This is a genomic window from Haloarcula amylovorans (assembly GCF_004681185.1).
In the GTDB taxonomy this organism is placed as follows: Archaea; Halobacteriota; Halobacteria; order Halobacteriales; family Haloarculaceae; genus Haloarcula; species Haloarcula amylovorans.
In genome coordinates this window covers 1-109,854 of record NZ_SRIF01000008.1, presented here as the reverse complement: position 1 = coordinate 109,854, position 109,854 = coordinate 1, and the positions used below count along the sequence as shown (strand labels likewise).

General features: G+C 65.3%; 120 protein-coding genes, 1 tRNA gene and 2 pseudogenes (1 of these 123 only partly in view). 78 read left to right on the top strand and 45 right to left on the bottom strand.

Annotated features, from left to right (window positions below):
* The 3 genes from E4S61_RS20440 to E4S61_RS20430 form a co-directional block, all read left to right on the top strand.
* Positions 1–100 carry the end of a nicotinate phosphoribosyltransferase gene (locus E4S61_RS20440; protein WP_135305781.1) on the top strand. It extends 1,067 nt beyond the left edge of the window, so the window shows 100 of its 1,167 coding nt (coding positions 1,068–1,167); its start codon lies off the left edge, out of view; the stop codon is at positions 98–100.
* Between the two features lie 281 nt (positions 101–381).
* Positions 382–666 carry a DUF6360 family protein gene (locus E4S61_RS20435; RefSeq protein WP_135305780.1) on the top strand — a complete coding sequence of 95 codons (285 nt, stop codon included), beginning with the start codon at positions 382–384 and terminating at the stop codon, positions 664–666.
* A gap of 75 nt (positions 667–741) precedes the next feature.
* On the top strand, positions 742–1,041 hold the full coding sequence (locus tag E4S61_RS20430) for a CPCC family cysteine-rich protein (protein WP_135305779.1): 300 nt from the start codon (positions 742–744) through the stop codon (positions 1,039–1,041).
* On the opposite strand, the gene E4S61_RS20425 is transcribed toward E4S61_RS20430, so the two are convergent.
* A complete protein-coding gene (locus tag E4S61_RS20425; protein ID WP_135305778.1) occupies positions 1,038–1,892 on the bottom strand; it encodes a ZIP family metal transporter in 855 nt (284 codons plus the stop codon). The two genes, E4S61_RS20430 and E4S61_RS20425, sit on opposite strands and share 4 nt — an antisense overlap.
* 218 nt (positions 1,893–2,110) lie before the next feature.
* On the opposite strand from E4S61_RS20425, the gene E4S61_RS20420 reads away from it, so the two are divergent.
* Entirely contained in the window at positions 2,111–3,463 is a 1,353-nt protein-coding gene (locus E4S61_RS20420; RefSeq protein ID WP_135305777.1) for an aryl-sulfate sulfotransferase, read from the top strand.
* Between the two features lie 82 nt (positions 3,464–3,545).
* On the opposite strand, the gene E4S61_RS20415 is transcribed toward E4S61_RS20420, so the two are convergent.
* Positions 3,546–4,229 carry a helix-turn-helix domain-containing protein gene (locus E4S61_RS20415; RefSeq protein WP_135305776.1) on the bottom strand — a complete coding sequence of 228 codons (684 nt, stop codon included), beginning with the start codon at positions 4,227–4,229 and terminating at the stop codon, positions 3,546–3,548.
* A gap of 84 nt (positions 4,230–4,313) precedes the next feature.
* Here E4S61_RS20415 and E4S61_RS20410 point away from each other — a divergent pair, with 84 nt between their 5' ends.
* Positions 4,314–4,919, top strand: coding sequence for a methyltransferase family protein (locus tag E4S61_RS20410; protein ID WP_135305775.1), 606 nt, complete (start codon positions 4,314–4,316; stop codon positions 4,917–4,919).
* A gap of 4 nt (positions 4,920–4,923) precedes the next feature.
* Here the strand turns inward: E4S61_RS20410 and E4S61_RS20405 are convergent, their stop codons facing one another.
* A complete protein-coding gene (locus tag E4S61_RS20405) occupies positions 4,924–6,060 on the bottom strand; it encodes a site-2 protease family protein (RefSeq protein WP_135305774.1) in 1,137 nt (378 codons plus the stop codon).
* 94 nt (positions 6,061–6,154) lie between these two features.
* Positions 6,155–8,401, bottom strand: coding sequence for an Hvo_1808 family surface protein (locus tag E4S61_RS20400; RefSeq protein WP_135305773.1), 2,247 nt, complete (start codon positions 8,399–8,401; stop codon positions 6,155–6,157).
* 145 nt (positions 8,402–8,546) lie between these two features.
* Here E4S61_RS20400 and thiE point away from each other — a divergent pair, with 145 nt between their 5' ends.
* The gene (thiE, locus tag E4S61_RS20395; protein ID WP_135305772.1) at positions 8,547–9,197 is read left to right on the top strand and encodes a thiamine phosphate synthase; all 651 of its coding nucleotides are present in this window, start codon (positions 8,547–8,549) and stop codon (positions 9,195–9,197) included.
* 18 nt (positions 9,198–9,215) lie between these two features.
* On the opposite strand, the gene E4S61_RS20390 is transcribed toward thiE, so the two are convergent.
* On the bottom strand, positions 9,216–9,464 hold the full coding sequence (locus E4S61_RS20390; protein ID WP_135305771.1) for a glutaredoxin family protein: 249 nt from the start codon (positions 9,462–9,464) through the stop codon (positions 9,216–9,218).
* A gap of 83 nt (positions 9,465–9,547) precedes the next feature.
* On the opposite strand from E4S61_RS20390, the gene E4S61_RS20385 reads away from it, so the two are divergent.
* Together E4S61_RS20385 and E4S61_RS20380 are read left to right on the top strand one after the other, a co-directional pair.
* Positions 9,548–10,489 (top strand): oxidoreductase, encoded by a 942-nt coding sequence (locus tag E4S61_RS20385; protein ID WP_135305770.1) that lies wholly within the window; start codon positions 9,548–9,550, stop codon positions 10,487–10,489.
* A 47-nt stretch (positions 10,490–10,536) separates the two neighbouring features.
* Complete coding sequence (locus E4S61_RS20380; protein ID WP_135305769.1) at positions 10,537–11,622, top strand: hemolysin family protein; 1,086 nt, start codon at positions 10,537–10,539, stop codon at positions 11,620–11,622.
* Positions 11,623–11,653: 31 nt separating this feature from the next.
* Here the strand turns inward: E4S61_RS20380 and E4S61_RS20375 are convergent, their stop codons facing one another.
* Positions 11,654–11,956 carry a cupin domain-containing protein gene (locus E4S61_RS20375; protein WP_135305768.1) on the bottom strand — a complete coding sequence of 101 codons (303 nt, stop codon included), beginning with the start codon at positions 11,954–11,956 and terminating at the stop codon, positions 11,654–11,656.
* Between the two features lie 239 nt (positions 11,957–12,195).
* Between E4S61_RS20375 and E4S61_RS20370 the strand changes: the two genes are divergently transcribed.
* From E4S61_RS20370 to E4S61_RS26620, 4 genes and pseudogenes are all read left to right on the top strand, one after another.
* The gene (locus E4S61_RS20370) at positions 12,196–13,587 is read left to right on the top strand and encodes a sugar porter family MFS transporter (RefSeq protein ID WP_135305767.1); all 1,392 of its coding nucleotides are present in this window, start codon (positions 12,196–12,198) and stop codon (positions 13,585–13,587) included.
* Positions 13,588–13,683: 96 nt separating this feature from the next.
* Positions 13,684–13,851: a ribbon-helix-helix protein, CopG family gene (locus tag E4S61_RS20365; RefSeq protein ID WP_135305766.1), complete on the top strand. Its 168-nt coding sequence runs from the start codon at positions 13,684–13,686 to the stop codon at positions 13,849–13,851.
* A gap of 135 nt (positions 13,852–13,986) precedes the next feature.
* Positions 13,987–15,270 (top strand): MBL fold metallo-hydrolase, encoded by a 1,284-nt coding sequence (locus tag E4S61_RS20360; RefSeq protein ID WP_135305765.1) that lies wholly within the window; start codon positions 13,987–13,989, stop codon positions 15,268–15,270.
* Positions 15,271–15,369: 99 nt separating this feature from the next.
* Positions 15,370–16,614: pseudogene (locus tag E4S61_RS26620) on the top strand (hypothetical protein).
* 104 nt (positions 16,615–16,718) lie between these two features.
* On the opposite strand, the gene E4S61_RS20350 reads toward E4S61_RS26620, so the two are convergent.
* The 3 genes from E4S61_RS20350 to E4S61_RS20340 form a co-directional block, all read right to left on the bottom strand.
* Positions 16,719–18,674 carry a PAS domain S-box protein gene (locus E4S61_RS20350; protein ID WP_135305764.1) on the bottom strand — a complete coding sequence of 652 codons (1,956 nt, stop codon included), beginning with the start codon at positions 18,672–18,674 and terminating at the stop codon, positions 16,719–16,721.
* 103 nt (positions 18,675–18,777) lie between these two features.
* The gene (locus E4S61_RS20345) at positions 18,778–19,467 is read right to left on the bottom strand and encodes an SOUL family heme-binding protein (RefSeq protein ID WP_135305763.1); all 690 of its coding nucleotides are present in this window, start codon (positions 19,465–19,467) and stop codon (positions 18,778–18,780) included.
* Positions 19,468–19,809: 342 nt separating this feature from the next.
* Complete coding sequence (locus E4S61_RS20340; protein WP_135305762.1) at positions 19,810–20,094, bottom strand: hypothetical protein; 285 nt, start codon at positions 20,092–20,094, stop codon at positions 19,810–19,812.
* Positions 20,095–20,301: 207 nt separating this feature from the next.
* On the opposite strand from E4S61_RS20340, the gene E4S61_RS20335 reads away from it, so the two are divergent.
* Complete coding sequence (locus E4S61_RS20335; protein WP_135305761.1) at positions 20,302–20,571, top strand: DUF7571 family protein; 270 nt, start codon at positions 20,302–20,304, stop codon at positions 20,569–20,571.
* Positions 20,572–20,957: 386 nt separating this feature from the next.
* Here E4S61_RS20335 and E4S61_RS20330 read toward each other — a convergent pair whose 3' ends face one another.
* Positions 20,958–21,812 (bottom strand): sulfurtransferase, encoded by an 855-nt coding sequence (locus tag E4S61_RS20330; RefSeq protein ID WP_135305760.1) that lies wholly within the window; start codon positions 21,810–21,812, stop codon positions 20,958–20,960.
* 266 nt (positions 21,813–22,078) lie between these two features.
* Here E4S61_RS20330 and E4S61_RS20325 point away from each other — a divergent pair, with 266 nt between their 5' ends.
* Positions 22,079–22,864: a sulfurtransferase gene (locus E4S61_RS20325; protein ID WP_135305759.1), complete on the top strand. Its 786-nt coding sequence runs from the start codon at positions 22,079–22,081 to the stop codon at positions 22,862–22,864.
* A 33-nt stretch (positions 22,865–22,897) separates the two neighbouring features.
* Here the strand turns inward: E4S61_RS20325 and E4S61_RS20320 are convergent, their stop codons facing one another.
* Together E4S61_RS20320 and E4S61_RS20315 are read right to left on the bottom strand one after the other, a co-directional pair.
* Complete coding sequence (locus tag E4S61_RS20320; RefSeq protein ID WP_135305758.1) at positions 22,898–23,902, bottom strand: AI-2E family transporter; 1,005 nt, start codon at positions 23,900–23,902, stop codon at positions 22,898–22,900.
* A gap of 77 nt (positions 23,903–23,979) precedes the next feature.
* Positions 23,980–24,660, bottom strand: coding sequence for a class I SAM-dependent methyltransferase (locus E4S61_RS20315; protein WP_135305757.1), 681 nt, complete (start codon positions 24,658–24,660; stop codon positions 23,980–23,982).
* A gap of 96 nt (positions 24,661–24,756) precedes the next feature.
* Between E4S61_RS20315 and E4S61_RS20310 the strand changes: the two genes are divergently transcribed.
* The 3 genes from E4S61_RS20310 to E4S61_RS27020 all read left to right on the top strand — a co-directional run bounded on the left by E4S61_RS20310 (position 24,757) and on the right by E4S61_RS27020 (position 26,516).
* The gene (locus tag E4S61_RS20310) at positions 24,757–25,200 is read left to right on the top strand and encodes a DUF2391 family protein (RefSeq protein ID WP_135305756.1); all 444 of its coding nucleotides are present in this window, start codon (positions 24,757–24,759) and stop codon (positions 25,198–25,200) included.
* A gap of 490 nt (positions 25,201–25,690) precedes the next feature.
* Positions 25,691–26,269, top strand: coding sequence for a DUF7090 family protein (locus E4S61_RS20305; protein ID WP_135305755.1), 579 nt, complete (start codon positions 25,691–25,693; stop codon positions 26,267–26,269).
* An 88-nt stretch (positions 26,270–26,357) separates the two neighbouring features.
* On the top strand, positions 26,358–26,516 hold the full coding sequence (locus E4S61_RS27020; RefSeq protein WP_044952319.1) for a DUF7563 family protein: 159 nt from the start codon (positions 26,358–26,360) through the stop codon (positions 26,514–26,516).
* Between the two features lie 101 nt (positions 26,517–26,617).
* On the opposite strand, the gene glmM is transcribed toward E4S61_RS27020, so the two are convergent.
* Positions 26,618–27,934, bottom strand: coding sequence for a phosphoglucosamine mutase (gene glmM / locus E4S61_RS20300; RefSeq protein WP_135305754.1), 1,317 nt, complete (start codon positions 27,932–27,934; stop codon positions 26,618–26,620).
* A gap of 139 nt (positions 27,935–28,073) precedes the next feature.
* On the opposite strand from glmM, the gene rpiA reads away from it, so the two are divergent.
* Positions 28,074–28,754, top strand: a complete 681-nt coding sequence (gene rpiA / locus E4S61_RS20295; protein ID WP_135305753.1) for a ribose-5-phosphate isomerase RpiA — start codon at positions 28,074–28,076, stop codon at positions 28,752–28,754.
* Positions 28,755–28,858: 104 nt separating this feature from the next.
* Here the strand turns inward: rpiA and E4S61_RS20290 are convergent, their stop codons facing one another.
* Entirely contained in the window at positions 28,859–29,026 is a 168-nt protein-coding gene (locus E4S61_RS20290) for a DUF1931 domain-containing protein (RefSeq protein ID WP_135305752.1), read from the bottom strand.
* A gap of 255 nt (positions 29,027–29,281) precedes the next feature.
* On the opposite strand from E4S61_RS20290, the gene larB reads away from it, so the two are divergent.
* The 5 genes from larB (at position 29,282) to E4S61_RS20270 (ending at position 32,557) form a co-directional block, all read left to right on the top strand.
* Positions 29,282–30,055, top strand: a complete 774-nt coding sequence (larB, locus tag E4S61_RS20285) for a nickel pincer cofactor biosynthesis protein LarB (RefSeq protein WP_135305751.1) — start codon at positions 29,282–29,284, stop codon at positions 30,053–30,055.
* 102 nt (positions 30,056–30,157) lie between these two features.
* Positions 30,158–30,307: a DUF7563 family protein gene (locus E4S61_RS25665; protein ID WP_167768595.1), complete on the top strand. Its 150-nt coding sequence runs from the start codon at positions 30,158–30,160 to the stop codon at positions 30,305–30,307.
* Between the two features lie 27 nt (positions 30,308–30,334).
* Positions 30,335–30,610 carry a GIY-YIG nuclease family protein gene (locus E4S61_RS20280; protein ID WP_135305750.1) on the top strand — a complete coding sequence of 92 codons (276 nt, stop codon included), beginning with the start codon at positions 30,335–30,337 and terminating at the stop codon, positions 30,608–30,610.
* A gap of 81 nt (positions 30,611–30,691) precedes the next feature.
* Positions 30,692–32,080 (top strand): phosphoglucomutase/phosphomannomutase family protein, encoded by a 1,389-nt coding sequence (locus E4S61_RS20275; protein ID WP_135305749.1) that lies wholly within the window; start codon positions 30,692–30,694, stop codon positions 32,078–32,080.
* 24 nt (positions 32,081–32,104) lie between these two features.
* Positions 32,105–32,557: a pyridoxamine 5'-phosphate oxidase family protein gene (locus E4S61_RS20270; protein ID WP_135305748.1), complete on the top strand. Its 453-nt coding sequence runs from the start codon at positions 32,105–32,107 to the stop codon at positions 32,555–32,557.
* 29 nt (positions 32,558–32,586) lie between these two features.
* On the opposite strand, the gene E4S61_RS20265 is transcribed toward E4S61_RS20270, so the two are convergent.
* Genes E4S61_RS20265 through samp2 form a run of 3 tightly spaced genes read right to left on the bottom strand, consistent with a single transcriptional unit; the run spans position 32,587 to position 33,780 of the window.
* On the bottom strand, positions 32,587–33,150 hold the full coding sequence (locus E4S61_RS20265) for an RDD family protein (protein ID WP_167768594.1): 564 nt from the start codon (positions 33,148–33,150) through the stop codon (positions 32,587–32,589).
* 43 nt (positions 33,151–33,193) lie between these two features.
* Positions 33,194–33,577, bottom strand: coding sequence for a GNAT family N-acetyltransferase (locus tag E4S61_RS20260; RefSeq protein WP_135305746.1), 384 nt, complete (start codon positions 33,575–33,577; stop codon positions 33,194–33,196).
* A gap of 2 nt (positions 33,578–33,579) precedes the next feature.
* Positions 33,580–33,780, bottom strand: coding sequence for a ubiquitin-like small modifier protein SAMP2 (samp2, locus tag E4S61_RS20255; protein WP_135305745.1), 201 nt, complete (start codon positions 33,778–33,780; stop codon positions 33,580–33,582).
* A gap of 141 nt (positions 33,781–33,921) precedes the next feature.
* Between samp2 and E4S61_RS20250 the strand changes: the two genes are divergently transcribed.
* Positions 33,922–34,899, top strand: coding sequence for a replication factor C small subunit (locus E4S61_RS20250; protein WP_135305744.1), 978 nt, complete (start codon positions 33,922–33,924; stop codon positions 34,897–34,899).
* Positions 34,900–34,925: 26 nt separating this feature from the next.
* Here the strand turns inward: E4S61_RS20250 and E4S61_RS20245 are convergent, their stop codons facing one another.
* On the bottom strand, positions 34,926–35,798 hold the full coding sequence (locus tag E4S61_RS20245; protein WP_135305743.1) for a hypothetical protein: 873 nt from the start codon (positions 35,796–35,798) through the stop codon (positions 34,926–34,928).
* A gap of 302 nt (positions 35,799–36,100) precedes the next feature.
* On the opposite strand from E4S61_RS20245, the gene E4S61_RS20240 reads away from it, so the two are divergent.
* The 3 genes from E4S61_RS20240 (at position 36,101) to E4S61_RS20230 (ending at position 40,547) form a co-directional block, all read left to right on the top strand.
* The gene (locus tag E4S61_RS20240; RefSeq protein WP_135305742.1) at positions 36,101–36,727 is read left to right on the top strand and encodes an archaellin/type IV pilin N-terminal domain-containing protein; all 627 of its coding nucleotides are present in this window, start codon (positions 36,101–36,103) and stop codon (positions 36,725–36,727) included.
* 66 nt (positions 36,728–36,793) lie between these two features.
* Positions 36,794–39,577 carry an alanine--tRNA ligase gene (gene alaS / locus E4S61_RS20235; protein ID WP_135305741.1) on the top strand — a complete coding sequence of 928 codons (2,784 nt, stop codon included), beginning with the start codon at positions 36,794–36,796 and terminating at the stop codon, positions 39,575–39,577.
* A gap of 73 nt (positions 39,578–39,650) precedes the next feature.
* Positions 39,651–40,547 (top strand): DUF4013 domain-containing protein, encoded by an 897-nt coding sequence (locus E4S61_RS20230; RefSeq protein ID WP_135305740.1) that lies wholly within the window; start codon positions 39,651–39,653, stop codon positions 40,545–40,547.
* Between the two features lie 27 nt (positions 40,548–40,574).
* Here E4S61_RS20230 and E4S61_RS20225 read toward each other — a convergent pair whose 3' ends face one another.
* Complete coding sequence (locus tag E4S61_RS20225; protein WP_135305739.1) at positions 40,575–42,434, bottom strand: cation:proton antiporter domain-containing protein; 1,860 nt, start codon at positions 42,432–42,434, stop codon at positions 40,575–40,577.
* Positions 42,435–42,517: 83 nt separating this feature from the next.
* Between E4S61_RS20225 and E4S61_RS20220 the strand changes: the two genes are divergently transcribed.
* The 6 genes from E4S61_RS20220 to E4S61_RS20195 all read left to right on the top strand — a co-directional run bounded on the left by E4S61_RS20220 (position 42,518) and on the right by E4S61_RS20195 (position 46,342).
* Positions 42,518–43,294, top strand: coding sequence for an alpha/beta fold hydrolase (locus E4S61_RS20220; protein ID WP_135305738.1), 777 nt, complete (start codon positions 42,518–42,520; stop codon positions 43,292–43,294).
* 26 nt (positions 43,295–43,320) lie between these two features.
* Complete coding sequence (locus E4S61_RS20215; protein ID WP_135305737.1) at positions 43,321–43,809, top strand: zinc-ribbon domain and TM2 domain-containing protein; 489 nt, start codon at positions 43,321–43,323, stop codon at positions 43,807–43,809.
* Between the two features lie 3 nt (positions 43,810–43,812).
* On the top strand, positions 43,813–44,250 hold the full coding sequence (locus E4S61_RS20210) for a DUF2085 domain-containing protein (protein WP_135305736.1): 438 nt from the start codon (positions 43,813–43,815) through the stop codon (positions 44,248–44,250).
* Between the two features lie 58 nt (positions 44,251–44,308).
* Positions 44,309–45,028 (top strand): type 1 glutamine amidotransferase, encoded by a 720-nt coding sequence (locus E4S61_RS20205; protein ID WP_135305735.1) that lies wholly within the window; start codon positions 44,309–44,311, stop codon positions 45,026–45,028.
* A 203-nt stretch (positions 45,029–45,231) separates the two neighbouring features.
* The gene (locus E4S61_RS20200; RefSeq protein WP_135305734.1) at positions 45,232–45,699 is read left to right on the top strand and encodes a hypothetical protein; all 468 of its coding nucleotides are present in this window, start codon (positions 45,232–45,234) and stop codon (positions 45,697–45,699) included.
* Between the two features lie 151 nt (positions 45,700–45,850).
* Entirely contained in the window at positions 45,851–46,342 is a 492-nt protein-coding gene (locus E4S61_RS20195) for a metallophosphoesterase (protein ID WP_135305733.1), read from the top strand.
* Positions 46,343–46,389: 47 nt separating this feature from the next.
* Here E4S61_RS20195 and E4S61_RS20190 read toward each other — a convergent pair whose 3' ends face one another.
* A complete protein-coding gene (locus tag E4S61_RS20190; RefSeq protein WP_135305732.1) occupies positions 46,390–47,454 on the bottom strand; it encodes a type II glyceraldehyde-3-phosphate dehydrogenase in 1,065 nt (354 codons plus the stop codon).
* Between the two features lie 165 nt (positions 47,455–47,619).
* On the opposite strand from E4S61_RS20190, the gene E4S61_RS20185 reads away from it, so the two are divergent.
* A complete protein-coding gene (locus E4S61_RS20185; RefSeq protein WP_135305731.1) occupies positions 47,620–48,576 on the top strand; it encodes an aminopeptidase in 957 nt (318 codons plus the stop codon).
* Between the two features lie 182 nt (positions 48,577–48,758).
* Here E4S61_RS20185 and E4S61_RS20180 read toward each other — a convergent pair whose 3' ends face one another.
* Positions 48,759–49,175 (bottom strand): DUF1648 domain-containing protein, encoded by a 417-nt coding sequence (locus E4S61_RS20180; protein WP_135305730.1) that lies wholly within the window; start codon positions 49,173–49,175, stop codon positions 48,759–48,761.
* Positions 49,176–49,271: 96 nt separating this feature from the next.
* Here E4S61_RS20180 and E4S61_RS20175 point away from each other — a divergent pair, with 96 nt between their 5' ends.
* Complete coding sequence (locus E4S61_RS20175) at positions 49,272–49,925, top strand: HVO_0476 family zinc finger protein (protein ID WP_135305729.1); 654 nt, start codon at positions 49,272–49,274, stop codon at positions 49,923–49,925.
* A gap of 1 nt (position 49,926) precedes the next feature.
* Positions 49,927–50,556, top strand: a complete 630-nt coding sequence (locus E4S61_RS20170; RefSeq protein WP_135305728.1) for a protein-L-isoaspartate(D-aspartate) O-methyltransferase — start codon at positions 49,927–49,929, stop codon at positions 50,554–50,556.
* 18 nt (positions 50,557–50,574) lie between these two features.
* Here E4S61_RS20170 and E4S61_RS20165 read toward each other — a convergent pair whose 3' ends face one another.
* Positions 50,575–51,075 carry a hypothetical protein gene (locus E4S61_RS20165; RefSeq protein ID WP_135305727.1) on the bottom strand — a complete coding sequence of 167 codons (501 nt, stop codon included), beginning with the start codon at positions 51,073–51,075 and terminating at the stop codon, positions 50,575–50,577.
* 89 nt (positions 51,076–51,164) lie between these two features.
* Here E4S61_RS20165 and E4S61_RS20160 point away from each other — a divergent pair, with 89 nt between their 5' ends.
* The gene (locus tag E4S61_RS20160) at positions 51,165–51,896 is read left to right on the top strand and encodes a protein-L-isoaspartate O-methyltransferase family protein (RefSeq protein WP_135305726.1); all 732 of its coding nucleotides are present in this window, start codon (positions 51,165–51,167) and stop codon (positions 51,894–51,896) included.
* Here E4S61_RS20160 and E4S61_RS20155 read toward each other — a convergent pair.
* The gene (locus E4S61_RS20155; RefSeq protein WP_135305725.1) at positions 51,893–52,339 is read right to left on the bottom strand and encodes a carboxypeptidase-like regulatory domain-containing protein; all 447 of its coding nucleotides are present in this window, start codon (positions 52,337–52,339) and stop codon (positions 51,893–51,895) included. The two genes, E4S61_RS20160 and E4S61_RS20155, sit on opposite strands and share 4 nt — an antisense overlap.
* Positions 52,340–52,414: 75 nt before the next feature.
* On the opposite strand from E4S61_RS20155, the gene E4S61_RS20150 reads away from it, so the two are divergent.
* The 6 genes from E4S61_RS20150 (at position 52,415) to E4S61_RS20125 (ending at position 57,225) form a co-directional block, all read left to right on the top strand.
* Positions 52,415–53,443, top strand: coding sequence for an ATP-binding protein (locus tag E4S61_RS20150; protein ID WP_135305724.1), 1,029 nt, complete (start codon positions 52,415–52,417; stop codon positions 53,441–53,443).
* A gap of 49 nt (positions 53,444–53,492) precedes the next feature.
* A complete protein-coding gene (locus tag E4S61_RS20145) occupies positions 53,493–53,903 on the top strand; it encodes a DUF302 domain-containing protein (RefSeq protein ID WP_135305723.1) in 411 nt (136 codons plus the stop codon).
* An 81-nt stretch (positions 53,904–53,984) separates the two neighbouring features.
* Positions 53,985–54,380, top strand: coding sequence for a CrcB family protein (locus tag E4S61_RS20140; protein WP_135305722.1), 396 nt, complete (start codon positions 53,985–53,987; stop codon positions 54,378–54,380).
* The gene (locus E4S61_RS20135; RefSeq protein WP_209309570.1) at positions 54,377–54,721 is read left to right on the top strand and encodes a fluoride efflux transporter FluC; all 345 of its coding nucleotides are present in this window, start codon (positions 54,377–54,379) and stop codon (positions 54,719–54,721) included. The genes E4S61_RS20140 and E4S61_RS20135 overlap by 4 nt, the downstream gene beginning before the upstream one ends.
* A gap of 60 nt (positions 54,722–54,781) precedes the next feature.
* Positions 54,782–55,888 (top strand): aminotransferase class V-fold PLP-dependent enzyme, encoded by a 1,107-nt coding sequence (locus tag E4S61_RS20130; protein WP_135305721.1) that lies wholly within the window; start codon positions 54,782–54,784, stop codon positions 55,886–55,888.
* Positions 55,889–55,926: 38 nt separating this feature from the next.
* Entirely contained in the window at positions 55,927–57,225 is a 1,299-nt protein-coding gene (locus E4S61_RS20125; protein ID WP_135305720.1) for an NUDIX domain-containing protein, read from the top strand.
* A gap of 1 nt (position 57,226) precedes the next feature.
* Here E4S61_RS20125 and E4S61_RS20120 read toward each other — a convergent pair whose 3' ends face one another.
* The 7 genes from E4S61_RS20120 to E4S61_RS20090 form a co-directional block, all read right to left on the bottom strand.
* Positions 57,227–57,868, bottom strand: a complete 642-nt coding sequence (locus tag E4S61_RS20120) for a cyclase family protein (protein WP_135305719.1) — start codon at positions 57,866–57,868, stop codon at positions 57,227–57,229.
* Positions 57,869–57,987: 119 nt separating this feature from the next.
* Positions 57,988–58,734, bottom strand: coding sequence for an MBL fold metallo-hydrolase (locus E4S61_RS20115; protein ID WP_135305718.1), 747 nt, complete (start codon positions 58,732–58,734; stop codon positions 57,988–57,990).
* 69 nt (positions 58,735–58,803) lie between these two features.
* Positions 58,804–59,850: a phosphate signaling complex PhoU family protein gene (locus E4S61_RS20110; protein ID WP_135305717.1), complete on the bottom strand. Its 1,047-nt coding sequence runs from the start codon at positions 59,848–59,850 to the stop codon at positions 58,804–58,806.
* Positions 59,851–59,980: 130 nt separating this feature from the next.
* Positions 59,981–60,901 (bottom strand): phosphate ABC transporter ATP-binding protein PstB, encoded by a 921-nt coding sequence (pstB, locus tag E4S61_RS20105; protein WP_135305716.1) that lies wholly within the window; start codon positions 60,899–60,901, stop codon positions 59,981–59,983.
* Positions 60,894–63,545 (bottom strand): phosphate ABC transporter permease PstA, encoded by a 2,652-nt coding sequence (gene pstA / locus E4S61_RS20100; protein WP_135305715.1) that lies wholly within the window; start codon positions 63,543–63,545, stop codon positions 60,894–60,896. The genes pstB and pstA overlap by 8 nt, the downstream gene beginning before the upstream one ends.
* Positions 63,542–64,663: a phosphate ABC transporter permease subunit PstC gene (gene pstC / locus E4S61_RS20095; protein ID WP_135305714.1), complete on the bottom strand. Its 1,122-nt coding sequence runs from the start codon at positions 64,661–64,663 to the stop codon at positions 63,542–63,544. The genes pstA and pstC overlap by 4 nt, the downstream gene beginning before the upstream one ends.
* A 67-nt stretch (positions 64,664–64,730) precedes the next feature.
* The gene (locus E4S61_RS20090) at positions 64,731–65,888 is read right to left on the bottom strand and encodes a PstS family phosphate ABC transporter substrate-binding protein (protein WP_135305713.1); all 1,158 of its coding nucleotides are present in this window, start codon (positions 65,886–65,888) and stop codon (positions 64,731–64,733) included.
* 209 nt (positions 65,889–66,097) lie between these two features.
* On the opposite strand from E4S61_RS20090, the gene E4S61_RS20085 reads away from it, so the two are divergent.
* From E4S61_RS20085 to E4S61_RS26585, 3 genes are all read left to right on the top strand, one after another.
* Complete coding sequence (locus tag E4S61_RS20085) at positions 66,098–66,808, top strand: YqjF family protein (protein WP_135305712.1); 711 nt, start codon at positions 66,098–66,100, stop codon at positions 66,806–66,808.
* Complete coding sequence (locus E4S61_RS20080) at positions 66,805–67,290, top strand: thiol-disulfide oxidoreductase DCC family protein (protein WP_135305711.1); 486 nt, start codon at positions 66,805–66,807, stop codon at positions 67,288–67,290. Before E4S61_RS20085 ends, E4S61_RS20080 begins: the two co-directional genes overlap by 4 nt.
* A gap of 209 nt (positions 67,291–67,499) precedes the next feature.
* On the top strand, positions 67,500–67,625 hold the full coding sequence (locus E4S61_RS26585; protein ID WP_280663822.1) for a hypothetical protein: 126 nt from the start codon (positions 67,500–67,502) through the stop codon (positions 67,623–67,625).
* 174 nt (positions 67,626–67,799) lie between these two features.
* Here the strand turns inward: E4S61_RS26585 and E4S61_RS20075 are convergent, their stop codons facing one another.
* The 7 genes from E4S61_RS20075 to E4S61_RS20045 form a co-directional block, all read right to left on the bottom strand.
* Positions 67,800–68,156, bottom strand: coding sequence for a rhodanese-like domain-containing protein (locus E4S61_RS20075; RefSeq protein WP_135305710.1), 357 nt, complete (start codon positions 68,154–68,156; stop codon positions 67,800–67,802).
* 38 nt (positions 68,157–68,194) lie between these two features.
* Complete coding sequence (locus E4S61_RS20070) at positions 68,195–68,737, bottom strand: NUDIX hydrolase (protein WP_135305709.1); 543 nt, start codon at positions 68,735–68,737, stop codon at positions 68,195–68,197.
* On the bottom strand, positions 68,734–69,147 hold the full coding sequence (locus E4S61_RS20065) for a hypothetical protein (protein WP_135305708.1): 414 nt from the start codon (positions 69,145–69,147) through the stop codon (positions 68,734–68,736). The genes E4S61_RS20070 and E4S61_RS20065 overlap by 4 nt, the downstream gene beginning before the upstream one ends.
* A complete protein-coding gene (locus E4S61_RS20060) occupies positions 69,147–69,560 on the bottom strand; it encodes a DUF5809 family protein (RefSeq protein WP_135305707.1) in 414 nt (137 codons plus the stop codon). The genes E4S61_RS20065 and E4S61_RS20060 overlap by 1 nt, the downstream gene beginning before the upstream one ends.
* 24 nt (positions 69,561–69,584) lie before the next feature.
* On the bottom strand, positions 69,585–70,040 hold the full coding sequence (locus E4S61_RS20055) for a DUF5810 domain-containing protein (protein ID WP_135305706.1): 456 nt from the start codon (positions 70,038–70,040) through the stop codon (positions 69,585–69,587).
* 60 nt (positions 70,041–70,100) lie between these two features.
* The gene (gene rimI, locus E4S61_RS20050; RefSeq protein WP_135305705.1) at positions 70,101–70,595 is read right to left on the bottom strand and encodes a ribosomal protein S18-alanine N-acetyltransferase; all 495 of its coding nucleotides are present in this window, start codon (positions 70,593–70,595) and stop codon (positions 70,101–70,103) included.
* A 388-nt stretch (positions 70,596–70,983) separates the two neighbouring features.
* Complete coding sequence (locus E4S61_RS20045) at positions 70,984–72,066, bottom strand: aminopeptidase (protein WP_135305704.1); 1,083 nt, start codon at positions 72,064–72,066, stop codon at positions 70,984–70,986.
* 107 nt (positions 72,067–72,173) lie between these two features.
* Between E4S61_RS20045 and gnd the strand changes: the two genes are divergently transcribed.
* The 5 genes and pseudogenes from gnd (at position 72,174) to E4S61_RS20015 (ending at position 76,134) form a co-directional block, all read left to right on the top strand.
* Positions 72,174–73,073 (top strand): phosphogluconate dehydrogenase (NAD(+)-dependent, decarboxylating), encoded by a 900-nt coding sequence (gene gnd / locus E4S61_RS20040; RefSeq protein ID WP_135305703.1) that lies wholly within the window; start codon positions 72,174–72,176, stop codon positions 73,071–73,073.
* 149 nt (positions 73,074–73,222) lie between these two features.
* A pseudogene (locus E4S61_RS20035) lies at positions 73,223–73,798 on the top strand (IS6 family transposase).
* Between the two features lie 543 nt (positions 73,799–74,341).
* Complete coding sequence (locus tag E4S61_RS20025; protein ID WP_135305701.1) at positions 74,342–74,929, top strand: 2Fe-2S iron-sulfur cluster-binding protein; 588 nt, start codon at positions 74,342–74,344, stop codon at positions 74,927–74,929.
* 46 nt (positions 74,930–74,975) lie between these two features.
* A tRNA-Arg gene (locus E4S61_RS20020) sits at positions 74,976–75,048 on the top strand.
* Positions 75,049–75,411: 363 nt separating this feature from the next.
* Positions 75,412–76,134 carry a CPBP family intramembrane glutamic endopeptidase gene (locus E4S61_RS20015; protein WP_135305700.1) on the top strand — a complete coding sequence of 241 codons (723 nt, stop codon included), beginning with the start codon at positions 75,412–75,414 and terminating at the stop codon, positions 76,132–76,134.
* A 59-nt stretch (positions 76,135–76,193) separates the two neighbouring features.
* Here E4S61_RS20015 and E4S61_RS20010 read toward each other — a convergent pair whose 3' ends face one another.
* Together E4S61_RS20010 and E4S61_RS20005 are read right to left on the bottom strand one after the other, a co-directional pair.
* On the bottom strand, positions 76,194–76,748 hold the full coding sequence (locus E4S61_RS20010; RefSeq protein ID WP_135305699.1) for a hypothetical protein: 555 nt from the start codon (positions 76,746–76,748) through the stop codon (positions 76,194–76,196).
* 260 nt (positions 76,749–77,008) lie between these two features.
* Positions 77,009–77,194 carry a hypothetical protein gene (locus E4S61_RS20005; RefSeq protein WP_245180874.1) on the bottom strand — a complete coding sequence of 62 codons (186 nt, stop codon included), beginning with the start codon at positions 77,192–77,194 and terminating at the stop codon, positions 77,009–77,011.
* 71 nt (positions 77,195–77,265) lie between these two features.
* Here E4S61_RS20005 and E4S61_RS20000 point away from each other — a divergent pair, with 71 nt between their 5' ends.
* From E4S61_RS20000 to E4S61_RS19985, 4 genes are all read left to right on the top strand, one after another.
* Positions 77,266–77,688, top strand: a complete 423-nt coding sequence (locus E4S61_RS20000) for a dCTP deaminase/dUTPase family protein (protein ID WP_135305698.1) — start codon at positions 77,266–77,268, stop codon at positions 77,686–77,688.
* A 185-nt stretch (positions 77,689–77,873) separates the two neighbouring features.
* Entirely contained in the window at positions 77,874–78,266 is a 393-nt protein-coding gene (locus tag E4S61_RS19995) for a 30S ribosomal protein S6e (RefSeq protein ID WP_135305697.1), read from the top strand.
* Positions 78,263–78,691, top strand: a complete 429-nt coding sequence (locus E4S61_RS19990; RefSeq protein ID WP_135305696.1) for a DUF7112 family protein — start codon at positions 78,263–78,265, stop codon at positions 78,689–78,691. The genes E4S61_RS19995 and E4S61_RS19990 overlap by 4 nt, the downstream gene beginning before the upstream one ends.
* Before the next feature lie 76 nt (positions 78,692–78,767).
* Entirely contained in the window at positions 78,768–79,646 is an 879-nt protein-coding gene (locus tag E4S61_RS19985; RefSeq protein ID WP_135305695.1) for a CheF family chemotaxis protein, read from the top strand.
* Between the two features lie 177 nt (positions 79,647–79,823).
* Here E4S61_RS19985 and E4S61_RS19980 read toward each other — a convergent pair whose 3' ends face one another.
* Complete coding sequence (locus tag E4S61_RS19980) at positions 79,824–80,747, bottom strand: thiamine-phosphate synthase family protein (RefSeq protein WP_135305694.1); 924 nt, start codon at positions 80,745–80,747, stop codon at positions 79,824–79,826.
* 113 nt (positions 80,748–80,860) lie between these two features.
* Here E4S61_RS19980 and tenA point away from each other — a divergent pair, with 113 nt between their 5' ends.
* The 5 genes from tenA to E4S61_RS19955 all read left to right on the top strand — a co-directional run bounded on the left by tenA (position 80,861) and on the right by E4S61_RS19955 (position 86,269).
* Positions 80,861–81,526, top strand: coding sequence for a thiaminase II (gene tenA / locus E4S61_RS19975; protein WP_135305693.1), 666 nt, complete (start codon positions 80,861–80,863; stop codon positions 81,524–81,526).
* Complete coding sequence (locus E4S61_RS19970; RefSeq protein WP_245180873.1) at positions 81,523–82,302, top strand: TenA family protein; 780 nt, start codon at positions 81,523–81,525, stop codon at positions 82,300–82,302. The genes tenA and E4S61_RS19970 overlap by 4 nt, the downstream gene beginning before the upstream one ends.
* Positions 82,296–83,822 carry a sodium:solute symporter family transporter gene (locus E4S61_RS19965; protein WP_135305691.1) on the top strand — a complete coding sequence of 509 codons (1,527 nt, stop codon included), beginning with the start codon at positions 82,296–82,298 and terminating at the stop codon, positions 83,820–83,822. The genes E4S61_RS19970 and E4S61_RS19965 overlap by 7 nt, the downstream gene beginning before the upstream one ends.
* Positions 83,823–83,906: 84 nt before the next feature.
* Positions 83,907–84,374, top strand: a complete 468-nt coding sequence (locus E4S61_RS19960) for a hypothetical protein (RefSeq protein ID WP_135305690.1) — start codon at positions 83,907–83,909, stop codon at positions 84,372–84,374.
* Positions 84,371–86,269, top strand: a complete 1,899-nt coding sequence (locus E4S61_RS19955; RefSeq protein WP_135305689.1) for a hypothetical protein — start codon at positions 84,371–84,373, stop codon at positions 86,267–86,269. The genes E4S61_RS19960 and E4S61_RS19955 overlap by 4 nt, the downstream gene beginning before the upstream one ends.
* A 22-nt stretch (positions 86,270–86,291) precedes the next feature.
* On the opposite strand, the gene E4S61_RS19950 is transcribed toward E4S61_RS19955, so the two are convergent.
* The 5 genes from E4S61_RS19950 to E4S61_RS19930 are packed head-to-tail and all read right to left on the bottom strand — an operon-like array spanning position 86,292 to position 92,262.
* Positions 86,292–87,161, bottom strand: a complete 870-nt coding sequence (locus E4S61_RS19950) for a CheF family chemotaxis protein (protein ID WP_135305688.1) — start codon at positions 87,159–87,161, stop codon at positions 86,292–86,294.
* On the bottom strand, positions 87,158–88,390 hold the full coding sequence (locus E4S61_RS19945) for a HEAT repeat domain-containing protein (protein ID WP_135305687.1): 1,233 nt from the start codon (positions 88,388–88,390) through the stop codon (positions 87,158–87,160). The genes E4S61_RS19950 and E4S61_RS19945 overlap by 4 nt, the downstream gene beginning before the upstream one ends.
* Before the next feature lies 1 nt (position 88,391).
* Positions 88,392–89,204 carry a CheR family methyltransferase gene (locus E4S61_RS19940; protein ID WP_135305686.1) on the bottom strand — a complete coding sequence of 271 codons (813 nt, stop codon included), beginning with the start codon at positions 89,202–89,204 and terminating at the stop codon, positions 88,392–88,394.
* Positions 89,201–91,171: a chemotaxis protein CheA gene (cheA, locus tag E4S61_RS19935; protein ID WP_135305685.1), complete on the bottom strand. Its 1,971-nt coding sequence runs from the start codon at positions 91,169–91,171 to the stop codon at positions 89,201–89,203. The genes E4S61_RS19940 and cheA overlap by 4 nt, the downstream gene beginning before the upstream one ends.
* Positions 91,171–92,262: a protein-glutamate methylesterase/protein-glutamine glutaminase gene (locus E4S61_RS19930; protein ID WP_135305684.1), complete on the bottom strand. Its 1,092-nt coding sequence runs from the start codon at positions 92,260–92,262 to the stop codon at positions 91,171–91,173. Before E4S61_RS19930 ends, cheA begins: the two co-directional genes overlap by 1 nt.
* A 172-nt stretch (positions 92,263–92,434) precedes the next feature.
* Between E4S61_RS19930 and E4S61_RS19925 the strand changes: the two genes are divergently transcribed.
* From E4S61_RS19925 to E4S61_RS19840, 18 genes are all read left to right on the top strand, one after another.
* Positions 92,435–92,869 (top strand): chemotaxis protein CheW, encoded by a 435-nt coding sequence (locus tag E4S61_RS19925; protein WP_135305683.1) that lies wholly within the window; start codon positions 92,435–92,437, stop codon positions 92,867–92,869.
* 84 nt (positions 92,870–92,953) lie between these two features.
* On the top strand, positions 92,954–93,679 hold the full coding sequence (locus E4S61_RS19920) for an RAD55 family ATPase (protein ID WP_135305682.1): 726 nt from the start codon (positions 92,954–92,956) through the stop codon (positions 93,677–93,679).
* Between the two features lie 167 nt (positions 93,680–93,846).
* Positions 93,847–94,185 (top strand): winged helix-turn-helix domain-containing protein, encoded by a 339-nt coding sequence (locus E4S61_RS19915; RefSeq protein WP_135305681.1) that lies wholly within the window; start codon positions 93,847–93,849, stop codon positions 94,183–94,185.
* Between the two features lie 84 nt (positions 94,186–94,269).
* Positions 94,270–94,545, top strand: coding sequence for a DUF7521 family protein (locus E4S61_RS19910; protein WP_135305843.1), 276 nt, complete (start codon positions 94,270–94,272; stop codon positions 94,543–94,545).
* A 355-nt stretch (positions 94,546–94,900) separates the two neighbouring features.
* Entirely contained in the window at positions 94,901–95,506 is a 606-nt protein-coding gene (locus E4S61_RS19905) for an archaellin/type IV pilin N-terminal domain-containing protein (protein WP_135305680.1), read from the top strand.
* Between the two features lie 77 nt (positions 95,507–95,583).
* Positions 95,584–96,138 carry a DUF7500 family protein gene (locus tag E4S61_RS19900; RefSeq protein WP_135305679.1) on the top strand — a complete coding sequence of 185 codons (555 nt, stop codon included), beginning with the start codon at positions 95,584–95,586 and terminating at the stop codon, positions 96,136–96,138.
* A gap of 46 nt (positions 96,139–96,184) precedes the next feature.
* The gene (locus E4S61_RS19895; protein ID WP_135305678.1) at positions 96,185–96,661 is read left to right on the top strand and encodes a hypothetical protein; all 477 of its coding nucleotides are present in this window, start codon (positions 96,185–96,187) and stop codon (positions 96,659–96,661) included.
* An 86-nt stretch (positions 96,662–96,747) separates the two neighbouring features.
* Positions 96,748–98,619, top strand: a complete 1,872-nt coding sequence (locus tag E4S61_RS19890) for a hypothetical protein (RefSeq protein ID WP_245180872.1) — start codon at positions 96,748–96,750, stop codon at positions 98,617–98,619.
* A 107-nt stretch (positions 98,620–98,726) separates the two neighbouring features.
* The gene (gene cheY / locus E4S61_RS19885) at positions 98,727–99,086 is read left to right on the top strand and encodes a chemotaxis protein CheY (RefSeq protein WP_135305676.1); all 360 of its coding nucleotides are present in this window, start codon (positions 98,727–98,729) and stop codon (positions 99,084–99,086) included.
* Positions 99,087–100,304: a chemotaxis protein CheC gene (locus E4S61_RS19880; RefSeq protein WP_135305675.1), complete on the top strand. Its 1,218-nt coding sequence runs from the start codon at positions 99,087–99,089 to the stop codon at positions 100,302–100,304.
* Positions 100,304–100,825, top strand: coding sequence for a chemotaxis protein CheD (locus E4S61_RS19875; RefSeq protein WP_135305674.1), 522 nt, complete (start codon positions 100,304–100,306; stop codon positions 100,823–100,825). The genes E4S61_RS19880 and E4S61_RS19875 overlap by 1 nt, the downstream gene beginning before the upstream one ends.
* 249 nt (positions 100,826–101,074) lie before the next feature.
* Positions 101,075–102,661: a FlaD/FlaE family flagellar protein gene (locus tag E4S61_RS19870; RefSeq protein WP_135305673.1), complete on the top strand. Its 1,587-nt coding sequence runs from the start codon at positions 101,075–101,077 to the stop codon at positions 102,659–102,661.
* Entirely contained in the window at positions 102,645–103,088 is a 444-nt protein-coding gene (locus E4S61_RS19865) for a flagellin (protein ID WP_135305672.1), read from the top strand. Before E4S61_RS19870 ends, E4S61_RS19865 begins: the two co-directional genes overlap by 17 nt.
* Positions 103,089–103,541: a flagellar protein G gene (locus E4S61_RS19860; RefSeq protein ID WP_135305671.1), complete on the top strand. Its 453-nt coding sequence runs from the start codon at positions 103,089–103,091 to the stop codon at positions 103,539–103,541. It begins immediately after the preceding gene.
* Positions 103,538–104,299, top strand: coding sequence for an ATPase domain-containing protein (locus E4S61_RS19855; protein ID WP_135305670.1), 762 nt, complete (start codon positions 103,538–103,540; stop codon positions 104,297–104,299). The genes E4S61_RS19860 and E4S61_RS19855 overlap by 4 nt, the downstream gene beginning before the upstream one ends.
* Before the next feature lie 13 nt (positions 104,300–104,312).
* Entirely contained in the window at positions 104,313–105,986 is a 1,674-nt protein-coding gene (locus E4S61_RS19850) for a type II/IV secretion system ATPase subunit (protein ID WP_135305669.1), read from the top strand.
* Positions 105,986–107,734, top strand: a complete 1,749-nt coding sequence (gene flaJ, locus E4S61_RS19845; RefSeq protein ID WP_135305668.1) for an archaellar assembly protein FlaJ — start codon at positions 105,986–105,988, stop codon at positions 107,732–107,734. Before E4S61_RS19850 ends, flaJ begins: the two co-directional genes overlap by 1 nt.
* A 442-nt stretch (positions 107,735–108,176) precedes the next feature.
* Complete coding sequence (locus E4S61_RS19840; protein WP_135305667.1) at positions 108,177–109,445, top strand: cation:proton antiporter; 1,269 nt, start codon at positions 108,177–108,179, stop codon at positions 109,443–109,445.
* Positions 109,446–109,854 lie beyond the last annotated feature (409 nt).

Genomic DNA, 109,854 nt, shown 5'->3' with positions numbered 1-109,854 from the left:
CGAAGTGGTGCGGGCGTTCGACCTCGATGTGGCCATCGACCGCGCCGCCGCCGACGCCGAAGCGGTCGGATTCACGAGCGAGAACGGCGAGGACGAGTAGAGCGGCGCTCGTCGGCGGTGCGACGGCCGCCTGTTTCTGCCGGTGACGCAACCGTCCGGGTGGAATGAAAGGGGCCGGCCGGTCGCGTCGGAGAGAAGTCGCCTGCTCGGCCACTATCCGAGTGAGGCACGAGCGAGGATATGTCGAGCAGCGACCGCGACCGGCCGGGGGCTTTCTACACTGCTGGAGCGGTACCGCTGTCGCACTACACGAACGGTGGTCTACGTCTGCTGTCGAGTCGAGTGACCGAGGTTAAGTTCACAGCGACGCTACGAGCGGGCATGGCAGACCGCATCATGAAGGTCAACGCGTACACGACGTTCGACCTGCTCGACGGGACGGTAGAGGGCCAGGGGTTCGATGAGGAGGCGCTCGCGGTGTTGAACGTCACCGCGCCGCGGGAGAACCCTGACCACGTCTCCCTGCAGTTGGAGATGGACAACACGCAACTCGACTCGGTGAAGCCCCACGCCGATTCGGTGACGCTCTCGGCGGCACAGGCCCGCGAACTCGCCGCCGAACTCGAAGAGTACGCCGACAAAGTCGAGGCCGCACAGTCGGAGTAGGGGCGTCATCCGGCGGTTTCACGGCGTCGTGAACGACCCGCCACCTATTTGTCACGACAACGCATACCACTGCCCATGTCCACCGACGTACCCGGGAACCCCGCGGCGCGGGAACTGGGCTACTGCCCGTGCTGTGGCTATCGCACACTTCCGCAGGGGGAACCGGGCTCCTACGAGATGTGTCCCGTCTGTCACTGGATGGACGACCCGCATCAGTTCGGCGACACCGACTACGTCAGCGACACGAATCACGTCTCGCTTGCGACCGCGCGCGAGAACTTCCGCGAGCACGGGGCCTGCGCGCCCGAGGAGGCAGACGGCTCCGTCGCTGCCGACGAGTTTGACCGGGACCCCAACTGGCCGTACGACCGTTAGGCCGCAAGCGAGATATCGAGGTACAGCATGACGATTGCGCCAGCCATCAGCCCCAGCGTCGCCACGCGCTCGTGGCCGCTGCGGTGGGTTTCGGGGATTATCTCGTCAGAGATGACAAAGAGCATCGCGCCCGCGGCGAAGCCCATCGCGTAGGGGAGGAGCGGTTCGACGACGGTGACGGCGATGGCACCGAGAACCGCGAGCGGAATCTCGACGACGCCCGCTCGGACGCCCGCGACGACGGCGTAAAAGCGCTTATCGAGGCCGGCGTTGATGGCGGCCACCGAGACGGCGAGCCCCTCGGGGATGTTCTGGATGCCGATGGCGAGCATCAGCGAGAGCGCGCCGCCGAGTTGCGACGGGTCGGTCGCCGCCGCGCCGAACCCGACGCCAACTGCGAGTCCCTCTGGCATGTTGTGGAGCGTGATGGCGAGAATGAACAGGACGACGCCGGTCAGCCGTTCGTCCGAACCGGGCAGGGACTCGGTGGGGCCGGCGGCGTCCGAGCGCTTGCGGCCAGTCAACAGGTAGTGGGCGTGGGGCGTGAAGCGGTCGGCCTGGTCGAGAAAGAGCGCACCGAGCGCGACGCCTAGTAGCGTCGGTATCGGGTTGCCGCCGGAGTACTCCTCGATCCCGGGGAGGATGAGACTCGTGAATGCCGCCGCCAGCATCACGCCCGCGGCGAACCCGAGTGCGATATCGAGGGCCCGCTCGGAGGGGTCTCGCCACACCAATACGAGCGAGGCCCCAAAGAGGTTCATTCCCGCGATGACGATGCCACCGACCAACCCCATCACCAGCGGGTCGGTCCCCACCAGCGACACGAACAACTCGACGAGTCCCGACTGCATCGTCGGGACGTGTGGCGGCAGAGGATTTGTAGCTACCGCCGCGCGATTAGTAGTGATTCCGTGTGACGAACTCGGGACTGGAGGGTGGCTGAGACCGCCAGAAAATCCCGGTTCTCTCAGTTTTGGCTCGCGGGCGAAGCCCGCTCGCCAAGACGCGGGACCTTCGGTCCCGCGCTACCCCGGAAGGCTTTTTTCCGCCCTCAGCCCAGATGACGACGATGGAACGTGCCTCGCGCGGTGTCGCCCTCGTTGCGGTCAGCCTCCTGTTGTTCTCCAGCATGCTCGTCGTCGGTGCGGTGACGGCCCCCGACCGGGGTGTCGGCGGCGAGAGCTACGACACCGCAAACGCCAGCGCCAACGGTAGTTCGAACGTCACCGGGACGCTCGTTGGCTCTCACGGCGGCGGTCCCGGCTGGCACGGCAAAGGCAGTGTCTACCTCGTCCGAAACGGCTCGATCGCCTGGCAGGAGGGAAGCGCCGACAGCTACTTCGACGTGACGCGGCTCCCCAACGGGACGGTCATGGCGGGGTTCATGCACTCGGGCTACGAGACCGGCTGTGCGCCCTACGATGCGCCGTGTACCAAGACAGGGTTCCGCATCATCGACCCCCACGCCGCCGGCGGGCCGACGGTCCTCAGCGAGTACGCATTCCCGGTTCGAACGGGCAAGAACAGCGAGACTCACGACGTCGAGCGACTGGAGCCGGGCGTGTTCCTCCTCTCCGATATGGAACACGAGCGCATCTTCATCGTCGAGGACGGCAAGGTAACGTGGCAGTGGAACGCCTCCCAGTTCTACGACCCGCCGCCGGACGCGACCAAGCACGACTGGCTCCACATCAACGACGTGGACGCCATCAGCGACACGCGCTATCTCGTCTCGGTGCGTAACTCCAACCAGCTGCTCATCGTCGAGCGCGGCGAGGGTGTCGTCGAAGTCGTCAACGAGGACCGCGGCACCGACGACGAGGCCTGCAGCGGCGGCGGCAAACAGCTACTGGACTTCGACGACGATGGCAAGGTCCGCTGTGGCGACCCGAGCGTGATGGACCACCAGCACAACCCCCAGTGGCTCGGCCCCGGCGCGATACTGGTCGCCGACTCCGGGAACGACCGCGTGGTCGAACTCCACAAGCGAGACGGCCGCTGGGTACCCGTCTGGTCGCTCGAAAGCGCCGGCGGCATGGACCTGCACTGGCCGCGGGACGCCGACCGACTCGACAACGGCAACACGCTGGTGACTGACACACTGAACAAGCGTGTCTTCGAGGTGACGAAAAACGGCACCGTCGTCTGGAGCACGGGGACGCCGAGTAACTCTCCGATTCCGTACGAGGCCGAGCGACTTCCCGAGGGCGAGCGCGCCGGCGCGACTCCCTACGAGGCGTCCGGTGACGGCGTCCGCACTGTCGATAACGACGTGCCCGGCCTCTCACTCGCACTAATCGGTCTCAGAGCGGTCGCCCCGCAGACGCCGTTCTGGTTCGTCGAGACCCACCTCGCGCTCTCGCTGGTGGCACTCGTCGGCGTCGTCGTCGGGAGCGTCGACTGGTTCCGACAGCGACGGTGACTCATACGGATTGTTGTAGTCTCGTACCGGTATCCTCGGGCCCGGTGTGACGATTGCCGGGAAACAGCTACAACAATCCGTATCACTCGCTCGTCTGTCGGCCGTACCGACGGGCGAGACGACGCATGACCTGCGACTCGGCTTTCTGCAGGAGGTCAGACGCTGTGCTCGCCGCGCAGCCGAGTTCGTCGGCGACCGACGCGACGCCGGCCTCGCGGGGCACCGCGTAGAATCCCAGTTCCGCCGCGACCTCGACGGCTTCGAGTTGGCGGTCGGTCAGGCCGCCGACCACTGGGGCGTGCCGCCGGTCGTACTCGCCGATGGCTTCGACGGTCACGTCGATGTCTTCGGGCAGAGCCGAAAGCATCGTCTGTAGGTCCTCGCCGGTCCCCACGAGCGTCATGTGGAAGGCAGCGTCGCTGTCGTAGACGACAGGTGGGACGGGAACGACGCTCAGGTCGGCGAACGACTCTCGCCACGACCGGTCCTCCGACCGCGTCTCCTGACAGATGTAGGCGTAGAACGCGCCGTCGGCGACCGATGTCAGGTCGTACCAGCGAATCGACTCGACGGCGTCGAGCGCCGCCGCGTACGGCTCCCGCTCGGCTTCGACGTAGAACAGAACGTACTCGACCGGCTGGTCGCCGCCGATGCCGGCCCACGCCTGTAGCTCCTCGTACTCGACGACGTCCTCGTCGCGGATGAACGCCTGCATCGGATGGAGCATCCACCGCGGCTGGCGGAGGTAGACGTCGAGGTACTTCACGACGAGCGGTTGTCCCCGAGAGATATTTAAATCACCTAGTAGCGCCGGGGCAACTCCCACGCCCTCGCATCGGTAAGCGAAGATATGGACTGGTCGCTACCGCTCATCGCGTTCACGGTGGGGTTCGTCGCCGAATCCGCGAATCTGGTCGGAATCGCGTCGAGCGCGCTCGGGTGGGTAGACTACTGGCCGCCGGGCGAACGTGGGTGGCGGTACTACATCCACTGGACGCTCGAACAGACGTTCAACGTCTCCTTACTCGTCGTTACGTATTTCGTCTGGAACAGTCTCGGCTTCCCGACGCCGGTGCTCGTCGGCGGTGCCGTCTGCTTTGCCGTCCCGTTCGCCGGCGCACTACTCGCCGGGCAGGACCTCGGGAGCGAGGAGACGATGGGTCTCGAAGGCGAGTTACAGACCGGCGGCTGGTATCGCTACTCTCGCAATCCGCAGTACGTCTGTTACATCGTCGCGACGGTCGGGTTCGCCGTCTTCGCGGCGACGCCGCTGGGGTTCGCGCTGTGTACCGTCTACCTCCTGTCGTGGGTGACGCTCCCGTTCGCGGAGGAACCGTGGCTGCGCGAGCAGTACGGCGAGGCCTACGAACGGTATGCGGAGCGAGTACCGCGCTTCGTCGATTCCGCGTCTGTGCGAGCACTCGCCGACCGACGGTCGGCCGCGGACGCCGAGTAGGGATTTAGAACGGGTCGCCAGACCCGACCAGCCGCCGCATCTCCATCGCCGAGGAGAAGTCCTCTCGCGTGACGACGTGGACGCCGTCCGGTCCCTCGACGAGAGCGGCGCTGGCCCGAGCGGTGTCGAGTTCGACCAGCGCGTCGAACGCCGACGTATCGGCGTCGAGCCGGGGGAGGTCGGTCTCCATCAGGTCGCCGACGGTATCGGCCGCACGTTCGGCCTGCGAGAGTTCCCGGAAGTCCGCGACGGTGACGACGCCGACAACCTCGCCGCCCTGCGTGACCGTGAACTCCGTCGAGCGGTCGGCGAACATCCGGTCGACGAGGTCCTCGACACTTTCGGTCGCGTCGATGGTCAGCGCCGACGGCCGGGCGACGTCGCCGACCGTGAGTCCCTCCAAGAGGTCAGCCAGCGCGACCGTTCGGGACTCGCCTGTGGCGGCGGCGTAGATGAACAGCGCCAGCAATAGCAGAATAGGGCTGAAAGAGAGGACGCCGAAGACGGCAAAGAGGACGGCGAAGAACGTACCGATGCGAGCGGCGATGCGCGTTGCCGATGCGTACGGCCGGTTCCGGGCCAAGAGCGCCCGCAGGACGCGCCCGCCGTCCATCGGAAACGCGGGCAGCATGTTGAATCCCGCGAGGACGAGATTCGTCACGCTCAGCCAGCCGACGACGAACAGCGAGACCGTCGCGCTGGTCGGGAGCGCGAACAGCCCGGCGTAGCAGACGATTCCGACCAGAATGCTGGTTATCGGGCCGGCGACGGCGATCCAGAACTCCCGGTTCCACTCTCTGGGCATCTCCTTGAAGCTCGCCAGCCCGCCCAGAATCCACAGCGTGATGGACTCTACTTCGAGGTCGTAGCGCATCGCCGCCCACGCGTGGCCGAGTTCGTGCAGCGTGACGCTGGCGAACAGCCCCACTGCCGCGAGCGTTCCGACCAGCCACGGTGTCGTCCCGGCCTGCAACCGGGCGAGGTCTAGTTCTGTCCCGACGAGGCTCCCCACGATGCCGGCGTAGAACTCTATCTGTGCGCCGCTCCCGATGAGCCACGCGAGCACCGGCAGAAACACCAGCAGCGAGATGTTGACACGGATGGGAATGCCCCACACCGTCGTGATACGATAGTTTCGCACGAACGAGGGAAAGGGCGGCTACCAGTAATATTTTCGCCCGACGCGCCCGCCGAGCGGGGGGTCAACGGTAGTGTCGAAGCCAGCTTTGGGCCACTTAGGGAACCGCCACCGACTCGTCTTCGTCGCCGTCCTCGCCCGTGTCGTCGCCGACGTCCGGCGCGATGGCCGAGAGCGCGTCGAGGTCGGGGCCGTTGACGACGGTCACGGTCCGGTCGTCGCGGACGACCCGGAAGGCGTCGCCGTAGGGCTCGTCCTCGGGGATACGCCACGTCTGGTCACCGGCGGACTCGCCGCCGTGCCCTTCGAGGACCCGTCGATAGGCGTCCGCAAACTGGCGGGCGTCGTCCTCGCTGTCCCACGTCGTCACCCAGACGTAGCCCGACGCGTCGCCGTTCCGGTACAGCGAGATGCGGTCGTTGGCCCACCCCTCGGAGGGAGCGCTCGTGTAGTTGTACGTGTCGTACGCCCCGGCGTCGGGCGAGAGCACCTGTCCGCTGTCGACGACGGGGATGTCGTACTCGCGGTCCTGATACCAGAACATCGAGTAGAGCCACGCTTCGCCGAGCGTGTCGCTGGTGAAGCGCCGCCACTCTCCGTCGGTGGGCGCGCGTCGGTCGAGCGGTCTCGGCCGTTCGTCGGGGTACCGTTCGGGATGAATCGTCTGCTCGGTCGAGACGGGCGGCGAGTCGTAGGCGGCGTCGACGGCGTCCCACCCGCCGCGCTCACGGAGGGCAGCTACCAGCGCCGGCCCGTCGGAGTACGGTTGATAGCCGGTGAGGTAGACGCCGAGGTTGACGCTATCGGCACTGTCACCGTCGCTGTCACTCCCCTCGCCGCCGACAGACGCGGACGCGTCGGACGGGAGACACTGCCACGTCCCGTTCGCACAGCGTGCGTCGTAGCGGGCCATCACGTAGTTCGCGTCGCCCTCGACGAGGCCGAGGAGGCCGGTGCGGGCGTCGCTGCTCAGCGTCGGCGACCGGAAGGCCGAATCGAGCAGGCCGGTCTGGTCCTGCAGGGCGTGGGTGAGTTCGTGGACGAGGATGCCCTCGTCGACAGTCGGGTCGTCGGGGTCCTCGACGACGAGGACGAACCGGTCGCTGCCGACGGCGTAGAACCCGCCGACGGCGGCGCTCTGCCCGCCCGTAACCACGTCGTAGGCGTCGGTCTCCTCGTCGACGATGAACGTCGCTTCGTACACTTGATTGTAGTACCGCGTGCCGACGAGACGCTGGAAGGAATCTTGTGACTGGTTGGCGGCGTAGGCCGCCCGAGAGACCACGTCGAACTCGACGGGCCGTTCGAACTCCCGTTCGCGGATGGCCTCGACGCGGGCCATCGAGCGAGCGACCAGCGCCCGTCGCTCCGCTGCCGAGAGGCCGTCGCCGGTCTCCACGTCGAGGGACTCGTTCGCCCAGTAGCCGTTCTCCCAGCCGAGACGGTCGGTCTCGGGGTCGGGAGGCGATGCAGTCTCGTCACCGGGCGTCCCGGTCGGTGACGGTTCCGCGGGCGGCACACCGTCTTCGCCACCCGAGACGCTGACAGAGAGGTTGTAGGGGCCGGTCCCACCCAGATAACCGTAGACCACTAGATAGTACGTGCCGTTCGTCCCCGCCAGATGCGAGATGCTCTCGCCGTCCGTAGACGAGGTACTCGTCTGTAGGACGGTCCGTTCCGGTCCTATCAGCAGGAGTTCGAGGTCGCCCCGGGCGTGCGAGAAGTCGATTTGCGCCGAGAGTGCGTCACCGGCGGTCAGTTCGACGGCGTAGACGTCGAGGTCGTTCTCGGTGACGTTCAAGCCGGTGTAGTTCCCCGCCTCCACGGCCGTCGCCGTCTCGAAGTCGTCGTTCGGTTCGAGTTCGCCACTCGCCGGCGACGGCCCGGTCCCGGTCGTCGTCACGCGCAGGTCGTAGGGACCGCTCGCGCCCTGGAAGCCGGCGACGACCAGATAGTAGGTGCCCGCCTCCGAGGCGACTGAAGAGACGTTCTCGCCGTCGGTCTCGGAGACGCTCACCTGTAGCGTCGACCGGTTCGGCCCGAGCAAGAAGAGGTCGAGGTCGCCGCGGTCGTGCGAGAAGTCGATTTCGGCCGAGAGCGACTCGCCCTCGCTCAGTTCGACAGCGTAGACATCGAGGTCGCCCTCGGTGACATTCAGCCCAGTGTAGTCTCCGGGGTCGAGTTGCGTCGCGTTCTCGAAGGTATCGTTCGGTTCGAACGCCGCCTCGTCGGCGGCGGTCTGTGCCGCGGCGGTGCCGACGACCGTCGTTGTCGTCACCGCAGCGAGACAGACGACGAGGGCGAGCGTCACCGTTCGGATGCGTGTCGGGAAAGTCTGGGTCATGGCTGAAAGCGGTCGTCTCCGTCGCTCGGATAGGGACTGTCACAGCGGCTCGGCCATTAGTTATGGAGCGAGCCCGGCGGCCTAAGCCGGGCTTATCGGCGCTCCGGAACGCAAGAATCAGGCCGTCCCCCATCGGACTCCGAGCATGGTCGATTGGGACGTGTACCTCGTGACCGGCGAGTCGCTATCGGACGGGCGGTCCACCCGCGAAGTCGTCGAGCGAGCCATCGAGGGCGGCGTCGGCGTCGTGCAGTTACGCGAGAAGGACCTGCCGGTCCGCAAACGCTACGAGATTGGCAGGGAGCTCCGCGAACTGACCCGCGAGGCCGGCGTCACCTTCGTCGTCAACGACCGGGTGGACCTCGCGCAGGCGCTCGACGCCGACGGTGTCCATCTCGGCGACGACGACCTCCCGGTGTCGGTCGCCCGTGAATTACTGGGTGAGGACGCCATCATCGGTCGCTCGGTGTCGTTCGTCTCGGATGCCGAAGCCGCCGAAGCGGCCGGGGCCGACTACCTTGGTGTCGGGACGGTGTTCCAAACCGGGTCGAAAACCAACATTCCCGACGAGGAACACGGTGTCGGACCCCAGCGAGTGGCGGATATCGCCGCGGCCGTGGACATCCCCATCGTCGGTATCGGCGGCATCACGGCCGAGAACGCCGCCGAGGTGGTCGCCACGGGGGCCGACGGCGTCGCGGTCATAACCGCCGTCACGCGGGCCGAGGACCCGAACGCGGCGACGGCGGCACTTCGGGAAGCGGTCGAACGAGGGAAACGCGAGCGAGGCGATTAGCGAGGAAAACAGCGGCCGTCACTCGGTCAACTTCCGGCGCAATCGCCGCTCGTCCACGCGATACTTGAACGCGGGTGACCCATCGAGCAGGACGTACGGGACTCGCTCGCCGTACTCCTCGCGGAGTTCGGGGTCGGTATCGACGTTGACCAAGGAGAGCGAGAGGGAGACGCTCTCCTCGTCGGCGACTCGTTCGATAGTGTCGATAGCCTCCTCGCAGAGATGGCAGTCCTCGCGTGTGTACACCGTGACCGAGACGTCGCTCATCGGCTGCTCGTTGGGTTCCGACGGATAAATGTCCTGCTGAGCGGGCCGACGGGTTTCTGTGTGTTCGACTCGAACCGCCTCCCATGTCCGGTTGGACTGCCGCCGAGATGCCGTCGCTAGAGGGAGAGACTGTCGTCGTCACCGGGGCCAACAGCGGCCTCGGCTTCGAGGGAGCCGAGACGTTCGCCCAGAAGGGCGCGAGCGTCGTGATGGCGTGTCGGAGCCTCGAACGGGGTCGAGAAGCCGCCGCGGAGATCCGGAAGTCGGTCGACGAGGCAGAACTGGACGTTCGGGAGTGCGACCTCGCGGACTTGGAGAACATCGCAGCGTTCGCCGATGGCGTGGACGACGCCTACGACGGCGTCGACGTCCTCTGTAACAACGCCGGCGTGATGGCGATTCCGCGCAAGGAGACGACCGCTGGTTTCGAGATGCAACTGGGCGTGAACCATCTGGGTCACTTCGCACTCACCGGCCACCTCCTGCCCGAACTCCGGGAAAGCGAGGGCGAGTCCCGCGTCGTCACGCAGTCTTCGGGGCTCCACGAACAGGGTGAGATGGACTTCGACGACCTGCAATCGGAGCGCGACTACGACAAGTGGGACGCCTACGGCCAGAGCAAACTGGCGAACCTCCTCTTTGCGTACGAATTGGAACGGCGACTGGACGAGCACGGCATCGACGACCTGCTCAGCGTCACCTGTCATCCGGGCTACGCCGACACCGAACTCCAGTTCCGCGGTCCCAGAGAGAGCGGGTCGTCGCTCCGAATGCTGGGGATGCAGGTGGCCAACGCCGTCCTCGCTCAGTCCGCCGAACAGGGCGCGTTGCCGATGCTGTACGCGGCGACGGCAGACACCGTCATCGGCGGGGAGTACGTCGGCCCCGGCGGCCTCATGGACATGCGCGGCGCGCCGGAGTTCCAGCAGTCGAGCGACGCCTCCCGAGACGAGGATGACGCCGACCGACTCTGGGAACTCTCCGAGGAGCTGACCGGCATCACGTACGATTTCGCGGCGCTCTGAGCGCGCAACCACACCTTTTTCGGCCCGCGAGGGCGAACGCGGGGACGATGGAAACTCCTCTAATCGTCGCCAGACTGTTGGCAGGGGTGGCGCTCATCCTCACCAACGGCTTCTTCGTCGCTATCGAATTCGCGTTGACCCGGGCCCGGCAGTTCACCGAAGACGAGTTCGTCGGCGACGGCAACCCGGCACTGGAGCGTGCCTGGGAGATGACGAACAACCTAGAGATCTATCTCACCACCTGTCAGGTCGGTATCACTGCGTCCTCTATCGCGGTCGGTATCGTCGCCGAACCCGCGCTCGCGGCGATATTCGAACCGGTGTTCGCCGGGTCGCGACTGGCCGGTATCGGCCTCGGGGCCGCCATTGCCTTCTTCATCATCAACCTCGTCCACCTGACCCACGGCGAGCAGACACCGACGTATCTCGGCGTCGAGCGAGCGCGGTTCGTCTGCCGGTACGGCGCGGCACCGCTGTACTGGTTCAACTGGCTCATCTCGCCGCTCATCACGCTCGGCGACGCGGTCGCGAAGTGGACGCTGAAACTGTTCGGTATCGAGATGACCGGCGCGTGGCTCGAAACCGAGGAGGACGTCATCGAGTCGCGAGCGGACCTCCGAAACAAACTCGGCTCGGTCCTCGACGAGGGCGACATCCCCGAGGAGCGACGAGAGGAAGTGCTGGCCGCGTTTCAGGTGGGTAACCGCGAAGTGCGCGACGTGATGGTCCCAGCAGCTGACATCGTGTCGCTGTCGATTACCGACGACAACGAGACGAACGCTCATCGGGTCGCCGAGACGCCGCACACGCGGTATCCGCTCATCGACGGGGACTTCGACGAGTTCCTCGGCATCGTCTATGTGCCCGAACTGTTCAGAAAGCAAGACGAGGACTCCGTCGGCGGGACGCCCCTCTCCGAGATCGACCTCGAAGAAGTCGCCGCACCGCCGATGACGATAACCGCTGATACGTCGGTTAGTGACGCTATCGACCGGTTTCAGGCCGAGAACCAGGAGTTGGCCTTCGTCGTCGAGGGCGGCGAGGTCGTCGGGATGATAACTGTCACCGACCTGCTGGAAGAAGTGGTCGGCGACATCCAGGACCCGATGGACGCGAAAGCCGGCGTCCAGTGACGGCAGTCGCGTTCACAGTCGATCCGACCGACTAGCGCGGCGGCGTATAGACGTTGAGTGTCTGTAGAGGTGTGTCGCCGTCGTTCTCGATGCCGTGGCGCTCGCCCGCCTCGATGCGGAGCAAGTCGCCCGTCTCGACGCGCTGTTTTTCGCTGTCAACAGTTACCACGCCTGTTCCCGAGACGACAAACAGCCACTGGTCGCTGTCGGCGTGGTAGTTGTCGGGGCCGCCGACACGCTCTTCGGGGTCGACCGTCATCTCCGCGACCTGTGCCTCGTCCGTCTCCATGACTACCTCGAAGTAGCGATCGAAGTCGAGACGTGCTCGCTCCATAGCGGACAGTCACACGGTATCGACGTGTCGGTTTCGAAACTGCGAACGACTCGGTCCCATCGCCTGCTCCGACGAATCGGTGTGTAAGCTACCCGTGAAATTCGATAAGGTAAAATATATTATAGAGAATATAGATTATGAACGATAACGAGAGACGTAGGCGGTTCTGGAATATTATCCATTATTGATAAATCCGAACGATTCATAAGCCATATCGAACAATGTAGAGATCGCACACCATGTCTACAGCCGACATCCGGAACGTCTTGCGCGGCGATGGGGACCGGTTCATCTACCTCTCGTCCGCGCTGGCCGCGCTGAACGGTCTGCTGTTCGGATTCGACACGGGGATCATCTCGGGTGCGTTCCTCTACATCAACGAGACGTTCGCCATGTCGCCACTGGTCGAGGGCATCGTGATGAGCGGTGCGATGGCCGGCGCAGCGGCGGGGGCGGCCCTCGGCGGCAAACTGGCCGACACGCTGGGACGGAAACGACTCATCTTACTCGGCGCAGCCGTCTTCTTCGTCGGCTCGCTGACGATGGCTGTCGCTCCCACCGTCCCGGTGCTCGTCGCCGGGCGACTGATAGACGGCGTCGCCATCGGCTTCGCCTCGATCGTCGGGCCGCTGTACATCTCCGAGATCGCGCCCCCGCGCATCCGCGGGTCGCTCACCTCGTTGAACCAACTGATGGTCACCGTCGGCATCCTCGTCTCGTACTTCGTCAACTTCGCGTTCGCCGACGCGGGCGCGTGGCGCTGGATGCTCGGAACCGGGATGATTCCCGCCGTCGTCCTCGCCATCGGGATGCTGAAGATGCCCGAGAGCCCCCGCTGGCTCTTCGAACACGGGCGTGAAGACGAGGCCGCGGCCGTCCTCCAGCGGACCCGACAGGGTGACATCGACGAGGAACTGGCCGAAATCCAGGAGACGGTCGAGAAGCAGTCCGGCACCGGCATTCGAGAACTACTGAAACCGTGGCTCCGCCCGGCGCTGGTCGTCGGTCTCGGGCTGGCCGTCTTCCAGCAGATCACGGGCATCAACGCGGTGATGTACTACGCGCCGACCGTTCTCGAATCGACCGGCTTCGGCGACGTGACTTCCATCCTCGCGACGGTCGGTATCGGCGCGATAAACGTCGCCGCCACCGTCGTCGCCATCGCGCTCATCGACCGCGTCGGCCGCCGCCGCCTCCTGCTGACCGGTATCGGCGGGATGATCGTGACCCTGATTGCCCTCGGCGCGGTGTTTTACCTCCCCGGGTTCGGCGACATGCAGGGCATCCTCGCCACGGGCAGTCTGATGCTGTTCGTCGCGTTCTTCGCCATCGGTCTGGGCCCGGTGTTCTGGCTCCTCATCTCCGAAATCTACCCGCTCGCCGTCCGGGGCGGTGCGATGGGTCTCGTCACCGTCGCCAACTGGGGCGCGAACCTGCTCGTCTCGCTGACGTTCCCGATGCTGACCGCGAACGTCGGCAAGCCCTCGACGTTCTGGCTGTTCGGCGTCTTCAGCCTCGCCGCGCTGCTGTTCTCCTACCGATACGTCCCCGAGACGAAGGGGCGGTCGCTGGAGGCCATCGAGTCGGAACTGCGCGAGAACATCGGAACCACCGCCGAAACTGCGGACTGAGCCGACACCGACCGGCTGTCGACTATCTGCGTCACACGAGCGCCTGACGGCCGTCTGACGAGAGTATTTATCCGGGCGTCCCCTGCTTCGTACCCGATGAACGAGTCGTTCCTCGACCTCGACGAGGTCGAAATCGAACTGGACGAGGCAGCGCTGGAAGCGCTCGACGAGAAGGCGTTCAAAGAGCACCGGGACAACCGTGACGCCGCGATCCGCGATTTGCTCGACGAGTGGCTGAAGGCCCACGACAGCGACGAGGAGTGAGGTGAGCCGCGGCCGCTGATAGGTGGCTGTCTCGTCGGGTCCGACTCTTGGTGGGGAAGGCGGGGCTGCGGGGTGGAACGACTGTCGGACGGAAAGCGACGAACACAAACGGAGCGCAGCGTTATCGAGAGCCACATGGACGTTCGCTTTCTCGGCGGCGCTCGCGAGGTCGGCCGGAGCGCCATCCTCGTGAACGACCGCCTCCTCCTCGATTTCGGGACGCTGACCGGGAACCCGCCGCAGTTTCCGGTAGACACGCCCGACCCGGACGCGGTCGTGGTCAGTCACGGCCACCTCGACCACGTCGGGTCGGTTCCGTCCCTGCTGTCCGGCGACCGTCGCCCGCCGATTCACTGGACGCCGCCGACGCGCGAACTCGCGCTGACGCTTGCTCGTGACACGCTCAAGCTACACGGCGTCTCGTCGAGCGGAACGAGACGAGGCTCGCGGAACCACCGGTCCCGCGGTGGCACCTACGACTGCCCGTTCACGGAAGAGGAGGTACGGCGAGTTACGCAGGTGTCCGAGACCCACGGCTATCGAGAGCGGTTCGAAGCGGCCGGTCACGAGGTGACGTTCTACAACGCGGGCCACATCCCCGGAAGCGCCCACGTCCTCGTCGACGACGGCGAGACCAAACTGTTCTACACGGCCGATTTCCACACCGAGGACCAGCGGCTGGTGGCCGCCTCGACGGCCCGCCCCGACGCCGACGTCGTCATCTGTGAGAGCACGTACTCCGACGTTCACCACGAGGAGCGGCAGCGCATAGAGGAACAGTTCGCCGAGAGCGTCCGGACGACCGTCTGGGAGGGCGGCACCGTCGTCGTCCCCGCGTTCGCTATCGGCCGGACCCAGGAGCTGCTGCTGGTCTGTGAAGCGAACGACATCGACTGTTACGTCGATGGAATGGGCAAATCGGTGACGAAGATGCTCCGCCGTCACCCCAAGTTCGTCCGTGACGAGGAGGCGCTCCGACGGGCGAAGTCCGGCGCTCGTTTCGTTACCGGTCGGGACGGACAGCGTAGACGCATCGCGGAGCAGAACACGGTCATCGTCACGACGAGCGGGATGCTCTCCGGCGGCCCGGCCATGACGTACATCCCCGCGATTCGGTCGAACCCGACGAATAAGATCGCGCTCACCGGGTATCAGGTCGAGGGGACGCCCGGTCGAGACCTGTTAGACACCGGCAGTGCCGAGATAGACGGCCGGATGATGCCGGTGAGCGCCGGGGTCGAGTGGTACGACTTCTCTGCGCACGCCGACCGCGACGGACTATTCGAACTGCTAGACGAGTACCGAGAAGCCCGCGTCCTGGTGAATCACGGCGACCGCTGTGAGGCGTTCGCCGAGGAACTCGACGAGCGGGGATACGACGCGTCGGCACCGGCAGTCGGCGACTCCCTCACAGTGTAGTCCGAGAGCCGAACTCGACCGGTACGATGTGACTGCCAGAGAAACGCCGGCACGCTCGAAGCCGAATCTTCATGGTCCCGCTATCTGAACGTGTGCGACATGGCAAGCGCGGCGGGTTCGCTAACTGAGCCGCGAGTTCTCGCGCACACGAAGCGACGCCTCTTCCCAGCGGACGCCGACGACGGGTACGTCGTCGCTGACACGCAGTTCTCCGCCGAGCGGTGGCTCGCCGACGAGTCTATCGATCCCGCTGTCACGGAGACGCTCGCTCCGTTCAACCACGTCCGCGTCGGGTCGGGATATCCTGACCTCGTCGGGGTCCGGGTACTGGACGACGACCTCCTCGCCGTCGACTGACTGGGGGACGAGCCGCCGCTCGTCGCCGTCGAAGCGAAGGGGTACACCGGCGGTGGCGGCGTCGACGTCGAGCGCGGCATCGTCCAGGCCTACGACCGGCTCGACGAAGCGAACGCCGCGTACGTCGCGGCACCTGCCGGCGCTATCTCCCAGTCCGCTCGGACGCTGGCTCGGGAACTCAACGTCGGCGTCCTCGGCGTCGACGCCAGCGGTGGGGTCGACCCGTTCGAGGTCCCGCGTCTCGTCGGCAACCGGACGACGACCGAGACCAACGCGATTCGGTTTCAGGCGAGCGCCCAGGGTGTCGCGAACAAGTCGTTCAGCCTCAATCACCCGAAGAACTACCTCGCGTACCCGCTTGCGGTGTACCACCCCGACGAGACGGAGTGCGTCCTCTCCAAGCGGGTCGTCGGCGCCGTCGACGGTGCGCGGACTGGGGCCGCGTTTCTGGATCTCGTCGATGAGCGACCCGACCGCGTGCAGCTGACACCGCTCGGGCGGGAGGTCGTCAGATTCGCTCTCAGAGAGTACGGGTCCGTCGACGCCGCCTTACGGGTGTTCGACGAGTGGAAGCGGTCCCGGAAGCGGTTCACCGACCTCGCGCCGAAGTGGGGGATGCTGACGCGCCGGGTGGTCTACGCGTATCCGGCGACGCAACTGCTTGTCGAAGAGATTCAGCGGCTGCACAAAGACGGATTTGCCGAGCCGACGCTCCCGCAGGTCGTCGAGTACCTCCACGAACTCCATCCGTCCTTTACCGTCGAGCTGTTCGTCCGCGGTGACGAGGCGGTTCGGAGCCGCCTCCTCGATGTCGACGGCGAACTCCGTCGAGACGTGCTCACAGACGGAGCGGTGTATCACTCGCCGACCGTGTTCCAGCTCAAGGCGATGCTGTACCACGCCGGGATTTTGACCTCGCGGGGAGCCGAGCCGTCGAACTTGGACCCCGAAACCGACGTGTGGGCGCTCCGCGACCCGTTAGACTAAGGCGGCTCTCGACCTCGACCAGAGCGCCACTGCAGCGGTATTCGCCGCTCTTTCAGCCGCCCTCTACCCCGACGAGACGAAGCGCCAGGCACACAGCCGGTTCCTCACCGGAAGAGAACGGTCGGGCGGCGCGCGGCGTCCGCGACCGACTGGTCGTCGCCGATAGCGGGCAGGCGGAGGGTGGCGACGGTGCCGTCCTCGCCCCCGATCTGGAACGACCCGCCGTAGCGCGTCACGATCCAGTTGACGAGCCACAGGCCGAGTCCCGTGCCGTGTTGCAGCGGCGTCTCCTCGCCGGCTTGGACGACTGCGGCTTCCATCGACGGAATACCGGGACCATCGTCGGAGACGGCGATTTCGACCCACTCGTCGACCGTGCGGGCGGTAAGGCGGACGGTGGTGTCCGGGGCCGGGTCGTGGACCAGCGCGTTCGCCACCAGTTCGTCGACGGCCCGTTCCAGTTCTGTCCCGGCACAGATGTCGCGGGCGGTCCCGGGCTCGACCAGGACCGTCGCCTCTGGGACCCGCTCGCGGTGGTCGGCGGCGACTGATTCGAGGAGCGCAGTGGTGTCGATACGAGTTGGCCGGGCGTCCCGTGCGGCGTAGGTCTCCAGTTCGTGTGCTCGCTCGCTCAACCCCACCAGTCGGTCCACCGGTTGTCGGATTCGCTCCCCGACGTTGATATCGGATGGAGGGTCCCCGACGAACTCGGCGTACCCCTGGATGACCGTCAGCTCGTTGCGGAGGTTGTGCCGGAGCACTCGGTTCAGAAGACTGACGAGCTGTTCGCTGCGTTTTCGCTCGGTCACCTCCTGCTGGAATCCGAGGAGGTGCGTGACCGTCCCAGTCTCGTCTTCGATGGGCGTGACGGTGACGCGGTTCCAGAACGGTGTGCCGTCCCGTCGGTAGTTGAGCAGCTCTGTCGTGACGGGACGCTCGGCCTCGATTCCATCCCGGAGTGTCGCCACCGCTTCGGGATCGGTCTTCGGGCCTTGGAGGAACCGACAGTTCCGGCCGAGTATCTCCGACTCGCTGTAGCCGGTGACGCTCTCGAAAGCCTCGTTCGCGTAGATCAGCGGCTCGTCCGCGTCGGTCGCGTCTGCGAGTGTGATTGGTACCCCCGCTTTGTCCATCGCTCGCGTTCGCACGCGGAGTTTCGCCTCCCGTTCCTTGCGTTCGGTGACGTCTCGGCCGACGCCCTGGACGGCCGTGACTTCCTCCCCGTCGACCACTGGCGTCGCGTTGACTTCGACGACGACCTCGGACCCGTCGCGGTGGCGGAAGGTCAGTTCGAGTTGTTCGACGGCAGTGCCGTCCAGCAGGCGGTCGAACGCGTCGAGGGCGTCGGCGGTGGCCGGTGGTGTCATGTGCTGGGTGAACGATTCGCCGACGAGTTGGTCGGGTTCGTAACCGAGTATCCGTTCGACTGCTTCGGAGACGTAGGCGAACCGGCCGCCCGTATCGACTCGAAAGAGGACGTCGAAGCTGTTCGTCGCGATCCTCTCGAAGCGGCGCTTCTCCGCCCGAAGATCGGCTGTCCGTTCGGCGCGTTCGCGTTCGTACTCGCGGCGTTCGATGCCGCGGCCGACGAGTCGGGCGAGGAGTTCCACGAACAGTTCTTCGGCCTCGGGGAAGGGTGCGTCGCGCTCCTCGCTGTCGGCGAAGCAGACCGTGCCGTAGATGTCGCCGTTCACGACGACCCGACTCCCGATGTACGACCCGAGTTCGAACGTCTGGTATGCCGCCTCGGCGATGGACGAAGACGCCTGTGCGTCCTGCACGCTCAGGTTCCCTTCCAGTTCGATCGTCCGGCGGCAGTAGGCCACGCCGAGTGGGCACCGCTCGCCTGGGCGGATGCGGTCGTGGTCGCCGACCGTCTGCTCGATTCGCTGGATGTCGTCGACGATCTGTGTGAGGAATCCCAATTCGACATCTAAGCGTTCCCGACCAGCCGACAGCGCCGCCTCGACGGCGTCCTCGAAGGGCTGGCGTCTGTCGGCGAAGGCTTCGTACACCCGCTCTCGGTAGCGTTCGCGGGACTCGAAATCGGGGTCCGTCATGGTCGGTGGCGCTCAATGGCGACGTGTGGCGCGGGAGTACCGCGCCGACTACTATGATTCTATGGGCGGCAAATCAAAGTTTGACGGCAGCGGTCGACGCTGGCTACGTCTCACCCCCGCTCGGAAATGACCGCTCGTCGACAGTCACTTCGATCTCGTTGCGACGCATGAACGGCGGCGTCCACGGGTCGTTGTACTGGAGCAACGTCGGGTCGCCACGCGTTTCGATACCCCGGTCAGCGAGCGTCGCAAAGAGCGCCTCGCGTTCGCGAGCGACGCGGCCGTCAGTGGCGTACCAGCCGAACTCGCGGACGGCGGCCGTCCGCGGCGGGTCGACGACCAGTCGGACGGAGGGGTCGGTCGGTACCGGCGCGGTCGCCGGCGTGTACGACGCCGGGAGATAAAACGCCATGCGAACCGCCCTCTCCTCGTCGTCGTCCCTATCCGTGCGAACCGGCGTCGTCATCGAGACGTCAGTCCCGGTTCGGACGGGCGCGGTCATCCCGATGGTCGCCCCGTCGGTTTCGACTGGGGCGGTCATCTCGATGCCCTCGCTCCCCTCGTTCGCGCCGGAGATGTACTGGAAGAGCCGTCGAAACGCGGCGTTGGCGCTGGATGCGGTCGTCTCGACGAGCACCGTTTTCGGGTAATGCCGTATCTCGACGCCGTCGAGTCGGTCCACCGTCTCGTAGGGAACCTGTTCGGTCGAGCGAGTGGCGTACAGTCCCCACCCGACCCACAGCGCGAGTGCGGCAGCGAGCGTCCCGACTGCGGCTCTGAATCGCGATGACATGGAGAAACTACGTCGCCGAGCGCCAAAAACCTATAGACACGGCAACAGGACGGTAACACGGCGAAACGAGGATTCGGTCGACAGGCCCGCTCTGCCGTGGGATACCTACCCGTGTGAGTTTGCGTACCACAACCACACAAACAATTATTATGATTGGTCGATAACGTAAGGACGTCATGGCGACAAGCCAGCAACCCCCGACAACGTACCACACGTGCAGCTGCGGTGAGGAGTTCGACACCACGGACGACCTCCTTGACCACGCACGAGAGGCACACGGCTTCGACGTATTCTAACGCTGGCAGTGCGGTCCCCGTCCGAACCGTCGGCCGGTTCGAAACCCTACGATCGCGTATCGACGTCCGGTCGAACGCTGAAACGAGCGTAGCCGCCGTGAGAGAGGTCGAGCGCGCCCAACCACCAGTTCCATCGCTCGACGAGCGAGTAGTCCTCGGGGGCGTCCCGTAAGTTCCGAACGACCGTCTCGACGGTCAGTTCGCCGTCGAAGTCCGCCTCGAACTGCTGGGCGTCCGCGAGGTCACGCGCCTGTCGCGCGACGACGGCGGCGAGGTCGTCCTCGTCGCCGAACTGTTCGCGGAGCGTCGCTTCGAGTTCCTGTCGGTCCACAGTGTCAGAAGGGGCGCTGTAGACTTGAACGTTGGCCGCTGCACGGGTGGTCGCCGCACGACGACCCAAACGGATGGTGCTGCGCTACTGACCGATGGGCGTCGACACCGGCTTCGGTCGACGGCTACTCCCGAGTATTGTCGGAAGTCTACCAATTCTGGGACGTAGCTATTTATAGTATGCTAACATGGTCCAAGGTGCATCGCCATGAAACCGTGCCACAACTGTCAGTCGGTCATCGACGAGTACCACCTGCACAAACAACTCGAACCCCTACGCGACCTCACAGTTGACGACTTCAACGTCTGTGCGGACTGCACGACTATCGTCGCGGATGCGTGCGTGGAGTGCGGCGGCGCGGTGTACGTTCCTCGGAGCGAATCGACCACCCCGGACTACTGCCCGGCGTGTCGGGCCGACCTCCTCGACCGCACTGGGAACGACCCCGGTTGGAATCGTACCCCAGTGTCGTTCTGAACGGATCGGCCCCTCGCAACCGATATTTTGGTCGGCAGCGCCACGTTCAGGTACTGAGAGGAGCACGTAGCGAGCGGCTCGACACCGGCTGTGCAACCGGCTAGTCGGTCACAGGCAGGCCGAAAAATGGTCGAAGTCGTCCCGCAGTTGCCTTTCTCCACGGGTCGCTGTCTCGCGGGTGTCGCCCGCTCGACTCGCCGAGGCCGCTGACGCGGCCTCGCTCCCCGCTCCGATTCGAGGTCTCGTTTCACTCGGCCTCGCCCTTCTCTGCGAGAAAGGAACTACTGCTCGAAGACGCTTCGTCCTGCTCCACGGCTCGCTCCGCTCGCCGCTTCGCCACGAGGCCTCGCGCGCTGTCGCGTACTCGGCCTCGCCATTCTCGCCGATTAGTTGCCTTTCTCGATGGGCGCGCCGACGAGGTTGCCCCACTCGGTCCACGAGCCATCGTAGTTGATGGTGTCGTCGTAGCCGAGCAGTTCGTGAAGCGCGAACCACGCGACTGACGAACGCTCGCCGATACGGCAGTAGGCTACCGTCGTCGAGTCGCCGTCGATACCGTATTCGGCGTAGAGCTCTTCGAGCTCGTCACGGCTCTTGAACGTGCCGTCGTCGTTGGTCACGGCCGCCCACGAGATGTTCTCGGCACCGGGGATGTGGCCGCCGCGCTGGGCCGTCTCCTGCAGTCCAGGGGGTGCGAGGATCTCGCCGGAGTACTCCTCGGGCGAGCGAACGTCGACGAGAGGAAGGTCGCGCTCGATGGCGTTCTCGACATCGTCGCGGTAAGCGCGGATGGACTCTCGCGGGCCGGACGCGTCGTAGTCGACTTCCGAAAACTCGGGGACTTCGTCGGTGAGTTCGTAGTCGTTCTCGACCCAGTACTCGCGGCCGCCGTCGAGGAGTTTGACGTCGTCGTGGCCGTAGTACTTGAACTGCCAGTAGGTGTAGGCGGCGAACCAGTTGGAGTTGTCACCGTAGAGGACGACGGTGGAGTCCTCGCTGATGCCGTTGGAACCGAGCAGGTCCTCGAAGTCCTCCTTCGAGAGGATGTCCCGTGTCGTCTGGTCTTGGAGGTCTGTCTCCCAGTTGAAGCCGATGGCTCCGGGGATGTGGCTCTCGTCGTACAGCTCCGTGTCGACGTCGACCTCCGCGAGGCGGAGATCAGCGTCGTCGCTCTGGAACTCGTCTAGGCGCTCGCTGACCCAGTCGGCCGAGACGAGCACGTCGTTGGCGTATTCAGTCATAGTGCGTTGAACCGTTGGTCCACCACCCATATATTACCACGAGTGTCGGCATGTACGACCACTCCTCCCCTCTGTCGGCATATGTTGCCCCTATCAGAGGGCCGCTCGCCGGTGGCCCACCGCAGCGAATCGCTCCGGATGGGAGACGGGGTAGCCGTTTCGCCGATTTCGGAAACCGAGCCGCGCCATATCCGGCAACAGTTGCCAGCACCTTCGACCGGTCCCGATGAGAGTCTTCAAGCGGCCGGAGCGGGAATCGGCGGGCAATGACAGACATCGTCTCCGCCTCGTGGGTCGCCGATCAGGGTGCGGACCTGCGCATCGTCGACGTTCGCGACGGCTGGGAGTACGACGGCCTCGGCCACCTGCCGGGGGCCGTGAACGTCCCCTTCGACGAGTTCCGGACTGGCTCCGGCGGCGAGGGCATGCTACCGAGCGACGACGAGTGGGCCACCCTGCTCTCGGCGGCGGGTATCGACGCCGACAGCGAGATACTGGCCTACGACGACCACCACGGCGTCTTCGCGGCGCGCTTTCTCGTCACCGCCGAACTGCTCGGCCACGACCCCGAGCGACTCCACCTGCTCGACGGCGACTTCTCCAGTTGGCAACTCGAACGCGAGACGGAGAGCGAAGCCCCTGACGTAGAGCCGACGGAGTACAGTGTCTCCCCGCCGGAGACGACACCACTCGTGGACGCTGAGACGGTAGCCGACGCGGCGGACGACTCCGACGCCGTCCTCGTCGACACCCGCGAAGACGAGGAGTACGCCGCGGGTCACATCCCCGGGGCAGTGCTGCTGGACTGGCGCGACCTCGTCGACGACGAGACCCGCGGCATCCTCCCCCGAGAGGACGCGCTCGCCGTCCTCGAATCGGCCGGTATCGTCCCCGAGAAGCGCGTCGTCCTCTACTGCAACACGGCCCGGCGCATCAGCCACACCTACGTCGTCCTCCGGCACTTGGGCTTCGAAGCCGTGGATTTCTACGAGGGGAGCCTCACCGAATGGGAAGCGGAAGATCGGCCACTCGAAACGAGCGAGGTCGAGTGAAGCGGGGCCTCGGAGCGCCGGAGTGAGTCCGACTCACGTGAGCGGTTGCTGTTCCGGCCCGCGTTCCTCAGCCAGTAAGTTCGCCGCCTCGACCAAGAGAGCGACGACGACCGGGCCGGCGATGAACCCGACGAGACCGAGCGACAGCACGCCGCCGGTGAAGCCGACGAAGTAGAGGCTGGCGGGCATCCCCGTCGTGTAGCGAGCGAGTCGCGGTCGGATGACCGCGTCGGGGAGGAAGCCGACGAGGACGAGTCCCAACACCCCGACTAACAGCGCGCCGACGAGGTCGCCCATGACCGCGTCCGCGGCAGCGATGGCGACGACCACCACGCTCGGCCCGACCACGGGGACGAACTGGAGGATGCCGGCGACGACCGCGAGCGAGAACGCGCTCTGATAGCCCAGTATCGCGAAGACGATCCACGCCATCACAAACGTCCCGAAGGCCGTCGCCGCTTGCAGGACGTAGAGGGCGTACAGCGTCCCGCGCAACCGCTCGTGAAAGCGAGTGACGACGTCGTGGTACGGTGACGGAATTGTCCGATACACGACGTGACCGGGGGCGTTCGGCTGCCACAGCATCGCGTAGACGAGTATTGTAAACAGCACGACTTTCAGCGCGAGGATGGGGGCCGCGCTGGCGAGACTGACCGCGAAGCTCCCGAGAAAACCGACGGCGTCCATCAGTGCCGCCCCGATGTCGATAGTATAGCGCATCTCGCCGAAGACGAGCGTCACCGAGTCGGGAATTTGTCGAAGGAACCCGATGAGGTCACGGCGACGGAAGTACAACACAGCGGCCGGCGGGAGGAGGACGAGCGACCCACCGACGAAGGCGACGACGGTCGTCACCGCCGCCGCGAGACGATCCGAGAGGCCGTGGCCGACGAACCACTCTGAGAGTGGAAAGAGGACGTAAGCGACGGTTATCGCGAAGAAGACGGTCGCCAGCACGCTCGATAAGAGCACTGTCGTCACCAGCCCCAGTCCGACGAGCAAGCCCGCGAGTACGTACCGTCGCTGCTGCGTAACCACGCCCTACCTTTCCGAGCGGGTGACTAAAACGTTCCTGCGAGCACAGTTCTCGTATCGGAGGCGGCGAGTCGGCGAGATTAGGGTGCGACGCCGACGGTGACGAGGGTCCCGAACTCCCGGTAGCGCTCGACCATCGCTTCACGGGTATCCCAGTCCTCGGTCGGGAACTCGCTCTCGGCCGGAATCTCGATCTCGCGGTCGGGCACGTTGTCCTGAACGGCGACCGAGAGGCCGGCGTCGCGGAAGGCATCGCGGTACTCGGCGGCGCTCCAGCGAGTCATCGGCACGTCCACGAGGTCGTCCCACGCGTGTGAATACGTGTTCTCCTCGTAGTAGTTCACCGCACAGTGGAAGGTCCCGCCGGAACGCAGGACGCGAGCCACTTCCGCTAAGACGGCATTCGGGTCGCTGGCGTAGTAGAACGCCTCCATCGAGAAGCAATGGTCCATGCTGTCGGACTCGAAGGGAAGGTGTTCGAAGTCGCCGACGAGGTAGCCCACGTCCGGGTCGTCAGTGTACGACCGGGCGTTCTCGGCCATCGACGGCGAGGCGTCGATGCCGTACGCTCGGCCGGCGTCTTTCGTCTCTTTGAGCGCGCGACCGGCGTAGCCGCTGCCACAGCCGAGGTCCAGCACGGTGTCGCCCGCCTCGACGGGCATCCGCGCGAGGACGTGTTTCGCGGTGTGCCAGTGTCGGTCCTCCATCCCGCGGTCTTTCCCACGTGCCGCCCAGTCGTCGAACTCGTCGCTGACGCTCATGATCATCCGTGGGGTGGCCGGGGCAAAACGCCCTTCGACTCGCGCCGTCTCCCGAAACTCCGAGAGAGTTTTACACGAGGGTAGCCACGAACTGATATGCGCCGTCGCCGCCGCCGCTACCGACTCGCCGACACCGCCCAGCAGGTGGTCGGGGGATTCCTGCTCGCCGGGCCGTTCGTCGTCACCGAGGAGGTGTGGGTGCTGGCGGCGAACATGACGCTCTATCACGCCGCGCTCGTGGCCGCCATCGTCTTTGCCATCGGCTACGGAGCGCTGTACAAGGCCGACGCCGACCGCGAACTCGAACGCGAAGCGGAGGTCGCCGGCGTCCCCGTCCGCTTCGTCTCGCTGATGCTCGTCTCCTTCGGGTCGGTGGCGGTACTGGCGCTGGTCTTCACCGCGCCCGACACCTTCCTCGTCGAAAACGAGATCCTGGAGAATCCCACGTCGATGTCGATCACCGTGACGACGCTAAAAGCCGTCGCCGTCGGTGCCATCTTCAGCGTCGTCGGGGCCGCCACCGCCGACAGCGTGTTCTAGGAGTCGGGTTTGTTGGCCGTGCCGAACCGGAGAGCGAAAACACCGAGAACAGCCAGAAAGCCCCGGTGCGCTACACCGCCGGTAGACTCACTCCGTTCGTCTATCGAGGCCTCGTTCGCTTCGCTCACGAGACTCCTGCGGCTCGCTGCGGTCCTCACTCACTTCGTTCGCTGTGGTCCTTACGTCACCGGGAGAGCGTTGCTCTCCCGAGCACGCGGCGCATAGCGCCGCGAACGCCGGGGTTCGTGTAGCCAGCGCGGTCGGCACAGCCGACCGCGATTAACGTGGCGGCTTCGCCGCCACGCAACCGTCCCTTTCAGTCCCGCCCCATGGAATATTCAACCGGGTGGGACTGAAAGGGGTCGGACGCTCGGCAAGCGTCGGGGATTTTCTGGCTGTTTGAAACGTTGTTTCCAGCGAGCGCTACGTACCCAACCACTACTAGCGAGACCCGCAGACTTAATGCGCGTCCCCCCGCTTTCCCGCTCATATGGAGTATACGCTGGCTATCGACAACACGCCAGACAGCGTCGAGGGCGGGACCGGCATCCTCCTCTTGCACCCGAGTACGGGCGAGACGGACCGAATCGACACGGAGTTCCTCGCGACGGACACCGACGCGATGTTGGTCATCTCGACTCGGACGACCGCCCGCGAGGTCAAGCAGAAACTGGAGTACTACGAGGTCGACGAGGAGAGTGCGACCATCCTCGATACGCTCTCGGTCGAGCGTGGATACACTCGTCGTCAGTCCGAGAACGTCCGCTATGCCTCTGCACCGGACGACCTAGAGGGAATCGTCGAGGAGACGGAGGCGTTTCTGGCGGAACACGACGGCAAACTGCGCGTGAGCTTCGACTCCGTCACCGAACTCATCTACTACGCCGACGAGGAACGCGCCCTAGAGGCCGTCGCCGACATCCTCGAACTGCTGGAAGAGTACGACGCCGTCGGCCTGTTCCACCTCGCCGACGAGGTTCACGACCAGGAGACGGTCGACGCGTTCCGCGAGCGCTTCGACGGCGTCATCGAACTCGCAGAGGACGGCACGGTCACGAGCGAGTTCTGACTACGCTCGCGGCCGTAACGTGTCCGGTGTGTCAGCATTTACCAAACCACCAACAATTAAGACGATATAGTGCGTTCTTCGCAGGTGTATGCCGGAATGCCAGAACTGCGGTAATTTTGTAACGGCTGACTACGCGCGTGTCTTTACGCCGAACGGGGTCGAGAAACCGCGGGTCTGCCCGCAGTGTGAGGACAAGATCCGGGACGGGGCCGACGTCCGAGAGGCCCGGTCGACACGACGCGGATAACTAGGGTCGAAGCGTCGATTCTCTCGCCCCGCGACCGTGACTCGCGCGGGGCGTTCGCTCGCACCTGAGTGCCGACAGTCACAGACGAGCGGTCGTCTTCGTTACTCGCGGGCCTCAGTCAGAATCTCGCGGGCCGCGGCCAACACGTCGTCCGCTCGCGCTTCCTCGCGGGCCTCGGCGGTGATGCGAATCAGTGGTTGCGTGCCGCTGGCTCGCAGCAGGAACCAGCCGTCACCGAGATCGACGCGGACGCCGTCCAGGGTCGTCGCGTCGTCGTATTCGTCGAGGACGCTGTCGCGGACCCGAGACATCACTGCCGCCTTGTCCTCGACTTCGACGTTGTCCCGGCGGATGGGGTAGTCGGGTACATCGGCGGCTCGGTCGGAGAGAGAGCGCTCGGCGTCCAGCGCGACGGCGGTACAGGCCGCCAGCGGGCCGTCGGGACAGAGCGTCCGATCAGGCCATATCCACGCGCCACTCGGTTCGCCGCCGAAGGCGACGCCTGGTTCGCTCGCGGCCTCCGCGACGTAGACGTCGCCGACCGGTGTGTACTCGACATCCACGTCAATCTCGGCGAGGTGGTCCGCGACGGCGAGGCTCGTATCGACTGGGACGGCGATTCGCTCGCCGGCCTCGGCGGCGGCGCGAGCGAAGATAGCGAGCAAGACGTCTCCGGAGAGGTAGGTGCCGTCGCCCGCTACCGCGCGCATCCGGTCGGCGTCGCCGTCGTGAGCGATCCCCACGTCGGCGTCCGAGACTTCGACGAGCGTCGCCAGCGACTCGCAGTTCTCGGGGGTCGGTTCGCTCGGCCGACCGGGGAACGCCCCGTCCGGTTGGCCGTTGAGCGTCTCGACGTGACAGCCCAACGACTGTAACACGTCGACGGTGACGCCGCCGGCCCCGTTGCCCACGTCGACGATCACGTCGCTGTCGAGCGAGTCGGCGTCGAGTGCCGTTTGGATAGCCGCAGCGTGGGGTGCGCGGGCGTCGGCCGATTCGAGATTGCCTCCGTCGTCCCAGTCGGCGGGGTCGAACGCGCCCTCGTGGATGCGGCCCTCGATGGTCTCGCGCATCTCGGCGTCGAAGGCCTGTCCCGACGGCTGCCAGAGTTTCAGCCCGTTGTCCTGTGGCGGGTTGTGACTCGCAGTGATGGAGACGCCGGCGTCGGCGTCGTGCCAGCCGACCGCGCGGCCGACCGTCGGTGTCGCCGCCAGCCCCACGTCCACTACGTCGGTCCCGCTCTCGCGTAAGCCCGCGACGAGCGCCGACTGGAGGAACTCGCCGCTCTCTCGCGGGTCACGTCCCACCACGACGCGGTCGCTGTCGACGCCGACCGCCCGGCCGACCGACAGCGCGAGGTCCGCCGTTACCGTTTCACCGACCGGTCCACGAATGCCACTGGTCCCGAACAGAGTCATACTGGGAGGGCGTCCGGCGAGCGCAAAAGGATACCGGCCACGCCGCGGATATCGCTATCGTGACCCACGCTGTGGACTGTTCACGTCCCGAGCGCTCGGGAGAACAAACGTTTTGTCCGCCTCGGCGCGACGTTCGCCCATGAAACAGGGCGGCTCCGACGCGGCGAAACGCGCGGCCGGCGAGGCGGCGGCCGAGACGGTCGAAGATGGGATGGTCGTCGGGCTGGGGACCGGCAGCACCGCTGCTCACGCCATCCGCGCTATCGGGCGGCAGGTCGACGCCGGACTGGACGTGGTCGGCGTCCCCACCTCCTTCCAGTCCCGCGAACTCGCCCGTGAACACGGGATTCCGCTCGCGGACCTAGACGAGGCCAGCGTCGACGTCGCCATCGACGGAGCCGACGAGGTGGCTGGCGGCGACCTCGTGAAAGGCGGCGGCGCGGCCCACGCCCGCGAGAAGATTGTCGACGCAAGCGCCGACCGCTTCCTCGTCGTAGCCGACCCCACGAAGGTGGCTGAGACGCTCTCGTATCCGGTTCCAGTCGAGGTACTCCCGGCTGCCCGGTCGACCGTCGCCGAACGTATCGAGTCGCTGGGTGGCGACCCCGATCTCCGGCAGGCCGAGCGAAAGGACGGCCCGGTCGTCACCGACAACGGCAACCTCGTCTTGGACTGCGAGTTCGGAGCAATAGCCGACCCCGAGAGGCTCGCGGCGTCCCTCTCTGCGGTACCAGGCGTCGTCGAACACGGCCTGTTTATCGGACTGGCTGACGCCGTGTACGTCGGGAGCGAGGACGGCGTTACTATCCAGGAGCCGTAGTCGACCGGCGCTGTCGCTATCGCTGTCGAACGGTGCAATATTGCGGACAGTGCCGTCGCTACTCGGGGTTTCCGTCGAAAGAAAGACTGGTTGAAGAGCCGACCTTACAGGTCGCGCGGCTGGACCGTCTTGCGGTCGTTCTCTTCGGCTCGGCGGGCTGCGTCCGAGAGCAGTTCCTCGACTTCCTCGTCCAGGGCGTCGTAGAAGTCCGAGGCAACGTTCATGTCATCGAGCTCTTCCTTCACAGCGGCTTTGACGATTAGGTCTGCCATACACTCACCTCATCCGAAGGGGCTGCTTAAATACTTTCCCCAATGTGTTCGCTCTCGCCGGTATTCACGGGGGTTTGAGAGGTTTTTGGCCGCGTTCCTCCATATAAAGGGCCGTCTTGGCGGGGGGATCGCGGGGTGAGTTTGCATACGCCGGGGAAAACGACTTGTATGAGAGTCAGCCCCCGGAATTCCTGTCCTCGCGCGCGCTCGTCGTGGACCGACGAATAGGAGTAGCCCGGCCACCGAGGGGTTGGCATGCGCGACGTACTCGATGCGGTCGCGGCGGGCGACCTGACCCCCGCCGAGGCCGAGACACGACTCGCCGGCTACGCCACGAGCGGCGCTGGCCGATTCGACGCGGCCCGCGAAACGCGCTCTGGCATCCCGGAAGCGGTACTGGGCGACGGAAAGACCCCGAACGAGATCGCCGATCTCGCGGCGACGGCCGTCGAGACGACCGGGAGGGCCGTCGTCACGCGTATCGACCCTCCGGCGGCGTCTGCCGTCCGAGACGAACTGGCGACGCTCGAACCGGATGCGACGGTACGCTGGAACGAGCGGTCGAACTGGCTCGTTGCGACGGCACCTACCTTCGACCGGCCGGAACTCGACGCCGCCGTCGCCGTCGTCACCGCCGGCACGTCCGACGCCATCCCGGCGGGTGAGGCAGCGATGATGGCCCGCGAGATGGGCGCACGGGTGACGCGAATCACCGACGTGGGCGTCGCCAGCCTCGCCCGGACCATCGACGCGGTGGACCGACTGCGCGACCAGGACGTCCTCGTCGTTGCGGCGGGCCGGGAGGGGGCGCTTCCGACCGTTGTCGCCGGCCTCGTCGATACGCCGGTCATCGGCTTGCCGGTCTCGACGGGGTACGGCCACGCCGGGGAAGGCGAGGCGGCCCTCTCGGGGATGCTCCAGTCTTGCACCGCGCTTTCGGTGGTCAACGTCGATGCGGGTTTTACCGCCGGCGCACAAGCGGGGCTCATCGCCAGACAGGTCGACGACGCCCGAACCACAGATGACTGACGAACTGGAAATTGGGAGAGAATACCTACATAATTGGGTAAACGAATATGCCTCCGGACCCCCTCGATTCGGATGTCGGCAGTGGTGTTGCCGACGAACACGATGCCTGAATGTAATCATTGCGGCGCACACGTTTCGGACCAGTTCGCCCGTGTATTCGCGGCCGAGAGCGGCGATATCCGGGCCTGTCCGAACTGCTCGGCGAACGCTGGCATCGCCGAGGTGTCGAAAGAACGCGCCCACCAAGTGTGAGGCCCACTGGGCCGCCCGCATCGTGCGATGACCACCACGCGGAGCCCTGGTCACTACACGTACGTCCTGCGGTGTAGTGACGGGAGTTTTTACACCGGCTACACGACCGACGTGGAGCGACGGGTGCGCGAACACGACGACGGCGACGGCGCGAAGTACACGCGCGGTCGGACACCGGTCGAACTCGTCCACGTCGAACGCTTCGAGTCGAAGTCGGCCGCCATGTCCCGTGAGTACGAGATAAAGCAGTTCTCTCGGGCCCGAAAGGAGCGGCTGGTCGAGGGGGAGAGCAGTCCGCGGTGACCGGGTAGTCACCGTCGCCCGACTCGCTCGACCCCCGCGACGACGGGTGATTTTTTGCCGGCCCCCTGTGAGTTGTCGTCCATGGACGAAGACGACGCCGCGGCGATAACCTTCGGCACCGACGGGTGGCGAGCGACGTTAGACGAGTTCACCGCGCCACGCGTGCGGATGGTCGGTCAGGCCGTCGCCACGACGCTTCGAGAACAGGGAGAGGCGGGGACGGTCGCCGTCGGCTACGACGCTCGGGAGACCTCTCGCGGGTTCGCCGAGGAATTGTCTCGCGTGCTGTGTGCCAACGGGTTCGACGTGCTCGTCTCCGACCGGGACACGCCGACGCCGGCCGTCGCGTGGACGGTCAAAGAGCGCGGGCTGGCCGGGGCGCTCCAGATCACCGCGAGCCACAACCCACCGGAGTACAACGGCGTGAAGTTCATCCCGAGTTCGGGCGCGCCGGGGCTCCCCGAGACGACCGAGGACATCGTCTCGAACCTCGCCGACCCCGAGTCACTGCCCGAAGACGAGTGGGGGACCGTCACCGAGGAAGACCTCGTCGCCGACTACGCCGACCACGCTATCGAGTACGCCGACGCCGATCTGGCCGGCCTCTCGGTCGCCTACGACGCGATGCACGGGAGCGGTCGCGGCGTCACGAGCGCACTCCTCGAACGCGCCGGCGCGGACGTAACGGCGATGCGGGACACCCAGGACCCCGACTTCGGCGGCGGGTCGCCGGAACCGACCGCCGAGAACGTCGAGGAGCTGATTCGGCGCGTCCGCGAGGGCGACGCCGACCTCGGGGTCGTCAACGACGGCGACGCCGACCGTCTCGGCATCGTCACGCCCGAGCGGGGCTACCTCGACCCGAACCTCTACTTCGCGGCGATGTACGACTACCTCCTCGAATCCCGGTCGGGTGACGTGGTTCGTACGGTCTCCACGTCCAGCATCGTCGACCGGGTCGCCGAGGCCCACGGCCAGTCGGTCCACGAGACCGCCGTCGGCTTCAAGTGGGTCGCACAGGCGATGGCCGACCACGACGCCCTGATGGGCGGCGAGGAGTCGGGCGGATTCGGCCTCGCTGACCACCTCCGCAACAAGGACGGCGTGTTGCTGGCGCTGGTGACGGCCGCTGCCGAGCACGAGGAATCACTCGACGCCCGCGTCGACCGCCTGCTCTCAGAACACGGCGAGATTCATCAGGGCCGAATCAGCGTCGACTGCCCCGAGGACCGAAAAGCGCCGGTCCTCGACGAACTGGAGTCGGAACTGCCCGACTCGGTGGCCGGAGAGTCAGTCGACGACGTCAACACCGTCGACGGGTTCAAGATCGGACTGGCCGACGGGACGTGGGTGCTGGTCCGACCGTCGGGAACGGAACCGAAACTCCGCGTCTATGCCGAGGCCAGTAGCGACGAGCGTCTGGACGAACTGCTGTCGGCTGGCCGAGAACTCGTCGCACCGCTCGTTTAAACGCTCGGCGTGCGTACGGTTGGCATGGATCCCGATGTCGAGTTCGCCTACACCGAGGGGATGACCGAAGCCGAGGTGGAGCAACACTTACAGGAGACGCCTCACGGCGTGCTCTCGCTGGCCGACGGCGGTGACGCCTACGCCATCCCGGTGTTTCACCACTACGAGAACGGTACGCTGTACTTCAGGCTGGGGGAGACGCCCGACAGCCGAAAGGCCGCCTACATCGAGACGACCGAGACGGCGACCTACGTCGTCTACGAGGTCGCGGCCACGGACGACCCCGACGGACAGCAGGGGTGGAGCGTCCTCGCTCGCGGCCCGGTGGGGGAAGTCCCGGCCGACGACCCGGCCTACGACGCCGTCAGTATCAACGAGCGGTTCGCGCCGATACGAATCTTCGACGAGGCCTTAGAGGCGGTAGAGCTGACACTCTACGAGCTGGCTATCGAGGAGTTGGCTGGCCGGACGAACTGAGCGGGCACGGCGTGACTCGACGCAGCGGGTCAGGCGGCCGACTCGACGACGAGCGTCCCGGCCACCCGGTCGCCGAGTCGCTGTGCGTCGTCGTCGGTAACGAGGAGGAGCGCCTCGACAGCGAGCCACCCGACCATCATGAACAGCGCGAGTAGGAACCCGACGAGCGGGACGACGACGCTGACGAGCGCCATCAGCGGCATCGGCGCGAGCAGCACCAGCGTCCGCTTTATCGCCTGCTCTCGTGTGATTGCTGTGCCGTCCTCGCTCACGACGACCACGTCGGTCAGGCCCATTCCGAACGTCTGCCCGCGGTCATTCAGGAAGTAGACGAAATAGCTGCCGACAGCGAGGCCGATGACGCCCCACTGGAGCACGGAGAGCGCGAGCCCGAGGAGGAACGTCCCCGCGACGGCGGCGGTGCTGTCGGGACCAGCGGCACTCATCCCGACGAAGTTGAGACCCATCGAAACTACTGCGAACACCCCCCAGATTAGCACCGTGACGATGGTCAACAGGACGAAATCGACGAGGAACGCGATGATCCGGTCCTCTCGGGCGGACTCGGCGGTGGAGCACTGGGCGGCTGGCATATTCCGTGCGTCCATCACATCCGTGGAAGAAAAACGTATCGTTCTACTCGACAGGAAGTGACCGCTCGCCCCGCCGTCGCCCGGGCTCGTCGCTGTCCTCGATTTCGAACCCCAGTCCTTGGTAGAAGGGGGCCACGTCGGCGTCGAACGCCGCCGTCAGTCGCGCTCGCCGCGCTCCAGCCGCTTCGACCAGCGCCGTTCCGATACCCTGTCCTCGCCGACGGCGACGGACCGCGACGGCGACGATGTGACTCCCGTCGAGGACGAGTGCACCCAGTATGCGCTCGCCGTCTTCGGACACCGCGACGAGCGTTCCCCCGGACGCCGTGCTCTCTCGAACGCTCGCTACGTCACTGGAGAGCGCCGCGCCGTCGAGGACGTTCATCACGTCGGGCAGGTCCTTTGCCGTCGCCTCACGGACGCGCACGCTCACCCTCCCTTGATGAGGCGGACCACGCGCACGCGGTCGGCCTCGACCGGCTGGTCGGTCGGCACGGTCCGGTCCTCGACCAGCACCGACACCTCGTGCGGTGAGAGATCCAGCGGCCCGAGCAAGTCGGCGTAGGTGGCGTCGTCGGCCACGGTGAGTTCGTGGGTGTCCTCGCCGGCCACCTCAACGGTGACGTTCATGGCCGTGTGTATCGTGATGGGCGGCTTGAGTGTATCGGCTAGCAGCGAACAGCCAGAAAGGGGGCGACAGTCTGCACCAATGCCGGCTACCCAAACACTGCTAGCGGTTCGTTTAAGGGCGGTCCACGCTTCCCACAGACTATGAGCGAGGCCGAGTCCGAGTCGCGGGCGGGACGCGAAGAGGTGTGGATAGAGAAGTACCGACCCGAACGGCTCGGAGACGTGATGGGTCACGAGGACATCGTGGGCCGACTCCAGAGCTACGTCGACCGCAACGACCTCTCGCACATGCTATTTTCGGGGCCGGCGGGGACGGGCAAGACCACCTGTGCGACGGCCATCGCCCGCGAGCTGTACGGCGACGACTGGCAGGAGAACTTCCTCGAACTGAACGCCTCCGACGAACGCGGCATCGACGTGGTGCGGGACCGCATCAAGAACTTCGCGCGGACCAGTTTTGGTGGCTACGAGTACCGTATCATCTTCTTAGACGAGGCCGACGCCCTTACCTCAGACGCCCAGTCAGCCCTGCGCCGAACGATGGAGCAGTTCTCGACCAACGTTCGCTTCATCCTCTCGTGTAACTACTCCAGTCAGATTATCGACCCCATCCAGTCACGCTGTGCCGTCTTCCGGTTCTCGCCGCTGTCGGACGAGGCCGTCGAAGCCGAGATTCGCCACATCGCCGACGAGGAGGGCATCGAACTCACCGACGACGGACTGGACGCGCTGGTCTACGCCGCCGGCGGGGACATGCGGAAAGCAATCAACGGCCTGCAGGCGGCGTCGGTCAGTGGCGACACGGTGGACGAACAGGCCGTGTACGCCATCACCTCGACGGCCCGCCCCGAGGAGATTCACGAGATGGTCCAGTCCGCACTCGACGGCGACTTCACGGCCGCTCGCGCGACGCTCGACCGCTTGCTCACCGAAGAGGGCATCGCCGGCGGCGACGTCATCGACCAGTTACACCGGTCGGTCTGGGAGTTCGACGTGGACGACGAGGCGGCGGTCCGCATCCTCGAACGCGTCGGCGAGACGGACTACCGCATCACGCAGGGGGCCAACGAGACAGTGCAGTTAGAGGCGATGCTGGCCTCGCTCGCCCAACCCGAATAGACACGCTGCGGGCGGTTTCTGCGGTCTCAGTCGTCCCGTTGCTGGATGTCGATAGCGACGTCGCCTTCTGCCGTCGCGAGTTGGAAGATGCGACCGCTGTAGCGGAACTCGCGGACGCGGGGGTACGACTGCCCGCCGACGCGGACGTCGGCTACTCGCGGGGATGAGTCGCCCTCGTCGCCGGCGAGAGCGTCGATACGTCCGGTCACGCGGACGTACACGCGGACCGAACCGCTCCGGGGGCCGGTGACGCGGAGGTAACTCGGCAGGTCGCGGTCGTCGTCATCGTCGTCGAACCGATCTAGGTCTACCGTCCGGCCGTCGACGGCGATGCGCGGCCGCCGTTCGGACCACGAGACGTCGGTGATGCGGCCGGTGAACTCGAAGGAGTCGACCGCGCTCCGGTCCGACAGCACCGAGCGAGCGAAGCCGCGGCGAGCGACGTCTTCGCGCTCGGCCTCGTCGCCTTTCCGTACGTCACCGGTAACGCGGATGTCGACGACGTTGCGCCTGTCGACGGTGTTGAACACGCGCATCACCTGCCAGTCGTCGTCATCGTCGTCCCGGTACTCCTCGGGGTCGATTCGGTCCCCGTCGACGAAGGCTCTGGGCTCGGCTTCGCTCCACCGAATCCGTCGAATCCGGCCCGTGAACTCGAACGTGTCAGCGGCGCTCCGGTCCGTGAGTACGGACCGTATGCGGCCGTCGTCGGCGCTATCTACGTCTTCGGTCTCGTCGCCGCGTCGGACGTCTCCGGTCACCCATACATCGACGACGTTGCGTCGGTTTACCGTGTTCTCGATGCGGAGTGTGCGCCACCGCTGCTGTGCGCTGGTCGTCTCAGTAACGGCCATTCCCGTCAACGCGAGTAGTCCTTTCGTCAGTGTGCGTCGGTTCATGGTAGTGAACTGGGCGGGCCGGTTCCCGGCGCTTCGCCCGGGTGTATTCGGAGAGAGCGAACCGCAGAGGTTAGTTATTCGTCGCTGTCGCTCGGTATCGTCGTCTTATCGTTCCGCCGGCGGTCGGTTTCCCTCGATTACCGAACGAAAAACCGCGATACCTGCGGGTTCAGGAAACGACTCGTGAGGGAGGTGCCGATGGCGTTCCGTCGCGGTACAGGATGTCACAGTCGAGTTTTCACTACCGATAATCACTCACGCAGGTTTATACACGAGCGGTCGAGACGATATCACTGATTGAAATGTATCGTTTGCGAGAGGAGCGGGCGGACGAGCGGGGGCAGGTGGGTATCGGGACCCTCATCGTGTTCATCGCGATGGTGTTGGTCGCCGCCATCGCGGCGGGCGTCCTCATCAACACGGCGGGCTTCCTCCAGAACTCCGCGGAGGCGACCGGACAGGAATCGAGCGATTCGACGACCAACCGCGTCCAGGTTGTCAGCGCGACGGGAAGTCACTTTCAAGACGGGGAGGTCGGTGTGGTGAGCCTCACGATCAAGAAAGCACCCGGGTCGGGCAACGTCGATTTGGGACAGGCGACGGTGCAGTGGGTCGGTCCCAGCGGGTCGTACTACCAACTGGCCGAGAGCGGCGCGTCGGGCGACCCCGACGGCCGCTTCGGCGTCTCGACGGTGCAGGACGACGACAGATCGCTGCCCGTCCTCGACTCGACGGAAGACCGATTCACGATTACGCTAGACCTCGGCGATGACGATGCCGGTGTCGTCACGGGCGGCAACGAGTTCGGCGAGGAACTCGCGGAGGGCGAGACGGCGACGGTTCGCATCACGACCACGTCGGGCGCGACGACCGTCGAGCGCATCGTCGTCCCGAAGACGCTCTCGGGCGGTTCTGCGGTGGCGGTGTGAACGCTCGGGACACACGGACTACCCCTTCGGAACTGTTTTACCCGCTGCTGGGCCAACAGTACGCCAATGAGTGACCTCTCGGACGCCTACCAACTCGACTACTTCGAGGAGTCGGGATTCACCCGACAGGAGTGTAGCGAGTGCGGCGACATGTTCTGGTCGCGGGCCGACCGCGACACCTGCGGCGAGCCCCCCTGTGCGGAGTACGGGTTCATCGACAATCCCGGCTTCGACGAGGCGTTCTCGCTGTCAGAGATGCGCGAGGCGTTCCTCTCCTTCTTCGAGGAGCGGGGCCACACCCGCATCGACCCGTACCCGGTCGCCGCCAACCGCTGGCGCGACGACGTGTTGCTGACACAGGCGTCGATCTACGACTTCCAGCCGCTGGTGACCAGCGGGACGACGCCGCCGCCGGCGAACCCGCTGTGTATTAGCCAGCCCTGCATCCGGATGCAGGACATCGACAACGTCGGCAAGACCGGGCGACACACGATGGCCTTCGAGATGATGGCCCACCACGCGTTCAACGCCCGCGAACATATCGAGGACCCCGAGGAGTACGCCTACGAGGGCGAAGTCTACTGGAAGGAGGAGACTGTCGCCTACTGCGTCGAGCTGTTCGAGGAGCTGGGTGCGGACGTCGACGAACTCACGCTCATCGAGGACCCGTGGGTCGGCGGCGGCAACGCCGGACCGGCCTTCGAGGTCATCTACGAGGGCGCGGAACTGGCGACGCTCGTCTTCATGTCCTTAGAGCAGGACCCCGACGGCGACATCGAGATGAAAGACGGAAACCGCTACTCGGAGATGGACACCTACGTCGTCGACACCGGCTACGGACTCGAACGCTGGACGTGGGTCTCTCAGGGGACGCCGACCGTCTACGAGGCCGTCTATCCCGACATGATCGAGTTCCTGAAGGACAACGCCGGCGTCGAGTTGTCCGACGAGGAGGAGGCCATCGTCCACAACGCCGCGAAGCTGGCGGGCCGGATGGACATCGACGAGGCCGAAGACATCGAGGCCGAACGGGACACCATCGCCGAACACGTCGGCGTCAGCATCGACGAACTGCTCGAGTTGATGGCTCCCTTAGAGGACATCTACGCCATCGCCGACCACTGCCGGACGCTCGCGTACATGCTCGGGGATGGCATCGTCCCCTCGAACGTCGGGACGGGCTATCTCGCGCGGATGGTCCTCCGTCGCACCAAGCGGCTGGTCGACAACGTCGGCGTGGACGCACCGCTCGACGAACTGGTCGACATGCAGGCCGACCGCCTGGACTACGAGAACCGCGATACCATCCGCGACATCGTCCGCACGGAGGTCGAGAAGTACCGCGAGACCCTCGACAGGGGCGGCCGCCGCGTCCGCCAGCTCGCCGACGAGTACGCCGAGAAAGGCGAGCCGATCCCGGTCGGAGAACTCGTCGAACTGTACGACTCCCACGGCATCCAGCCGGACATGGTCGAGGAGATTGCCGCCGAGAAGGATGTTGGCGTAGACGTGCCCGACGACTTCTACTCGGTCGTCGCCGAACGCCACGGCGGTGAGACCGACGCCGACGAGACCGAGGGCGTGCCCTACGCCGACCGCCTCGCGGAGCTTCCGGACACGGACCAGCTCTACTACGAGGACCAGCAGCGCACCGAATTCGAGGCCGTCGTCCTCGAAGTGTTCGACCGCGACGACGAGCGGTTCGACGTCGTGTTGGACCAGACGATGTTCTACCCCGAAGGCGGCGGGCAACCGGCCGACCACGGGACGCTCTCGACGGACGACGTGACCGCCGAGGTCGAGGACGTCCAGCGCTACGACGACGTCATCGTCCACACCGTCGACGCCGACCCCGGCAAGGGCGAGTTCGTCCGCGGGCAGGTAGACGCCACGCGGCGCAAGCGCCTGATGCAACACCACACGGCGACCCACATCGTCGTCCACAGCGCCCGGCAGGTGCTCGGCGACCACATCCGCCAGGCCGGCGCACAGAAGGGCGTCGACTCCTCGCGCATCGACGTCCGCCACTACGAGTCGGTCACGCGCGACCAGGTCAAGGAGATCGAGTCGGTGGCCAACGACCTCGTCCAGGACAACGTCCCGGTCACACAGGAGTGGCCCGACCGCAACGAGGCCGAGAAGAAACACGGCTTCGACCTCTATCAGGGCGGCATCCCGGCCGGCGAGCAGATCCGCCTGATTCAGGTCGCAGAGGATATCCAGGCCTGCGGCGGCACCCACGTTGCCCGCACCGGCGACATAGGGACCATCAAACTACTGGGCACCGAGCGGATTCAGGACGGCGTCATCCGCCTGACCTTCGCCGCGGGCGACGCCGCCATCGAGGCCACCCAGCGCACCGAGGACGCCCTCTACGAAGCCGCCGAGGTTCTCGACGTGGCTCCGGAGGCAGTCCCCGAGACGGCCGAGCGCTTCTTCGACGAGTGGAAGGCTCGTGGCAAGGAGATCGAGGATCTCAAGGAGCAACTCGCGGAGGCCCGCGCGGCCGGCGGCGCGGACACCGAGGAGGTCGACGTCGGCGACACCACCGCGGTCGTCCAGCGCATCGACGCCGACATGGACGAACTCCGCGCGCAGGCCAACGCTATCGTCGAACAGGGCGACATCGCCGTGCTCGGCTCCGGGCGTGACGGCGCGCAGTTCGTCGTCGCCGTCCCCGATGGCGTGGACGTAGACGCCGGTGCGGTCGTCGGCGAACTCGCCGGTCGCGTCGGCGGTGGCGGTGGCGGCCCCTCTGACTTCGCACAGGGCGGCGGTCCCGACGGGGACGCGCTAGACGACGCGCTGGACGACGCTGGCGAGATTCTGCGCTCCATCGCCAACGCCTGAGCGGCGGCTCGCACCAGCGGCGTGACCTGTCGCGTCGAAAGAACGATACTCCCGCCGGTCGAAGCGCCAGTGTATGCCACACTGTACGGCCTGCGGAGCCGCCGTTGCCACCGACGACGCCTTCTGTCCGCAGTGTGGGATCAAGCGACACGAACCGGCAGGTGAGGCTGACGACGCGTCTCCCGCCAACGAGGCCCGTGAAACCGCTGAAATCGTCGATACCCACGAGCCGCGGCGACGGACCGAGACGGGCGGAGACGAGGACGCGGACCCCTACGAGCGCGATGGCTTCTCCTTCGGGCTGTACTACCCCGCTCGGGCCGGATACGAGCCGTTCTTGCTGGGGAGCATCATCTCGCTCGTGGGCGCGGCCGTCCCGCCTGTCGGCCTGTTCACCTACGGCTACGTCTTCCGCCTGACCGAGTGGGCCGCGAACGGGCGGGAGGACCCCCCGGAGTTCGAGGCGTTCGGCCGCCTGTTCGTCGACGGTCTGCGGCTGGCCGTCGCGACAGTCGCCCTCGCCATCGTCACCGTCGTCGTCGGCGCGACCGTCGCGGCGGTGGCAGAACAGATCGGTCTCGCCAGCCCGCTTTCTGACTTCGCGGTGGCGCTGACGGCGCTCGCGGGCCTCTACGTCACACCGGCGGTGCTGACCGCATACGCGGTGACGGGGCGAATCACGCGGGCGTTCACCGGCCGCTATGCCGGCGCGTTCGCGTTCTCGACGCGCTATCTGGCGGCGTTCGCTGGTTCGGTCGCCCTCGGATTCGCGGCGACGGTGCTCTGGCTGGCGTCGTTCCTCACGCTGGTCGGCCCAGTGTTCGTCTCGACGTACGCGAGCTACGTCTTCGCCGCGTTCTGGGGCTATCAGTACCGGGCGGCCGCCGAGGCCGGAACCGTTCCCGAAATCGTCTCCGACCCCGACGATTCGGAACGAGTGGCGGCGACCGTTCCGGCTCGTTCACCGTAACGCCGACCCGGTTTCCGCTACGAGCCATCACTCGGCCTGACACAGCTCTCGCGCGGCCCGCATCGCGTCGTTGGTCTCACAGATGAGCGTGAGGTGGTCCCCCTTATCGAGCGTGAACTCGCCGTCAGGAACCCGGTCCTCTCCGTCTCGGCTCACCATCGCCACGAGCGAGCCGTCGGGGAGGGCGTCGGCGACACGATTGACCGACTGGCCGACGAGCGCGTCGTTTCGAAGCTCGACTTCGAGGACGTCGCCGGTCCCGCTCGCGTCGGCCAGCCAGTGGCTCAGTGCGGGCCGTTCGATGGCGTCGTCGATGGCGTCGGCGACCGCGAACCCCGCCGAGATAGGTTCGATGTCCAAGTCCTCGAACGCCGCGAGGTTGTCCGGCTGGTTCGCCCGCGCGACGACGTTCTCCACGTCGAACCGGGTCGCAGCGAGCTGGGCGACCAGTAAGTTCACGTCGTCGTCGGCCGTCGCGGCCACGACGACGCCCGCGCGGTCGGCGTCCGCGGCGTCGAGCGTCGCGGTGTCCGTCGCGTCGCCGTGGACCACGCGGTGGCCCTCCGCGCGCGCTTGTTCGACAGCATCCGAGTCGCGGTCGACGAGGACGGCCTCTTCGCCGCGGGCCTCGAATCGGTCTGCGAGTTCCGTGCCGACGCGGCCAGCGCCGACGATGAGTGTGGTAGTTGGCACGATATCGAGCGCCTGCGCGAGGTGACGGGCCAGACTGGCTTGAAACATGACGGTCGCGAAGATGACCGAGAAGACTGTTCCCACGAGCACCGTCGCGGCCTCGGGGTTCGTCGGCCGCAACTCGATGGCGAACAGCGTGGCGACGCTGGCCGGGACGATGCCGCGCGGCCCGACGAGGCCGACGAACAGCCGCTCGTTTCTCGTCATCGACCCGCCGATCGTCGAGAGGAACGCGCCAGGCAAGCGAACGAGCGCGACGATTGCGACGACGACGAGCAACCCGCCGATGCCGAGCGCGCGCAGGTCGTCTATCGAGAGCAGCGCCGCGAGGACGACGAAGACGAACGAGAGGACGAACACCGTGACGCCGCCTTTGAACTCCGCGACCACGTCCTCGTGGGGGATGTCGGCGTTGCCGAGGACGAGACCAGCCGTGGCCGCCGCCGCGATGCCCGCCTCGGTGAGCCACGTGTTGGCGACGGCGAAGGCTACGAGCGCGGCCGTCAGGACGACGAGCCGAGCGTTCTGTGGCGCGTTGTCGCGCGAGAGCGACAACCGAGTGAGCAGGACGGCGGCGAGTCCGCCGACCGCGAGACCGACGCCGACGCCGACCGCGAGTCGGGCGACGAACGCCTCGACGACCACCAGCGGCGACGCCGCGGTGGTGACGAACTCGAAGGTGGCGACCGCGAGGATGGCTGCGATGACGTCGTTGATGATTCCTTCCGTCTCCAGCGCCGCTGCGACCCGGTCCCGGACCGGGACCACCTGCATGATGGGCGTGATGACCGTCGGGCCGGTCGCCACCAGCAGCGACCCGACCAGCAGCGCCACCGGCCACGCCGACCCGAAGACGAGGCGCACGGCGAGTGTAGTGCCGACGAGCGCGACCAACGCGCCGACCGTGACGAGGCCGAGCGCCTCCCGCGAGGCCTCTTTCACTCGTTCTGCCGTGAGGTGGAAGGCTCCCTCGAAGACGATGATGCCGACGCTGAGACCGACGATGGCCTGGAGACCGGCCTCGCCGAACAGTTCCGGGCGGACGACGCCGAGTCCTTCCGGGCCGACGATGACGCCCGCGACGAGCAGGAACGCGACGCTCGGAACCTGTAATCGGTCGGCGACGAGCTGTGCCGTGACGCCGAGGCCGGCGACGAGGACCACGGCACCGATGAGTGACGTTGCGGCGGACACGTATCTGGTACCGCTTCACGCCGGTCCCTGTTAAGCGGTTCCAACCGAAAGAGCCACGCCGACGTCGAGTCAATCATCCAGCGATGCCGACCGCAACGAACCGCGGTGTTTCCCTCCACTACGAGACTGACGGCGACGGCCCCACGGTAGCGTTCGTCGGCGACGTCGGCTACGGCGCGTGGCTCTGGGGCTGGCATTTCGACGCGCTGACCGGCCCCTTCGAGACGCTGATCTGGGACCTGCGCGGGACCGGCGATTCCGACGCACCGGCCGGACCCTACGACGTAGCGACGCTGGCCGCCGACCTCGACGCCGTCCTCGCTGACCACGGGGTCGAGCGCGTCCACCTCGTCGGCGCGGGACTGGGCGGGATGGTCGCGCTCCGATATGCCCACGAGTACGGCCGCGCGCGGACGCTGACGCTGTACTGCACCGCCGCGTCGGGCGACGGCGTGGACGAGGCGGCGCTCCGTTCGCTCTCGCTGGACGCGGGCGAGACCGCCTCTCTCGACGGCGCGCTCTCGCCGACCTTCCGCGAGACCGACCCGGCCCTCGTCGAGCGGATCACCGAGTGGCGACGGGCGGAGGACGCCACGGACGATGCCTTCGTCGCACAGGCCGGGGCGATGACCGACTTCGACGCGCCGCCGCTGTACGAGATTACGCAACCGACCGAACTCTATTATGGCGTCGAGGACCCGGTGATCCCGACCGACGCCGCCGAGTCGCTGGCCGCCGACCTCCCGCGGGGGACCGCCACGGCTGTCGAGGGCCGTCACTGTTGTTACGTCGAGCACGCGGCGGCGGTCACAGACCGCCTGACGGCGTTTTTAGACGAGTACACCGACCCCGAGTTTTAACCGCTGGCGCGCCGATTGGACAATATATGTCCCCGCGAGACGACGACCGAGACGAATCCTCCGAAACGGACGACTCGACTCGGGGCGAAGACGAGACACTCGACGCATCGGACGAAGAGACGACCGAGTACGACGCCGACGCGACGGAAGCGGACAGCGCCGAGGGCGAACCGTCGCCGGCAGGAGAGAAATACTGCACGTCCTGTGGAGCTCCCATCGACGCGGGCGCTCGGTACTGCTCGGAGTGCGGCGCGGCACAGGACGATGCTGGAGGCGGTGCAACTGCTGGCTCCTCGGCCTCCGGGGAGAAAGACCGGGTCACGGCGGGCATCTTCGCCATCTTGCTTGGGAGTTTCGGCGTCCACCACTTCTATCTCGGCAACATCAAATTCGGCGTCCTCTACCTGTGTTTCTGCTGGACTGGGCTACCGGGCATCGCCGGCCTCGTCGAGGGCATCCTCTATCTGACCAAGACGGACGAGGAGTTCCAGCGCGAGTACGTCGACCGATACTGAGCGATGTCTCGCCGCCGAGAACTGCGGCGCGGACTGGCCGCGACGGCTCCGTACCTCCTCTCGCATCACACCGCCGACGAGCGGTATCGCTGTCATCGCCTCACCGTCGCCGGCCGAACGGCCCATTTCTGTGCCCGCTGTTCGGGCCTCTATCCCGGTATCGCACTCGGCGTCATCGCTTTCCTCCTCGGCGTCGCTCGCGGCGTGTGGTTTCCCGTCGTCGCGCTCGGACCGCTCCCGGCGCTCGTCGACTGGGCGGCGACGACGTTCACCGACCGACGAGGTACGAACACCGTTCGGACGGCGACTGGTGGCCTGTTGGGCCTGGCTTACGGCCTCGCAGTCCCATGGTTCCTGACGACGTGGCAGCTGAGACTGGCGGCCATCGCGGTCAGTTACGGGGGGCTCGCGGCGGCCGGTCTCTGGTTGGCCTCCGAGTGAGCGGCAGCACTTCGCGGAGATACAAGACTTATGCCTCTCGACAGATTTGCTTCGGGCGATGAGTCTGCGCATCGCGCTACTGAATGCAGCCCACGACGGCGAGGACAACCGGCGGAACTTCCGCCGGGAGCTCGACGCCGACCTCGTAGAGTACGACGTCACCGAACGCGACCTCCCCGACTCCTTCGCGTTCGATGCCTGTGTCGTCACGGGTTCGCGCGCGTCGGCCTACTGGGACGAAGAGTGGATCACCGCCCTCGAAGCGTGGGTCCGTCACGCTATCGACCGCGGACTGCCGGCGCTGGGGGTCTGTTTCGGTCACCAACTGCTCGCGCAGACACTCGATGGCCGCGTCGAACCGATGGACGAGTACGAAATCGGCTATCGGACTATCGAACACGACGGCGGGAATCCGCTCCTCGACGGCGTCTCGGAGTCGTTCACTGCCTTTACCACCCACTCCGATCACGTCGCGGAACTCCCGCCGGGGGCCGAGCAGTTCGCCGAGAACGACTACGGCGTCCACGGCTTCCGGAAGGGCGACGTCTTCGCGGTGCAGTTCCACCCGGAGTACGACCCCGAGACCGCCGAGTCGGTGACGAAGGGGAAGGACCTGCCCGACGAGCGGATTCAGGGTGTCTTAGACGGTATCACCGAGGAGAACTACCGGGCGGCCTGTGACGTAAAGCGCCTCTTCGAGAACTTCACCGACTACGTCCGAATGCAGCAGTCGGCCGACACAGACGGTCAACGGGCACCGGCGGCCGCTGACGACTGAGACGGCCTGCTGTCGCTATTCTCCGAGCCGACCGCACGATGTCACGCGGTCGATCCGGGACAGAACTACAGCAGTGACTCTGTTGAAATCCTATTTTTCAGATACAATATGGGTGAAACAGCTGATAAGTAGATTTGCGAGTTGAACAGTTGTTACTGGTCACCAGCAGAAACTATTTATTCTTTAAGAGGTTGATTTTTGATATGAAACGCCGCGCCCTCCTCGCTTCGCTCAGTGCGGCCAGTACGTCAATGTTCGCGGGCTGTTCGTCGCTAAGCTCCGATACCGAAACTATCGAGGTGACCAATAGAGACGTGTCATTTGAAGACTATACGGGTGAGGCAGAGAATTCAGCACAGCTCCTGCTTGACAGGGACGATCAAACCCTCGCGATCAGTGGGTACCTCCATACGTCGGGTACAGTCAGCAAACTCGTTCCTCAAGTGTCAACAGCCGCTGTTGGTCGCAACATAATTGACGTGACTATTGAACCATCGCTTGATGACACTCAGAACAAGATCCAGATCTATCAGTATCTCACACTGCTCAGATTTAATCGGATTCCCGATACTGTCGAAGTGTCGGTACAGCATAATAGCGGAGCGGATGATACTGAAATAGTCCTCTCACGAGTCTTCGATGCACCGACTCCGTCACAGGAGAGCCCATAACGTACTGAACGTTGCATACTTTACCTGTATTGACCGCCCCGATTCAGAATATGTCATCTGATGGGGGTTCAACAAGGCCACAGCAGTCTGTATGAGGCGGGTCGCCTTCGCGGGGAGTACGTTCTTGTAGCCACCGCCTGAACGGCCAGCCATGCAGGTCGGGATCGTCTCCGATACGCACGACAACACGGGATTGGTCGAGGCTGCCGTGGACACCTTCGCCGACGCCGGCGTCGAGACAGTCGTTCACTGCGGGGACTTCGTCGCCCCCTTCTCGGCGACGCCGTGGAACGGCGACTGGGAGTTCTACGCCGTCCGGGGCAACAACGACGGCGAGTGGACCCTCCAGTCGACGGTCGAGGAGTTCGGGACGTACATGGGCGAAATGGGCGAACTGACCCTCGACGGTGCCGAGATAGCCGTCTACCACGGCACGAGCGGTGCTATCGTGGACGCCCTCGTCGAGTGTGGCACCTACGACTACGTCTTCCACGGCCATACCCACGACCGAGGGACCGAGGAGTACGAGGGGACGACGCGCATCAACCCCGGGGGAATCGGCATCCCGCCCGCTCCCGACGACTTCTCGGTGGCGACCTTAGACACCGATACCGGTGACGTGACCTTCCACGAACTCGGATAGCGCGAGCGGCGGCACGAAAATCGAAGTCGAGGCCGACGACCGTCTCGTCAGTCGTCTGCGATGCTGTCGGCCCGGCGGATCTCTCCCTCGTGTTCGACGAGGCCGCGGCCGACGCCGAGGGCGTCGTTGGTGCGTTCGATGCTCTGCTCGGCGCTCGCGGTCCGTTCCGAGAGTGCGCGGACGGCGTCGATGTTCTCGGGGACCACGTCGGCTTCTTGGTGAATGGCCTGGAACAGATAGAGGTCCCGACCCTCGACGGTGACCGATTCGGCCCAGATACAGTTCTCCCAGACGTCGCCGCGCGGGCGGCCGGCGTCGCGGGTGTACTCCTTGATCTTGCCCGCGCCGTCGATACCGAGCGTCTCCGGGACGAGGAACAGACGCGTCTCCCGACTGAGCAGGTCGAGAACCTCGTCGGCGGACGGTTCGGAGTCGAGCGTGACGTTGACGCTGTGGGTGTGCATCTGCGTCGTCGGGACCTTCATCCCCATCGTGTCGATGTCGAGGTCGGGGAAGACGGTCTGCACGTCGGGGCCGTGGTGCGACGGAATCTCGACCGGGTCCGGCAGTGTGTCGTTGATCGGGCCGCGCGATGTCTGTCCGGGATCGCCGCCCCGGCGGACGAGTGTGACGCGAGCCTTCTCGACGCCGTAGTTCTCCCGGAGCGGTGCGAGCAGACGTGAGAGCCCGGTCGTGTTACAGGAGACCACGCGGGCGGTATCGGCACCGACCGCGGCGTCGTAGTTGGCCCGGGCGTTGAAGCTTACGTCAGCTACGTCGGGGTCTTCACCGCCCTGGAAGATTGCGGGCGTGTCGTGTTCCTCGTACAGCGAGGCATTGGTCGCACCGACGCCACCCGGCGTCGTATCGACCACGACGTCGCTGGCTTCGACCATGTCGTGGACCGTCCCGGCGGTCGTCAGTCCGGCACCGTCGAACGGGGCCTGCCCGTCGGCAGCGTAGAGGTTGTATCCGCGGTCATGTGCGATGGTTGCTTCGAAGTTCGGGGACCGTTTGGCGACGCCAGCGACAGTCATATCCGGCTGTGCACGCACCGCGTCGGCAACTCGCTTGCCGATGGTGCCAAAGCCGTTGATGCCCACGTGGAGCATACACCCCTGTTCTCGCGGACGGAGTATATTCTTTGCGGTAGATAGAAATAGAAATTAACTCGGATAGTTGTACTCTTCTCGCCGAAAACCGTGCTATTAACCCGCACACGGCGGGCAGACGGCGGGCCACCAAGAGTTAATCCGACGGGGGACCGACGCGGTGATATGGACAACTCTTCGCTTCGCGCGCCAGCCGAGACGGCGATCGAGCAGTGCATGAACGTACAGGCCGACGAGTCCTGTGTCGTCGTCACCGACGAGAAACGCAAGGCCATCGGGGAGGCACTCTACCGCGTCGCCAGTGAGATAACCGACGACACCGTCTTCTGTCGCTACCTGCCGGGGAACCAACACGGCGAGGAACCGCCAGCCCCCATCGCCGGCGCGATGAAGACCGCCGACGTGGTGCTCGCGCCGACGACCAAGAGTCTGACCCACACCGAGGCCAGAAGCGAGGCCACCGCCGCCGGCGCTCGCGTCGCAACGCTCCCCGGCATCACCGAGGCCGTCTTCCTGATGGGGCTGGACGCCGACTACGAGGCTATCCGTCAGCACTGCGAGGACGTCCTCGCACAGGTAGCGGGAGCCGAGGAGATTCGCGTCACCTCCCCCCAGGGCACGGACATCACCTTCGGCGTCGGATCCCGGGAGTGGAACCTCGATACGGGCATCGTCCACGAACCCGGTGCGATGTCGAACCTCCCCGCTGGCGAGGTGTTCCTCGCTCCGGAGACGGCCGACGGCACCTTCGTCGTCGACGGGACGATGCGCCCCCACGGGAAACTCGACGGCCTCGAACTCACCTTCGAGGTCGAAGACGGCTACGTCACCGACATCAGCGACGACGAGATCCGCGGACAGATCGAGACGGCCGCCGAGGAGGTCGGCCGGGACGCCTACAACCTCGCAGAACTGGGCATCGGCACCAACGTCGCCGTCACGGAACTGGTTGGCTCCGTCCTCTTAGACGAGAAAGCGGGCGGTACCGTCCACATCGCCATCGGTGACGACCACGCCATCGGCGGCGATACTCACGCGCCCATCCATCTGGACGGCATCCTGACGGAACCGACCGTGTATGCGGACGGGGAGGTCGTAGACCTCCCAAAAGGCGAGCGGTGAACGGAGTGAGCCGCGAGGACGGGGAGGAAGTAGCACTTCCTCGTGGTGAGTGAACGACGAACCAAGTGAGCCGTGAACCGGGGAGGTCGTAGACCTCCCACAAGGCGAGCGATAGCGCGGGGCTGAACGGAGTGAAGGCCCATGACGCGAACGGCAACGCCGTGAGCGGTGAACGGACAGCGTCAGCCGAGATTAAGCCTCTCGCGGCGAATCGCGTAGCCGCAGACGGCGATTGTCCAGACGGCCACGCCGACGAGGACGAGATCAAACGATATCGGATAGCCGAGATTCCACGCGAGGACTAGCCCGTGGACGGCTGCCATGAGTGCCATCGTGGCGACCGTGACGACCCGGGCGGTTCGGGGATCTCCGGACGGGTCCACACGCATCGCTCCCTCGATGACGAGCAGCGTCACGAGCATGAACACGGGCAGCAGTACGACTGCAACTGTCTTCGAGACGTAGTTGTCGGGCGTCCCCGACGCCGAGAAGTGAATCGCCACCTCGGCCGGCAGTTGCGGATAGAGGACGACGCCTGCGAGGGTCGTCAACGCGACGAGGCTTCCAGAGACGAGGGCGGTTCGTCTGTCGAGGCGCATATCGTCGTGGACGCCCGCGAGGGGTTTAACCGTGCTTCTCGCGCGTGGCGGGCGCGTGGCGACGACCATTTACGCTCGGCCCGTCAACCCTGGCGTATGACCGACGTTACATCTGGAGAGCGCGTTGCGCTCCCCTGTCCGGCCTGTTCACCGGGCCTCGAAACCGTCCACGAGGTGCTCAAACCCGGCGGACAGGTGACCGTCCGCTGTACCGACTGCGACCACGTCCACAAGGAACAGTTGCCCGACGACGACACCGTCCCACGGGACGTCGTCGTCTCGCAAGACGGCGAATCGTTCACCGCACAGGTCGACGTTCCCGACGACGAGGACCTCGCCGTCGGCGAGGAGTTCCTCTTAGAGACCGAGGCAGCCGTCATGACGGTGCGAATCACCAGTCTGGAGACCGACGAGGGTCGTACTGAGGAGGCCCCAGTCGACGATGTCGACACCATCTGGTCCCGGGCCGTCGGGAACGTCGCGGTCAACGTCACGATGCACCCGAAGGACGGCCGCCACGACGAGACCGAGAGCTTCAAACTGCAGGTGCCGGGCGACTACGACTTCGTCGTCGGCGAGACCGAGGAGTTCGGCGACGAGGAGTTCACGGTCGAGGGCATCCACGTCCGCGACGACGCCCACGGCTACGACCACGAGAAAATGGATTTCGAGGGGGACAGCGCCGTGGCGAAGGATATCAACCGGTTGTACGTCCGCGACGAGTCTACGACGGCGTGGTCGGCCTGGTAGGATGGCCGACTGGGACCCCGACCGGACGGTGCTGGTCGAGCGCCTCCGCGAGGCGTACGACCTCGACGAGCGGGTCTGCTCGGCGGTCGCCGCGGTCCCGCGACACCGATTCGTCCCCAACTCCGTTCGATCCAGTGCGTACGACGACCGGCCGCTCCCCATCGGACAGGACCAGACCATCTCGGCCCCGCACATGGTCGCGCTCATGGCCGACCGACTCTCGCTCGAACCCGGCGACCGCGTCCTCGAAATCGGCACCGGCTGTGGCTATCACGCCGCCGTCACCGCCGAGCTAGTCGGTGCGAAGAACGTCTACAGCGTCGAGTACCACGACGAACTCGCCGAGCAGGCTCGCGAGGTACTCGCCGCGACCGGCTACGGCGATGTGTCGGTTCGCGCCAGCGACGGGAAGCAGGGGTGGGCCGACCACGCGCCCTACGACCGCGCGTACCTGACGTGTGCTGCGCCGGAGTTCCCCGACGCCGTCGTCGAGCAAGTTCGGCCAGAGGGCGTGCTACTGGCACCCATCGGAACCGGGCGCAGGCAGGTGCTCGTCAGCGCGCGCCGTCGGGCCGATGGCACACTCGAACGCGAGAAACACGGCGCAGTGCGGTTCGTTCCCCTTCAGTGAAACCAAGGCGTGTGAGAGTCAGGCGACCGAGCGGTAGAGTCGCCGACCGCCGAGTTCGACCCCCGCCAGTAGCGTGAGGGCGACGACCGTCATCGGCCCAAAGAAGAGCGTATACAGCCCGAGGGGGTCCGTCTCGCCGTTGACGCGCAGGAACGCATAGACGACGATTCCCGTCGCGAGCGCCAATCCAGCCAGCGGCGCGACGGTGCCGTATCGACGGTAGGCGTACAGCGGAACGGCGGCCTGTGCCCCGAGAACGACGAGCGCACCGAGAACTAACAGTGACCCCATACCGGGCGACTCGACCAGCGCGCTGGTGAACATCCCCGTCAACAAGCGCGCTCCGAGCCAGCAAGCCAGGCAGAATCCGGCGTAGGCGACGCCACCACCGACTGCGAGGCGGCGTGGTGACTTTCGGTCGAGTACGAACGAGAGGGAGACGATGGCGACTGCGGCGAGGAGGGCGACCGCGCGCGTCAGCAAGTCACTGCCGAGCGCGGGGTCCGGCGTCCCGGGCATATCCGGTCGGTTCGGTATCACCTCTCCTGAATCTTTCTTCGACCGACGGGGGCCGCGTCATTCATATAGCTCCGGCGGGAACCTCGGATATGGACCCGGCGGTACTGCGCGGCGACATGGTCGACAGCCTGCAACACGAGAGCAAGGGTGTCGTCCGAAGTACGTGGCTGTCGGCGGCGATGCGGGCGGTCCCGAGAGAGGCGTTCGTCGGCGAACAACAGGCTTACTCCGACCGGCCCTTCGAGCGACTCGGCACCCGCGTCCTCTCGCCCAGCACCGCCGCTCGCCTGCTGGAAGCGCTCGACCCCGACGCCGACGACGACGTGTTGGTCGTTGGGGCCGGTGTCGGCTACACCGCCGCCGTGCTCGCAGAACAGGTCGGCGAAGCCAACGTGCAGGCCATCGACATCACCCGACGACTCGTTATCGACGCCCGTACGAATCTCGCGGAAGCGGGATACGAGGGCGTCCTCGTCGACCGCCGGGACGGAGCCGAGGGCCTGCCGGAGTACGCCCCTTACGACCGGATTCTACTGGAAGCCGCCGCCGTCAGACCGCCACAAGCGTTGCTCTCGCAACTGGCCAACGGCGGTCGCCTCGTGATGCCACTGGGCACCAACGAGCAGACGCTGGCGGTCGTCGACCCCGACGGCGAGACCCAGCGCCTCGGCAGCGTCGCCTTCCAGCCGATGTTGGTCGAGGGCGAGCAAGCCGACACCATCGAGCGCAACCGGACCCGGCGCGAGGACCGCGAACACGCCCGCCGGAATGCCCAGTCTCGGACCGGCTGGGAACAGAACTGGATCGACTGGGACGGCTAGCTGTCCCTGACTACCAGTAACTCTGTGTTCGACCGACTGTCCTGATAGCTGCTGCTGGCGGGTGGTTTCACGTCGAAGACGACGGTCCCCTGTTGCTGGTTCGCACCCAGCGACGGCGATAGCGAGAGGGTGGCGTTGCCCCCCGACCCAGTCTCGGCCGTTCTGACGGTCGAGAGCGTAGCAGTCCCGCTCTTTGCGACCACCGTCGCGCCCGCGACCGGCGCGCCCTCCGGGTCGACGACGGTAACGGTCACGTCGGTCGGTCCGGGCGTCGTCACCTCCGGGTGGGGCTGGACGTCGACTTCGGTCACTTGCAGCGTCTCGATGCCCGAAATCGTGCTCATCATCACGCTCAGGCAGGCGACGCCGACGACCAGCGCGATGACGAGTCGTATCGGAAGCCCTTCGATGGCCCGTTCGTCCGACCACAGTGAGGTAGACATGGCACGGACTGGTCGTGGGTCCGTACTTGAACCCTCGGGCAGGGGTTCAAATGTAACGGAGCGGCCAGTCCCACCATGGTCGTCATCGGACGCGAGCGAACGGCTGGACCGACGGCACACCTTGGGCACTACCGAGCGCGAGACGGGAGCCGCGGCACGCGCGTCGAGATGGACCTCGACGCGCCACATGCCGGCGTCGTCGTCGGCAAGCGCGGGTCGGGCAAGACGTACACGCTGGGCGTCCTCGCGGAGGACCTCGCCGCCGCGTCCGGCGTCGCGCCGGTCGTCGCCGACCCGATGGGAGCGTTCGCGCCGCTCGCCGACGCCGCCGTCGATGCGACAGTTGTCTGTCCCACCGTTCGGGCGGACGCCCTCGGCCCGCGAGCGTGGTGTACGCTGCTCGGCCTCGACCCCGAGCGCGGTCCTGGGACGCTCGTCTGGCAGGCAGCGACGGAGACGATGACACTGCCGAAAATGTGTGAGTGGATCGAGGACGCGGACGCGCCTGGGGAGACGCGTCGGGCGGCGGCCAACCACCTCGCGATGGCGCGCTCGTGGGGCGTGTTCGATGCCGATGGATTGGCCGCGCAGGGACTCCGTGACGGCGGTGTCACCGTGCTGAACCTCTCAGGCATCGACCGCGCGCCCGCGAACGCCGTGGTCGCCGCCGTCGCGACTGCCCTCTACGATGCCCGAATCGAGAACGAGATGAGACGGCTCCCGTGGCTGCTGGTCGACGAGGCTCACGCGTTCACGAACGGCGTCGCCGAACGAGCGCTGCGCAGGCTGTTGACCCGAGGCCGGCACCCGGGGGTCAGTTGCTGGCTGGCGACGCAACGTCCCAGCGCGCTACCCGCCGTTGCCCTCTCACAGGTCGATCTGCTGATCGCCCATCGGCTGACGAGCGAGGCGGACGTCGGCGCGCTGACGGACGCTCGCCCGACGTATCTATCGGGGGACCTCGGCGAGCGACTGCCGGCGGCAACCGGCGAAGCGCTGGTCGTCGACGATGTGACCGAGTCCACTCATCACGTTCAGGTGCGCGAGCGACGGACGCCCCACGGCGGCGATAGTCCACGGGCCTCGGCCGTTGGCGAGCCGTGAGTCCAGGGACTGGCGTGGCTTTTACTCCCCGGGGCACGTCGGGTTCGGTATGGCAAACTACACGATTCGCTACCGCGTGGACGGCGAGTTCGACGACACCGTCGCCGCAGTCGAAGACGAACTCGCCGAGGAGGGGTTCGGCGTCCTCTGTGACATCGATGTCCAGGCGACGCTGAAGAAGAAACTCGACGAGGAGTTTCGGCAGTACCGCATCCTCGGTGCGTGTAATCCGTCGATGGCTCACGAGGCCTTACAGGAAGAACTGGAACTCGGTGCGCTGTTGCCGTGCAACGTCATCGTCTACGAACGCGACGACGCAGTCGGCGTGAGCGCGGTCGACCCCGAAGTGATGCTCTCGGTCGCCGACAACGACGCGCTGGACCCGATCGCCGAGGACGTTGGCGAGCGACTCACTCGGGTTCTGGAGGCGTTGCCCAACGCGGAGCCGGTCGAGAACTGAACGGACGGTGCCCTCCTGGTCGCGCCGTGCGACCGCCCGCACATCGCAACTGTCGAGTACGGCCACCGCGAGTGGGCGATAATGGCCGGCTCACACGCTCTCTCGCGGGTCGAACCCCTGTTGCTCGTCGCGGTGGGTGGGTTCGCCGGCGCGGTACTCCGCCATTCGGTCGCACTCGCGACCCCCGGGGTGGCGGCGGTCGACGGGGCCGTCGTCGGGACGCTCGTCGTCAACGTCGTCGGGAGCTTCGCGCTCGGCGTCCTGTTGTACGAGGCGCACCTGGCGAACGTCCTCTCGGCGGAGACCCGACTGGTAGTTGGGACCGGCTTTCTCTCCTCGTTTACGACCTACAGCACCTTCGCTGTCCAGACGAGCGGGCTCCCTCCGGCGCTGGCCGTGGCTAACGTTGCAGCCAACTACGCCCTCGCCTTCGCCGGCGTCGTTCTGGGCCGTCTCGTTGCGAGGTGGCTGTCGTGAACCCGCTGTTGCTCGTCGGGTTCGGCGGGATGGCAGGAGCGTTGAGTCGTCACCTCGTTGGGACGCGTCTCGAACGGAACCGGGCGGACACGCTGGTCGTCAACGTCTGTGGGAGCGTCCTACTGGGCGCGCTCGTCGTCGCGCCGATCTCCGACTCGGTCGCTCTCGCCTTCGGGGCCGGGTTCTGTGGTGCGTTCACGACGTTCTCGTCGTTCGCCTTCGAGACCGTTCGGTTGGCCGAACTCGGCCACGAGCGGGAGGCGGCGCTGTACGCGGGCGGGACGCTGGCCGTCGCGCTGGCGGGCGTCGCCGTCGGTGGATTCGTCGGGGCAGTGCTGTAGTGGCGCAGCGAGGGCCAAATGCGCACAGCGCTCAAGGGGCCGGGACCCAGTAGCATATCTATGGACCCGACGGAGCTTCGCGCGTCGATACCCGCGTTGGACCGGTGTACGTACTTCAACACGGGGGCGAGCGGCCCGAGCCCCCGCAACGTGGTCGGCGCGGCGACCGACTTTTTAGAACGGCACGCCTTCGAGGCCCCGGCCGGCGACGGCCCGTACACGGTGGCGTTCGATGCGCTCACCGCCGCCCGCGAGGTCGTTGGGGGGCACCTCGGTGCCCGACCCGAGGACGTGGCTTTCACGCGAAGCACGGCCGACGGCGTCAACCTCGTTGCGGGAGCCATTGACTGGCAACCCGGTGACGTGGTCGTCCGCACCGACTTGGAACACCCCGCCGGCACCCTCCCGTGGGACCGCCTCGCCGATACGCACGATATCGAGGTCCGGGTAGTCGAGACCGAACAGGGGAGGCTCGACGTCGAGGACGTGAAAGCCGCCGTCGACGAGGACGTTCGGTTGGTCTTCCTGAGTTCCCTGACGTGGAGCCACGGCACTCGACTCCCTGTTTCCGAGGTGGTTGATGTCGCTCACGACGCGGGGGCACAGGTACTCGTCGACGCCGTCCAGTCAGTCGGCCAGCACCCCGTCGACGTGACCGAGTGGGGCGCGGACTTCGTGGCGACGGCGGGCCACAAGTGGTTGCTCGGCATCTGGGGCGGGGGAATGTTGTACGTCGACCCAGACGCTCACAACCGCCTCCGACAGACCCGCATCGGCTATCGCAGCGTCGAGGACCCGAGCGCCGAGGCGTACGCCTACCACGAGGGCGCGCGGCGATTCGAAGTCGGGACCACCTCGCCCGCCCCCTACGTCGCCCTCGCGGAGGCCATCGAGACGATCGAGGGAATCGGCCTCGACACCGTCGAGCGCCGCGTCGAGCGACTGACCGACCGCCTGAAAGACGGCCTGGGCGACCGCTTACTGAGTCCCCGCGAGTACGAGTCCGGACTGGTCACGTTCGCCGCCGACGACCCCGAAGCGACCGCCGAGCGACTCGCGCAGGACGGAATCGTCGTTCGACACCTCCCCTATCCCGAAGCCGTCCGAGCGTCGGTTCACGCGTTCAACACCGAGGCGGACGTGGACGAACTGCTCGATGCGCTGTAACCCGTAGATTGATTGACGCGCCTGATGGTTTCCCGCGTATGGACGAACGTGGCGTCGTCACCGCCTTCCTCCGCAACGACGGTGAGATACTGCTGTTTCGCCGGAGCGACGAAGTCGGCTCCTACACCGGGCGCTGGGGCGGCGTCTCGGGACACGTGGCGGACGACGAGGGGAACGACCGACCGCCGGAGACGGCCGTCCGGGCCGAGATACGCGAAGAAGCCGGCCTGGGGGAGTCGGTTACGCTCGTCCGCGCGGGCGACCCGTTTCCAGTCGAAGACGAGGAGCGAGGGACTCGTTGGCTGGTCCATCCATTTCTCTTCGACTGCGACTCCCGCGAGGTGACGCCCAACGAGGAAGTCGCCGAGACGGCATGGGTCCACCCGCCCGAGATCCTGCGCCGCGGGACGGTGCCGCGCCTCTGGACCGCCTACGACCGGGTTCGGCCCCGCGTGGCGACGGTTCGAGACGACCACAGCCACGGGTCGGCGTGGCTGTCGCTACGAGCGCTAGAGGTGTTGCGCGACGAGGGAGCGGCCGCCCGAACCGGTCGACGCGACGAACTGGAGACGAGTGAACGGGAGGGCGACGACTGGGCCGCACTCGCTCGATTGGCGCGAACGCTGCACGACATCCGGCCGTCGATGGTGGTCGTGGGAAACCGCGTCGACCGAGTGATGCACGAGGCGAGCGACGAGCGGACGCCGGAAGCGGTCGAGACGGCGGCCCGCGAGAGCCTCGAACGCGCCGTCGCAGCCGACCGCGAGGCCGCAAGAGCGGCCGCCGAGCTGCTGCCCGAACGCGTAGCGACGCTCTCGCGGTCGGGGACAGTCAGCGCGGCCATCGAGGAAGCGTCCCCCGACGCGGTGTTGGTCGCGGAGTCCCGACCCGGCCGCGAGGGGGTCGGCGTCGCCGAGTCGCTCGCCGACGCCGCCGACGTGACGCTGACGACGGACGCCGCATTCGCCTTCGAATTGACCGAGTGGAACGCCGAGGCCGTGGTCGTGGGAGCCGACCGCATCCTCCCGGACGGGCGCGTCGTGAACAAGGCCGGGACCCGCGCGGCGGCGCTGGGCGCGAATGCGGCGGGTATCGACTGTCTCGTCGTCGCGTCGAGCGACAAAGTCGCGCCGACCGCGGAATACGACCTCGAACCCCGTGAGGCGACCGAGGTGTACGACGGCGACGCGGGTCTGTCAGTAGCCAATCCTACCTTCGACGTGACGCCCGCCGACGCAGTCGACCACGTCGTAACTGAACGGGGGAGGCTGGACGCCGACGACGTGCGATCCGTCGCCGCCGACCACCGCGCCCGGAACGGGTGGCTCGACGGCTGACTCACTCGTAGTGGGCCATCGCCCGCACTGGCGCACCGTCGCCGTCCGCGATTTTGAGGGGTACGGCGAGCAGTTCGAACCGCTCGGGGAGGCCCGCGAGGTTCGTCAGGTTCTCGACGATGAGGCGGTCGGCCCCCAGCAGCTCGTGGTGGGCCTGAAACCCCGAGGGTTCGTCGTCAGCCGCCGCGTCGCTCGGCGTCGGGTCGACGTTGAGCGCGTCGATCGCCACGTCGTAGCCGTATTCGACGCAGTGACGGGCCGCGGCGGGGGCCAGAAACGGGTGGTCGAGATAGGCGTCCTCGCCCCAGTGAGCGTCCCACCCGGTCTGAAGCACCACCGCTTCCGCGTCGACCGTCGGCAGGTCCACCGGGCGGATCCGAGCGCGGGGGTCACGGCCGCGCAAATCCACCCGAACCGCGTCGCGGACGAACCGCGAGACTGGAAACGCGTCCACGTCGCGTCCCTCGGCTTCCGTGTGGCTCGGCGCGTCGACGTGAGTCCCGGTGTGGGTCCCACAGGAGAGCGCGGTGACCCGGTAGCCATCCTCGGCGTGGGTGGCGTGGGGTTCGACCGAGACGGGCGGGTCATCGGGGAACACCGGCATCCCCGAGCGGATCGGCTGTGAGAGGTCGGCGTAAGGCATGGTGGCGATGCACCGGCCGGGAGTAAACGTGTGGCGCTCGTTTCGCTTTCGAGGAGCGCTCTTGGTAGTCACGCTCCTCGTTCGATTTTTCGAGAGCCCTCGATACACTCGTGATCTCGCTATTTTTCGTCCAGTACGACCGGAATGCCGGCCTCGGCCACGTCGGCTGCGAACTCGCGGGAGTCGGCTTCGAGGTTAGAGAACGTGTTGTAGTGGACCGGCAGGACGAGTCGGGGTTCGACGGTCGCCGCGAGCGCTGCGGCCTCGTGACGGTCCATCGTCGCCCGCGGGCCGATGGGCGGGCAAAACAGCGAGGTGTCCAGCGTGCGGTGACCCGGCAGTACGTCGGAGTCGCCGGGGTAGTAGACGCGGGTCCCGTCGACCGCGACCATGAACCCGCAACCGAAGCCTTCGGGATGGTACGGCGTGCCGTCCGGGAGCGTATGCGGGCCGTCGGGTTCGTTGTGTGCAGGCGTCGTCCAGATTGGGACGTCGCCGACCGTAAGCTGTTCTTTCGCGCCCACCTGTCGGACTTCGTAGGGGAGGTCCACGATGGGCGGGAGGTCGCGCTCTACGTCCCGGCCATCGATACCTTCGAAGGCGACGACCGTCGTCTCCTCGTTCGCCACCCGCTCGATGCCGTCGGGGTCGTAGTGATGGACGTGTGTGACACAGACGATGTCGGCGTCCGCCGCCCGGTAGTCGGTCGCTGGCGGGTGGCCGATATCGTCCTCGTAGGGTTCCCACTCGCCAGTCAGGATACCGTAGCGACCCGGATCGGTGTATACCACGCTGTCGTCGCCGGCGATGCGGAGCGTGGCGTACCCGAGCCAATCGACGGTTAATCCCTCGTGGCGAACGGTCATCGTCCGAAGGTGAGGCAACGAGACAGATAAATCGGCGGTTTCGGACGAGCGGGCGACGAGCGCCGCGAGCTATTCTGGGAGCGGTTCGTCGAGGAAGTCTTCGGTCGAGGGCCCGCCGAGTTCGCCTTCGCGGATCGCCGTCCGAAGGGCGAGTTCGGCGACGTTGCCGCCGTGTTCGGCGGTCCGGGCGACGCTGTCGAGGACGTGCGTCAAGCGGTACGCCGCGGTCTCGGATTCGAATAAGCGGCGGTCGAGCGCCTCGATGTCGTCTCGGAGGCCGTCGCGGTCGTGAAGCGCCGCTTGGGCCGCGGTCACGTCGGCGTCCCCGACGACGGCGCGGACGGCGTCTTCGACGATCCCGCGAGCCGTCTCGGCGAGCGACGTCACCTCGGCGTCCGTCTGGTCGTCGATGACCTCGGCGTCGATGGTATCGACGATGGTAGCGATGCGTTCGGCGTGGTCGGCGACGCGTTCCAGTTCACGGGCGGTCGTCCAGCAGACGAACAGCTCCGAGCGAGTGAGACCCAGCGCGTCCACCTCGTCGAGCCGGGCGAGCGCGCGCTGGAAGTAGCGGTCTATCATCGCGTAGAGGCGGTCCGCTTGGTCGTCCCGGTCGGCCTGCCCATCTGGGACCGCCGGGTCTGTCAAGGCCGCCGTCGCGTCTCGGTGCATCGACAGTGCGACGAACTGGAGTTGCCGAACCGACTGGCGAATCGACACCTCCGAGGCATCGAGGAGGGTCCGAACCGTTAGCGTCGTCGCCGTCGATTCGGTGACGGTGACACCGGAGAGGTTCCGCGCGACCCGTTCGACCGCGCAGTGCTGGTCATCGCTAAGCTCATCGGGTGCCTCGAACGTGACCGCTTCGACCCCTGCGGCATAGGCCGCGCGGAGGGCGCGTTCGATACACGTCGGGGCAGCGTGGGGGACCGAAAGCGTGACGTGACTGATCGTCTCGGTGTCCCGTTCCTGTGCCTGGACGACGAGGACGCCGTCGATATGGGTGTGGAGGTCGACGACGGACCCGGTCTCGATGTCGGCCGTCTCGGCCCACTCCTTCGGGAGCGAGACGGTGTAGGTTCCGCCACCGACCTGCTGTATCTTGCGTGTTTCCATCGGTCAATCGTACCGTGTTAGTCTCGTTCACGGCGGGGGCGCCGCCCCCGCGTAGTCGTCGGTGCAGTCACATCGGCCCGAACGCCGACTCCCGGCGCGACGGGCCGAATTCTGATCCGCACCTGCGCGGTCACCCGAACTTGCCCGTGATGTAATCCTCGACGCGCTGGCTCTCGGGGTTCTCGAAAATCTTGTCCGTGTCGTCGAACTCGACGAGTTCCCCGCCGGTGAGGAAGACGGCAGTCTGGTCGGAGATGCGGGCCGCCTGCTGCATGTTGTGCGTGACGATGACGACGGTGTACTCCTTCGAGAGTTCCTCGACCAGATCCTCTATCTTCGAGGTGGCGATCGGGTCGAGCGCCGAGGCTGGCTCGTCCATCAGGATGACTTCCGGGTCGACGGCTAGACAGCGGGCGATGCAGAGTCGTTGCTGTTGCCCACCTGAGAGACCCAGCGCATTGTCGTCCAGCCGATCGCTGACCTCGTCCCACAGCGCCGCCTGTTTGAGCGAGCGCTCGACGAGTTCTGCCTCCTTTTCGGTGTCGTCGCGGCCGAACAGTCGCGCGAGCAGGCCCTTGTCGATGTCGCCGTGCTTGCGCGGGCCATACGAGATGTTCTCGCGGATGGATTTCGGGAACGGATTGGGCGACTGGAACACCATCCCGATGCGCTTGCGCAGTTCGACGAGGTTGGCGTTGGGGTCGTAGATTTCGGTCCCTTCGAGTTCGACCGACCCGTCGATGCGCGCGGCCTTGATGCGGTCGTTCATCCGGTTGAGACAGCGCAGATATGTCGATTTCCCACAACCAGACGGGCCGATGAGCGCCGTCACGGACTTCTCGGGGATGTCCATCGAAACGTCCTTCAGCGCGTGGTCCTCGCCGTACCAGACGTTCAAGTCCTCGACAGAGAGCTTCGCGTCGCCGCCGAAGGAGTAGTCGGTCCACTCCTCCCGGACGCGTTCGTCGCTCTCGCCTGCCGTCGTCGTGGTCGTCTGGCTGTCTGTACGCCCCGTCGTCTCAGTCTCGCCGTCGTTAAGCGCGTTACTCATGGGTTAGCTTCCTCCGGAAGTAGGTCCGTGCCGTGATACCCACGGCGTAGAAAGTCAGTACGACCAACAGCAGGACGAACGCCGACGCCCACCCCATCGAGGGGGAGCCGCTGACGCCAGCGGCGATGACCGCCCACACCTGTGTCGGCAGGGACGCCGACGCCGAGAGGAGGGCCTCGTTGGCGACGAACGGCGGACTGGCCGTGAATCGGAACCCGTCCAACACCTGTGCCGACTCCGTTGCGTTCAGCGTTGACCCCAGCACGAGGATGAGTGGGGCCGTTTCGCCGGCGATGCGGCCGACGCCGAGGATGACACCGGTGATGACGCCGGGCATCGCGGCCGGCAGGACGACGCTCTTGATGGTCTCCCACTGGGAGACGCCCAGCGCCGCGCTCGCGTCCCGGTACTCCTCGGGGACCGCCTTGACCGCCTCGCGACTGGTGATGAGCACCAGCGGCAGGAGCATGAACCCGAGGACGAGCATCCCCGCGAGCAGGGACTCGTCGCCGCCCAGTCGGGGAATGAGGAAGGCGGCCCCGAACAGGCCGAAGACGATACTGGGTGTGCTCCAGAGCGCGTTAGTCGCGATCTCGACCAGCGCGGTGAACCGGCCCTGTTCGGCGTATTCGGTGAGGAAGACGGCCGCGCCGACGCCCAGCGGCACTGCAAAGAGCGTCGCGCCGGTGACCAGCCACACCGTACCGACGACGGCGGGCAGGATGCCGCCGGGTTCCGCGCCCAGCGGGATGTACGTCTGCATCGTCATCGGCCACGAGAGCGTGCCGGTGTTCGCGACGGAGACGCCCAGTACGGTGAACGACGTCTTCGTCACGGCGACGTGAAGCCCCAGCAGCGTCAGGAAGCCGGTGACGCCGGTCAGACCGAGCGAGATCTCCTCGCCCAGTAAGCGCCGCTGGAGCGTCTCGTCTGTCCGGCGTTTCGCACGGGTGACCAGCGCCGTCACCGCGAGTGACGCCACGGCGCCGGCCAGCGCGACGGCCGGGACGATATTGGCCGGGCCGGCGCTGGGCGTGACCGTCGCCGTCGCCTGCAGGAAGAGGGTCGCAGTCAACAGGGCGAGACCGCCGAACACCCCGAGAGTGAACAGCGTCGCGGCGTCCTGTGCGCGGTCGGCCAGCGCCCCCTCGCCGGCGAGGACGCCGGCCAGCGGGAGAGTCGAGAGCGCGACGGCGGCGACGGCGGCCAGCACCACGACGGCGAGGCCGACCGTCTCACCCAGCGGGAGACCGAGCGGGGTCGGGCCGACCAGCAGGAACAGGCCGGTCAGGGCGACGGTCCCCGCGACGGCCAGCGGGAGCGTCCGCCGAACCGCCTCGACCCACTCGAAGCGACGCCCGACGTTGCGGAGCGAGCCGTACGACCGGAAGAAGTAGACGGACAGCAACAGTGCCGGGGCGACGAGCAGCAGCGCCCCGACCGTCGCCTCCGGCGTCACCGAAATCGCGGTGTCGAGCGACTGCTGGGCCCGGCTGACCTGTACCGAGTAGGCGAACGGGTAGACCAGTCGGTCGCCGGTGACGAGCACCGACAGGAGGACGGCCGCGACCGAGCCCATGGCGGCGAGCGGCAGGAGCCGGAACAACTGGCGCGCGCCAGTGTGCCAATCGCTCGCTCCCGCAGGCGTCCGCGCGGCGTTCACCACGACCACGAGAAGCGGCGCGAGCAGGACGAGCGCCGAGAGCGCGCCGATGGTGAACCCGTGGAAGGCGTAGCCGACGCCTTTCACCGTCACGAACACGACGATGGTCGCCATGATGACCACCATCAGGAACGCGTTCAGGTTGATGACGAGGAAGGCACCGAACTCCCGGCCGCGAGCGCCGAAGCCGGCCCGGCACTTCGCGGCCGACCACGCCGAGAGAATCGCCCCGAGGAGGACGAACAGCGGGATGACCGCGCCGCCGGTGAACCCCCCGGACAGCGACTGGGGATTCCACTGCCAGCCGACGCCGACGACGGCCGTCGCGATAGTGAGGCCGAGCGTTCCGACGACGAGCGCCGCTGGAATCGTCGATCCCACGTCCTCGCGCGGGAGGGCTGTCAGGGCCGTGAGAACCAGTCCGGCACTCAGCGAGACGGCGATCCACGCCAGCGAGTCGAAGCCGACGAGCGAGCCGCCGATGGCGGCCCCGAGAGCCAACCCGAGAGCGCCGAAGACGGCGCTAGCGAGCAAGCCGGCGCTCGTGTTCGGTTCAGTGTCGACCGACTCCACGCGCGAGGCGACGCCGGCAGTCGCGACGACGACGGCCTCGGCGACGAGCGCGAGACCCAGTAGCGTCGCCAGCGTCACCGGGACCGCGTAGGCCAGTACCGTCAGACCGAGCGTGCTGCCGACCAGCCCGAGCGCGATACCGCGGACCCGCTGGGACTCGACCGGCGTGACGTTGGCCCACGAGGAGACGGCGACGAGGCCGACGCCGCCGACGACCACGGCGAGAATCAGCCCCAGCGACTCGCCCAACGCCGCGCCGCTGGCGCTCAGAGGGACGGCGTCGACGAGCGTGATCATCCCGAGCGCGAACGTCAGGACGCTGAGACCGATGGTGGCGTCGAGCCCGCGGTCGTAGATGTTCGACTCCGCGTTGACCAGTGCCGTCTCGGTAGCGTATCCCTCGCTCATGCTTCACCTCGGAGTTTCTCTCGCATCTGGCGCTCGATGTACTGGGAGACGACGCTCATGCCCGCGACGATAACGAACAGCATCACGCCCGCGACGAACAGCACGTCGACCGTACTCTCGGAGGCACTCCCGTAGTTGACCGCGATGAGGCTCGTCAGCGTCGCGCTCGCGTCGAAGAAGTCGAACAACGGATTCGCGAGGCCGACGCCGGCGGCCATGATGGCCGCGACGGCCATCGTCTCGCCGATGGCCCGGCCCAGTCCGAGGATGACTCCGGCGGAGATACCCGAGAACGCGGCGGGGATAGAGATGCTCTTCATCGTCTGCCAGCGGGTCGCGCCCATCGCGATGGAGCCGTCGCCCATCGCGTCGGGGACGCTGGAGAGGGAGTCCTCGCCGACGGAGACGACCGTCGGGAGCGCCATCACGCCGACGACCACGCCCGCGATGAGGAAGCTCGCGCCGTCGTCTAAGAACGACTGCTGGACGAAGCCGTTCAGCACCTGAAAGCCGATGAAGCCGTAGACGATAGAGGGAATCCCGGCCAGCACCTCGACGCCGGGTTTAATGATTTCGCGCAGTCCGTCGCTGGCTACCTCGGCGATGAACAGTGCGCCGAACAAGCCCAGCGGGCCGGCGATGGCCCCCGCGATGAGAGTTACCATCACCGTCCCCCAAATGGCGGGAATCAGCGAGTAGGCCCCGCCAGCGGGGTTCCAGTAGCTCTCGCTGGCCGGGAGGATGGCATCCAGCCAGAAGAACCAGCGCTCTTCCCCGCCCTGAATCGGGATGAGCAAGAGCCCCAACCCGTGTTCGACGAACGCCGGGAAGGCGCTGGCAAAGAGGAATATCGTGATGAAGGTGACGGTCAACACCGTCAGGACGGTGGCGATCAGCGTCAGCAATCGTGCTATCTCGGCCTGGTACGTGACCCATCCCAGCGCGGTCACGAAAATGAACGCGCCGGCCATCGGAACGGCAATGGTCGGACGGAAGAGGAAAACCAGAATCGTCGCCGCGAGCGTCGCCGCCGACGCGCCGACCGCCAGCAGTGACCCCTCTGTCGCGTCTCCGCCGAGTATCGTCTCTCGTGTGCTCGTTCGTACGTCGTCTATCATGTCGGTGTGTCAAAAATCGGTTCGGAAGCCGTGGTCTCTCCCCGCTTCGGCCCTGTATTCGGCGCGCTCAGGCCTGCTCGGGCAGTTTCTTCAGCTGCTCTTCCTGGCGGCGCCCACCGAGCGTGAAGTAGTTGTTCGGCGCGACGAAGAGGTCCTGACCGAAGTCGTGAAGGACCATGTTGATGACCGCGGCCTCTTTCTTCGAGGTGCCCTCCCACGTGTAACAGTGCAGGTCACGCGAGAGCGGGTACTCCTTGGAGTCCAGCCCGTTCTGGTCGTCCTGATAGGCGTAGGTCGTCCCCTCCCATTCGAGTGCGATGGGGGCGAGGCCGTCCGTGTTGATGAACGCCAGCGCGAGGTAGCTGATGGCGTTGTCGGCCTGCGCGATGGCCTGTGCGAGCCGCTGGTTCTGGCCGAAGCGGTTGGCGACCTGCGTGTCCTCCTCGGGGTTGCCGAAGACGTTGGAGACGAAGGAAGTGCGAGTCCCGGAGCCCTTGACGCGGCCGAGCACCTGGATCTCGCGGTCCGGGCCACCGAGTTCGCTCCAGTTCGTAATCTCGCCCTTGTAGAGGCCCTTCAGCTGGTCACCGGTGATCTTCTCGACGCCGGCGTCGGCGATCTCCTGGGAGACGACCAGCGGCTGACCGTCGACACCGACGACGTGGTCGACGAACTGCTTGTAGGAGTCACGATCCGGGAGTTCGTCCTCGACGTTCCCCGAGGAGTTGCCGATGTCGTGCTGGCCGTTCATGACCTTCTCGACGCCGGTCCCGGAGTGAGAGAGACCGACCGTGAACTGGAACGGCGGGCCGTCGTCGCCGCCGGCCTCGAAGCCGTACAGACCCGCCCAGTAGTCGGCGAGGTTCTTGTCCGTATCGATGTCGTAGTCCCCGTGGGGCCAGTATTCGGAGTCGCTGGCCGGCCGGTTGGCGTTCCAGTACGACGCCGCCGTGTTCATGATGGGGTACACCGTCGAGGAGCCACCCGACTCTAGCGCTCCGGACGCGCCGGAATCGCTCCCGCTGTCGGTGCTTTCTGTGGAGCTACCGCCGCTCTCCGTGGACGCGGAGCCGTCCCCTTCGGTGGCAGGTGCGCTCGTGCTCCCGCCGTCGCCGCCGTCCCCGCCCGAACAACCCGCGATTGCTGCTGCGCCCGTTACCCCTGTGGCCGCAATGAATTTGCGACGCGAAACGCGGTCTGAAGGCCGCTCTGAGTCCTGCGTCATCACCTGAAACAGGCCGAGGGAGTATTAAACCCGTTTATAATAGGGGTATTTTCGGATATGATGGGTTCAGTTTCCTCCGTAGGCACTATACAACTATATCCAAATATAATGTGGTATATAGAGTCCGTACTCTCGGCGTCGAACGGCCTGGCGTCGCATCGATTGAGGAGATGGGTGCCGTTTTCGGGGTGGCACCCCTATCGGCACGTATGGTCGTCCCGCTGGAGATGGGGTGGCGACACCTCCTGTTCGAGAACTGGCCCATCGAGCCGTCGGTCGTCGACGCCCACTTGCCGGACGCATTGACCGTCGACGCCCACGACGGGCACGCGTGGCTCTCGGCCGTTCCGTTCACCAACGTCGCGGTGCGGCCGCGGGGATTCCCCGCTCGTGCTGGCATCCGGTTGCCCGAACTCAACCTGCGGACGTACGTCACCTGCGACGGCGAACCCGGCGTCTACTTCTTCACGCTTGACGCGCAGGGACTGCTGAGCGTGACGGGCGCGCGCCTCTTTCAGCATCTCCCCTATCGCTACGCTCGCATCTCCTTGGAGCTACACGACGGCCGAGTGCAGTTCGCCAGCCGCCGGTGTCACCCGGGCACGCGCCCCGCGCGGTACGAGGCGACCTATTGGCCGACCGGCGAACCGTTCGCGGCCCCTGAAGACCCCCTCGCCGAGTTCCTCGTCGAGCGCTACCGATTCTTCACGGAGTCCCCCGACGGCGCCCTCCGCTACACCGGCGTCGCACACGACCCGTGGACGCTCTATCCCGCGGCCGCCGATGTCGAGACCGACACGCTCCTGACCGCCGAGGGCTTCGCCCGCCCGGACGCCGACCCGGTGTACTACTACAGTCCGGGACTGGACGTTGAAGCAGCAGTGAGCAAATCCTGGTCAGCGTTTCCGGGAGACGCATGACCGTCGAGGGGTCCTCGGACGACGATATTACACGCCCGCCGTCCACTGATCACCCCGTGTTGCTGTTCGACGGCGTCTGCAACCTCTGTAACGGCGTCGTGCAGTTCCTCGTTCCGCGCGACCTCGACGGCCGCCTCCGCTTCGCACCGTTGCAGTCCGAGGCGGGAAAGGCACTGCTGGCGCGAAGCGGCCTGCCGACCGACGACCTCGAATCGGTGGTCCTCGTCGAGGGCGACCGGGCGTACACGAAATCTGGGGCGGTCGTTCGCGTGGCTGAACTGCTCGGGTGGCCATACCGACTGGCGAGCGTCGGCCGTCTCCTCCCGCGCCGACTTCGGGACACCCTCTACGACTTCGTCGCCGACAACCGCTATGACTGGTTCGGTCGCAAAGAACAGTGTATGATTCCCGACGAGGACGTCAGCGACCGCTTTCTGGACGGAGACGACGCTGCGCCTGGGCAGGCACGGCGGCCGGAGTGAAACGGACGTGTTTTTCAAACGTGAGCGCTAAGTGTGGGTCGGTGGCGATGACGAGCAGTTACCCCCGCTCAGCCCCTTGTGATGAGAGCTTTCGACCGAGCCACCGTTTCCGTACGCCGAGCGGTCCGACCCGAGCGTTTATCCTTGCCCCCGCTGAGCGCCGAGACAGATGGTACAACTCTGGCGGCTGACGCGGAATCGCTACGGCCGTGCCGTCTGCGACTCACTCCCTCTCCGCTCGCCTCCCAACCCGACTCGTCGAGACGCTTCCCGCAGTTCGCGTCGAAGAGACCGAGAGCGGCGCGACAACGCTCGCCGTCCGCTTTCGCTCTTGAACCCGCTCGCTTCGACTGGAGAACCCAGGGGCGTGAGGCGAGTCGCCGACGCCGAGAGCGCGGTCGAAACGACCCCCAATAGCCTATTGTGCGATACCGAGCGGTCCATCCGCTCGGGAGGGTTTCGAGCGAACCCGCGATACTTCGATCTCTGCTTGGAGAGATATGTCACCCTCAGAACGGTGCTTCGGGACCTTCGTTTGCGCTTTGCGTGCCGCCGTCGCTCGATTCGAGCGCCCCCTCCCAGCCGGTGAGACCGGGCGCGAAACTATCGACACGACCGTCGAATCCCTCGTAGGAGGCGATGAGCCGGGCGGCCTGCACGCTGGATTTCCCCTTCGGACACACCGTTACGACTCGCTCGTCGTCCTCGAACCGTTCGACCTCGTCGACGAGCGACGGGAACGGGACGTTCTCGCTGCCGGGGATATGTCCCCGCTCGAAGGCGTTCGGCGAGCGGATGTCCACGACGCGCGCCTCGTCCTCGTCGAGCAGCGCTCGCAGCTCCTCGCCGTTGATTTCACCGTCCATGTCCTTTCGAAAACGGTCGAGCCCTAAACGTGCTCCGACTACAGCAAACCCTCGGCCCGCGCGAGCAGGATCCCCTCGATAGTGGCGTCGTTGGCCGGCTCGCGGCGGGCGACGTCGAGGGCGTCTTCGACGGGGACTGTCGTGACCGAGAGGAACTCGTTGTCGTCTAAGTTCCGGTCGACCGGGTCCAGTCCCTCGGCGAAGACGATGCCGCGGCGGTGGCGCAAGACGCCGGTCGAACACCAGAACTCCTCCAGCAGGGAGACGCCGGCAGGGTCGAACCCGGTCTCCTCGCGGAGTTCGCGCGCGCCAGCCGTCGTGTAGGACTCATCGTCCTCGACGATGCCGGCGGGTAGTTCCAGACACTGCTCGCGGATGACCGGGCGGAACTGGTCGACGAAGACGAGTTCGTCGCCGGCGCGGGCCACCACGACGACGGCGTCGGGGAGTTCCGCCCAGTAGTAGTCCTTCTCCGAGCCGTCCGGTTGGCGGACGCGGTCGTAGCCGCCGGCGTACCAGCCGGTCTCGTACTCGGTTTCAGATTCGACGACTGGCCACTCGTGGGTCGGGTCGCGGGTCATGGTCGTTGTGTCACGGCGAGGCGGTAAAACGTCCCGTCGTGGCGGACGATTACCGTCTCGCCGTCGGCTGCCGCGGGCACCTGCTGACGGAGCGCGTCGAGTTCGTCGAACGGCGAATGGGTGAACGCGCCCTTCAGCCCCACGGGACCGCGCCAGTAGGGGTCCGACCGACCAGTGCCGTTCGCCGCAGCGTTGTCGAGCGCGGCGGTAGTGTAGGGATAGCGTGCTGCCGAGAGGTTACTCCCGTTGACCGCCGTCCCGTTCTCGACGCTGACGCTCCCGTTCTCCGGCGCGGCGGTGAGATAGTACGGATCGCCGCTCTTGAGATAGCTTGGGAGCGCGCCCAGCGCCAAGAGGAGGAGGACGACGACGCCCACGCCCAATATGAAGTTGCGGGTGACCGTTCGCATCAAACGACCTCGCTGTAGATGCGCCCGAACGCTTGTCGGCGGAGGGTCCCGACAGCGGCCTGACGCTCTGATTGGAACGTGGCCGCGACCGCTTCCTCGGCGAATTCGGGCGCGTGCCAGACGACGTTGTCGACGTTGTCGGCCCCGACGACGGTCACCTCGTAATCGGCGTCGGTCGCCCACGTCTCGAACTCCTCGGCGGTCCCGACGGTCACCGAGAGCGATTCAGCGAACAGCACGTCACGGGCCGTCTCGACGACCTCCCCGGTGACGCGGTCGCGGTACTCCTCGGCGTCGAGTCCCATCGCCTTCGCTACCTCCTTGACGACGACCTGTGCGGTCGGTCCCAGTGCCTCGTAGCGGTCCTGCGCGTCGGCGACTGTCGTCGGCGAGAACTGCCCCTCGGTTTCCATGCGCGGACCTAGGTCGCCGCGGAACTATTCGGTTTCGTCTTCGGTCGCGTCACCGTCCGCTGACTCTTCGTCCGCGCGATTTCCGTCATCGCCGCTCTCGTCGTCTAACAGCTCCCGCGTGAGGTCCCGCGCCTCGGCCAGTACCTCCCTGTCCGCGTCGCTCATCGACCGCTGACCGCGGTGGCTGTCGGCCCCCGACGGCAGGTCGTCACCCGCGTGACTGCCTGCGTGGTCGTGGGTGTGCTCGTGCTCCGACTCCAGTCCGCTCTCTTCGAATACCTGCGGGAACTCCGTCTCCTGGGCGTGGTCGGTGACTTCTTCGGCTAGTTCGCTCTCGCCCATCTGCCCCCAGTCCTCGACGTGGTCGTCCAGCCACGCCTCGTGGTCGTCGCCGCTGGTCATCGCGGTAAACGCTAGGTGATTGGCGAGGTGGCCGGCGTCGGCCTGCGGGTCGCCACAGACGGGGCACGCGTATCCCATTGTACCGAAGGGAAGGTGACGGAGCCGTATAGAAAGTCGGGTCTCAGGAGAGACTAGCACTCAGAGCAAGCGGACCATGACCTGCGCGTCTTCGCCGTTGCTGTAGTAATTGGGGATGGTCTTGCGGTGCTGGAAGCCGAACTGCCGGTACAGTCGCCGCGCGCCGTCGTTGTCCGCGCGCACTTCGAGCTTGACTGAGCCGGCCCCCGTTGCCATCACGACTTCCAGCGCGCCCTCCAACAGCGCCGTTGCCACGCCCTCCCGGCGGTACTCCTCGCGCACTGCGATGTCCTTGATGTGGCCCAGCGGCGTCCCGTGGTTCGGGACCGTATCGGCGATGACGTACCCCGCTACGGTCGGGACACCGTCCTCGATGCCCGCCTCGGCGACGAGAAAGCCTTCCTCGCCGAGGTAGCTTTCCAGCGCCGAGAACGGCCACGGCTGGGGGAACGACGCCTGTTCGATGCGATGGACCTCCAGCAGGTCGGCGCGCTCGGCCTGCCGAACCCCCGGTCTGTCGGTCCCGTCGTGACCGCCCGGTGCCACCGTCGTCACGACGTCACCTATGGAGTGCGCACGCATATGTGTTACCGCCGGCCACCACTCTGCCGCCGACACCCACTCCGAATTTCATTTCTGAAAGACATGTGCAGAACCTTACCACTAGAGGGGTCGGCCGGAAGATTCTTAATTATCACTCCCGAATCTCTAAGCGCACCCACTTTGGGTGCCACCACCCCCCACCCCCCACCCCTCTTTCCGATCTTTCCTACTTTCGACGCCGCAGAGCGATGCGTGTCTCGGCTGCGCGCGACTGAGAGAACCTCGGCCGGAGCGCCGACGCCGCTCGCTGGTTCGTCTTTCCGTCGGTCAGAACCTCGCTACTGCTCCGCGATTATCACCGCGTCGATATTCGAGGTTCCGGCCATCGGCCGGAACCTCGCTACTCCCACCGAAACCGCCCATCTTCCTGCACGACGTCGCCGTCGACTTCCAGCCGCGACCCCTCGTCCATCGTCGTGATGAGGTCTACGTGGACCGCGCTCTCGTTGCCGGATTCACCGTCGGGCAGGCAGGCGTCGTAGGCCCGGCCGAGCGCCAGATGGACGGTGCCGCCCATCTTCTCGTCGAAGAGGATGTTGTCGGTGACGCGGTCGACGCCGCGGTTCATCCCGATACCGAGTTCGCCGAGTCGCCGCGCGCCCTCGTCCGTGCCGAGGACGTCTTCGAGGACCGCTTCGCCCTGTGCGGCCGCGAACTCGGTGACCACGCCGTCCTCGAAGGTGAGTTCTGCGTCGCGGACTCGACGGCCCTGAATCGTCATCGGCACGTCGAAGGTGACGACGCCTTCGGTGGCTTCCGGCGCGGTGAACACCTCGCCGGAGGGGAGGTTATGCGAGTCGTAGGCAACGCTGGCCGCGGAGTTGACCGCTGTTCGGCTCTCGATCGACATCGTGAGGTCCGTTCCGTCCGCGACGATTCGGACTTCCTCTCCGTCGTCGAGAACCCCCTTCAACTGCGCCTGTTCCTCAGCCAGCGCCTCCCAGTCCCGCAACGTCGCGTCGTAGACGAAGTCCTGATAGGCTTCGTAGGCCATCCCGGCCTGCTGGGCCATCGCGCGCGTCGGGTGCTGGGTCGAGACCCAGTCGGTATCGAGCCGGGCCTCGCGGATGGCCTGCCGAGCCTTCGAGTGGGCCGTTCGGCGCTCGCCGGATACGTCGGCGGTGCCAGCGGTGTTGTTCGTGCCGGAGAGAATCAGCACGCTGTCGGCTCGCTCGTACAGCGCCAGTTCGTAGTCGGGATTCGCCTCGAATTCGCCGTCGTGCGCGCGGAGGTACGCTCGCGTGAGTTCGTCCGAACGGTACGTCGAAAGCAGGTTTGCCCCCCGCTCGCCGAGCGCTTCGGCGACGGCGACGCCCAGATCGTGTGCCCCCTCCTCGACCTGCACGACGACGTCGTCGCCAGCCTCGATGCGAGCGCTCCAGTCCACGAGCGTCCGTGCGTGTTCGCGTACGCGGTCGTCCATGCTCGTTCGTGGACCGGCCCGATAGAAAGCGTACCGTCTTCTGGTAGGTTCGCCGGCGCTCGTCGCCGAACCGGAATCCCTACCTGTCCGCTGGGAAATCAGCAGGCATGGAACTGGGCGTCATCGGACTCGGACGCATGGGACGGATCGTCGTCGACCGCGTACTCGACGCGGGCCACGACGTGGTGGTCTTCGACATCGACGACGACGCGGTCGCCGACGCCGCCGACGCGGGCGCGCGCTCGGCGGACACCATCCCGGACCTCGCGGAATCGCTCGGTGAGGACAAGCGCATCTGGCTGATGGTGCCCGCAGGCGACCCCGTCGACGCCGCGCTCGACGAACTCGCCCCCCACGTCGACGGTGAGGACGTCGTCGTCGACGGCGGCAACTCCCACTTCGAGGATTCGGTGCGACGCGCCAAATCGACCGACGCCGCCTACCTCGACTGTGGGACCTCCGGCGGTCCCGCCGGCGCGGAACTGGGTTTCTCGCTGATGGTCGGCGGCCCGCAGTGGGCCTACGACGAACTCGAACCGGTTTTCGACGCCGTGGCGACCGGACCGGCGGGTCACGACCGAATGGGTCCCGCCGGGTCGGGCCACTACGTGAAAATGGTCCACAACGGCGTCGAGTACGCGCTGATGCAGACCTACGGCGAGGGCTTCGAACTGCTCGCCAACGGTCGCTACGACCTCGACTTGGAAGCCGTCGCGCGCACATGGAACAACGGCGCGGTCATCCGCTCGTGGCTGCTGGAACTCTGCGAGGAGGCCTTTCGCGAGGAGGGCGTCGACCTCGGGACCGTCGCTGACCGCGTCGAAGGCGGCTCTACGGGAACGTGGACGGTCCAAGAGGCCCTCGAACAGGAGGTTCCGGTGCCGCTCATCTACCAGGCGCTGGCCGAGCGTTTCGGGTCTCGCGCCGACGACGGCCGCTTCGCTCGCCGACTCGCCAGCCGCCTCCGGTACGGCTTCGGCCGGCACGACGTGCCGCGACGCGAGTGAGTCGGTCGCGAGACGAGGATGGCGGCCGCGAGGCAGTTCGGGTTTTTCCCATCCGGCGGGACGTGTTTAGGTAAGCGTGAAAAGTGAGGCGAACGGATTCTTGGTGCTCTATGCCAGAAATCAGCCGCCTCAGCGGGAATTGAGAGCGGATTTATTTGGAGTTTGTGGAACGCGAGCGGACACCCGAGCCAGCGATGAAGCTCGGTATTCAATCGCACGTTTCGGGACTCTGGCTGTCGAATACCGTCGAATTACTCGACTCGATGGGAGCCCAACGGTCGAAAAAAGCGATCCACGGGTTGGGTCCAGAAAGCCGATATACAGTCCGAATCTGGACGGTCTCCGAATCAGATTGCGCTCGACGAAACAGTGATTCGAATCAACGACGAGCAGCTCTGTCTGAATGTTACCGCTGACCCGCAAACGAACCACCTGCTTCACGTCCGGTTGTCTTCGACACTACGACCGCCCTCACCGAGATATTTCTCCGCAAGCTCCAACAAAAACACGATGTCGAAACCGCCGTCTTTCTCGTCGACGGCGCTCAACATTCAACAGCATTGCAACGAGCGGGCTTCCGATTTCAGATACGTCACTACAGAAATCGAAACACTGTCGAGCGTATTTTTCGCGAACTGAAGCGACGAACCTCATTGTTTTCGAACTACTTCAGTCACATCGAGTCGGAAGCAGCCGAAAATTGGTTGCAGAGTTTCGCTTGCTGACACAATACTCCAAACTAAACACTACCCTCTACGGCCACCAAAAAACTATAATGAGGTACCACGAATGTTCTTATATTGTGAGCGTGAGATTGAGTTTTATCACTGAAAAGTATGATCCAGACATTCGGGCTATGTTGGGTGTCTTTTTAGGTTCTATGTTTATACTGTCGCTATTTCTTGCGGCCCCTGATTTCTCAAACCCGTACTATCTGATTGGGATTATCATTACAGTCCTCGTTATCGGATTCTCGGCAACTATTCTGATTCAGGAAGCAGGGGAGTAACTACGAATACTCGAAGTACGCTGTCCGCAAATCCTCGAATAGTTCGGTAGGTTCGCGAGTAGATGCTATCGTAGTTGTTGGAGTTTTCCGGCCCGAATATGTTGGCTCTCATATTGCGCCATCTGGACGAGATCTCCGTCGAATCGTGTGCATCAAGTCATACGGTGACTGGTCCGACGTGCCAAAAACACGTACAGTCGAGACGGCCCAAACGGCGGAATCCAAAGCTTAGTTAAACCAGTACTCCATAGCCGCCCGTATGGTTGAACTCGCAGGCGTCCTCGGCGGGGCCGTGCTCGCCCTCACCGTGGTGGCGCTCCACTACGCGAAAGGGACCGGGTGGGAGGCGTCGGAGGACATCTCCCAAGAGGTCTTAGAGCAGCGCGCCGCGTCGGTTCCCGAGACCGACTTCCCCGAACCGTACAACCGCTCTATCGGCGGTGGCGGTGCGGCCGCGATCCCCGCCGGCGGCAGCGAGGGGGAACTCGCCGAAGGTGAGGAAGGCGAAGCCGAAGAAGAGGAAGGCTTCGACCCCGACGCCATCGCCGACGACGAGGTCGAATACTACGAGGTCGAGTTCGCGAAGGAAGGCGAGACTATCGAAGTCGCCAACAACGAGAATCTCCTCGAAGCAGGCGAAGACGAGGGTTGGGACCTGCCTTACGCCTGTCGAGAGGGCCAGTGTATCTCCTGTGCCGGCCACATCGAAGACGGCCCGGCCGAGGACTACATCCGTCACAGTAGCAACGAGTCGCTGTTCGAAGACGACATGGAGGACGGCTACTGTCTCACCTGCGTCGCCTACCCCGTCGACGACTTCACGCTCGAAACCAGCGAGTCGCCGTAGACACCGTCACAACTGTTAAGCGCGCCAGCCGAATATCTTGCTTCGTGGGCGGCTAGTTCAGCGGACAGAACGCCTGGTTCCGGACCAGATGGTCGGGGGTTCAAATCCCTCGCCGCCCGTCGACCTTTTTCTTCGTCGGGTCGCCTGCGGCGACCGCTCCTCGAAAAACGTCCTCAGAAGTCGAAGACTTCTGACGGGTTGCGTTAGAGCTCCGCTCTAACGAACGTCGGTGAAAAAGGCCGGAAGTCGCGGCTTCGCCGCGCTTCCGGTGAACCGTCTCGCTGCGCTCGACGGATGTTATAGTTCAAATCCCTCGCCGCCCGCTATTCTGCGACGAACGGACGTGAGGAGCGAATAGCGAACCGAAGAGAGATTTGAATCAGGGAGTGAGAGGTGAGCGAGCGAACGGGAACGACCGTGGTTCAAATCCCTCGCCGCTTACACGCCGACTATTTTTCGCGGTCCGGGACGAAGTATTCGCCATGAACCCCGAAGACACCACATTCGCTGACTCGCCACGTCGACTCCGCGCCGTCGGGGTCGCGCTCGCGCTTCTCGTCGGCGGGCTACTCGTCAGCGTCGTCTTCGGGATCGTGTTCACCGTGCCGTTGATTCTGTTCGGGACGAACATCGAGAGCCCGACGGCGTTTCTGGCGCTGGCCGCAGTCGGACAAGTGGCGTTCCTCCTCGTTGGCTACGCGTACGCCCGGTCGCGCGGCGGCGTCTCGATTCGGTGGCCGACGCGACGGGACGTGCGATACGCAGTCGCTGGTCTCGTCGGCGCGCTCGTCGCCGCCGTCGTTCTCAGCGTCGTCGTCACGACGCTTGGCGTCGCACCGGAAGGGAGCGTCTTCGACGATCCCATCATGGCCGACCCACGAGTAGCGCTCGGACTGGCAGCGCTCTCTGTCGTGCTAGTCGCGCCGGCCGAGGAACTGCTCTTTCGCGGGGCGATTCAGGGCCGACTGCGCGAATCGTTCCGTCCCGGGATGGCTGTAGGACTGGCGAGTCTCATCTTCGGGTCGACACATCTGCTGAACTACACCGGGTCCGTCGTCGGGGCGCTCGGCGGCGTCGCCATCGTCACCGTCGGCGGCGTGATCTTCGGGACGATTTACGAACGGACGGGCAACCTGCTGGTCCCCATTGTCGCCCACGGTGGGTACAACGCCGTCCTGCTGATCGGGACGTATCTCGCGCTGTGAGGGAGTCGAGGAAACGAGTACAAACTATTCGACGACCGGAATCCTCGGTATCCACTGAGTTAGTCGTCTGCGTCCATCTCGTGTTGTGAATCTGCCGACCGCTTTTCGTCCGGGTTACGGTCCGGCGTCTCGGCGTCCTCGATTAGTTCCAGTAGCGGCGCGATCTCTTCGAAATTCGCCCCGCGGCAAATCGTCTCCGCCTCGTGGTCCCACTCGACGTACTCCCGTGCGGCGAGCTTCTGGAGGTGGACGCGGATACGCCCCTGTTTCGCAGCGGCAAGGGTGTCGTCCGAGTCGCCGTCCGCGAACGTCTCGACGATGAATTCCGTCTCGTCGCACTCGTCGCGTTCTGCGAGCGCCAGCAAGATACGGCGACGGGCCGGTCGGCTGAGCGTCTCGAAGACGGCGTCGAGCGACGTATCCGAGAGCTCCGGCGGGACCGACCGCTGTCCGCCCCGCGAGTCGGTGACGGTGAGCAGTTGGAGCACCTCGCGTATCACGTAGTCTTTCTCGGACACCTCGTCGGTATCGAGCGCGTCCGTGAGGTGGGCTACCGCTCGCTCTCGTCCACGGGTCTGTGTTCGCGCCGCCGGGGAAGTGTGTTCATCTGTCATTGTCGCTCGTCTGTCGGGTCCGTCCAAGCCGCTAGGTGGTTACTGCTCGATTTCGCTGGTGGACCGTCGGCACCTTACCCCGGATGACACGACGGGGCACAGCTCCGGGTCTAGTACCAACATACGGTTTGCTAACCAATAGATATTGTGGTAAATATTGTCGACAAATCGTACAGGAGACGAGACAACCGTCCGACCGACGGTGGGCCTTGCGGACCGCTTCGGCGACCGCACCGAGGCGAAAACCGAGTAGGGTCCGTTTAGAACTCGGTGGCGACTTCGAGGTCCGCCGTGTCGTAGTCAGTTATCGGCTCTGCCAGTGGCTCCGGCAGCTGCCACACGTCTCGACAGCGACGACCGCGCCGTCCGGGTTCCGGCGGGTCGATTTCGCGCACCGCGAGCGGAATCGCCGTACGCTTCGAGGACTGCTGCACGTATACATCCACGTTCGAACCCTGGCCAGAAACCACCGTACCCGCCCTCACCGTTTTGACGCGAGCGGCCGATACCACCGACGATGCCCGACTACAGCAAGTACGTCACCGACATCGTCCACGAACCGACTCAGCGCGACAGTCCGGGATTCGACCTCACGGTCGCCGAGGTAGTAGACGTGGCCGAACCCGGCCGTCTCGACTTCGGCGGCGGCGAACTCGAACCCGCCGGAACCGTCCCGCACCGCAGCGCGAAACGTAACCCCGACGACGATTACGAATGGTGGACGCTGCGGGCGGGCCAGTACCTCCTCAGTTTCAACGAATCGCTCACCGGCGAGGGGGCGGTGACGCTCCAGCCCCGAACGGAACTGCTCGAACGCGGCGCGACCCACCCGACGCTCACCGTCGAGGAACTTCCTCGCGTACCAGTATCCGTCGGCGGTGGGGGGCTGAAGCTCAAGGCGAACGCCCGCGTGAGCACCATCGTCGACGTCGAGGAGTGAGCGGTGCCTCAGCCACTCTCGGCGAGAGATTACGAACCCGAACTCGTCACACCGTGACAAGTTCGGGCTTTTTCACCCATGTTTCTCGAGGAGGGGTTCCCGCAGCGAACGGAGCGAGCGAGGAACCCCCTCCTCGAAAAAGATGGTTCGATGCGCTTTTGACGCGCGATTGATTGAGGACAGGTATGGCTGAATTCACTGTCGCCGTCTCCGACCCGGAGGACGGTCACACGTACCAGATCGACGTCGACGGACAGGACTCGAACCGCTTCATGGGCCGCGAACTCGGCGACGAGGTCGACGGCGGTGCGGTCGGTCTCGACGGCTACACGCTCGAACTCACCGGTGGCTCCGATAAGGCCGGCCGCCCGATGCGGCCCGACGTCCGCGGCGTCGCCACGAAGTCTATCATGTCCGACGGCGGCGTCGGCTTCGAGCCGACCACCGAAGGCGAGCGAAAGCGCATCACCGTCCGCGGCCGCGAGGTCAGCGACGAGACGCGCCAGATCAACGCCAAGATCGTCGGCCGCGGTAGCGACTCCGTCGAGGACCTGCTCGGCGACAGCGACGACGAGTGACGGAGCGCGTCCCGAGCGATCACGAGGCTATCGAGACCCACCGCGTCACCGTCGAGTCGGTGGGCCGCACCGACCGCCCGCGTGTCGCTCTCCCCGATGCCGTCGACTTACAGGACGGCGACGTCGTCAGCCTCGCCCTCGACGGCGATGGCTACTACGCCACCGTCGAGACGAATATCCAGGGCGAGACCGGTATCGCCCACGTCGCGGACAACCGCCGCCTCGCCCGCGAACGCGAGGGCGAGAACCGTCTCGCCGAGTGGGTCAGAGACGGGACCGTCTCGCTGGGCGGCTCGGCCCACTTAGACATCGTCACCGATGGCACCGAGTACGGCTTGCGAACGCCCGGTACGCGCGTCGTCTACACCTCGACCGGCGGGGCCGATTCATCGCTCGCCGACATCGCAGAGGATTTAGACGGATAATCTCTCGTTCTTCGAACTGATATTCGCGCGAAACGCTCAATATCCGGGGCGGATAACCAACGGGTAACCACCCCGCATGTCGGAATCAGTCATCGCCGACTTCGTCGGCCAGTTCAACTCCGAGCTGTCCACCCGTAGCGACCCGGCCAAGGGTCGCGTGGTCCTCTCACAGAAGCGACTGGTACTGGCCGCGAGCGAGGACGACAAACTGACGATTCCGCTGTCGTCTATCTTCGACGTCGCCATCGGGCAGGTGCCACCCGACTTAGGGGATTTCTTCGACTCGACGGTGACCGTCGCCTTCGAAAAGAACGGCCGCCGCCTCGTCGCCGCCATCGAGGCCGGTGACGAGAAGATCGAGAAGTTCGGCACCCTCCTGTTCAAGGCAATCGTCAACGGCACCGAAACCACAGTCAAGGAACGCGCCCGCGTCGGTGGTCGCGTCACCGACGACGCCCAGCAGACCGCTCGCCTCTTTTTGACCCCCGGCACCGTCGAGTTCCGCCGCCAGGACGGCACCTTCGCCATCGACTTAGAGACCGTCTCTGATTTCTCCCGAACCACCCGAGAAGTGTCGGGCGCGAAACGCCCCGTACTGGAGGTTCGGCACATGCAGGACGGCACCGCCGTGACGACGATGGCGACGCTGGCTTCCCCCCGGAAGATGTCCATCCTCGGCCGCTACCTCCGCCGGGAGTACTCCGAACTGATGGAGGAGATTCAGAACGTCGACCTCACGCAGGACAAGAAGGAGGTGCTGGTCGCCATGTACTCGACCGGCGACATGGAGGGGATGCCCCTCGCCAACATCCTCGGGAAAGACTCCGCTGCGGTGTCGATGCTCCTCCAAGACCTCGACGCGGACAACCTCGTTCAGGACGGTCCGGACGGCCCGACGCTCACGCCGAAGGGAAAGATCGTCGCCAGCCGGCATCTTGAGGACGTTAACGCCTAGCGACCACCTTTTTCTTCGTTGGGTTCGCGCTTCGCGCGAACCGCGCCTCGAAAAACGTGGGCGAAAAAGGCGCGAATCGCGTGAACCGGCGGCTTCGCCGCCGGATGCTCTCAGGTCAGCCTGCCCTTCCCCGTTTTCGCGCGACGGAGCGCGCTCCCGGCCCACCGCCCGCTACCGCTACGCCTCTGCGTCCGCGACCAGCTCGGCGGCTAATCGCGCCGCGTCAGCGCCCGTTTCGGCGAGGACGTAGGTGATAGGTTCGATGCCGAACGCGCCGCGGTGGTAGAGCACGTCGGGGACCGTACTGCGGTCGTCGAACCGCTCGCGAAGGCGGTCGCCGCGATCGTCGTAGTCCGCCTCGAACTCCAGTAGGTCGAGGTCACGTGCACGCGCGGCTTCGAGGAGCGCGTCGTCAGTGGCGAGGTTAAGCGCGCCGCGGCGGTCGGGATCGACAGCCATGGCGGCCAGAACCGTCGTGGCGACATGTTTCGACGCGCCGAACTCGGGGTTGGCAGGCACCTCGACGCTGCCGTCCATCACGTAGATGCGGCCGGGGACGGCGGCCACGTCCGAGACGGCGTCGGCCTCGGGGAGGGCGGTACCGACGTTCGTCCCGACGTTGGGGACGTAGCCGACGATGCCGGGGGTCGTGGCGAGGACACGACTGGCTTCGCGGACGCTGTCGAGAACCTCGCGCTCTCTGCGGAGTTCGGGGTTCGCGCCGCGGACACAGAGATCACAGCCCAGTCCCTGCAACTCCGGCATCGCCTCCTCATGCAATTCGCAGACGGGACCGCGGTCCTCGAAGGCGTGGACGAGTTCCAACACGGCCGCCAGTGCGTCGTAGCCGTCCATCTCGCCGTCGGCGAGTCCCGCGGCGATCCGTTCGACCGTCTCCCCAGTTCGAGGGTGGTCCGCGATACGGGATTCGAGGTCGGGATCGTCGTTGACGTACGTCGAGACGGCCGCCTGCGTCACGCCGAGGTGCGCCGCGACCGCTTGTTGGGTGAGGCCGTGCGCCGAGAGTTCCCGCGCCAGCAGGACCCGCAGCGTCGGCAACACGTCCTGCACGACGATCTCGCTCGGCAACCGGAGGGACATACCCTCTCGTTGGGCAACCCGTCGCTTAAGCGTTCGACATCGCCTCCCGTGGCCGCTGCTATAATCTAATTGTAATACTAAGTTATATCACGCCGGGAGGCCGAGCGGTCGGTATGAGCTTCACCGACGAACTGGCTGGCGTCGGCGATCCCGTCTGGGACGCCATCGTCGCCCACCCGATGATCGAACGGTTGGGTGAGGGAACGTTAGACGAAGCCCCGTTTCGCTACTGGGTCCGGCAGGACTACGTCTATCTCGTCGAGTACGCGCGCGTGTTCGCGCTGGGTGCGGCCAACGCCCCGGACCTGCGGCGGATGGGCACCTTCGCGGAACTGCTCGATTCGACGATCAACACGGAGATGGATCTCCACCGGGAGTACGCCGCCGAGTTCGGAATCTCTGAAGCGGCCCTCGAAGCCACCGAGCCCTCGCCGACGACGCGGGCGTACACGGACTTCCTCGTCCGTACCGCCGCGACCGGAACATTCGGCGACCTCGTGGCGGCGCTCCTGCCCTGCATGTGGGGATTCAACGAGACGGCACTCCGACTGGACGAACAGGGTCGTCCGGACCACAAGCAGTACGCCGCGTGGATAGCGATGTACGCGGGCGAGGAGTTTACCGACCTCACCGAGTGGTGTAAAGACCTGATGAACGACGTGGCCGCCGAATCGACCGAGTCCGAGCGCGAGCGCTACCGCGATATCTTCGAGACATCGGCCCGCTACGAGTACCGTTTCTGGGATGCTGCGTGGCGCGAGGAGGAGTGGTCGGTGTGACGGGGACGGACGAGAAGCCGCCAACGGTGCCGGCCACCTACACAGACTACGCGGAAGCCGTCGAGAACCCCCGCTTCACCGACTGGCTCAGAGAGTGCGCGGAACCGTCGTGGACCGACGCGACCGAGCACCGATTCACCCGCGAACTCCGCGCCGACGAACTCGCAGACGCTGCCTTCCGGCGGTATCTCGTACAGGACTACGCCTTTCTGGAGACGCTCGTCGGCGCGTTCGGGCACGCCGTCGGTGACGCGCCGACGATGGCCGCCAAGTCTCGCCTTGCCGACTTCCTCGGGACGCTCACCGACGACGAGAACGACTACTTCGAGCGCTCCTTCGACGCGCTCGGCGTCCTCGAATCGACCTACCGTGACCCCGACCTGACGCCGACCACGGCGGCGTTCCGGGACCTCCTTCTGCGGGCGACCGGACAGGGCGGCTACACCGAGACGTTGGCCGTCCTCGTCCCCGCCGAGTGGGTGTATCTCACGTGGGCAACAGCCGAGGATAGCGACGATGACCGACCCGAACGGTTCTATCTCGCCGAGTGGGTGGACCTCCACGCCGTCCCTGCCTTCGCGGAGTTCGTCGGCTGGCTCCGGGCGGAACTCGACCGCGAGGGCGCGGCTGCGAGCGAGCGTCGGCAGGACGAACTTGCCGAGCTGTTCTGTCGCACCGTCGAACTGGAAGTCGCCTTCTTCGACGCGGCGTACGACGCCGCAGACGAGACGTCCGGCGGCTCAGCGGCCAACACCGGAGGTGTGGACTCGTGGTGAGTACCACCGTCGCCCTCGGCGTCACGGTGGTCACGCTTGCGGCGTTCGCGGCCCTAGGCGTCTGGTACACCCGCGAGCAGGACAGTTCGGCCGACGACTTCCTCACCGCCCGCGACTCCGTCGGCGAGGGTCGCATGACCGCGACGCTCGTCGCCTCTGTCATGGGCGTCTGGATTCTCCTCTCCGCGCCGGAAGCAGGGGCTGGGTTCGGTATCGCCGCCGTCGTCGGCTACGCTATCGGCGAGGCCGTCCCGATGTTGGCCTACTCCCGACTCGGCCCGCGCGTGCGCGAACTGCTCCCGAAGGGCCACTCGCTCACGGAGTACGCCCACGCCCGCTACGGGTCGGCGATGTACGGCTTCGTCGTCCTCGTCAGCGCGCTCTACATGTTCGTCTTCGTCGCGGCGGAACTCACGGGGATCGCCAGCGCCCTCTCGCTGGTCGCGGGCGTTCCGCAGTGGCAGACGGCGATGCTCGTCGGCGGCTTCGTACTGCTCTATACGAGCTACGGCGGCCTGCGGGCGACCATCGTCACGGACACCGTCCAGGCGGTCCTCGTCCTCCCGATTCTCGCGGTGGTCGTCGGCGGTGTCGTGTTCTCGCTGGGCGGTCCCGGCGCGGTGTACGCCGGCGTCGTCGAGACGAACCCGGCGCTCGTCGATCCCGGGTTCCTCCCGGGCCTCCAGTTCGGCCTCGGCCTCGCCTTCGCCATCCTCGGCGCGGAACTCGTCAACCAGACGTGGTGGCAGCGCATCTACGCCGGCCGCGACAGCGACACCGTCGCTCGCGGCTTCCGCAACGCGACGCTGCTCAACAGCATGCTCGTCTTCGTCGCGGCGCTACTGGGCGTCGTCGCTGTTGGTCACGCCAACGTCGTGACGGACACAACGAGCGCGGCCTACAACGCCGATGTCGCCTTCTTCGTCCTCGTCGAGAGCGTCTTCGGCGAGTGGCTGTTGCTAGGGGTCGTCCTGCTGGCGCTCCTCTTGGTTGTGAGCTCCGTCGACTCGCTGTTTTCGGCGCTGGCGAGTCTCGTCACTGCCGACCTCCCGCGGCTGCTCGCAGACCCCGACGACCGCACGCTCCGTCTGGGCGCGCGGGCGCTCACCGCCGTCGTCGCCGTCGCCGCCATCTACGTCAGCCTGCGCGCTCGGAGCGTGCTGCGCCTGTTCTTCTTCGCGGACCTGCTGGGGGCCGCCGTCGCCTTCCCGCTCGTCTACGGCCTTTACTCCCGACGGCTCACCGGCTCCGGTGCGCTGTTTTCGAGCGTCGTCGGGCTCGCTATCGGACTGGCGTACTTCCCAGACCTGCGAGGCGTAACGACGGCCCTACCGATAGTGGGTGACCTCCTGCCAGTCGCAGACCCGCTGTATCTCACCTCCTTCGCGGGAGCCTTCCTCGTCTCGACGGGACTGGCGCTGCTCGCGGCGCGACTTTCGAGCGGCGCGTTCGACTTCGACAGCCTCGCCGAGACGGGCGGCGTTCCCGTGACCGACGGCGGGACCGAGCGCGACGACTGAGCCGAGCACGGGGCGAGTCCCGTTATCCCGACCGATAACCGCCCCCCTACACACTTATAGCCCGCTCGCAAATCGTCGACAACTATGGTCGGGCGCGTCGCGGTCGGGTTCTCACTGCTCGTCGTCGTCGCGGCCGTCGCCGTCGGGCCGCTGGGCGTCGACGGACTCCAGCGCGCCCCCGACGTCGCTGATAACGCTGCCGTCACCGTCGAGTCCGCGCCCAGCGAAACTGTCACGCTCGAACGCGGTCGCTTCGGGAGCGGGCGCTACCACCTCGATGCGCCGCCGGCCGTCGTCACCGTCGCCGACGTGCGCGGGTCGCCGCGGCTCCGCTACACCATCGACGTACCGAGACTGTGGCTGACGGCCACGAGTCGCTACGAACTCGCCGGCCGTTCGGGAACCCAGCGACTGGTCGCCAGTCCAACTACTGTCAGCCCCGACAGGATCGAACAGCGACGCTACGACGCGATTCTCTCTATCTGGGTGCGGGAGGGAGACCGCGACCGCGACCTCCTGCAGCGACAGATCACCGTGGTGGTTCGATCGTGAGCGTCACCGACCGCCTGCTCGCGGGCGAGACGGTCGAACTCGCGGACCTCCGAACGGCGACGTGGCGAGCGGTCCTCGGTGACCGGACCGGCGCAACGCTACTGCTGGCGTCGTTCGTTTGGGTGGGGTTGACGTGGCGGCTCGGTTTCTTCTCGAACGACCAGTACACGTTCGCCAATACGCTCGTAGCCGTCGTCGAGGGCCACCTCGACATCACACGGGCGGTGTATGGCCCGGCCTCGGGAGCGACGCCGGGAACCTACCTCGTCGATGGACGAGTGTACGGACGCAACTATGGCGTCGTTCTCGTCTCGGCGGTGTGGTACGTCGCGCTCCGAGCACTCGCCGCGGTCGCCGACGTTCGGGTGGTGCTCTCCGGCGCGTGGTCACTGGCGCTCGTCGGCGTCGCCCACGCCGTCGGGACGCGACTGGACCGACAGCGTACGGCGGTGGTGGCCGGCACCGCCGTCGGGCTGGCGCTGTTCTGTGTGAATCTTGCCCTGACGACGCCGCTGTCGTCGTGGTGGCTCCCCCTCGTCGCGCTCCAACTGACGACAGCGCTCGCGGCCGCCCTCCTCACCGTCGTCTGTTACCGCCTCGTCTCGCGGCTGCACGGTCGGCGACTCGGCGTCGCCGCGGCGCTCGCCACGATGCTGGCCTCGCCGGTCGGGTTCTGGGCGACGCTGCCGAAGCGCCACAGCGTGACGGCGCTGCTCGTCGTCTGCGCGATGTACACGCTCTACCGGAGCCGTGCGGCCCCGACCCACCAGCGCGCGACCCGGTTTCGCGCGCTGACGTACGTCTGGGTCGGGGCGATGGCGTGGGTTCACGCGCCAGAAGGGTTCATTCTCCTCGTCGCCGTCGCCGCTGTCGACGTACCGACGGCCCGCTCGAACGCGCCCCGGGACCTCCTGTTGGTCGGCGCGGCGCTGTTGCTCTCCCTGTTACCGTTCTTCCTCACGAACGCGACCATTTCCGGAAATCCGCTGTCGCCGCCGCGACTGCTCGATAGCTACACGGGTGACGTTCTGAGCGGCGGGAACGCGGGCAGTGCCGCGAGCGGCGACGCTGGCGGAACGACGGGCAGGGGCGGCGACTCGCTCCTACCGACACCAGTCTCCCGAATCGTCGGGCAGTTCGTTGCCTCCTACGCCCTCCTGTTGGACCCCGGGCACCTGTCGGGGGTGTTCGTCCACACCGGCTACGTCCCGACGCTGCGGTCGGCACAAGACGCCGCGATTAATCTGAGCGTGCTGGCGTCGATGCCGCTGCTCGGCGCGCTGGTAGCTGTTCCCCTGTTGGCGATTCGACGGGCGCAGGCCGGTGGTGACCGATTCGTCATCGACCCGCGCAACTGGTCGCCGGTTCGCACGCTCGATGCATTCTCGCTCGTCTACGTCGGCTTGCTCGTCGGCCTCTACCTCCAGCAGGTCCTGATCCATCACATGTTCACGGTTCGGTATCTCCACCCGCTGTACCCGATCGCCGTCTACTGGCTCGCTCGCACGCCCGAGATCCGACGAACCGTCGCTGGAGACCCTCGACCGCTCTCACTTTCGTACGCGGGAACCATCGGGGTCGGCGTGCCGGCCTACCTCGGCGTGATCACCACCGAGGAGCTGGTACTCGGTGAGGCCGTCCAACTGTACGCGCTCGTGGCCCTTCCCCTCGCAGCTGTCGTCGCCGCGTGGGCGCTGCTCGAAACGGTCAGCGGCGGGTTCGAGCGAGTCGGTGTCGTCGCCCTCGGGCTCGCGGCCGGCGCGACGACGGTGTACCTCCTCGTCGCCGGACTCTCCCTGTTCCCGACGACCGGCGAGTTCCTGTTGCCGCTCTCGCGGGTCGTCAGCGAACAGGTTCACTACGCGCGACTGCTGGGTAGTTCGCCGCCGGTGTGAGCGCTCGACAGCCGCTCGATAGCTACTGGTCGGCGATGGCCTCGCCCGCGATGGAGCGCCCACGGGCCTCTAACTGGACCTCGCGGCGGGTGCGGACGGGTTCTAAAATATCGGACTCGATGAGGCGGTCGTAGACGGCCTCGACGTCCTCTGTGTCCATGTCGACGAAGTCGGGGATCTTGAACGGCGAGATGCCAGAGTACAGCGCCATCAGCACCTGTGTCTCCTCGGACGAGAGGTCAACGTCGTCGGCGGCGTTTCGCTGTTCGCCCTGCCGGACCAACCCCTCGATGAGCGAGACGTGCCGCGGCGTCCCGGAGATGTACGTCTCGACGCTCGTCCCGTCGATGGTGTGTTCGACCTCCAGAAGCGGGCGTTCCTCGCCCCGGACGTCCTTTCGCTTGGCTTCGACGGTGCCCACGTCGTCGATGTCCAGTTCGACGAACGTGCCGCTGGCGGTGGCGAGGTCGATGGTCTCGTCGCTCTCGTCGTCGAGCTTCAGCCGGGCTTTCTCCCAGCCGGTGTCCTGTACGACCCCGCCTTTCACTGCGGGATGTCTCACGAGGACGACGATCTGGTCGAGCAACGCGCGATAGAGTTCCTCCTCGAACTCGTCGGCGACCGCCGAGACCAGCCACACGTCGCGGCCTGCCTGCAGTTTGATGTAACTGTCGACCTGTGCGAGCGACTGGTTCATCTGGCTGGCGGTCACGCTCGTGAGCTTCGAGAGCGGGAGGGTGCGCTTGCCCTGATTCGTCGCCAGCACCAGTCGTTTGTTCGAGAGGACGACGCGACCCGGCAGCCACTCGATGTCGTTTCGCTTCCGGCCGTCTTTGACCACCTGCACGAACTTCCCTTTCGAGTCGGCCAGCGCCCGTTCACCGTCGCTCATCCGCGCCCACCGAGTTTCGAGATGGCAGAGAAGGCTTTCTTCCGGACGACGTCGTGTTCGGTGTCGTCGATGAGCGTATCCAGCGCCTTCCGCGAGCGCTCGCCGCCGACCTTCCCGAGCGTGAAGATGGCCTGGCCCCGAATCTGTGGGTCGATGGTCGCATCTTGAACGACCGGCAACAGACGGCGCTCGACCATGTTGTCGGGACCGCCCAGCTCCGCCAGACTCGTCGCGGCGAACTGCCGGAGCATCTGGTCGTCGTCGGAGAGTGCCTCGACGAGCCCGTCGATGACCCGGTCGCGCTCCTGATCGCTCGTGACCCGGCCCAACAGCCACGCGGTGTTGCGCCGCTGGGCGGCCTGCGTGCTCTCTTCGAGAATCTCCGCCAGCGGCACGACGACGCTCCGGTCGTCCGTATTCGAGAGTTTCTCGACGACGGTGTCGCGGATGTCGTGGCTCTGCTCGGTCGGGACGTTCGAGAGCAGTTCGATGAGCGAGTACACCGCAGTCCGGCGGACGGCCGCCGACTCGTCCGAAAGCGCCTCGACCAGATAGTCGACGGGACGGCCGTTCTCGAAGTTGCCGAACGCACCGACGGCGATTCGACGGACACGCTCGTCGTCGTCCTCGTACATCGGGAGCAGTGCCTGCAACGCCTGTCGGTTACCGACGTTTCCCAGCGCCTCGGCCGCCTCTCGACGCACCGCGCCCTTCGGGTCCGTCAGCAGCGATTCGAGCGGCCCCGTGGCTCGCGAGTCGCCGATCTTCCCCGCCGACCGGGCCGCTCGCGCCCGCACTCGCGGATCGGCGTCGTCGAATCGCTCGGCCAGTTGCGGGACGGTATCGGCCTGTCCAAGTCGACCCAAACCGTTGGCCGCGGCCATCCGCAGTTCGGGGACATCCGCCGAGAGCGCCTGGACGAACGCCTTCGCGGTCACCCAGTCGGCCGCGTCACCGTCTAACTCGACGCCGGCCATCTCGCCGATAAGTTGTTCGATGGCCCCCTCGCCCAGCTCGTCGAGCGAGTCGATGGCCGCCGCGGTGACGGCGCTGCTGTCGCCCTGTGCGGCCTGCACGAGGGCGTTGACCGCGTCTCGTCGGTCGTCGTGGGTTTCAAAGTTGCCCAGTAACTCGGCCGCCCGAGTTCGAACGCGTTCGTTGTCGCTCTCGCGTAACACCCGGATGAGTTCCTGTATCTCGCCGTCGCGTTCGAGTTCGTAGAGGCTCATGCTACACCCGGCGGTAGATGCGGTGTTGCTTATCGACGGGTTCGAACGAGTCCCGACAGGCCGTCGGCAGCGTCTCGGTCATCCCGATCATGAGGTAGCCTCCTTCTCGAAGCGACCCGCGGATCGTCTCGAAGATGGGGACCTTGTACTCGGCGTCGATGTATATGAGGAGGTTCCGACAGAACACCAGATCGAAGTCCCGCTTGGGGTCGCCGCGAATAAGGTCGTGTTGCTGGAATGTGACCATCTCCGTGACGGCGTCGCGGACCTCGAACGTGTTCCCGTCTTCCTCGACGTACTCGGTGTAGTCGCTGAGCGGCGCGAGTTCGTCGGCGATATCCGTCGTCTGTGAGGTCTGGTACGTCGCTCGCCGGGCTTCCCGGAGGATGTCGGCGTTGATGTCCGTCCCGATGATTTCGACGCGACCGGCGTCGATCTGCGGGTCATCTAGCGCCAGCATCGCCGCCGAGTACGGCTCGCGGCCGTCGGCGCTCGGCGCGGACCACAGTCTGACTCGGTCGTTCTCGGCCGTCAGCTCACGCAGGACCGACCGTAACTGCTCCCACGCGTCGGGATTCCGGAAGAAGCCGGTGACGTTGATCGAGAGGGAGTCGAGTAGCTTCTCGCGCTCGCCGTCGTCTCGTTCGAGGATGCGCTTGTACGCGCCGTACCCGTCAGTGTCGGTTCGGCGCATCCGCGCGGTGATGCGGCGGTCGAGGTACGCGTCGTTGTAAAAGGACGACTCGAAGTCCATCTCCGACCCGATAAACGAGAGCAGCCGCTGGAACTGCCGGTCGTCGGTGTCGCCGCTCATAGCGTCACCACGTCGAGGATGTGGACGATGTTGCCGTCGCCGAGTACGGCAGTCCCGGAGAGGCCGGCCGTCCCCGAGAGGATGCCCTCCAGTGGCTTGACGACGACTTCCTCCTGACTGTTCACCGAGTCACAGTGGAGCGCGATCTGGCGCTCTGACTCCCGGATACGGACAAGCATCCCGTCGCCGTTCGCCGTCTCGCCGGGGACCTCGAAGGCGTCGTCTAAGTGGACGACCGGGTAGATGTCGTCGTTGTGCTTGATGACCTCCTTCCCGTTGACCTGCTTGACCGCGCCGGTCGCCGTTATCTCGTCGACGTTCTTGATGGGGATACCGTACTCCTCGTCGCCCACCTCGACGAACAGCACCTTCACGATAGCCATCGTCACGGGTAGACGGAGGGCGACGGTCGTCCCCTCACCTTCGGTGGATTCGACGTTGACCGACCCGTCCAGTTGGGTGACGGTATCGTGGACCACGTCCATGCCGACCCCGCGGCCGCTCGTATCCGTCACCTCCTCGGCCGTCGAGAAGCCGGGGTGGAAGACGAGGTCGTAGACGGCCGAGTCGTCCATCGCGTCGAGTTCCTCGGGCGAGCGAACGCCCTTCTCGACGGCTTTCTGTCTGATCCCCTCCACGTCCAAACCGGCACCGTCGTCTTCGACTTCGATGATGACGTGATCGCGTTCGCGGGAAGCCCGCAGCGTGATCTGTCCCGTCGGCGACTTCCCGTTTGCCTCGCGTTCTGCCGGCGCTTCGATGCCGTGGTCGACGGCGTTCCGGAGGATGTGCATCAGCGGGTCCGAAATTTCGGTGAGGATCGTGCGGTCGAGTTCGATGTCCTCGCCCTCGATCTCGAAGTCGACGTCCTTCTCTAAGTTGCGCGAGAGGTCACGGACCAGTCGCGGGAACTTCCCGACGACCTTCTTCAGCGGGATGAGCCGCATGTCCATCACCGTGTTCTGGAGGTTCGCCGTTATCTTATCCAGTTCGTTCAGCGTCTCGCCCGCCGAGTCGAGGTCGTTCTGTTCGACCGAGCGCCGGAGCTTGATGCGACTCGTCACCAACTGCTCGACCAGTCCGTGGAGGTCGTCGAGTTGGTCGACGTCTACGCGAACGGACTTGATCTCGTCGACGCTGTGCTCTTCCTCGCCACTCTCGGTCGCTCCGGAAGCGGGACTCGGGGGTTCGGCGTTACTACCTTTGTCGGCCGAAAGCATCTCGGTTACGTCCGTCGCCTCGAAGGAGTCGACCTTGCCGACCGACGCCAGTTCGGCGTCGACCGTCGCGGCATCCGGCGCGTCGAGATAGAGCGTGAACGTCTCCTCGAACTCGCCGTCCTCGATGGCCGCCCGGTCGGGGACGAACGCCAGAATATCGAAGACATCTTCGATGCCTTCCAGGGCCAGCATCGAGTCGACGCCGAGCATGTCCGACTCGCCGACGCTGACCGTCGTGTGGACGACCTGTCCCTCGGCGTCGGCGGGGTCGAGGTCAGTCTCGCCGTCGATATTGACCGCCTCGCCGTCGTCTCCCCCGCTTCCCGCGGCCGCAGCACCTGCGGTCGCACCAGCGCTGGCGGCCGCCGCTCCCGATTCGAGCACCGCGCGCAGTTCGTCAACCGTCTCGTCGGTGGTCGTCTGTGACTCGCCCTCGGCCTCGATCTCGTTGACGATGATCTCGATCTGGTCGACGCCCGCGAAGACGAGGTCCATCACGTCGGACGAGACCGCCATCTCGCCCTGTCGCATCGCGTCGAGTAAGTCCTCCATCGCGTGCGCGAGGTTTGCCGCGTCGGTAAAGCCCATCGCGCCGAAGTTCCCCTTCAGCGTGTGTGCAGTGCGGAAGATAGAGTCCATCGCCGCTTGGTCGGACGGGTCGGACTCTAAGTCCAACAGGGAGTTGTTCAGTTCGGTTATCGCCTCCTCGCTCTCACGGATGAATGCGTCTAGATACTGGTCGTCCATTATGGGGTCACCTCGGTCGTAATCGTCGCTAAAATGCCGCTGGCCACGTCGTCGATGGGAAGCACCGAATCGACGCAGCCGGTTTCGGCCGCCCGCTGGGGCATCCCATAGACGGCAGATGTGGTCTCGTCCTGTGCGATGGTCCGCCCGCCGGCGGCCTTGATCCGGCGGATACCGTCTGCGCCGTCCTCGCCCATTCCGGTGAGGATGACGCCGACGAGCGGGTCGTCGATGGTCGTCGCGGCCGTCGCCATCGTCACGTCGACTGCCGGTCGGACGCTGTTGACCGGTTCGTCTTTCGTCAGCTTCACCCGGAGCCGGCCGTTCCGGTAGTTCTTGATCTCCATGTGGCTGTCGCCGGCGGCGACGAGCGCTTCGCCCCCACCGATTCGCGCGCCGTCGGTCGCCTCCCGAACGTCGTACTCGCTACGCGCGTCGATACGCTCGGCGAAGCGGCCGGTGAATCCCTCGGGCATGTGCTGGACGATGAGAACCCGGAGATCAGCTGCGACGGGCAGCTCCGACAGCACTTGCTCGACCATCTTCGGCCCGCCGGTCGACGAGCCGATGACGACCGTCGGGTCCGCGACGTACGTTCGTGGCTCGTCGGTCGAACGGCCGCTGGTCCGTCCAGCGGAGCGACTCTGTGCGCCCGCGTTCGCATCGGAGGTGCCTGTCCCACGAACACCGGCCTCGGCGACGGAGGACACGATGTCGACGAGTTGGTCTTTCAGCCGAGACATCTCCATCGACACCTCGCCGCCGGGTTTCGTGAAGAAGTCCACGGCCCCCTTATCGAGTGCCTCGAAGGTCACGTCGGCGTTCTCGTCGGTGTGGGCCGACAGCATCAACACCGGCGTCGGCCGTTCGGCCATGATCCGTTCGGTGGCCTCGATTCCGTCCATTTCGGGCATCTCGACGTCCATCGTCACGACGTCCGGTTCGTGTTCGCGGACGGCCGCTACGGCTTCGCGTCCATTGCGAGCCTCGGCGACGACGTCGATTCCCCCTTCTTCGAGCATATCGGAGATGATGCTTCGCATGAAGTGAGAGTCGTCGGCCACGACTGCGCGCGGGACAGCACCGGCCATCGTCACGCGGCCTCCGGTGACGTGGTCGTCGTTCGCGGGCGGAGCATCTGCATCACTGTGGCGTACTCCCCTTCGCCCGGAAATAAAGACACCGCCCACGTAATCAAAGTTGATACCTCAGCAGGCAGTTTTATGCCCGCTTGCTATCGTAGCAGTTGGTATCCCCGGAGTTATGTCAGCCCAGTCAGCCACAACCGGTCAAGTGCTCGAATTCGCACTCGGTGCGGAAACGTACTGTGTCAGTATCGATTACGTCACCGAGATCGTCGACGTCGGCGACTTAACACAAGTTCCCAACGCGCCCCGCTACGTCGAAGGGGTCATGGATCTTCGAGGACGGACGACGTCCATCGTCGATCCCAAAGTCGTCTTCGGAATCGACGACGCCGGCGCGGGCAAGCGCGTCATCGTCTTCGACCCGGACATCGTAAAGAATCAGAGCGCTGTCGGGTGGTTGGTGGACGAGGTCGACCAGGTCGTCCAGATAACGCCCGACCAGATCGACGGGTCGCCGGGCAACGACGCCGGCTCCATCCACGGCGTCGTCAAGCGCGACGAGGCGTTCGTCATCTGGGTCGACCCCGCAGTCGTCCATAGTGAAGCCTGAACGCCGCCGTTTCTGCCCGTTCGTGAACAAGACTTTTGAAGACAGACGACTCACGGTTACACAACTCAGTACCCACTCCCTATCATGATTGAGCTAACGAAGACGGGCATCGACGGCCTCGACGACATCCTCAACGGCGGTATCGTAAAAGACTCGACCACCCTCATCAGCGGCAATCCCGGTGCCGGAAAGTCGATTCTCTGTCTCCAGTACATCTACAACGGCGTCGAGATGTTCGACGAGAAAGGCATCTACCTCACCTTCGAGGAGAACGAATCCGACCTCCGAGAAGCCGCCGAGTCCCTCGGTTTCGATAAGTGGCCCGAGTTCGTCGAGAACGGCGATATCAAGGTCTACGACAAGCAGGTGCTCCTCCGCGAGAACGACTTCTCCTCCTCGCTCGACATCCTCTTAGACGATTTAGAGGACGACGAGTACGACCGCCTGGTACTCGACTCGCTCGCGATGTTCGAGCTGTTCTTCGAGAACGAACGCGAGAAGCGTACCTACCTGCTCAAGTTCACCGACATCCTCCGAGAGAACGGGCTGACCTCGCTGCTGACCAACGAACAGGGCGCGGTGTTCCCCGACACCGAGATCGGCTTAGCGAACTACCTCACCGACGGGAACATCTACCTCATCCAGACGCCGACCGACTCCGGTGTCAACCGCTACGTCTGGGTGGCGAAGATGCGAAAACAGAACATCGAGACGGACATCTATCCGATGGAGATCGACTGGGGTGGGCTGAAGGTCCACCAGAACGCCAGCGCGTTCTCGATGATGAGCGACGAGGACTCGCCGCTGTAAGGCCGGTTTACGCCGCATATAATCCCGTTATTGTCGAAGAAAACGACGGATAGTGCGCCCGAGGCGGGCGATATACTCGCTTTCGTTCGACTCGCACCCCGCGGCCGAACTCACCCGCTATCACCGTCGATAGTTTTATTGTAGTCACAATATATGTTTTGATAACGATGGCTTCAGCGGATCTTCTCCAGACGCTGGGGAACAAATACAGCGCCGAAATTCTCGACGCGACCGACGAACCGGCGTCGGCCCAAGAACTGAGCGACCAGCTTGGGATCCCCATCGCTACTTGCTACCGACGTATCGACGAGTTAACTGAACACGATCTGCTCGAACTCCACGACAACATCCTCTCCGACGACCGGCGGCGTATCAAGGTCTACCGGCGGAACGTCGACGAAGTCCGCGTCGACTTCGACGACGAACTAACCGTCCACGTAGAGGAACGCTCTGAGGTCACCAACAAACTCGACGAAGCCTGGCGGACGCTCTCCGCGGACCGCTGAGCGACCGTACGCAGCTGATTATCAGGAGAGATATTTTCGTGAGTGGATTTATTACAGGGTTTCGCATAGCCGTAGGCAGTGCCGATGATAGAACTCCTCTATGCCATCACGACGCTGGTATTCGTCGTCGCCGGGCTTACCATGGTCGGGATGGCGATGCGGGCGTACGTCCAGACGTCCCGGCAAGCGATGTTGCATCTCTCGCTCGGGTTCTCGCTGGCCGTCGCCGGGGCGGCTGCGACCATGATTAGCGCGTTTATAAACGATTTCGAGGGTGTGAAGTCACTCTTACTCGTCAACAGTGGCCTGACGACCTTCGGCTACCTGTTCGTGATGTACAGCCTGGTCACCTACGACTGAGGCGACCACCTTGATGTCGGGAGTCAGCAAGCGATTTTCCCACCTCGGTCCCACGGCTATCTCTCTTCCCTTCTATTCCATTTCTGTCCGCGCTCACGCTGCGACAGCCTTCGAGCGTGCGAGCGTCGCTAGCCCATGTCGGGGACGTTCGAATCACGACGTAGATAACCGGTATCAGTATCGGGAATAGATAAGCTAGGGATTTCGGAAACGCCAGGTTCGAATACGAACAAATCGGATTTAGCGCGGCTCAGGGTCATCGAAACGCCTGTTATCAGCATAGATATTTTGGGGAGAGGTATTATTACAGGTGACAGATACGGTTCTGGTAGGTCAGACAGACCTGACATAACCCATGTTCGACAACCTACGAAACGACGACGACCGCGGGCAGGTCGGTATCGGCACCCTCATCGTGTTCATCGCGATGGTGCTGGTCGCCGCCATCGCCGCGGGCGTTCTCATCAACACGGCAGGATTCCTGCAGAGTAGCGCAGAAGAGACCGGACAACAGAGTAGCGACCAAGTGACGAACCGGCTTGAAGTGGTGAATACAGTTGGGACCAGCATCGACTCTTCAACGAAAGAAGTCGGAACAGTCGAGATAACCGTCAAGAAAGCACCCGGTGCCGCGAACATCGACATCGGTAGTACTATTGCGCAATGGGTGGATTCTTCCGGGTCCTACGACCTTACGCAGGCGGCGAGTACGAGTGATAGCGCGTTCTCCGTTTCAACGGTTCAGGACGACGACTCCTCGATTACCGACAGTCAAGTCCTCAACGACCCGTCCGATCGCGCAACGCTCACGTTCGATGCGAGTGCACTTGATACCGGAGGCAACGGTCTTGGTGAGGGTGCAACGGCGACCATCCAGCTGAACACCCAGTCCGGCGGCACGACGACCGTTCGACTCGTCGTCCCCGAAACCCTCTCGGGTAACTCCGCAGTCACGCTCTAAATCGGCGCAATCTTTCTTTCTTCGATAGCATCCCGACCAGCGACGGAATTATACACTTCCCACACACAGTGACTGATATGTCTCGGGGGCCAGACGAACCGAAGCCGGAGGACGGGAAGATACTCTCCCCCGAAGAGCTAGATATTGCCGAGGACGAACACGTCACCGAGATCGACGAGGGCCGCTACGTCGTCTCCTCGGACGTGCGAACCGACGAGGGCAGTCTTCCGGTCTCGTCGGAACCCACTCCAGAGCCGGACCCCGAGCCAGCGACGCCGGAATTTTCGGACGCGAACGTTCACGACTGGCTCGCCGAACAGCTGGCTGATTCCAACACCCGTTATGGGTTCGACGTGACCGCGAAGTTCGACGGCGAGGTCGACCAACAGCAACTCGTCTCGAACGACATCGTCACTGTCTTCGAGAGCTTCATGCTGTGGTACGGTCGCCAGATGGACGGCTCGACGGCCGTCGAAGACGTGCTCGGAATTCTCCTCTCGGAGTCGAACGTCCCCGTAAAGTACCCGCCGGCCAGTTTCAGAGAAGCCGTCAAATCGACTGGCGTCTCGCCGGACGACACCGTTGCCGACCTCATCGAAGCCGTCGAAGCGCAAGACGGAGCGGAGTTCTGACCGACGAGAGCTTTAAGACCGGTCGCCCACCTTGATAGGGCAGGCGATGACCCGACGGTACTTGTTGACGAGCGTCGCGCTCTTTGTTGTGGTCGTCTCGCTTTCCACTGGGCCACTAACTGGTGTGGACGTGACACAGCAGCGAGTCACTGAGTTCGGTGACGGGACGGCAACCATCGGAGCGGTCACGGTCGATACGGCGGCGTTTCGCGTCACCGACGGTCGCTTCGGGACCGGCGTCTCCTACCTTCGCCTGCCAACGGCGACGGTCACGGTCACGTCGGTCACGGACCGGCCGCGATTGGTCTATCGCGTCGTCGTACCGGCACTCGATGTCGAACTGACTGAGACAACCATCGTGACGAAGCCCGGGACGTATCGACTCGCGCCGGACGACCGGGGGATGGCACGGGGCACGGCGGACCGTTCAGATTATAGCGCCACGCTGACCGTCCGCGTTCAGAGCTTCACCACCGACCAGACCATCTACCGCGAAAACGCGACCGTAGAGGTGGCGGCGTGACCGCCGAGTGGAGTGGACGGCGACACACACGGCGATTTCTGTGGTGGGTATTCGGCGACCGACCCGGGCTTCTGTTGTGGCTCGGCGTGCTCTGCTGGTTCGGACTGACGTGGCGAGTCGGGATCTTCATCCAGGACACGTACGCGGTGGCCAACGCGCTGGTCGCGCTCGCCGACGGGCACCTCCACGTCACCGAGCTGCGGTACTCGATAACGTTCGGCTCACAGCCCGGACTCTCTCAGCATGGCGGGCGACTGTACGGGCGCAACTACGGCCAACTCGCGCTCGCGGTGCCGCTGGTCTGGGCGCTAGAGGGGTTCAGTTCGATCGTGGCTCCGCGACTGTTGCTCGCGGCGCTCTGGGCGGCGCTCGGTCTCGCGTTCGTCGCACAGGCGAGTCAGCTCGACGGCGTCGACCGCGAGCGGGCGCGAACCGTCGGTAGCGTCGTCGTCGCGGTCCTGTTCGTCGGGAGCGTGCTGACGGCGACGGACCTTCCGCGGGACCGGCTGGCGCTTGCGGCCCTCCAGCTGTCGACGATGACCGCGGCCGCGACGGCGTGTCTCATCTGCTATCGCCTCCTCCGCATCTTTCACGGGCGGCGGGTCGGTCTGACTGCTGGCATCGCCCTCGGCGTCGCCACTCCTGTCGGATTCTGGGCGACGATCCCGAAACGGCATACGGTCGTCGCCTTGCTGACTCTCGCCACCGTCTACGCGTTCGCAGTGAGCCGGCGGGCCGACGGACGAGCGGCGTTACGGGCGAGAGCGGGCGCGTACGCGCTTGCCGGCCTCGTCACGTGGGTCCACGCCTTCGAGGCGTTCTTCCTCGTCGGGACGCTTTGTGTCGTGGACCTCCTGACCGCTCGCTCGAACCGTCCTCGGGACCTGCTGGTCGTCGGCTGCGTGCTCTTGCTGGCGGCGACGCCGATGCTGGCGACGAACTACGCCATCTCTGGCAATCCCGCGAAGCCCCCGCGTCTCCTGCCAGGCGCCGAGGACGGCGACGTGGAATTCGTCCCGTCGAGCGGCGCGGGCGGAGGTGCCGGTGGCGGTGCGAACGGTGGAGACGGAAGCACGGGCGAAGGGGGTGGTGCAGACGGCGGCGACGGCGAAGGTGGCGGCAGTGGTACCGTCGACGGCGGAGCTGACGTGCCAATACTCGATGCAGTCCGAGAAGCCGCCGGACCCGCCTGGCGGTTCGTCGGCGGTGCCATCGTCGGGGGAGTCGGCGTCCTCAGCGACCCGGCCAGACTCGTCGATATCTTCGTCCGGAGCGGCCACATCGACGGGGTACGCTACGATCTTAATAACCACGAAGTGATCGAGCTCTCGTTGCTCGAAGCGACGCCGATACTCGGCGTGTTGCTGACACTTCCCGTCCTCGCAGGTCGACGACTGCGTCGAGGCGGATGGAAATTCCTTCGAGGGACTCGCTTCCGGCGCCTCTCGGCACGACGGCAGACCGACCTGCTGGTGGTAGTGCTGACCGTCGTGCTGACCGTCGTCTACCTCCCCCGATTGCCCCTCTACAGTATGCTCACGGTCCGGTACCTCCATCCCATCGTCCCCCTCGCACTCTACGGCGTCTGTCGCGTTCCCGCGGTTCGGATGGCGGTTACCGAGGCGACTGGGTCGCTCGCTCGGTTCTACGCCGCGGGCATCACGTTCGCGCTCGCCATCGTCTTTGGAGGGATCGTCAGCTTCGATTTGGCGCTCGGGGAGGCGGTGCAGTACCACGCGCTGTGGAATCTCGGAGCAGCGGCCGTCTGTGCCGGGACTGTCTTCGGCCGGACGGTCGCCCCCGACCGCGTCTCGCCGCGTGCGGTGGCGGCCGGACTGGCGCTTTCGGCGGCGTTCGCCACGGCCTACCTACTGCTCTCGGGCGTGGTGTATTTCGAGTACGGTACCGACGCGTTCGACCTCGTCCGGGTGGTCACGGCACCGTTACCATCACTCTAAATGAACGGGCGACAATCGGCCCATTCGCCGCCCTACGGCGGTATCACAGGCGATAATTTACGGGACACCTTTATTTAGCTAATCGAGGTACTTCGTTTCGATAGGTCATGCCAGACGTACTGATTGCCGACGATTCAGAGTTCATGCGGAACCTCCTCCGGGAGATTCTCGAAGAGGACCACACGATAGTGGGCGAAGTCGAGAACGGGGTGGAAGCCGTCGAGGTGTACAAAGAGCAGTCGCCGGACCTCGTGATGATGGACATCGTGATGCCCATTCGGGACGGCATCGAAGCGACTGACGAAATAAAGACCTCGAACCCCGAGGCCAACGTCATCATGTGTACGAGCGTCGGCCAAGAAGAGAAGATGAAAGAAGCAGTCAAGGCCGGTGCCGATGGCTACATCACCAAACCGTTCCAGAAACCGAGCGTGATGGAGGCTATCGAGGACGTCGTCCCGTCATAGATGAACGTCGACATCCAGTCACTCGGCACGTTCAACCAACTCGCACACGAGGGGGCCGAACAGGCGACCCAGTCGCTGACTCAGATGACGGGCATCGACGCCGCTGTCGACGTGACGAAGATAACGCTGCTCGACCGTGAGGACGTCGGTGAAGGGCTCACCGGCCAGGAGTTCGTCGGCGTCCAGTTCGACTTCGAGGGGGTACTCGAAGGGGAGACAGTGCTGGTGTTCGACAGCGAGTCGGCCGACACCATCGCCGACGCCCTGCTGCCCGGCAGTAGCGAGGACCCGGAGATGGCCAAAAGCGGCGTCACCGAGATCGGCAACATCATGATGAGCGGCTTCATCGACGGGTGGGCCGACTACCTCGACTCGACTATCGACCACTCGCCGCCGACGTACATCGAGAAGACGGGTGCGGACGTGTTGCCGGAGGCACCCGAATCCGAGGAGTACTCGCAGGTGTTCGTCTTCAAATCGGAGATCGAGTGGGTGGACGAATCGGTGAACTTCTACATCTACATGCTCCCCGAGTACGACTCGCTCGCGGACGCGATGATGCGACACGCCGATACCGACGGCGACGCCATCCCCATCGACAAGCTCCAGACGTTCAACGAGATGACCACCAGCGGCACCCAGCAGGCCGCGGACAACGTCGAGATGATGACCGGAATCCCGACCGAAGCGGAGGTGACACAGCTCAGCTTCGCCCCCATCGAGGACGTTCCGCGCCAAATTGGAACTGATACCTACGTGGGCACCGTCGTCGAGTTCACCGGGACGCCGAGCGGCTACCTGATGGTGCTGTTCGACGAGCGCTCGGCGGTGACCGTCGCCGAGGCGATGATGCCGGTCGAGATGGACAGCGACGAACTCACCGACCAACACGAGATGGCAATCGAGGAACTGGGCAACATCATGACCAGTGGGTTCGTCGATGGGTGGGCGAACGTCTTGCAGACCTCGGTAGACCACACGCCGCCGCGCCTCGTCCACGATATGGGTCGCGCCATCGTGGACCCGCTCGCGGCACAGGTCGGCCAGCATCAGGAACACGCCTTCATCATCGACTCGGAGATGCGGACCGAGGACATCGAGTTCAAAGCCGAGATACACGCGCTTCCCAACGAGAAGGAACTGCGAGCGGCGCTCGACGACTTAGACGTCGAACGCGCCGAGGAGACCGACGCCGATGTCGAACAGATATTCAAATAATGAAGGTCTACGACGGCACCCAGACTGAGACGACCCAGGCCAATAATCCAGAACGCATCAAGATCGGTATCGCCGAGTACCAGGTGACGACTGGCTCGGCGGTGTTGACGACCAGTGGTCTCGGGTCCTGTATCGGCGTCGCTATCTACGACGAGCTGTCGGGCGCTGCCGGCCTGGTTCATGTCATGTTACCGACGGCCGAAGACGTTGCAGGTGGCAACAGAGCGAAGTTCGCCGACACCGGTGTCGCGGTGCTCGTCGAAGCGCTCGAAGCGGAGGGGGCGTCCCGCGACGGGATGCAAGCGAAGATTGCCGGCGGCAGCGACATGCTCGACTTCTCTGAGAACGGCTCGTCTATCGGGTCGCGCAACGCCGAAAAGGTCCGAGAGACGCTCGAAGCGTACGACATCCCCCTCGTCGGCGAGGACATCGGTGGCGACCACGGTCGCTCGCTCCGTCTGGAATCTGACACCGGGGACCTCGTCGTCAAGAGCGCCAACATGGACTCGGCGACGCTTTGATTTCGGTCGCGATAGCCGGACGGTGGTCGAGTCACGCTCCGTGTCAGACATCCGGCAGCCGTACGGCTGCCGCAAGCGCGGGACTCAGCGCCATTCGTCGGCGAAGCGCGGCTAACACACCACCACATTCATGTTGAATGTCCTGAAATAAGTTAATTCAAAAGATTAGAAGGGGTATTTTGAGAGCTATTATCAGATTTGATACGCTAGACGGTATATTGATGATGGACGAGTGAATTCTCACAGACGATGAGTAGTCTCGCTCTCGTGCCGACGCTACAGGCGGCTACCCCGGACGTAGTCGCACTTGTGCCCGCGTTACTCGTGGTCCTCTCGGGGGGCCTCGTCGGGATGAGCATCAAGAGCATGTTCGACTCGATCATGTCGGACGACGAGGGCGACGACGATGCGGACGACGAGATGGGCGGTGGCGGCGGACTGATGGCCGACGACGGCGGGGGCGACGATCTTGGCGGACTCGGTGGGTTAGACGATGGCGACGACATGGGCGGGTTTGACGACGACGAGTTCGGCGACATGGAGGACGCGAGCGGCCCGGACACGGACGAGTTAGAACACCGACTCGACGAACTGGAAAACGAGGTCGGCTCGCTCTCCTCGACGGTCAACACCGTCCGCACCGAGAACGAATCCATCTCCGAATCCGTCGAAGGCGTCGAGGAGAACGTCCGGAAACTACTGGACATCTACGAGATGGTCACCCGCGGCGTGAATCCCTTCGCCGACGATGTCGACGCCGGGATGGGCGGGGGCGGTATGGACGGCGGCTCCTTCGGTCTCTTCGAGGACGACGAGAGCGACGAGGACGAGGAACAGATAGACGACTCCGTCGCTAACGCCGACGCCGAGGGATTCTTCGACGAGGACCTCGTCGACGACGGCGGTGGCGACGAGATGGGGATGGACGACACCGACGACATCTTCGGCGACGACGACATGGGCGATTTCGAAGACGACGGCGGGTCGTTCGACGAGGAGTTCGACGACTTCGAGGAGACGGATGACGACATGAGCATGGACGACGGACTCGACGTGGACGAGGGTACCGACGACGGGGACGGCGAGGGAGGCAAATCCTTCGCCGAACTGAAAGACGAGTACGAATCCGGCGACGCCGACTGGGCCGACGGCGAGGAATCGGACGCCGATGCCGAGTCCGACGTTGCGCTGTTGGAAGACGACACCGACGCCGCGTTCGACGACGAAGACGGCGACTTCGACGACGCCAGCGACGACAGCCTCGCGGACGACGACCTCTTCGACGAGGTCATCGAGGACGAGGGGGACGACGCGTTGGGCGAGGACGCCGACGCCGTGACGGCCGAAGTGGAACCCGATCCGGAACCGGAGCCGGAGCCGGAGCCGACGCCGGACCCTGTACCGGAACCTGACTCGGAACCCGCACCCGAACCGACGCCGGAGCCGACGACCGAATCCGCGGCCGAAACGAACGGCGAGGAGAGCAACGACAGCGACGACGGGAAACCGTACCTCGATTCGGTTCCCGAGGGGTTTGCGGCGGACCTCATCGTCGTCGAGTGGCTGGAGTTTCTCGTCGGGCAGGCGGGCTACCGCGAGGCCTCGCGTGCTATCGACTACTACGAGACCATCGGCTGGATCGACGCATCGGTCGCCGACGCGCTGTCGGACTACCTCCGCGGCTTCGACGATGTCCCGGACGCCAGCGGTGGCCTGACCATCGACCACCACACCGAGAGCTTACACTACATCTCGCAGCTCGACGAGGACAGCGGCCCCGAGGCCGTCGCCCTCTCGAAACTCGTCGGGGGTGGTGCCGATGGGCTTCAGCGTTAGCGGCTCGGCGGCCCTCATCTTCGTCGCCATGTTCATCGGGTTCGGGATGTTCTACTCGGCGACGGCCAACGGCTTCGAGAACGTCAACGACGCCCGCGACGCCCAGGCTGACCGGACGCTCGAACAGCAAAACACCGCGATCGGTCTCACGTCCGCCGTCTACAACACGACGACCGACTCGCTGAACGTCACCGTCACCAACACCGGCTCGACGGAACTGGCCGTCAGCGACGTGGACCTGCTCGCGAACAACAGGTATCTCACCGGCTACCGAACCACCGTCGAGGGCGACGAGACGACGGATCTCTGGCTTCCGGAGGAGCGACTAGTGATCAACGCGACCGGCGTCACGACGGACCCCGGCCGGGTGAAGCTCGTCACCGGCCCGGGCGTCTCCGCCGTCGAAACAACCGCGGAGGTGAGCTAGATGGCGAGCGTTTCGGCCTCCCACCTCATCCTCTTCATCGCGTCGATGATGGTCGCGGCGAGCGTCGCCGGCGTGTTCACCGACAGCATCGGGCAGCTGAGCAACGCCGTCTCCGAGCAGGGACTCGATGTCAGCAGTGAGGTCCGTACCGATATCGAAGTCATCTCCGACGCCGGGAGCGATGCGATTTACAATACCAGCGGCAACGACAACATCACGCTCCACGTCAAGAACACCGGGTCAGAAGACCTCGGGGCCGAACCCGGACAGATGGATCTGTTCGTCGACGGGCGATACGCGACGACGTTCGGCGTCACCCTCCTCGACGACGGTGTCATCTGGCGGTCCGGAATGGTCGTCCGCGTCGAAATCGCGCAGTCGCTGTCGCCGGGCGACCACCGTGTCAAGGTCATCGTTAACGGCGACGAAGAGGTGTTTAATTTCCGAACATGAGTCTAGCAAGCAACGATCTGTTCTCGCTCGGACTGGACGAACACGACCGCTTGAACAAAGAACTGGGTGGCGGCATTCCGCCGGGCAGCATCATCCTCGTCGAAGGGGACTACGGGGCCGGCAAGTCCGCGCTAAGCCAGCGCTTTACCTACGGGCTCTGTGAGGAGGGCCACGACGTGACCTACCTCTCGACGGAGCTCACCGTCGGGAGCTTTCTCGACCAGATGCACTCGCTGTCCTACGGCATGGTCGACCACCTGCTCGACGAGGACGTCCTCTTCTTGCACGCCGATATCGGGGATTCGAACACGTTCTCTGGCGGCAACGAGCAAAAAGAGCGCAAGGAGCTGCTCAAACGCCTGATGGAGGCCGAGGTGATGTGGGACGCCGACGTCGTCGTCATCGATACCTTCGACGCCATCCTCAGGAACGACCCGAAGTTCGAGGCGCTGGTCCGACAGAACGACGAGCGACAGGCCGCACTGGAGATCATCTCCTTCTTCCGTGACATAATCTCACAGGGCAGGTGCGTCATGCTGACTGTCGACCCCTCGACGCTTGACGAGGAGGCAATCGGCCCGTTCCGGGCCATCGCCGACGTGTTCATCGAACTGGAGATGATCGAGGTCGGTAACGACGTGCGTCGACAGATCAACGTCCTCCGGTTTGCCGGGATGGGCGAACAGGTCGGTGACACCGTCGGCTTCTCGGTTCGGTCGGGAACTGGTATCGTCATCGAATCGCGGAGCGTCGCATAGGAGGACCGAAGATATGACAGATCACGGCCGCGCGAAACCCTCGGACGAACTTCGACAACTGGCCGCCCGGCGGCCGCACCTGCGGGACCACTTGAAGAAGTTCAAGCAGATCACTGGGGAGTTTCCCATGCTCATCGAGGAGGCCGATGGCGACTACGAGTCACACCGACCGAACGTCCTCTACCCCGTCGGGGGACCCATCTTCTGTCACATCTACGGCGACATCGGCCAGGACATGAAGTACTACGCCATCGAACCGGAACTCGACGAGGAGGAAGGCGTCGTCTTCGATAAGGTCCGCAACCGCTTGCTCCAGAAGAGCGTCAACAAACCCGCCCCCGAGAGCGAGGCCGAGTACGACGACCGCATCGAGGAACTCCTCCAAGAGACCACTCGCATCCGCAACGAAGACGGAAACAGCGGCGTCCTCACGCGCCTGTCGAATCTGACCGACGTGGGCAGCGTCGAAGTCACCCAGTCCACCTACGAGAACATCCTCTATCGCCTGAATCGCGACATCGTCGGCCTCGGTCCGCTCGAACCGGTGATGCGCGACCCGGCCAACGAGGACATTCACGTTATCGGCCGCAGTGAGTGCCACGTCGACCACGGCGTCTACGGCATGTTAGAGACCACCGTCGAGTGGGAGAGCGAGCAGGCCTTCGACCAGTGGCTCCGCAACATGGGCGAGCGAATCGGCGACCCCGTCTCCGATTCGGACCCCATCGTCGACTCGACGCTCCCGGACGGGTCGCGTCTGAACCTCATCTACTCCGACGACGTGAGCGTCAAGGGACCGTCACTCACCATCCGACAGGGCGACGAAGTTCCCCTCTCGGTCTTCCAGATTACGAAGTGGATGACTCTCTCGCCGGAGCTGGCGGCGTATCTCTGGCTCTGCCTGGAGAACGAACAGACCGTGTTCGTCGTCGGCGAGACGGCGTCCGGAAAGACGACGACGCTGAACGCCATCACCTCGTTCATCCCCGACGATGCGAAGATCTACACCGCGGAGGACACCGCCGAGGTGTTGCCCCCGCACAACACGTGGCAGCAACTGCTGACCCGCGAGGGCGAAGACGAGGGGACCAGCATCGACATGTTCGACCTCGTCGCGGCCGCCCTGCGTTCACGGCCCGACTACATCATCGTGGGTGAGGTTCGTGGTGAGGAAGGTCGGATGGCGTTCCAGGCGGCCCAGACCGGCCACCCAGTGATGCTGACCTTCCACGCGAGCGACATCGTCTCGATGATTCAGCGCTTTACCGGCGAACCCATCAACGTCCCTGAGACGTTCATGGACGTCGCTGACGTCGCGCTATTCCAGAACCGCGTCAAACAGGGCGACCGGGTCCTGCGCCGAGTCACCTCGGTGCAGGAAATCGAAGGCTACTCCAAGGAGATGGACGGCGTCGTCACCCGACAGGTGTTCAACTGGGACCCCGTCGAGGACGAAATCGTCTTCCAGGGGATGAACAACTCCTACGTCCTCGAAGAACAGATTGCGACGCTACTGGGCTACGAAGACACCCGCGACATCTACGACGACCTGGAGTTCCGCGCGAACATGATTGAGCGCGCCATGCAAGAGGGCATCCTGGGCTATCACGAGGTCAACGACTTCATCTCGGACTTCCAGCGCGACGGCGTCGAAGGGATTCCGTTCAACATCTCGAAGCCCAACTGATGGCCCAGAGCGAAGCCGAGAACAGTCTCGACCTGACGATCTCCGAGACCGTACAGGGACTGGTGGAGTCGTACCGACAGATGACGATTCCGCTGGAGCGGTACCTCTTCTTTATCCTCCTGCCCTCGGCGGGATTTTTCCTCCTGTCGGTGGTGGCCGCGCTCCTGTTGGACCAGCCACTGATGATTCGCCTCCCGATCCCTCTGCTCGGATTTCTGGCGATGGCAGCGGCGTTGTTCTACCCGAAGATACTGCTCAGCCAGCGCAAGCGCGAACTCAACAACCGCTTTCACCTCCTGATCACCCACATGACGGTGCTGGCGACGACAAAAATCGACCGCATGGAGGTGTTTCGCACCCTCGCTCGTGAGGAGGAGTACGGCGAACTCGCCATGGAGATGCACCGGATCACCCAACTGGTTGATACATGGAACCAGAGTCTGGACGACGCCTGCCGCCGTCGTGCGAAAGAAGTCCCGAGCGACGCTTTCTCGGACTTTCTGGACCGCCTCGCGTACACCCTCGGTGCGGGCCAGTCACTCGACGACTACCTCATCTCCGAGCAAGCGCAGATCATCCAGCACTACACCACCGTCTACAGCAGTTCGCTCGACAGCCTCGAAGTGATGAAAGACCTCTACCTCTCGATGATCCTCTCGATGACGTTCGCGCTGGTGTTCGCCGTCGTCCTCCCGGTGCTCACCGGGACCAACCCGACGATGACCGTCAGCGCCGTCATCGTGATGTACATCTTCGTCCAGTCGGGCTTCTACCTCGCCATCCGGTCGATGGCTCCCTACGACCCGCTGTGGTTCCACCCCGAGGAGTACCCCTCTCCCATCGAGGAGCGCCTCGATAAGTCGATGTACGTCGGCGTCGGTCTCTCGGCGGTCCTCCTCTTCATCACGCTGGGTGGGATGTTCGGCGTCTCGCCCATCTCCCTGAACGACCTCCTCTTCTTCCTCGACGAGGTCCCGCTTCCGTTCTACGCCGTCGTTCCCATCACCCCGATGCTCATCCCCGGCATCGTCTTCCGACAGGAAGAACAGCGCGTCAAAGCCCGCGACGACGAGTTCCCCAGTTTCATCCGCGCGCTGGGAGCCACCGAAGGCGCGAAACAATCGACGACGGGGATGGTACTTCGAACCCTCCGCAAGAAGGACTTCGGCCCGTTGACCGCGGACATCAACGACCTCTACAGGCGGCTGAACATGCGCATCGAACCGACCGCGGCGTGGCGCTACTTCACCGCCGACTGTCGCTCCTACCTCATCCAGACCTTCTCGGAGATGTATCTCATCGGCCGCGAGATGGGCGGCTCGCCCAAGCAACTGGGTGAACTCATCGCTGCCAACATGAACGAGGTGCTCCAACTGCGTCAGAAGCGAAAGCAGGCGACGACGACCATGGTCGGCCTGCTCTACGGAATCACCGCTGCCTCCACCTTCGCGTTCTTCATCGGCCTGCAAGTCGTCAACATCCTCGCACAGATGTCGCTCAACCTGAATGCCGGTAGCCGACTCGACGTGAACTCGCTCATCAACACCGGCGTCTACAATATCCCGCTCATCGAGTTCCTGCTGGTCATCATCATCATGTTCTCAGCCATGCTCTCTGCTCTGATGATTCGCACCGTCGACGGCGGCCACAAAGCAAATACTTACCTCCACTTCGTCATGCTCTCGTGGATCGGCGGCGTGACGGGGACGTTTACGAAGTGGCTGGTGACGCAGTTCCTCGCAATCTGAGACCACTTTTTACAGTACGGGGTTTCCTCTCTCCCGCCGGTCGCTGCGGGAACCCCGTCCTCCAAAAACATGGGGAAAAACGGCCGGTCGTTCGCTTCGCTCACGACCGGTGAAACCGCTCGCTCCGCTCGCGGTATGCTCTCAGGCGGGCCTGCTCTTCCCCGTCTTCGTGAGCGACGCGAACGAAGGCTCGTCAGAGCTCTGCTCTGACGGCGGGTCGCTCGGACACTCCGGCACCACGGTTCGCTTCGCTCATCGTTCCGCTTCGAGACCCCTCCCTTCGGTCGGCGTCTCGCGGGCCGCGTCACTCGCTCCTGACCCGACAGCATTTGGCCCATCACTCTGAACGCCGCGTCGTAGGAGTCTCGGTATCACATCGCTCCCGTGACGGGATTCGATTGCAAGCCGGGACGGTAAGCGTAGCGGTCCTCGAAATAGACCAATGGTCGAGACCTACGTACTCGGACTAGTGTTTCTCGGGGCCGCCGCGCTCGCGGCGGCGACGCTTCCAGAACTACTGGCCGACCGATCGATATCGCCGCCGTTGTTCTTCGTGGCCTTCGGCGCGGTCGCATTCTCGGTCCCCTACGGGATACCTGCGCCCGACCCGATAGTCCACGGCGACATCGCTGAGAAGTTAGCTGAGTTCGTCGTCATCGTCTCGCTGATGGGCGCGGGACTGAAACTCGACCGGCCGTTCTCGCTCCGGACGTGGACCTCGACGTGGCGGTTGTTGGCCATTACGATGCCGCTGACGATCGCGGGCGCGGCGCTACTTGGCTGGTGGACGCTGGGATTCGTTCCCGCGGCCGCCCTCCTCCTGGGGGCCGTCATCGCCCCGACAGACCCGGTGTTAGCTTCTGACGTACAGGTCGGGCCGCCCGGCGAGGGCCACGGTGACGCGGACGACTACCACGAGGAACGGGAACACGAACACGAGACGCGGTTCGCGCTCACCTCCGAAGCCGGTCTCAATGACGGGTTAGCGTTCCCGTTTACCTACGCCGCCATTCTCGTCGCCGGCGCGGGGTTCGCCGGGACCGACTGGCTCGGCAAGTGGGGCGGGATGTACGTCGGCTACAAGATCGGCGTCGGCGTCGTGAGCGGCCTGGTCTTGGGCTACCTGCTCGCGCAACTCCTGTTTCGGTTCTCGCCGACCACGCGCCTCGCCGAGGCGGTGGAGGGCGCGGAGATACTGGGCGGTACCTTGCTCGTCTACGGGATAACGGAACTCGTCCAGGGGTACGGCTTCATCGCGGTCTTCGTGGCCGCGCTGTTGGTCCGCCACTACGAGCGGTTTCACGACTACAATCAGGCGCTCCACGACTTCTCCGAGGTGACAGAGCGACTGGCGATGGGCGTCCTGTTGACGCTGTTCGGCGGCGCACTGGCTACCGGTCTGCTGTCGCCGCTGACGTGGGAAACCGCGGCCGTCGGACTGGTGCTTCTCTTCGTGCTCCGACCGCTCGCCGGTGTGCTGGGTCTCTTCGCGTCACCGCTGGAGCGAAACGAGTGGACGACCATCTCGTTTTTCGGTATCCGCGGTATCGGCTCGTTCTACTATCTCGCGTACGCTCTCAACCAAGAGACGTTCGCGCAGTCGGAACTGCTCTGGGCGCTCGTGGGGTTCGTCGTCCTCGTCTCCATCGTCGTCCACGGCATCGCCGCCACGCCGGTCATGGAACGACTCGCGCGTCACGGTAACGCGTAGGTGAAGCCGCAGTACACTGGCCGCTCCCGAGAGAACGAAAAATAGGAGTTAGAGTCGCGTTTCACGGCGCTTCGTGCCGTTTGGCTTCTAAGAGACTTCTCGCGCTGCTCACGGCTTCGCCGTTCGCAAAAAATTGCGGTCGCAAGGCGACCGCCAACGCTCGAAGGCTCTCTGCTCGCGGGTCGTTCCGTTCGCGGCTACGCCGCTCACTTTTGAGGCGCGTCGCGCCTCGCACTCCCCGCTTGCACGAAACGAGAGTTTTCGCTGTGCTCAGACTCTCGCTTCAGTCGTCGGCGGGTGCGGCGTCGCCGCTCTCTTCGTGCTGGGCCTTCGTGTGGGGCAGTTTGCCACCGGCGGCGAGGATTTCGCGCTCGCGCTCGGAGGCGTCCAGCGAGGCCGAAGCCTCCCA

Coding starts and splice junctions, on each gene's coding strand:
- E4S61_RS20435 (WP_135305780.1), top strand. CDS start 382: ATGGCAGACCGCATCATGAAGGTCAACGCGTACACGACGTTCGACCTG.
- E4S61_RS20430 (WP_135305779.1), top strand. CDS start 742: ATGTCCACCGACGTACCCGGGAACCCCGCGGCGCGGGAACTGGGCTAC.
- E4S61_RS20425 (WP_135305778.1), bottom strand. CDS start 1,892: ATGCAGTCGGGACTCGTCGAGTTGTTCGTGTCGCTGGTGGGGACCGAC.
- E4S61_RS20420 (WP_135305777.1), top strand. CDS start 2,111: ATGGAACGTGCCTCGCGCGGTGTCGCCCTCGTTGCGGTCAGCCTCCTG.
- E4S61_RS20410 (WP_135305775.1), top strand. CDS start 4,314: ATGGACTGGTCGCTACCGCTCATCGCGTTCACGGTGGGGTTCGTCGCC.
- E4S61_RS20400 (WP_135305773.1), bottom strand. CDS start 8,401: ATGACCCAGACTTTCCCGACACGCATCCGAACGGTGACGCTCGCCCTC.
- thiE (WP_135305772.1), top strand. CDS start 8,547: ATGGTCGATTGGGACGTGTACCTCGTGACCGGCGAGTCGCTATCGGAC.
- E4S61_RS20390 (WP_135305771.1), bottom strand. CDS start 9,464: ATGAGCGACGTCTCGGTCACGGTGTACACACGCGAGGACTGCCATCTC.
- E4S61_RS20385 (WP_135305770.1), top strand. CDS start 9,548: ATGTCCGGTTGGACTGCCGCCGAGATGCCGTCGCTAGAGGGAGAGACT.
- E4S61_RS20380 (WP_135305769.1), top strand. CDS start 10,537: ATGGAAACTCCTCTAATCGTCGCCAGACTGTTGGCAGGGGTGGCGCTC.
- E4S61_RS20375 (WP_135305768.1), bottom strand. CDS start 11,956: ATGGAGCGAGCACGTCTCGACTTCGATCGCTACTTCGAGGTAGTCATG.
- E4S61_RS20370 (WP_135305767.1), top strand. CDS start 12,196: ATGTCTACAGCCGACATCCGGAACGTCTTGCGCGGCGATGGGGACCGG.
- E4S61_RS20365 (WP_135305766.1), top strand. CDS start 13,684: ATGAACGAGTCGTTCCTCGACCTCGACGAGGTCGAAATCGAACTGGAC.
- E4S61_RS20360 (WP_135305765.1), top strand. CDS start 13,987: ATGGACGTTCGCTTTCTCGGCGGCGCTCGCGAGGTCGGCCGGAGCGCC.
- E4S61_RS20350 (WP_135305764.1), bottom strand. CDS start 18,674: ATGACGGACCCCGATTTCGAGTCCCGCGAACGCTACCGAGAGCGGGTG.
- E4S61_RS20345 (WP_135305763.1), bottom strand. CDS start 19,467: ATGTCATCGCGATTCAGAGCCGCAGTCGGGACGCTCGCTGCCGCACTC.
- E4S61_RS20335 (WP_135305761.1), top strand. CDS start 20,302: ATGAAACCGTGCCACAACTGTCAGTCGGTCATCGACGAGTACCACCTG.
- E4S61_RS20330 (WP_135305760.1), bottom strand. CDS start 21,812: ATGACTGAATACGCCAACGACGTGCTCGTCTCGGCCGACTGGGTCAGC.
- E4S61_RS20325 (WP_135305759.1), top strand. CDS start 22,079: ATGACAGACATCGTCTCCGCCTCGTGGGTCGCCGATCAGGGTGCGGAC.
- E4S61_RS20315 (WP_135305757.1), bottom strand. CDS start 24,660: ATGAGCGTCAGCGACGAGTTCGACGACTGGGCGGCACGTGGGAAAGAC.
- E4S61_RS20310 (WP_135305756.1), top strand. CDS start 24,757: ATGCGCCGTCGCCGCCGCCGCTACCGACTCGCCGACACCGCCCAGCAG.
- E4S61_RS20305 (WP_135305755.1), top strand. CDS start 25,691: ATGGAGTATACGCTGGCTATCGACAACACGCCAGACAGCGTCGAGGGC.
- E4S61_RS27020 (WP_044952319.1), top strand. CDS start 26,358: ATGCCGGAATGCCAGAACTGCGGTAATTTTGTAACGGCTGACTACGCG.
- glmM (WP_135305754.1), bottom strand. CDS start 27,934: ATGACTCTGTTCGGGACCAGTGGCATTCGTGGACCGGTCGGTGAAACG.
- rpiA (WP_135305753.1), top strand. CDS start 28,074: ATGAAACAGGGCGGCTCCGACGCGGCGAAACGCGCGGCCGGCGAGGCG.
- E4S61_RS20290 (WP_135305752.1), bottom strand. CDS start 29,026: ATGGCAGACCTAATCGTCAAAGCCGCTGTGAAGGAAGAGCTCGATGAC.
- larB (WP_135305751.1), top strand. CDS start 29,282: ATGCGCGACGTACTCGATGCGGTCGCGGCGGGCGACCTGACCCCCGCC.
- E4S61_RS25665 (WP_167768595.1), top strand. CDS start 30,158: ATGCCTGAATGTAATCATTGCGGCGCACACGTTTCGGACCAGTTCGCC.
- E4S61_RS20280 (WP_135305750.1), top strand. CDS start 30,335: ATGACCACCACGCGGAGCCCTGGTCACTACACGTACGTCCTGCGGTGT.
- E4S61_RS20275 (WP_135305749.1), top strand. CDS start 30,692: ATGGACGAAGACGACGCCGCGGCGATAACCTTCGGCACCGACGGGTGG.
- E4S61_RS20270 (WP_135305748.1), top strand. CDS start 32,105: ATGGATCCCGATGTCGAGTTCGCCTACACCGAGGGGATGACCGAAGCC.
- E4S61_RS20265 (WP_167768594.1), bottom strand. CDS start 33,150: ATGCCAGCCGCCCAGTGCTCCACCGCCGAGTCCGCCCGAGAGGACCGG.
- samp2 (WP_135305745.1), bottom strand. CDS start 33,780: ATGAACGTCACCGTTGAGGTGGCCGGCGAGGACACCCACGAACTCACC.
- E4S61_RS20250 (WP_135305744.1), top strand. CDS start 33,922: ATGAGCGAGGCCGAGTCCGAGTCGCGGGCGGGACGCGAAGAGGTGTGG.
- E4S61_RS20245 (WP_135305743.1), bottom strand. CDS start 35,798: ATGAACCGACGCACACTGACGAAAGGACTACTCGCGTTGACGGGAATG.
- E4S61_RS20240 (WP_135305742.1), top strand. CDS start 36,101: ATGTATCGTTTGCGAGAGGAGCGGGCGGACGAGCGGGGGCAGGTGGGT.
- alaS (WP_135305741.1), top strand. CDS start 36,794: ATGAGTGACCTCTCGGACGCCTACCAACTCGACTACTTCGAGGAGTCG.
- E4S61_RS20230 (WP_135305740.1), top strand. CDS start 39,651: ATGCCACACTGTACGGCCTGCGGAGCCGCCGTTGCCACCGACGACGCC.
- E4S61_RS20220 (WP_135305738.1), top strand. CDS start 42,518: ATGCCGACCGCAACGAACCGCGGTGTTTCCCTCCACTACGAGACTGAC.
- E4S61_RS20215 (WP_135305737.1), top strand. CDS start 43,321: ATGTCCCCGCGAGACGACGACCGAGACGAATCCTCCGAAACGGACGAC.
- E4S61_RS20210 (WP_135305736.1), top strand. CDS start 43,813: ATGTCTCGCCGCCGAGAACTGCGGCGCGGACTGGCCGCGACGGCTCCG.
- E4S61_RS20205 (WP_135305735.1), top strand. CDS start 44,309: ATGAGTCTGCGCATCGCGCTACTGAATGCAGCCCACGACGGCGAGGAC.
- E4S61_RS20200 (WP_135305734.1), top strand. CDS start 45,232: ATGAAACGCCGCGCCCTCCTCGCTTCGCTCAGTGCGGCCAGTACGTCA.
- E4S61_RS20195 (WP_135305733.1), top strand. CDS start 45,851: ATGCAGGTCGGGATCGTCTCCGATACGCACGACAACACGGGATTGGTC.
- E4S61_RS20190 (WP_135305732.1), bottom strand. CDS start 47,454: ATGCTCCACGTGGGCATCAACGGCTTTGGCACCATCGGCAAGCGAGTT.
- E4S61_RS20185 (WP_135305731.1), top strand. CDS start 47,620: ATGGACAACTCTTCGCTTCGCGCGCCAGCCGAGACGGCGATCGAGCAG.
- E4S61_RS20180 (WP_135305730.1), bottom strand. CDS start 49,175: ATGCGCCTCGACAGACGAACCGCCCTCGTCTCTGGAAGCCTCGTCGCG.
- E4S61_RS20175 (WP_135305729.1), top strand. CDS start 49,272: ATGACCGACGTTACATCTGGAGAGCGCGTTGCGCTCCCCTGTCCGGCC.
- E4S61_RS20170 (WP_135305728.1), top strand. CDS start 49,927: ATGGCCGACTGGGACCCCGACCGGACGGTGCTGGTCGAGCGCCTCCGC.
- E4S61_RS20165 (WP_135305727.1), bottom strand. CDS start 51,075: ATGCCCGGGACGCCGGACCCCGCGCTCGGCAGTGACTTGCTGACGCGC.
- E4S61_RS20160 (WP_135305726.1), top strand. CDS start 51,165: ATGGACCCGGCGGTACTGCGCGGCGACATGGTCGACAGCCTGCAACAC.
- E4S61_RS20155 (WP_135305725.1), bottom strand. CDS start 52,339: ATGTCTACCTCACTGTGGTCGGACGAACGGGCCATCGAAGGGCTTCCG.
- E4S61_RS20150 (WP_135305724.1), top strand. CDS start 52,415: ATGGTCGTCATCGGACGCGAGCGAACGGCTGGACCGACGGCACACCTT.
- E4S61_RS20145 (WP_135305723.1), top strand. CDS start 53,493: ATGGCAAACTACACGATTCGCTACCGCGTGGACGGCGAGTTCGACGAC.
- E4S61_RS20140 (WP_135305722.1), top strand. CDS start 53,985: ATGGCCGGCTCACACGCTCTCTCGCGGGTCGAACCCCTGTTGCTCGTC.
- E4S61_RS20130 (WP_135305721.1), top strand. CDS start 54,782: ATGGACCCGACGGAGCTTCGCGCGTCGATACCCGCGTTGGACCGGTGT.
- E4S61_RS20125 (WP_135305720.1), top strand. CDS start 55,927: ATGGACGAACGTGGCGTCGTCACCGCCTTCCTCCGCAACGACGGTGAG.
- E4S61_RS20120 (WP_135305719.1), bottom strand. CDS start 57,868: ATGCCTTACGCCGACCTCTCACAGCCGATCCGCTCGGGGATGCCGGTG.
- E4S61_RS20115 (WP_135305718.1), bottom strand. CDS start 58,734: ATGACCGTTCGCCACGAGGGATTAACCGTCGATTGGCTCGGGTACGCC.
- E4S61_RS20110 (WP_135305717.1), bottom strand. CDS start 59,850: ATGGAAACACGCAAGATACAGCAGGTCGGTGGCGGAACCTACACCGTC.
- pstB (WP_135305716.1), bottom strand. CDS start 60,901: ATGAGTAACGCGCTTAACGACGGCGAGACTGAGACGACGGGGCGTACA.
- pstA (WP_135305715.1), bottom strand. CDS start 63,545: ATGAGCGAGGGATACGCTACCGAGACGGCACTGGTCAACGCGGAGTCG.
- pstC (WP_135305714.1), bottom strand. CDS start 64,663: ATGATAGACGACGTACGAACGAGCACACGAGAGACGATACTCGGCGGA.
- E4S61_RS20090 (WP_135305713.1), bottom strand. CDS start 65,888: ATGACGCAGGACTCAGAGCGGCCTTCAGACCGCGTTTCGCGTCGCAAA.
- E4S61_RS20085 (WP_135305712.1), top strand. CDS start 66,098: ATGGTCGTCCCGCTGGAGATGGGGTGGCGACACCTCCTGTTCGAGAAC.
- E4S61_RS20080 (WP_135305711.1), top strand. CDS start 66,805: ATGACCGTCGAGGGGTCCTCGGACGACGATATTACACGCCCGCCGTCC.
- E4S61_RS20075 (WP_135305710.1), bottom strand. CDS start 68,156: ATGGACGGTGAAATCAACGGCGAGGAGCTGCGAGCGCTGCTCGACGAG.
- E4S61_RS20070 (WP_135305709.1), bottom strand. CDS start 68,737: ATGACCCGCGACCCGACCCACGAGTGGCCAGTCGTCGAATCTGAAACC.
- E4S61_RS20065 (WP_135305708.1), bottom strand. CDS start 69,147: ATGCGAACGGTCACCCGCAACTTCATATTGGGCGTGGGCGTCGTCGTC.
- E4S61_RS20060 (WP_135305707.1), bottom strand. CDS start 69,560: ATGGAAACCGAGGGGCAGTTCTCGCCGACGACAGTCGCCGACGCGCAG.
- E4S61_RS20055 (WP_135305706.1), bottom strand. CDS start 70,040: ATGGGATACGCGTGCCCCGTCTGTGGCGACCCGCAGGCCGACGCCGGC.
- E4S61_RS20045 (WP_135305704.1), bottom strand. CDS start 72,066: ATGGACGACCGCGTACGCGAACACGCACGGACGCTCGTGGACTGGAGC.
- gnd (WP_135305703.1), top strand. CDS start 72,174: ATGGAACTGGGCGTCATCGGACTCGGACGCATGGGACGGATCGTCGTC.
- E4S61_RS20025 (WP_135305701.1), top strand. CDS start 74,342: ATGGTTGAACTCGCAGGCGTCCTCGGCGGGGCCGTGCTCGCCCTCACC.
- E4S61_RS20015 (WP_135305700.1), top strand. CDS start 75,412: ATGAACCCCGAAGACACCACATTCGCTGACTCGCCACGTCGACTCCGC.
- E4S61_RS20010 (WP_135305699.1), bottom strand. CDS start 76,748: ATGACAGATGAACACACTTCCCCGGCGGCGCGAACACAGACCCGTGGA.
- E4S61_RS20000 (WP_135305698.1), top strand. CDS start 77,266: ATGCCCGACTACAGCAAGTACGTCACCGACATCGTCCACGAACCGACT.
- E4S61_RS19995 (WP_135305697.1), top strand. CDS start 77,874: ATGGCTGAATTCACTGTCGCCGTCTCCGACCCGGAGGACGGTCACACG.
- E4S61_RS19985 (WP_135305695.1), top strand. CDS start 78,768: ATGTCGGAATCAGTCATCGCCGACTTCGTCGGCCAGTTCAACTCCGAG.
- E4S61_RS19980 (WP_135305694.1), bottom strand. CDS start 80,747: ATGTCCCTCCGGTTGCCGAGCGAGATCGTCGTGCAGGACGTGTTGCCG.
- tenA (WP_135305693.1), top strand. CDS start 80,861: ATGAGCTTCACCGACGAACTGGCTGGCGTCGGCGATCCCGTCTGGGAC.
- E4S61_RS19960 (WP_135305690.1), top strand. CDS start 83,907: ATGGTCGGGCGCGTCGCGGTCGGGTTCTCACTGCTCGTCGTCGTCGCG.
- E4S61_RS19950 (WP_135305688.1), bottom strand. CDS start 87,161: ATGAGCGACGGTGAACGGGCGCTGGCCGACTCGAAAGGGAAGTTCGTG.
- E4S61_RS19945 (WP_135305687.1), bottom strand. CDS start 88,390: ATGAGCCTCTACGAACTCGAACGCGACGGCGAGATACAGGAACTCATC.
- E4S61_RS19940 (WP_135305686.1), bottom strand. CDS start 89,204: ATGAGCGGCGACACCGACGACCGGCAGTTCCAGCGGCTGCTCTCGTTT.
- cheA (WP_135305685.1), bottom strand. CDS start 91,171: ATGGACGACCAGTATCTAGACGCATTCATCCGTGAGAGCGAGGAGGCG.
- E4S61_RS19930 (WP_135305684.1), bottom strand. CDS start 92,262: ATGGCCGGTGCTGTCCCGCGCGCAGTCGTGGCCGACGACTCTCACTTC.
- E4S61_RS19925 (WP_135305683.1), top strand. CDS start 92,435: ATGTCAGCCCAGTCAGCCACAACCGGTCAAGTGCTCGAATTCGCACTC.
- E4S61_RS19920 (WP_135305682.1), top strand. CDS start 92,954: ATGATTGAGCTAACGAAGACGGGCATCGACGGCCTCGACGACATCCTC.
- E4S61_RS19915 (WP_135305681.1), top strand. CDS start 93,847: ATGGCTTCAGCGGATCTTCTCCAGACGCTGGGGAACAAATACAGCGCC.
- E4S61_RS19910 (WP_135305843.1), top strand. CDS start 94,270: ATGATAGAACTCCTCTATGCCATCACGACGCTGGTATTCGTCGTCGCC.
- E4S61_RS19905 (WP_135305680.1), top strand. CDS start 94,901: ATGTTCGACAACCTACGAAACGACGACGACCGCGGGCAGGTCGGTATC.
- E4S61_RS19900 (WP_135305679.1), top strand. CDS start 95,584: ATGTCTCGGGGGCCAGACGAACCGAAGCCGGAGGACGGGAAGATACTC.
- E4S61_RS19895 (WP_135305678.1), top strand. CDS start 96,185: ATGACCCGACGGTACTTGTTGACGAGCGTCGCGCTCTTTGTTGTGGTC.
- cheY (WP_135305676.1), top strand. CDS start 98,727: ATGCCAGACGTACTGATTGCCGACGATTCAGAGTTCATGCGGAACCTC.
- E4S61_RS19880 (WP_135305675.1), top strand. CDS start 99,087: ATGAACGTCGACATCCAGTCACTCGGCACGTTCAACCAACTCGCACAC.
- E4S61_RS19875 (WP_135305674.1), top strand. CDS start 100,304: ATGAAGGTCTACGACGGCACCCAGACTGAGACGACCCAGGCCAATAAT.
- E4S61_RS19870 (WP_135305673.1), top strand. CDS start 101,075: ATGAGTAGTCTCGCTCTCGTGCCGACGCTACAGGCGGCTACCCCGGAC.
- E4S61_RS19865 (WP_135305672.1), top strand. CDS start 102,645: ATGGGCTTCAGCGTTAGCGGCTCGGCGGCCCTCATCTTCGTCGCCATG.
- E4S61_RS19860 (WP_135305671.1), top strand. CDS start 103,089: ATGGCGAGCGTTTCGGCCTCCCACCTCATCCTCTTCATCGCGTCGATG.
- E4S61_RS19855 (WP_135305670.1), top strand. CDS start 103,538: ATGAGTCTAGCAAGCAACGATCTGTTCTCGCTCGGACTGGACGAACAC.
- E4S61_RS19850 (WP_135305669.1), top strand. CDS start 104,313: ATGACAGATCACGGCCGCGCGAAACCCTCGGACGAACTTCGACAACTG.
- flaJ (WP_135305668.1), top strand. CDS start 105,986: ATGGCCCAGAGCGAAGCCGAGAACAGTCTCGACCTGACGATCTCCGAG.
- E4S61_RS19840 (WP_135305667.1), top strand. CDS start 108,177: ATGGTCGAGACCTACGTACTCGGACTAGTGTTTCTCGGGGCCGCCGCG.